The sequence below is a fragment of the Suipraeoptans intestinalis genome (assembly GCF_034091795.1).
Lineage (GTDB): Bacteria > Bacillota > Clostridia > Lachnospirales > Lachnospiraceae > Suipraeoptans > Suipraeoptans intestinalis.
Genome location: NZ_JAXFXH010000019.1, coordinates 1 through 115,343, shown reverse-complemented (window position 1 = coordinate 115,343; position 115,343 = coordinate 1). Strand labels below are relative to the sequence as shown.

The 115,343-nt window shown below is 49.5% G+C and carries 92 protein-coding genes and 1 tRNA gene (1 of these 93 running past the window's edge); 4 read left to right on the top strand and 89 right to left on the bottom strand.

Annotated features, from left to right (window positions below):
- From SOW26_RS06325 to SOW26_RS06045, 57 genes are all read right to left on the bottom strand, one after another.
- Nucleotides 1–740 carry the 5' portion of an ABC transporter permease gene (locus SOW26_RS06325; protein ID WP_276960126.1) on the bottom strand. It extends 244 nt beyond the left edge of the window, so 740 of the gene's 984 nt are visible here — the first part of the coding sequence; the start codon lies at nt 738–740; its stop codon lies beyond the left edge, outside the window.
- Between the two features lie 16 nt (nt 741–756).
- Complete coding sequence (locus SOW26_RS06320) at nt 757–2,364, bottom strand: ABC transporter substrate-binding protein (RefSeq protein WP_320652095.1); 1,608 nt, start codon at nt 2,362–2,364, stop codon at nt 757–759.
- A 192-nt stretch (nt 2,365–2,556) separates the two neighbouring features.
- Nucleotides 2,557–2,967 (bottom strand): DUF3842 family protein, encoded by a 411-nt coding sequence (locus SOW26_RS06315; RefSeq protein ID WP_154475457.1) that lies wholly within the window; start codon nt 2,965–2,967, stop codon nt 2,557–2,559.
- Between the two features lie 166 nt (nt 2,968–3,133).
- Entirely contained in the window at nt 3,134–4,018 is an 885-nt protein-coding gene (locus tag SOW26_RS06310) for a DMT family transporter (protein ID WP_235899174.1), read from the bottom strand.
- Between the two features lie 31 nt (nt 4,019–4,049).
- Nucleotides 4,050–5,156 (bottom strand): putative NPN-dependent ornithine cyclodeaminase, encoded by a 1,107-nt coding sequence (locus SOW26_RS06305; RefSeq protein WP_154475455.1) that lies wholly within the window; start codon nt 5,154–5,156, stop codon nt 4,050–4,052.
- A gap of 199 nt (nt 5,157–5,355) precedes the next feature.
- Nucleotides 5,356–6,582: a helix-turn-helix domain-containing protein gene (locus tag SOW26_RS06300; RefSeq protein WP_154475453.1), complete on the bottom strand. Its 1,227-nt coding sequence runs from the start codon at nt 6,580–6,582 to the stop codon at nt 5,356–5,358.
- 86 nt (nt 6,583–6,668) lie between these two features.
- Nucleotides 6,669–7,688 (bottom strand): aminoglycoside phosphotransferase family protein, encoded by a 1,020-nt coding sequence (locus tag SOW26_RS06295; RefSeq protein WP_331679589.1) that lies wholly within the window; start codon nt 7,686–7,688, stop codon nt 6,669–6,671.
- A gap of 40 nt (nt 7,689–7,728) precedes the next feature.
- Complete coding sequence (locus SOW26_RS06290) at nt 7,729–8,994, bottom strand: glycosyltransferase (protein WP_276958588.1); 1,266 nt, start codon at nt 8,992–8,994, stop codon at nt 7,729–7,731.
- A 192-nt stretch (nt 8,995–9,186) separates the two neighbouring features.
- The gene (locus SOW26_RS06285; protein ID WP_320652094.1) at nt 9,187–10,503 is read right to left on the bottom strand and encodes a hypothetical protein; all 1,317 of its coding nucleotides are present in this window, start codon (nt 10,501–10,503) and stop codon (nt 9,187–9,189) included.
- A gap of 21 nt (nt 10,504–10,524) precedes the next feature.
- A complete protein-coding gene (locus SOW26_RS06280) occupies nt 10,525–14,316 on the bottom strand; it encodes a leucine-rich repeat domain-containing protein (RefSeq protein WP_320652093.1) in 3,792 nt (1,263 codons plus the stop codon).
- A gap of 99 nt (nt 14,317–14,415) precedes the next feature.
- A complete protein-coding gene (locus SOW26_RS06275; protein WP_320652092.1) occupies nt 14,416–16,548 on the bottom strand; it encodes a hypothetical protein in 2,133 nt (710 codons plus the stop codon).
- A gap of 62 nt (nt 16,549–16,610) precedes the next feature.
- Complete coding sequence (locus tag SOW26_RS06270; protein ID WP_320652091.1) at nt 16,611–20,432, bottom strand: leucine-rich repeat domain-containing protein; 3,822 nt, start codon at nt 20,430–20,432, stop codon at nt 16,611–16,613.
- 94 nt (nt 20,433–20,526) lie between these two features.
- Nucleotides 20,527–24,954 carry a leucine-rich repeat protein gene (locus tag SOW26_RS06265; protein ID WP_320652090.1) on the bottom strand — a complete coding sequence of 1,476 codons (4,428 nt, stop codon included), beginning with the start codon at nt 24,952–24,954 and terminating at the stop codon, nt 20,527–20,529.
- A 52-nt stretch (nt 24,955–25,006) separates the two neighbouring features.
- Complete coding sequence (locus tag SOW26_RS06260) at nt 25,007–25,978, bottom strand: sulfurtransferase (protein ID WP_276959657.1); 972 nt, start codon at nt 25,976–25,978, stop codon at nt 25,007–25,009.
- Between the two features lie 263 nt (nt 25,979–26,241).
- The gene (locus tag SOW26_RS06255; protein ID WP_154475439.1) at nt 26,242–26,646 is read right to left on the bottom strand and encodes a CBS domain-containing protein; all 405 of its coding nucleotides are present in this window, start codon (nt 26,644–26,646) and stop codon (nt 26,242–26,244) included.
- Between the two features lie 25 nt (nt 26,647–26,671).
- The gene (locus SOW26_RS06250) at nt 26,672–27,991 is read right to left on the bottom strand and encodes an aspartate kinase (RefSeq protein WP_320652158.1); all 1,320 of its coding nucleotides are present in this window, start codon (nt 27,989–27,991) and stop codon (nt 26,672–26,674) included.
- Between the two features lie 117 nt (nt 27,992–28,108).
- Entirely contained in the window at nt 28,109–28,855 is a 747-nt protein-coding gene (locus SOW26_RS06245; protein ID WP_320652157.1) for a TIGR03936 family radical SAM-associated protein, read from the bottom strand.
- Nucleotides 28,821–30,695, bottom strand: a complete 1,875-nt coding sequence (locus tag SOW26_RS06240; protein WP_276959659.1) for a TIGR03960 family B12-binding radical SAM protein — start codon at nt 30,693–30,695, stop codon at nt 28,821–28,823. The genes SOW26_RS06245 and SOW26_RS06240 overlap by 35 nt, the downstream gene beginning before the upstream one ends.
- Before the next feature lie 26 nt (nt 30,696–30,721).
- Entirely contained in the window at nt 30,722–31,477 is a 756-nt protein-coding gene (locus SOW26_RS06235) for a YlmH/Sll1252 family protein (RefSeq protein WP_320652089.1), read from the bottom strand.
- Between the two features lie 5 nt (nt 31,478–31,482).
- Complete coding sequence (locus SOW26_RS06230; RefSeq protein WP_154475431.1) at nt 31,483–32,013, bottom strand: cell division protein SepF; 531 nt, start codon at nt 32,011–32,013, stop codon at nt 31,483–31,485.
- A gap of 15 nt (nt 32,014–32,028) precedes the next feature.
- On the bottom strand, nt 32,029–32,739 hold the full coding sequence (locus SOW26_RS06225; protein WP_320652088.1) for a YggS family pyridoxal phosphate-dependent enzyme: 711 nt from the start codon (nt 32,737–32,739) through the stop codon (nt 32,029–32,031).
- Between the two features lie 82 nt (nt 32,740–32,821).
- On the bottom strand, nt 32,822–34,189 hold the full coding sequence (locus SOW26_RS06220; protein WP_320652087.1) for a biotin/lipoyl attachment domain-containing protein: 1,368 nt from the start codon (nt 34,187–34,189) through the stop codon (nt 32,822–32,824).
- Between the two features lie 45 nt (nt 34,190–34,234).
- The gene (locus tag SOW26_RS06215; RefSeq protein ID WP_320652086.1) at nt 34,235–35,206 is read right to left on the bottom strand and encodes a D-alanyl-D-alanine carboxypeptidase family protein; all 972 of its coding nucleotides are present in this window, start codon (nt 35,204–35,206) and stop codon (nt 34,235–34,237) included.
- Nucleotides 35,190–35,585, bottom strand: coding sequence for a methylglyoxal synthase (mgsA, locus tag SOW26_RS06210; RefSeq protein WP_154475425.1), 396 nt, complete (start codon nt 35,583–35,585; stop codon nt 35,190–35,192). The genes SOW26_RS06215 and mgsA overlap by 17 nt, the downstream gene beginning before the upstream one ends.
- 15 nt (nt 35,586–35,600) lie before the next feature.
- Nucleotides 35,601–36,734, bottom strand: coding sequence for an FtsW/RodA/SpoVE family cell cycle protein (locus SOW26_RS06205; protein ID WP_330683591.1), 1,134 nt, complete (start codon nt 36,732–36,734; stop codon nt 35,601–35,603).
- The gene (locus tag SOW26_RS06200) at nt 36,679–37,497 is read right to left on the bottom strand and encodes an AAA family ATPase (protein WP_154475423.1); all 819 of its coding nucleotides are present in this window, start codon (nt 37,495–37,497) and stop codon (nt 36,679–36,681) included. The genes SOW26_RS06205 and SOW26_RS06200 overlap by 56 nt, the downstream gene beginning before the upstream one ends.
- A 10-nt stretch (nt 37,498–37,507) precedes the next feature.
- Complete coding sequence (locus SOW26_RS06195; protein ID WP_276959669.1) at nt 37,508–40,444, bottom strand: penicillin-binding transpeptidase domain-containing protein; 2,937 nt, start codon at nt 40,442–40,444, stop codon at nt 37,508–37,510.
- The gene (gene mreD, locus SOW26_RS06190) at nt 40,437–40,955 is read right to left on the bottom strand and encodes a rod shape-determining protein MreD (RefSeq protein WP_276959671.1); all 519 of its coding nucleotides are present in this window, start codon (nt 40,953–40,955) and stop codon (nt 40,437–40,439) included. Before mreD ends, SOW26_RS06195 begins: the two co-directional genes overlap by 8 nt.
- The gene (gene mreC, locus SOW26_RS06185) at nt 40,952–41,833 is read right to left on the bottom strand and encodes a rod shape-determining protein MreC (RefSeq protein ID WP_320652085.1); all 882 of its coding nucleotides are present in this window, start codon (nt 41,831–41,833) and stop codon (nt 40,952–40,954) included. The genes mreD and mreC overlap by 4 nt, the downstream gene beginning before the upstream one ends.
- Before the next feature lies 1 nt (nt 41,834).
- On the bottom strand, nt 41,835–42,857 hold the full coding sequence (locus tag SOW26_RS06180; RefSeq protein WP_154475417.1) for a rod shape-determining protein: 1,023 nt from the start codon (nt 42,855–42,857) through the stop codon (nt 41,835–41,837).
- A gap of 90 nt (nt 42,858–42,947) precedes the next feature.
- Entirely contained in the window at nt 42,948–43,622 is a 675-nt protein-coding gene (gene radC, locus SOW26_RS06175; protein ID WP_276959186.1) for a RadC family protein, read from the bottom strand.
- Nucleotides 43,623–43,661: 39 nt separating this feature from the next.
- Complete coding sequence (locus tag SOW26_RS06170; RefSeq protein WP_320652084.1) at nt 43,662–43,922, bottom strand: DUF4321 domain-containing protein; 261 nt, start codon at nt 43,920–43,922, stop codon at nt 43,662–43,664.
- A gap of 140 nt (nt 43,923–44,062) precedes the next feature.
- Nucleotides 44,063–45,715, bottom strand: coding sequence for an NAD(P)/FAD-dependent oxidoreductase (locus SOW26_RS06165; protein ID WP_320652083.1), 1,653 nt, complete (start codon nt 45,713–45,715; stop codon nt 44,063–44,065).
- Complete coding sequence (locus SOW26_RS06160; protein WP_320652082.1) at nt 45,712–46,992, bottom strand: aminoacetone oxidase family FAD-binding enzyme; 1,281 nt, start codon at nt 46,990–46,992, stop codon at nt 45,712–45,714. The genes SOW26_RS06165 and SOW26_RS06160 overlap by 4 nt, the downstream gene beginning before the upstream one ends.
- Nucleotides 46,993–47,022: 30 nt before the next feature.
- The gene (locus tag SOW26_RS06155; protein WP_320652081.1) at nt 47,023–48,306 is read right to left on the bottom strand and encodes a methionine gamma-lyase family protein; all 1,284 of its coding nucleotides are present in this window, start codon (nt 48,304–48,306) and stop codon (nt 47,023–47,025) included.
- A 10-nt stretch (nt 48,307–48,316) separates the two neighbouring features.
- On the bottom strand, nt 48,317–49,258 hold the full coding sequence (miaA, locus tag SOW26_RS06150) for a tRNA (adenosine(37)-N6)-dimethylallyltransferase MiaA (protein ID WP_276959195.1): 942 nt from the start codon (nt 49,256–49,258) through the stop codon (nt 48,317–48,319).
- A gap of 3 nt (nt 49,259–49,261) precedes the next feature.
- Nucleotides 49,262–51,331, bottom strand: coding sequence for a DNA mismatch repair endonuclease MutL (gene mutL, locus SOW26_RS06145; protein ID WP_320652080.1), 2,070 nt, complete (start codon nt 51,329–51,331; stop codon nt 49,262–49,264).
- A 2-nt stretch (nt 51,332–51,333) separates the two neighbouring features.
- A complete protein-coding gene (gene mutS, locus SOW26_RS06140) occupies nt 51,334–53,982 on the bottom strand; it encodes a DNA mismatch repair protein MutS (protein ID WP_330683574.1) in 2,649 nt (882 codons plus the stop codon).
- Nucleotide 53,983: 1 nt separating this feature from the next.
- Nucleotides 53,984–55,429: a tRNA (N6-isopentenyl adenosine(37)-C2)-methylthiotransferase MiaB gene (miaB, locus tag SOW26_RS06135; protein WP_154475401.1), complete on the bottom strand. Its 1,446-nt coding sequence runs from the start codon at nt 55,427–55,429 to the stop codon at nt 53,984–53,986.
- 48 nt (nt 55,430–55,477) lie between these two features.
- Nucleotides 55,478–55,657, bottom strand: coding sequence for a DUF4250 domain-containing protein (locus tag SOW26_RS06130; protein WP_154475399.1), 180 nt, complete (start codon nt 55,655–55,657; stop codon nt 55,478–55,480).
- Between the two features lie 13 nt (nt 55,658–55,670).
- Nucleotides 55,671–56,231, bottom strand: a complete 561-nt coding sequence (locus SOW26_RS06125; RefSeq protein ID WP_320652079.1) for a 5-formyltetrahydrofolate cyclo-ligase — start codon at nt 56,229–56,231, stop codon at nt 55,671–55,673.
- Nucleotides 56,209–56,430, bottom strand: coding sequence for a DUF896 domain-containing protein (locus SOW26_RS06120; protein ID WP_154475395.1), 222 nt, complete (start codon nt 56,428–56,430; stop codon nt 56,209–56,211). The genes SOW26_RS06125 and SOW26_RS06120 overlap by 23 nt, the downstream gene beginning before the upstream one ends.
- A gap of 33 nt (nt 56,431–56,463) precedes the next feature.
- Nucleotides 56,464–58,122, bottom strand: coding sequence for a putative polysaccharide biosynthesis protein (locus SOW26_RS06115; RefSeq protein ID WP_320652078.1), 1,659 nt, complete (start codon nt 58,120–58,122; stop codon nt 56,464–56,466).
- 15 nt (nt 58,123–58,137) lie between these two features.
- A complete protein-coding gene (gene ybeY / locus SOW26_RS06110; protein ID WP_276959205.1) occupies nt 58,138–58,632 on the bottom strand; it encodes an rRNA maturation RNase YbeY in 495 nt (164 codons plus the stop codon).
- The gene (locus SOW26_RS06105) at nt 58,633–59,676 is read right to left on the bottom strand and encodes a PhoH family protein (RefSeq protein ID WP_276959207.1); all 1,044 of its coding nucleotides are present in this window, start codon (nt 59,674–59,676) and stop codon (nt 58,633–58,635) included.
- 81 nt (nt 59,677–59,757) lie between these two features.
- Nucleotides 59,758–60,237 (bottom strand): 23S rRNA (pseudouridine(1915)-N(3))-methyltransferase RlmH, encoded by a 480-nt coding sequence (gene rlmH / locus SOW26_RS06100; protein WP_154475387.1) that lies wholly within the window; start codon nt 60,235–60,237, stop codon nt 59,758–59,760.
- A 12-nt stretch (nt 60,238–60,249) separates the two neighbouring features.
- Nucleotides 60,250–61,026: a ZIP family metal transporter gene (locus tag SOW26_RS06095; protein WP_276959209.1), complete on the bottom strand. Its 777-nt coding sequence runs from the start codon at nt 61,024–61,026 to the stop codon at nt 60,250–60,252.
- 95 nt (nt 61,027–61,121) lie between these two features.
- The gene (gene gltA / locus SOW26_RS06090; protein ID WP_154475385.1) at nt 61,122–62,522 is read right to left on the bottom strand and encodes an NADPH-dependent glutamate synthase; all 1,401 of its coding nucleotides are present in this window, start codon (nt 62,520–62,522) and stop codon (nt 61,122–61,124) included.
- Nucleotides 62,522–63,412 (bottom strand): sulfide/dihydroorotate dehydrogenase-like FAD/NAD-binding protein, encoded by an 891-nt coding sequence (locus tag SOW26_RS06085; RefSeq protein WP_276959212.1) that lies wholly within the window; start codon nt 63,410–63,412, stop codon nt 62,522–62,524. The genes gltA and SOW26_RS06085 overlap by 1 nt, the downstream gene beginning before the upstream one ends.
- Before the next feature lie 128 nt (nt 63,413–63,540).
- A complete protein-coding gene (locus SOW26_RS06080) occupies nt 63,541–64,734 on the bottom strand; it encodes a chitobiase/beta-hexosaminidase C-terminal domain-containing protein (RefSeq protein ID WP_320652077.1) in 1,194 nt (397 codons plus the stop codon).
- A 28-nt stretch (nt 64,735–64,762) separates the two neighbouring features.
- A complete protein-coding gene (locus SOW26_RS06075; protein ID WP_320652076.1) occupies nt 64,763–67,273 on the bottom strand; it encodes a DNA translocase FtsK in 2,511 nt (836 codons plus the stop codon).
- Nucleotides 67,274–67,285: 12 nt separating this feature from the next.
- Nucleotides 67,286–68,044, bottom strand: a complete 759-nt coding sequence (locus tag SOW26_RS06070) for a CFI-box-CTERM domain-containing protein (RefSeq protein ID WP_320652075.1) — start codon at nt 68,042–68,044, stop codon at nt 67,286–67,288.
- Nucleotides 68,045–68,060: 16 nt separating this feature from the next.
- The gene (locus tag SOW26_RS06065) at nt 68,061–68,798 is read right to left on the bottom strand and encodes a YebC/PmpR family DNA-binding transcriptional regulator (RefSeq protein ID WP_276959220.1); all 738 of its coding nucleotides are present in this window, start codon (nt 68,796–68,798) and stop codon (nt 68,061–68,063) included.
- 44 nt (nt 68,799–68,842) lie between these two features.
- A complete protein-coding gene (locus SOW26_RS06060) occupies nt 68,843–69,637 on the bottom strand; it encodes a hemolysin family protein (protein WP_276959222.1) in 795 nt (264 codons plus the stop codon).
- Between the two features lie 43 nt (nt 69,638–69,680).
- Nucleotides 69,681–70,847: an alanine racemase gene (alr, locus tag SOW26_RS06055; protein WP_320652074.1), complete on the bottom strand. Its 1,167-nt coding sequence runs from the start codon at nt 70,845–70,847 to the stop codon at nt 69,681–69,683.
- Nucleotides 70,844–72,379 carry an NAD(P)H-hydrate dehydratase gene (locus SOW26_RS06050; protein WP_276959226.1) on the bottom strand — a complete coding sequence of 512 codons (1,536 nt, stop codon included), beginning with the start codon at nt 72,377–72,379 and terminating at the stop codon, nt 70,844–70,846. Before SOW26_RS06050 ends, alr begins: the two co-directional genes overlap by 4 nt.
- 45 nt (nt 72,380–72,424) lie before the next feature.
- A complete protein-coding gene (locus SOW26_RS06045; protein WP_276959228.1) occupies nt 72,425–73,069 on the bottom strand; it encodes a redox-sensing transcriptional repressor Rex in 645 nt (214 codons plus the stop codon).
- A gap of 159 nt (nt 73,070–73,228) precedes the next feature.
- Between SOW26_RS06045 and SOW26_RS06040 the strand changes: the two genes are divergently transcribed.
- Entirely contained in the window at nt 73,229–75,151 is a 1,923-nt protein-coding gene (locus SOW26_RS06040; RefSeq protein WP_276959230.1) for an ABC-F family ATP-binding cassette domain-containing protein, read from the top strand.
- Nucleotides 75,152–75,282: 131 nt separating this feature from the next.
- Here the strand turns inward: SOW26_RS06040 and SOW26_RS06035 are convergent, their stop codons facing one another.
- From SOW26_RS06035 to mgtE, 14 genes are all read right to left on the bottom strand, one after another.
- Nucleotides 75,283–76,491, bottom strand: coding sequence for an NADP-dependent isocitrate dehydrogenase (locus tag SOW26_RS06035; protein WP_154478980.1), 1,209 nt, complete (start codon nt 76,489–76,491; stop codon nt 75,283–75,285).
- A gap of 39 nt (nt 76,492–76,530) precedes the next feature.
- Nucleotides 76,531–77,220 (bottom strand): GntR family transcriptional regulator, encoded by a 690-nt coding sequence (locus tag SOW26_RS06030; RefSeq protein ID WP_154478979.1) that lies wholly within the window; start codon nt 77,218–77,220, stop codon nt 76,531–76,533.
- Between the two features lie 39 nt (nt 77,221–77,259).
- On the bottom strand, nt 77,260–78,672 hold the full coding sequence (locus SOW26_RS06025) for a beta/alpha barrel domain-containing protein (protein WP_276959996.1): 1,413 nt from the start codon (nt 78,670–78,672) through the stop codon (nt 77,260–77,262).
- 338 nt (nt 78,673–79,010) lie between these two features.
- On the bottom strand, nt 79,011–80,225 hold the full coding sequence (ilvA, locus tag SOW26_RS06020) for a threonine ammonia-lyase (protein ID WP_276959994.1): 1,215 nt from the start codon (nt 80,223–80,225) through the stop codon (nt 79,011–79,013).
- 15 nt (nt 80,226–80,240) lie between these two features.
- Complete coding sequence (gene ftsY, locus SOW26_RS06015; RefSeq protein ID WP_320652156.1) at nt 80,241–81,203, bottom strand: signal recognition particle-docking protein FtsY; 963 nt, start codon at nt 81,201–81,203, stop codon at nt 80,241–80,243.
- A gap of 13 nt (nt 81,204–81,216) precedes the next feature.
- Complete coding sequence (smc, locus tag SOW26_RS06010) at nt 81,217–84,774, bottom strand: chromosome segregation protein SMC (RefSeq protein ID WP_320652073.1); 3,558 nt, start codon at nt 84,772–84,774, stop codon at nt 81,217–81,219.
- Nucleotides 84,775–84,786: 12 nt separating this feature from the next.
- Nucleotides 84,787–85,470, bottom strand: coding sequence for a ribonuclease III (gene rnc / locus SOW26_RS06005; protein WP_320652072.1), 684 nt, complete (start codon nt 85,468–85,470; stop codon nt 84,787–84,789).
- A 51-nt stretch (nt 85,471–85,521) separates the two neighbouring features.
- Entirely contained in the window at nt 85,522–85,755 is a 234-nt protein-coding gene (acpP, locus tag SOW26_RS06000) for an acyl carrier protein (protein WP_154478975.1), read from the bottom strand.
- A 77-nt stretch (nt 85,756–85,832) separates the two neighbouring features.
- Nucleotides 85,833–86,855 (bottom strand): phosphate acyltransferase PlsX, encoded by a 1,023-nt coding sequence (plsX, locus tag SOW26_RS05995; protein WP_320652071.1) that lies wholly within the window; start codon nt 86,853–86,855, stop codon nt 85,833–85,835.
- Between the two features lie 137 nt (nt 86,856–86,992).
- A complete protein-coding gene (gene rpmF / locus SOW26_RS05990) occupies nt 86,993–87,175 on the bottom strand; it encodes a 50S ribosomal protein L32 (protein ID WP_154478973.1) in 183 nt (60 codons plus the stop codon).
- Between the two features lie 3 nt (nt 87,176–87,178).
- Entirely contained in the window at nt 87,179–87,706 is a 528-nt protein-coding gene (locus SOW26_RS05985) for a YceD family protein (RefSeq protein ID WP_276960257.1), read from the bottom strand.
- 138 nt (nt 87,707–87,844) lie between these two features.
- Nucleotides 87,845–89,035 (bottom strand): acetate/propionate family kinase, encoded by a 1,191-nt coding sequence (locus SOW26_RS05980; protein ID WP_276960256.1) that lies wholly within the window; start codon nt 89,033–89,035, stop codon nt 87,845–87,847.
- A gap of 23 nt (nt 89,036–89,058) precedes the next feature.
- Nucleotides 89,059–90,060 (bottom strand): phosphate acetyltransferase, encoded by a 1,002-nt coding sequence (pta, locus tag SOW26_RS05975; RefSeq protein WP_320652070.1) that lies wholly within the window; start codon nt 90,058–90,060, stop codon nt 89,059–89,061.
- 110 nt (nt 90,061–90,170) lie between these two features.
- Complete coding sequence (mgtE, locus tag SOW26_RS05970) at nt 90,171–91,484, bottom strand: magnesium transporter (protein ID WP_416389725.1); 1,314 nt, start codon at nt 91,482–91,484, stop codon at nt 90,171–90,173.
- A 185-nt stretch (nt 91,485–91,669) separates the two neighbouring features.
- On the opposite strand from mgtE, the gene SOW26_RS05965 reads away from it, so the two are divergent.
- Nucleotides 91,670–92,899, top strand: a complete 1,230-nt coding sequence (locus SOW26_RS05965; RefSeq protein WP_320652069.1) for a nucleotidyltransferase — start codon at nt 91,670–91,672, stop codon at nt 92,897–92,899.
- Here SOW26_RS05965 and SOW26_RS05960 read toward each other — a convergent pair.
- Genes SOW26_RS05960 through polA form a run of 4 tightly spaced genes read right to left on the bottom strand, consistent with a single transcriptional unit; the run spans nt 92,896 to nt 97,812 of the window.
- On the bottom strand, nt 92,896–93,756 hold the full coding sequence (locus SOW26_RS05960; RefSeq protein ID WP_154478967.1) for a DegV family protein: 861 nt from the start codon (nt 93,754–93,756) through the stop codon (nt 92,896–92,898). The two genes, SOW26_RS05965 and SOW26_RS05960, sit on opposite strands and share 4 nt — an antisense overlap.
- Nucleotides 93,757–93,769: 13 nt before the next feature.
- The gene (locus SOW26_RS05955; RefSeq protein ID WP_276960252.1) at nt 93,770–94,567 is read right to left on the bottom strand and encodes an MBL fold metallo-hydrolase; all 798 of its coding nucleotides are present in this window, start codon (nt 94,565–94,567) and stop codon (nt 93,770–93,772) included.
- Nucleotides 94,564–95,175: a dephospho-CoA kinase gene (gene coaE / locus SOW26_RS05950; RefSeq protein ID WP_154478965.1), complete on the bottom strand. Its 612-nt coding sequence runs from the start codon at nt 95,173–95,175 to the stop codon at nt 94,564–94,566. The genes SOW26_RS05955 and coaE overlap by 4 nt, the downstream gene beginning before the upstream one ends.
- 12 nt (nt 95,176–95,187) lie before the next feature.
- On the bottom strand, nt 95,188–97,812 hold the full coding sequence (polA, locus tag SOW26_RS05945; protein ID WP_320652068.1) for a DNA polymerase I: 2,625 nt from the start codon (nt 97,810–97,812) through the stop codon (nt 95,188–95,190).
- 139 nt (nt 97,813–97,951) lie between these two features.
- Between polA and SOW26_RS05940 the strand changes: the two genes are divergently transcribed.
- A tRNA-Leu gene (locus tag SOW26_RS05940) sits at nt 97,952–98,034 on the top strand.
- A 154-nt stretch (nt 98,035–98,188) separates the two neighbouring features.
- Here the strand turns inward: SOW26_RS05940 and SOW26_RS05935 are convergent.
- The 5 genes from SOW26_RS05935 to SOW26_RS05915 all read right to left on the bottom strand — a co-directional run bounded on the left by SOW26_RS05935 (nt 98,189) and on the right by SOW26_RS05915 (nt 103,053).
- The gene (locus SOW26_RS05935) at nt 98,189–98,389 is read right to left on the bottom strand and encodes a type II toxin -antitoxin system TacA 1-like antitoxin (protein ID WP_154478958.1); all 201 of its coding nucleotides are present in this window, start codon (nt 98,387–98,389) and stop codon (nt 98,189–98,191) included.
- Nucleotides 98,390–98,574: 185 nt separating this feature from the next.
- On the bottom strand, nt 98,575–99,849 hold the full coding sequence (locus tag SOW26_RS05930; protein ID WP_320652067.1) for a diaminopimelate decarboxylase: 1,275 nt from the start codon (nt 99,847–99,849) through the stop codon (nt 98,575–98,577).
- A gap of 1 nt (nt 99,850) precedes the next feature.
- Entirely contained in the window at nt 99,851–100,528 is a 678-nt protein-coding gene (locus SOW26_RS05925) for a TrmB family transcriptional regulator (protein WP_154478937.1), read from the bottom strand.
- A gap of 264 nt (nt 100,529–100,792) precedes the next feature.
- The gene (pyk, locus tag SOW26_RS05920) at nt 100,793–102,229 is read right to left on the bottom strand and encodes a pyruvate kinase (RefSeq protein WP_154478956.1); all 1,437 of its coding nucleotides are present in this window, start codon (nt 102,227–102,229) and stop codon (nt 100,793–100,795) included.
- Nucleotides 102,230–102,273: 44 nt separating this feature from the next.
- Nucleotides 102,274–103,053, bottom strand: a complete 780-nt coding sequence (locus SOW26_RS05915) for a hypothetical protein (protein ID WP_320652155.1) — start codon at nt 103,051–103,053, stop codon at nt 102,274–102,276.
- 275 nt (nt 103,054–103,328) lie between these two features.
- Here SOW26_RS05915 and SOW26_RS05910 point away from each other — a divergent pair, with 275 nt between their 5' ends.
- Complete coding sequence (locus SOW26_RS05910; RefSeq protein ID WP_320652066.1) at nt 103,329–107,579, top strand: acyl-CoA dehydratase activase-related protein; 4,251 nt, start codon at nt 103,329–103,331, stop codon at nt 107,577–107,579.
- Between the two features lie 208 nt (nt 107,580–107,787).
- Here the strand turns inward: SOW26_RS05910 and SOW26_RS05905 are convergent, their stop codons facing one another.
- The 9 genes from SOW26_RS05905 to SOW26_RS05865 form a co-directional block, all read right to left on the bottom strand.
- Nucleotides 107,788–108,699, bottom strand: coding sequence for a ComEC/Rec2 family competence protein (locus tag SOW26_RS05905; RefSeq protein ID WP_320652065.1), 912 nt, complete (start codon nt 108,697–108,699; stop codon nt 107,788–107,790).
- A 238-nt stretch (nt 108,700–108,937) separates the two neighbouring features.
- Nucleotides 108,938–109,948: a GGGtGRT protein gene (locus tag SOW26_RS05900; RefSeq protein WP_154478717.1), complete on the bottom strand. Its 1,011-nt coding sequence runs from the start codon at nt 109,946–109,948 to the stop codon at nt 108,938–108,940.
- Nucleotides 109,949–109,991: 43 nt separating this feature from the next.
- Nucleotides 109,992–110,684 (bottom strand): iron-sulfur cluster assembly scaffold protein, encoded by a 693-nt coding sequence (locus tag SOW26_RS05895; protein ID WP_154478715.1) that lies wholly within the window; start codon nt 110,682–110,684, stop codon nt 109,992–109,994.
- 162 nt (nt 110,685–110,846) lie between these two features.
- Nucleotides 110,847–112,118, bottom strand: coding sequence for a competence/damage-inducible protein A (locus SOW26_RS05890; RefSeq protein ID WP_276959961.1), 1,272 nt, complete (start codon nt 112,116–112,118; stop codon nt 110,847–110,849).
- Nucleotide 112,119: 1 nt separating this feature from the next.
- Nucleotides 112,120–112,662 (bottom strand): CDP-diacylglycerol--glycerol-3-phosphate 3-phosphatidyltransferase, encoded by a 543-nt coding sequence (gene pgsA, locus SOW26_RS05885; RefSeq protein ID WP_276959962.1) that lies wholly within the window; start codon nt 112,660–112,662, stop codon nt 112,120–112,122.
- Nucleotides 112,659–113,987, bottom strand: a complete 1,329-nt coding sequence (gene rimO / locus SOW26_RS05880) for a 30S ribosomal protein S12 methylthiotransferase RimO (protein WP_320652064.1) — start codon at nt 113,985–113,987, stop codon at nt 112,659–112,661. The genes pgsA and rimO overlap by 4 nt, the downstream gene beginning before the upstream one ends.
- Before the next feature lie 68 nt (nt 113,988–114,055).
- A complete protein-coding gene (gene rpoZ, locus SOW26_RS05875; protein ID WP_154478707.1) occupies nt 114,056–114,292 on the bottom strand; it encodes a DNA-directed RNA polymerase subunit omega in 237 nt (78 codons plus the stop codon).
- A gap of 4 nt (nt 114,293–114,296) precedes the next feature.
- On the bottom strand, nt 114,297–114,917 hold the full coding sequence (gmk, locus tag SOW26_RS05870; protein WP_276959964.1) for a guanylate kinase: 621 nt from the start codon (nt 114,915–114,917) through the stop codon (nt 114,297–114,299).
- Nucleotides 114,918–114,929: 12 nt separating this feature from the next.
- A partial coding sequence (locus SOW26_RS05865) for an endoribonuclease YicC domain-containing protein (RefSeq protein ID WP_320652063.1) occupies nt 114,930–115,343 on the bottom strand: 414 nt, incomplete at its 5' end.

Here is a 115,343-nt window from a genome sequence, read left to right as displayed (position 1 = left end):
GGAAGAGCCACATTTCGTAAAATATGACGTCGGACAAGCTGTCTGTTGTTTTCTCCTCTGGCCCTTGCATACAGGATAAAATCGCTGTTCCTGATCTCTATCACCTTCTGCCGTGTATATAATACAACCTCACTGATGCTCACAAGCGTAAGCGTAAATACCGGCAGGACCAGATGGCGGATACGGTCTCCCACCGTAACATCTGAGGCCAGTTTCCCCGTAGGAACTGCCATTCCGATAGGAAACCAGCCCAGCCAGACTGCAAAGACTGTCAAAGCCAAAAGTCCGATCCAGAAAACCGGCGCCGATTTGATCAGAAGACAGAAAGTTTTTATTAATTTGTCCAGGATCCCTCCCTGGCGCATCCCGCAGAAGATCCCTATGACAAATCCCAGGACGCCGGAAAAGAGCCATGCCAGCATCATGAGCAGGATGGAATAAGAAAATTTTGTCCGGATCACCGTGCTGACCGACTTTTTATAGGTGATGGATCTTCCCAGATCTCCACGCACCGCATGCTTGACCCAGATAAAAAATCGTTGGGGAAGGGGATCTTTCAATCCCCATTCCTTTACGATCTCTGCTTTTGCCTCCTCCGACAGTGTTGAATTTGTACCGATGTAGGAAACAAGTGGATCGATAGGCGCCTTTGTGATCAGTAAAAACGCCACAATGCTGACCGCTATTAAAAGCAGCAACATCCTTATACTTTCTTCTAATAACTTTTTTCCTTGTTTCATAGCCTTTTCTCCGGTTCTATTTCAGCTTCCAGTCTGCCATATTGCAGATCACAGGCGCCCCGTGGCCATGGGGATGTGGGATCTGTGTATCTACGGAAATATCCAGTTTGTCGCTGACAAAGTAACAATGCTGAATATTTACAAGAAACAGATTGGTGTAATCCTGCTCCACGATCTTTTGCAGTTCCTTCCATGAGGCGATGGCTTTTTCCTGTGTGTCGGCAGTCAGCGCTTCCTGGATCTTGGCGTCCGCCTGCGGGTTTTCATAGCCTGACGCATTATCATACCCTCCCGTCAGGAACAGGTCTGACTGAAACAAAGAAGACAGGACCGTCGGAGAATATTGTCCCCAGCCCCATATGATAGGCTCCGTGTTTTGCAGGGTCAGGATCTCATCCCAGGTAGCTGTTTTTACCTGGATGTCGATTCCCAGCTCTTTTGCATTTTCCGCAAGCGCCACACAGAGGTGATATCTGTCTGTATCGCCTGCCGCTGCGTACAGGTGGAAGGCACACGCCTGTCCGTCCTTCTCACGGATCCCGTCTTTTCCTACCTTCCAGCCTGCCTCATCCAAAAGCGCTTTGGCTTCGTCCGTCTGCTTGTCCGGATAGGTATCGGTGCTCGCCCACACAAGATTGTCCGTAAAGTTTACAGCCGGGATCCCGATTCCGTCAAAGGCATGCTCTATGATCTTCTGACGATCAATCCCTATAGAAAGCGCTTTTCTTACCGCCGGATCGGAAGTTACCGGATTTCCAACAGTCACCGCCTCTCCCTTTGCATTCTCCATCTTCGTTACCGGGCGAACCGGAAGGCTGACATTTCTTACATCCATTGTTTCCAGCTTCTGCAAGGTCATTCCCTTCACGTTTTCTTTGGAATAGCTTGTTTCCACCATAACAAGATCCAGTTCTCCTGCTTTTGCGGCTGCAAAGGCAGCGTCGATGTCCATATTTACCAATGTGACTTTCTCGATAGAAGGCTTTTCTCCAAAGTAATGCTCGTTTGTCTCTAGGATGATCTGCTGGTCTGTGTCATACTGCGCTACTTTGTAAGCCCCTGTTCCGATGGGGTTTGTGTCAAAGGCTTTGCTGTCATATGCATCTGACGGTACGATCTGAAGAAGCGCCGTAGTATCCAAAAACGGAGAATACGCTTCTTTTAACCGGAATTCCACTGTGTTTTCGTCAAGGGCTGATACCGATTCAAGCTGCGTCAGATCTACATTTTCATTGTCCGCCTGATTTTTTTGCACCGTTTCATAGGTAAATACCACATCCTCCGCATGAAAGTCGCTTCCGTCGCTAAATTTGATCCCTTCCTTCAGATGGAAGGTATAAGTCAGAAAATCCTGGCTGATCTCCCAGCTTTTTGCCAGGTCTCCTACATATTCTGACTGGCTGTTCACTTTGATCAAAGCATTGTTAATAAACGGATAGCCATAGGCCATAGCCCCCTTGATAGGATCCAGACTCTTTTTAAACAGATACGTCCCCACGTACGCCTTTACTCCCTCTTCCTTTCCGACGGAAGCCTCCTTGTTCTCCGGCGCTTTTTTGCATCCAAATGCAGCCAGCGCCACCATTGCCGTTATACATACGATACTCACGATTTTTCTTTTCATAGATTCCCTCTCTTCTGAAATGAAAAAAAGCATACGAACCACCCTTCTGGATGTTCTTATGCCTTCTGACATTTCTTATTTTGTGTGCTCCATAGAACTTTGTATCCGGCTGCCTGCTGTTGAAATACTTCTGTACTTCCGTTACGCTTCGTGCTGTTTTCAGCCGGGATCCCCTTCCTATGGTGCTGCTTTCTAGCAGTGAAAATATTGAATTAACTCTTCGATGACGGATGCCATCAAAAACCCCATGGAAGTATTTCCCACTCCCACGATGGTATTGTTACAGTGACTCATGGGGAGCAAAAACTTCTTTGCCTCACTTTGCCCCACGGCTTCTGCCATTCTGGGCGTAATTTCCCCATACATGGAGTCTGCAATCACGATCCCTACCGGCCCTATAATGACTTCTGCCCTTCTGCAGCCTACTACTACTGCATTTTCCCCCGTTGCAGCATGATCCGCTCCTGCTTTTAACATGTTGGACGTAGCCAGGGAGTTGGTTCCCACCGCTGTAATCTCCGCCAGAGGAAACTCTTTTTTGATCGCTGATACCAGCTGTTTCCCCATACCTCCGCCCTGTGCGTCTATTACCAATAGCTTCATCTCTGATCCCCCATTTCTTTCTTTTTCTGACTGATACAGTATAGCAAAACAACGGGCGGTTGGAAAGACCGATAATTTTTTGAAAGGGCGCAGGCGGCCTTCTGACCGCCGCTCCTTTCTTGACGTACAGGATCTCAAAGGATCCCAGGAAACCTTTTTCTTCCCTCTACTTTGCTTTTTTCTTTTTCAGGAAAGACGGCTCTGTTTCCGCTATCAAAATAGCGGCAAAGATCAATACAAATCCCATAATGGAGCGCGGCGTAAACTTCTCGCCAAAGAAAACCGCCCCAAATACAAGCCCGAAAATATTTTCAAAGCTCAGGATAATGGAAACGCTGGTAGGATTCTCTGTTTTCTGTGCAATGGTCTGCAACAGGAAGCAGATTCCGGAACACACGATACCAAGGTACAGCACTCCTCCGACTGCTCCCATATCCCACTGGATCGCTGCCGGATTTTCCGTAAACAGCGTAAAGACCCATGCCAAAACGGCACATACCACAAACTGAAGCATGGTGATCAGGACAGGATCCTTTCCTTTTCCCCATTTTGCAATAGCAATGATCTGGGATGCCCAGAACACAGAACTCAGGATAGAAATACTATCCCCGTAGCTGATGCTGAAATTTCCCGCCACAGATACCAGGATAATCCCGATTGCACACATCGTTGCAGCGATAATGTGAAAAATCTTAGGCTTATCTTTCAGGATCAGCCAGCCAAGAAACGGTACGAACACGCAGTACGCCGAAGAAAGGAAGTGACTCTTCCCCGGCATCTCCAGCATAACGCCGATGGTCTGTGTAAAATATGCCATAAACAGACATACCCCGATAAAAATACCGCTCTTGATATAGTCTTTGTCAATCTGTTTGATTTTTTTAATATTTGCCAGCGCCAAAAGCGCGCCTGCCACTGTGAAACGACAAGCAAGAAGCGCGCCTGCCGACAATGTGTCCGTAGAACCTTTGATCACAACCATGGAACTTCCCCAGGCAACTGCTACGAACAATAGAGCCAATTTCCCCAGCATACTATTCTTCTTCATCATAACTCTTTTCTCCATTCCTTTACCCGGGAAACTATTCCATTACGCCAAGACCTTTGGCAACACGGGTAATGAAATCCTGAACATTAGTTACCATGGTCGTTGCCGAGAGACTTCCTCTGTCCAGAAGCTTGTTTACAACAAATTCGTCTGCATCTATCGTGTAGAGATAAACCGGACGGATGGTTCCGTCTTTCAGTACACGGAAAGACGGCGTCATATTGCCCACAGCGATAGTATGAAGCATGGTCGCCAGACAGATCACCGTTGTCGCTTCCTTTACGATCCCTCTCATTGCGTTGGCCGCCTCGTAAACGTTGCCATACACTTCCGGAAGCGGTCCGTCATCCCGGATAGAGCCTGCCAGTACGATGGGTACGTCGTTGTTTACACAACTGCAGATGATGCCGTCGTTCAGGTTATAGTCCTTCATGAACTGTGGGATCGATCCGCTTCTTCTTACTTTATTCAAAACGTCCAGATGGTTGTAATGTCCGTTCGGCTGGGACTGCTGGCTGTAAATATCCTGGCCAAGCGCCGTATGCAAAAGAGCTCCTTCCAGATCGTGCGTAGCCAGAGCGTTTCCTGCCAGAAGCCCGTGAGCATATCCGTTTTCCACAAGGGCCTGCATGGAAGCCCTTGCAGTTGCATCGAAAGCAAATGCCGGTCCCATTACCCATACGATCTTTCCGCCGTTTTCTTTTTCATGCTTTAACAATTCAAACAATTTGTCATAGTCCCGTGCGTAGGACGTCTCACGGCTTCTTCCCTGACGGAATACAAACTGATCGTCCAGTTTTTCTCCGGCTTCCTCGAATCCGTGACAGTGCATGTACACGCCTTCCTCGCACCTTTCTTTTCTTCCAAGAAGTACCTTGTCCCCTTTTTTGATATTTCTTGATTCTACCACTGCCAGGTGCCCGTCATCACAAAGGATCACACAGGAATCCATACGGCTTTCTTCCGCAAGCTTCCATTCTCCGTTGATCTTAAAGTATTCAGGGTACATAGATGTACTGTGATAATATTCAGGCACTACCCCGTCTTTTTCTGCCTCCTCATACACGGCATCCGGCGCATTTACAAACATTTCCTGTGTAAAGTCCGGATGATGATACTTTGGCATTTCAAAATTTGACATAACACTTTCCTCCTTTGTTGTACATGTAGTTCATAGGCCTATAAACAATCATGATAACACTTTAACAAATTTGTCATTTTCTTATCGGACATTTTGTTGTGTTATTTCTGTATCTTTTGTTTGATTTTGTTCGCATGCACAAGATGATTTCGTGTCTGCCTCTTTTAAACGATCCGGCAGCGCCTTTTCTCCGCTTTTTCTAGGTTTTCAAATGTACTTTTTTTCGGAACTCTCCCGGCGTTTTCCCTTTCAGCTGTAAAAAATTCCGGGTAAAGGTTTTTTCTGTCTGATATCCCACCTCCAGCGCAATGGTCAGCACGTTTTTTTTGCTGGTCAGCAGCAGATGGGCCGCATGATTGATACGGATCACATTTAAAAATTCATTAAAATTCATTTCCACCTGGTAAGCCAGGATGCGGTTGATATCTTTGGGGGACATATGAAACCGCCGGCTGATGGAGGACAACTGCAGATCCTCCGTATGATTCCGGTAAATATAGCTTACCAGCTCATACATTTCTTTTCTGTCGGCAATGCAGCAGGCATCTCCTACCATCTGATAGACGTTTCGGAACTCATTGGTTTTGAGTCCCATCCGCGCCTTGAATATTTTGCACATATGCGCATCATCTGCAAATCCCAAGATCTGGGCCAGTTCTCCCACCGTCAGGTCCGTATAGAGCAGGTAGTTGATCATTTTCCCCACCCGCATTTCATTCAGCAGGTCAAAAAAGGATAAACCTGTTTTACTTTTGAGGTAGGAACGGATGGCCGACTCACTCAGATAAAACATTTTGGACAGCATGGGAACTGTGATCTTTTCATTCAGATGTGTGTACATAAAATGGAAGATCTCGCTGATATCTGCCGGCTCTTTCGAAGGCGCCTTCCTGCTGCTGCGCCCAAAGGACACCAGGATCTCTATCAGCTTATTGATAACGTAGACATTGCCAAGCGCCTCTTCTCCCTGCGTTTCTTCTTCCCGGTGGAGGTATTGTGTTTCCTGCCTGATCTGGTGAAACATATGCTGCACTTCTTTGTACACTTCCTCTCCGAAGGTGATCACCGGCATCCTCCGAAGCGTCTGTATGAAAGAGATCTGCGTATGTCCCGGATTGAAAAATGTTTTGATCAACTCGTTGATCCGCTCAAAATGGTATTGTACAACATAAAACTGAAAGGGTCTTTTCACCTCTGTGATCTCTGTGATCTGCCACGGCAGAACAGACACCAGGCTTCCCCTTGTCAGGAGGTATTCTTTGCCGTTGATCCGAACGGTCCCTATCCCCTCGTTTACCAACCACAGCCGTGCCATGGGATGGATCAAGGGTTCGGTTGCCTGTTCAAATACCTCCACATTAAACTCACATACACAGTTGTTCATACGGTCAAAGGTATAGATATTCTGAATCGGAATGACTGTCATTTCCCCACTTCCTCTCAATAATTTTCCTACAGACTATCTGCTTTTCAATAATATGTATAAAAAAGAAATCCGGCGCCTTCCTTCCCCTAATTGGATGCGCCGATCCGTTGTCGGATCTTTGTTAAAAATTCCTCTGTAAGATAGGAGGAGATTTTTTGATAGGTATCTCTGTTTCGGATCGGACGATCCGGATTCTGGTACTCCACCCAGGCCATCGCACACCAGGTGACCCCTCTTAGACAGGTAATGGGAATGTAAAGATCCAGCTTTTCCCTCAGACAGGATGTGTCGAACCGACCGTCCGCTGCCTGCAGATACCTGTTAAGAAACTGCTCCTCTTCTTCTTTTTCCAGGATCACATCCGTCTTCCAGAAGGTGGTGGTGGGAGCCAGAAAATGCCCCAGATCCTGAGCGATATCTCCGTACAGAGGTTTCTCCCAGTCTATCACATAGGCAGGAATCTTCCCTTCCGGATGGATCAGGAAGTTTCCTGAATTTAATTCTGTATTGATGCAACACTGGTAGGTGTTCTCAGATCCACCTCTATGAAGGTATGCCCAGCCTGCCTGAAGAAGCTGCTCTATCTGGCGTTTTACAGCTACTTCCCCCAGCGAAGAGCGATAGTAGGTCTGTACCATTTCCTCACATTCCTCCAAGATCGCTTTCAGAGGATTCCCGGGCGAAAGAAGATGCGTGTCCTCCGGGACAGATACACTATGTATATCCGCCAGGGCTTCCGCCGCAAGGTGCAGATCTCTCCGGTAATCCAGGGCTCTTCCTTCCAGAAATTTCATTACCAGGATACCCCAGGGCAGCTGCTGCCTGCTCCCATCCACGCAGATGGGAACGGGGGTTCTCCCGGAATGCTCCAAAAGCTTTAACGCCTTATATTCATATCCGATCTGATCCTCCAGATGCATCTGGCTGCCGGTATTTAGCCGCAGCACCAGCTTTTCTTTCGTTTCAGGATGGGAAAACCAATAGTTAATGTTGTATTCTCCCTGGGCCAGAGGATGGAGCATCACCAGCTCGTTTTTCGGTATCTGCAGCTGCTCCTTAAACTCCGGTCGATTTACATAAGTATTCAGTTGTTTGATACGCTCCACAGATAGGACGCCTCCTTTCTCTTTCATTTTTTACCTTTTTTTATTTCCCCCTTTTCAGCCAGTCAAGAAACTGTCTGAGCGGCTTCGTCATCTTCCAGATGGTAGAAGTTTCATAAATACGGATCCTCTCTTCCAGCTGACGGGAATGCTCCTTCCAGATCAGACGCTCTGCTTCTGTTTTTTTATAAGCCTCCGCATAGCCGTCTGAATGCTTTTTATAATCTTCTGCCAGCTTCCGAAAATCCTCGGTTTCTTTTTGACACTGTCGAAGGATCGCTTCCTTTTGTTCTCCCTCCGCCAGCTTCTGGCAGATCCACGGGTCTACATAGAAATGCTCCTTCCCCCACGCATAGATATCGTAGATCGTTTTATGAAAATGGGTATACAAAAGATCTACTGCCCCTTCTTCCTCCAGAACTTCCCGGATCTTCCAGTATCCCAACAGCTTCAGGTCACAGCCGTCCCTCATACATTTGGACAGCACAAACGCCCTTTCAAATGCCAGCTCCAGCGGAGTCGCCGACTCCGGATTTTCAAACAGTTCCTGAAAATATTCCCGAAATTCCCTGTCCGACAGCCTTTCTATCAATTCCTTCCGGATAATACATTCCTCGTTGAACGTCCGGATCAGATGACTGGTCGTAGAGCTGCTGACCTGATCCTGGGACTTCACGTCCCAGCGAAACCAGACCAGAGGCCTGGGGATCACATAGATCGGCGCCATTGTAACGATGCGGACCCACAGATCCAGATCTGCCACCTGTGAAAACAGGATCTGCAGTCCTCCTGATCGTTCAAAAATATCCCTTCTGATCAGGGAAGAGGGATGGCACAGCGTATTTCCATGCAAAAGAAAATGCTTTAAATAGTCTTTCTGTGTGTGAAAGATCGTGGAGAAAACCCCTGCCATCTGCGGACACTGCGCCGTGATATCCCTTCCTTCATCATCCACCAGAGTTACATTGGTAAAGCAGGCGCCGTATTCCCTGTGGGTTTCCATGATCTGCATCTGTTCCTCCAGCTTGGTAGGATACCAGGCATCGTCACTGTTGATGAAGGCAATATACTCTCCTTTGCATTCCTGCAGAGCCGTTTTGACCGTGTGACAGTAAAAGGAATTTCTCCCGGCAGAAAAAATCCGTATCCGCTCATCACGAAAAGAATGCAGGACTTCCAGGGAGCCATCGGTGGAACCATCGTCCACAATCAGAAACTCCCAGTCTGTCCATGTCTGCTTCTGTACGCTTTCGATTGCCCTTCTCAAAAATCTTTCCCGGTTATAGGTACACATTACTACACTGATCATAGTCGGACTCTCTTTCTTGGTCTGTTCTCGTTCCGGCTGCAGGAAGCCACCTTTCTTTGCCAACAATATTTTTCATTCTATCTGATTTCAAAAAAGATAGCAACCCTTCCTGCCGTAGGATTGCTATCGCATTTTCTGTAAGATGCCATCAGGACATCGAATATTTTTGTATGTTATTTTGTCTGCTGCATCTTATCCGATCCATACTCCGTTTGCACCGAACCGGTACCGGATCCCGCCAACGGATAGTACTGTCTGTTCTGCCATGGCTCCGCTTCCCTGCAGATAATACCAGACTCCGCCCTGATTCAGCCACCCGGTATGCATAGCTCCGCTGCCGGAAAGGTAGTACCAGGTGCTTCCGTCCTTGATCCAGCCGGTTTTCATAACTCCTGTTTCTCTATCCATAAAATACCACTGTCCGCCTACGCTGATCCAGCCGGTCATCATCTGCCCGTTTGCCGGATTCAGGTAATACCAGTGCTCCCCATCTTTCAGCCAGCCGATGTGCATGGCCCCGCTGCCGGAAAGATAGTACCAGGTGCTTCCGTCTTTGATCCAGCCGGTTTTCATGGCTCCTGTCTCCTTGTCCATAAAGTACCACTGTCCGCCTACGCCGACCCAGCCGGTCATCATCTGCCCGTTTGCCGGATTCAGGTAATACCAGTGCTCCCCATCTTTCAGCCAGCCGGTAGACAGCACATTGCCGTCCCGGTAAAAATACCAGATCCCGTCCTTTTTTATCCATCCTTTTGGTACGATATCCTCCGGTCTGGAAAGTGTCAGGATCACCTCTTTTCCAACAAATGCAGAATCGTGATTGACGGAAGAGAGGATCCCCTGATTTTCATCGTAGGGATCGGCTGAAACCGAAAACACGGCGGTCGTGGCGGCGATCCAGTTCTGTCCTTCCAGCAGCTCCACTGTCATTGTGGTATCCACGTCCCAGCTGGTAACCGGATAAGTCAGGATTCCCTGCTGATCTGACACCAGAACATCCGGATCTCCGTTTTTGACCCGAAATTTGATCCCGGGAAGCGGATTTCCTTCTTTGTCCTTTACCAGCGCCCTGAAATGTAGCAGATCACTGGCTGTGGTCCCTTTTTTAGAAACAAGGAATCTGACTCCGCTTTCTGAAGCCGGCTGCCCATTGATCAAAGTGATAGAAGGCGTGCCGTCTTCTACCTCCACATGTACCCGCACCATTCCCGGTGAAGAAAAGAAGGCATAAGAGGGATCCATATAGATCTCATAATCTCCCGCCGAAAATTCATCCGGTTTCCATTTTAACACCCCATTGTTGGCATACATTTTGAGTCCTACCTGGTATTTCGTGTCCCAGCGGATAAACCGAAGATTGGCAGGATTGGCGCTCCCGTCCATCATGGCTACCGGGATCCGCAGCTCTGTCATCCTGTCTTCCGCCAGTGCCTCCTGCTTAAAGATCAGAAGCATAAACAAGGCACATAGGCCAAAAAGAATCCGCCTTTTGAAAGTCGTCTGCTGCATATTCCTACTCCTTTTGCTTTTTTAACCGATCCATACCCCTGAGGCGTCAAATCGATAATTCATTCCTTTGATGTTTAACTGTGTATGTTGTGCCATGGCTCCGTCTGCCTTCAGGTAGTACCAGATGGTTCCGCTCTGCAGCCAGCCGGTATACATAGTTCCATTGCCGTTTAAGAAGTACCAGATACTTCCGTCCTGGATCCAGCCGGTTCTCATAGCTCCCGTTTCTCTGTCCATAAAATACCACTGTCCGCCTGCGCTGACCCAGCCGGTCATCATCTGTCCGCCTGCCGGATTCAGATAATACCATGTACCTCCGCTTTGCAGCCAGCCGGTCTGCATGGCCCCGCTGCCGGCAAGGTAGTACCAGGTATTGCCGTCTTTGATCCAGCCGGTTTTCATGGCACAGGTCTCCTGATCAAAGAAATACCAGATCCCGCCAATCGTCTGCCAGCCGGTCACCGCCTTACAGTTTCCGTCAAAATAGTACCAGGTACCGCCAAAGTTCTGCCACTGTCCGCAAAGAGCGTAACCGGATCCATTAAAGTAATACCATTGTCCGTCGATCTTCTCCCATCGATTCATCGGATAGGACCCATCTGCCAAGCGATACCACCAGCCGGTTCCGTCCATCCTCCATTCGTTCAGGGCCGGCGGTACCATCCGTTTCTCCAGCTGCTCTATCGCCTGCTTCAGCGCTTTTTCCGCCGCATTCACTTCTTTTGGAAGCGCTTCAAAGTCTTCATTCACTGCTTTTGCCTGAGACAATGCCTTCAGGAAATTTGCAAAGGACTCTTCTGTGAACATCTCCTTTTTTCCCTCCAGTAAAGCGGCCTCCTCCAATTGTTTTTTCAAAGTCGTCTTATCTGCCTCTTTTAAGGCTTTCAGCGTGTAGGTCAAAGTCAGTCCGTCTTCATAAGGCTTTCCGTCTACCGTATCCAAAAATCCGCCGTAGACTCCGTCCTTTTTCTTTACCCGGTAAGTATGTGTATCCGAAGTCGTGTATCTGTCGTCGGACAATGTTACCGTAAAGTCCTTCTGTGCATCAAAAGGCATCAAAAATACTTCGATCAGCCCCTGCTTGTCCGATGGTGTCAGATCCAGCTTTTCTCCTTCACTTTCCACTGAAAACTTAATTCCTGCAAGCGGCTGCCCTTTCCCGTTTACGACTTTCGCACGAAATACCCCCGGTTCACAGGTTTCCGGCTTTTTAGGAGTCACCGGTACCAGCTTCAGCATAGCATCTTCCAGTTTTGCTTTCTCTGCATCCACCGCTTCCTGTGTGGCATCCGGATCCTGATAGATCTTCTTTGCTGCATTCAGGACCTCCACCAGTTCTTTAAATCCACTTTCGTAATTTTCCGCCTTCAGGTTGGCGCAGGCATCTATCAATACTTTGATAGCCGCCTTATCGGCAGCTCTGGCCAGCGCTTCTCTCCCTGCTTTCAGTTCCCCGCAGGCTCTGTCCACCTGTGCCTGATCTGCTTCCTTGTCCTCATAAACAGCTTTTGCCGACAGATACACCTCTTCATATTTTTTCCAGCTGGAGGCGGTATAATAGGCGGAAGTATAGCTGTCTTTCAAAGAGATTTCCTCTGCCAATGCCGCCTTATTCGGAACCTTCTTCAGTGATCCTTCCGCCTTCCTCAGATCTGCGGCAGCCTGGTTGTATTCCTCCTGGGAAGCATTTGTCTTTTGCAGTGCATCCTCTGCCCGTGCGATCTGTTCTGTCAAGGCCCGGAAGGTAGACGGCAGATAATCGGAAGCTTTTTTCTCTTTTGCCTGTGCCGTCATTGCCTCCAGCACCGTCTTGTCCGGCTTACGTACAGCGGTAGCCTTTGTGGCCGGATTCACAGTCACCGTCATTTCAAATCCGGGAGAAACCTCCTTGCCATTCACCTGTTTGATGTAGAGCTCACCGTTCTTTTCTCCGATCGTAAGCTTCACAGTGGAGATTTCATAAGGCTCTTCTACGCATGCCAGAATATCCCAGCTCTGTCCGGCTTTGAAGGCAGGCGTGGGGCGGAAATAGGCGATTCCCGTAGCCCCGTCAGAATATTCATTGTAGGCGTTGGCTCCTGTACCACTGTGGCGGATCTGAAACTTGAATGCTCTGGCAAACAGATGTCCGTTTTTATCCGTCACTTTCACCTTCAAAGCGCGCACCACGTCTGTCCTTGTCAGTCCCTGAAAGGCAGCCGTCAGATTCTGTGCAGCCACATTGACCCTCTCCTGTCCGGCCTCCATATCTTCCAGGGCAGACTTTGCCTCATCGTAGGCCTGTCGGTATGCATCCCAGGACGCTGCGGTATAAAGAAATTCCTCTTCTGTCTCAGACGACTTCTTTAGGGCATCCTCCAGGACAGATTTATCCACATACTCATTCTTGGGCGTGACTACAATCACAAATTCTTCCAGTCCGGTGACTTCCTTTCCATTGACCGTAAAGGTCTTTCCGCCTTTCAGGCGATATTCCACTCTTGCCGGAGACGCTACATAATCAGTTCCGCTGATCTCCACCCACGGATCATTCCATTCATCCCAGGGTCTGTGGGGAATCGTCAGGATTCCTGACTCGTCTGAAACAAATGAGGTGGTTCCCATGGAATGCCTTGTAAACGAAATCCCCGAAAGAGGTTTTCCTGTCTTATCCACGATTTTGAAAATCAGGCGGTCCAGTACCGGTACCTTGACATTTCCCTCTTCCCACTGGGGATAGGCGTCAGGAGCCTCTCCGCTTTTTACCTTTTGGAGATTACTCCTTACTGCTTCCATTTTTTCAGAGGGGATGTATGTCTTTTGTTCTTCTGTCAGGGAGTCATAGGCTTCCAGCACGGCTTCTGCCGCATCTGTGTCGCCGGAAGTCATGTTACTGAGGCTGAATTTCCCAAACAGCTGATTGACATGAATGGCTGCAAACAGATCTTCTTTGTTCAGTCCCTCCGGAAGAAGTGTCCGTTCCTTTACCAGGTTGGTCAGTCCGGCCAGTGCTCTTACATCTGTAATATTGGGATTTTTTGAAAGATCCAGCTCTTCCAGACTTCTAAGCTTTCCAATAGGAGTAACATCCGTCAGCTGATTTCCGCCCAAAAGGAGTGTTTTAAGAGTTTTCAGGTTGGACAGATCCGGAAGGGCAGTGATCTGATTAGATGACAGATCCGCATACTGAAGAGCCGTCAGCCCGGTCAGCACACTCGCATCTTTGATTTGATTCTGCCGTATCGTCAAAGTGGAAAGTTTTTTCATATTGACCAGCGCAGAAATGTCTTCGATCTGATTACTGTCCAATTTCAGCAAAGTCAGATTGGTCAGCTTTTTCAAGGGATCAATATTCGAAATATTGTCACTGATCAGCTGGATACTTTCCAGTCTGGTCAGATCTGCCAGTGGTGAAAGGTCCCGGATGCTTGCCCCCTCTTTGATATTGGTAGAGGTAATTTCCAAAACCTGCATATTTGTGGCATATTGCAGTCCTTCCAGATTGTCGATCCAGTACTGCTGCTTCCATGTAGCAAAATTTTCCGGATGGTTGCACTGTGCATAAGACAAATGTCTGACCCCTTTTAAGATTTCCGGAGTCATCTGTATCGGTTCCTTGATGGCGTTCAAGGAAGCCCGGACAGCCCAGTGCAGGGCCGGATCCCGGATCACTTCATTTTCTCCCGGCGGATAGACATCCACTTCCTCCAATCCGCCGCAGTTGGCTGCAAAAACCTCGGACATACCACTCCCGATCATAGAAGAAGAGATGATTACAGCCGCTGCTGTGATGGCTGCAAACACCTTCCTTCCGATACCGCACTTACATTTCATACTGTCACCTCTCTCTTTCCCCTGACCCGGATCCTTGTATCAAAGATCCGGATCTGTATTTTTTCATTTTTTATTTTTGGAAACTCCGCGGATGCAGGGCTATCCCACCCATGCCCCGCTGTTATCAAAACGATAATTTATTCCGCCTACGTTTAACAGGATGTCTGCCGCCATGGCTCCGTCTGCTTTCAGATAATACCAGACTCCGCCCTGATTCAGCCACCCAGTATGCATAGCTCCGCTGCCGGAAAGGTAGTACCAGGTACTTCCGTCCTGAATCCAGCCGGTACACATGGCTCCCGTCTCCTTATCCATAAAGTACCACTGTCCGCCTACGCTGATCCAGCCGGTCATCATCTGTCCGCCTGCCGGATTCAGATAATACCAGGAGCCTCCCTGATTCAGCCAGCCGGTGTGCATGGCTCCGCTGCCGGAAAGGTAGTACCAGGTACCTCCGTCTTTGATCCAGCCGGTTTTCATGGCACAGGTTGGCAGATCAAAATAATACCAGGCGCCGCTTATAAGCTGCCAGCCGGTCACCGCCTTACAGCTTCCGTCAAAATAGTACCAGGTGCCGCCAAAGCTCTGCCACTGTCCGCAAAGAGCATAGCCGGCGCCGTTAAAGTAATACCACTGTCCGTCGATCTCTTCCCACTGATTCACCGGATAGGATCCGTTTGAAAAGCGATACCACCAGCCGGTTCCGTCCTGTATCCATTCCCCGTACAATGGATGTACCTCCAAAAGAACGTCCATCAGAACATTCTCAAGACCTGTCTGATAGGTATAGTGAACCTCTGTGGGAGCTTCTCCTGCCATTGTCAGTATGCCGGTTGCCGGATCGTAGGTATACTGATCCGACGAGGCCACCGTAACCCTGGAAAGATCTGCCACCACCGTCTTTAGGTCGAACATCTTTCCTCCTTTGGTAACAGGACCATATACGTCCCGAACCTGTCTGGCTACATGTTCTGCTGAAAATCCCCAGATTCCACTGTATGCCCGCAGATCCAGCTCGGTCAGCCCATTATCCGAGCAGGTCAGGTCGGACAACGGCGCACCCGGAGCCAGACGGATCTCCTTGATCTGGGCTCTGTCACAGAAAAGGTATTCCAGTTCTTTGCAGTGGCGAAGATCCAGCGTCTGCAGATTTTGGATCAGGGTATCTTTGATATTCAGCGTTCTAAGCTGTGACTGGTTGGACAGATCCAGACTTCCGATCTTGGTCTCTGCACATTCCAGTCTCTTCAGATTTTTGTTCTGGGAAAGATCCAAGGATCGGATCTTGGTTCTGGAACAGTCCAGCCCCACCAGATTGGGATTCTTCCCCAGATTCAGCTGTTCGATCGGTGTATCATAGCATTCCAGGGTCTTAAATGCCGGAAAAGACGTCAGATCCAGGCTGCTGATCTGGGTATTGTAGCAGTACAGTTCCTGCATTCCAGGATTGCCGCTAAGATCCAGACTGGTAATGGCGGTATTGTCCACCATCAAAATGGCCAGCTTCGGATTGTTTTTTACATTCAGTTCTGTTACGTTTGTCCCGCTTACCCAGATATGCACCAGTTCCGGGTTCCGGCTGACATCCAAAGATTCCAGCTTAGAGCGTGTCGTGTAGATCTCGTATAGCTGCGGATTTTGAGTCACGTCGATAGAGGAAATATCCGTCCCGGAAAAATTCAGGGCAAACAGCTTTGGGTTTCTGGTCACATCCAGTTCTTTCAACTGGGTTGCATTGCAGTCCAGCCGGATCAGTCCGGGATTTTCGGTCACATTTAAAGATGCAATCTTTGTTTCATAGCAATACAGGATCTCCAGCGCCGGATTTCCCGTCACGTCAATCGCCTTCAGATTTTCATTATAGGAGCAGTCCAATATTTTCAATTTGGAGTTTCTGGTCACGTCCAGCTCTTCCACTTCACTGAAAGAACAGTTTAAGGATTCCAATTCCGTGAAATATTCAATTCCCTTCAGCGTGGTCAGGGACAGTCCCTCCTCGCTGAAATCCAAGGCCGTCACCGCCGCTCTTTCTTCCGGAGACAGACTCTTGTCGCCATTGGTATCGATGTTTGCTTCCACATAGCTGCGAAAGCTTTCATTGGGAAAGGTATCCTGGGAAACAGGAATTCCCTCCTCTGCCCTGGCAGAGTTTCCCATACATCCTGCCGTAAAAAGCACGCCTGCCGCCAGTAGGATCCCTTTGATCTGTACCGGCATCCATTTTGTTTTCATCTGTATTTTCCCCCTGTTGTCTTATCTGAGAATGTTTCAAAGTGTTTCCTTTTGGTGCGTGGCTAAGGAAGCCACACACCCGATCCGTCAAACCGATAATTGGTTCCGCCTACATTTACTACTGTATTTTCCGCCATGGCTCCGTCTGCCTTCAGGTAGTACCAGATGGTTCCGCTCTGCAGCCAGCCGGTTTTCATGGTTCCGTTGCCGTTTAAGAAGTACCAGGTACTTCCGTCCTTAATCCAGCCGGTACGCATGGCTCCCGTCTCTTTGTCCATAAAGTACCACTGTCCGCCTACGCTGATCCAGCCGGTCATCATCTGTCCGCCTGCCGGATTCAGATAGTACCAGGCGCCTCCTTGATTCAGCCAACCGGTCTGCATGGCCCCGCTGCCGGAAAGGAAATACCAGATGCTTCCGTCCTTGATCCAACCCGTTTTCATAGCACAGGTCTCCTGGTCAAAGTAATACCAGGCGCCGCCCACAAACTGCCAGCCGGTCACCGCCTTACAGCTTCCGTCAAAATAGTACCAGGTACCGCCAAAGCTCTGCCACTGTCCGCAAAGAGCATAGCCGGCGCCGTTAAAGTAATACCACTGTCCGTCAATCTTTTCCCACTGATTCACCGGATAAGATCCGTCTGCCAAGCGATACCACCAGCCGTTCTGATCACTGCGCCATTTCCCTGCCTCAGGCTGGGGATCCGGCTGAGGCTGTGGTTCCGGTTCCGGCTCTTCTTTTTCTTTTAATCCCAATATGGTATTTGACAGTCGGATTTTTGCAATTTCCACTTCACTTTGAAGAGCCTCTTCATCCGCATACACCGTTTCCGCTTTCTGCAGAGCATCCTGAAGCGATGCAATAGATTCCGGTGTATATTTCCCTGCTTGTTCCAGTGCCGTCTTTGCTTCCGCTATCTTTTCCTGCAGGCTGCTTTTTTCTGCCGGCTGCAGACTTTTTACTGTATAGATGATACTGATCCCATCCTGATAAGGTTGTCCGTCTATCTGATCCAGCACAGCGTAATAGGCTTCTTCCCCTTCCTTGGCCGTAAACGTATGGGTATCTTCCGTTGTATAGTTGGTATCTGCCAATTGTGCGGTGATCTCTTTTCCAATATCATAGGAACTGATGCGGAACTCCACCACTCCGTTTTTATCGGAAGCTTTTGCGGAAAATACCCCCTCTTCCGCATTACTGAACTGAAGTTTTACGCCGGATATCGGTCTTCCCTTTGCATCCAGAATATTTGCTTTGAACACACCGGATTCACAGGTGGCAGGGGCGGCGGGTTTTACGGGAATCAAATAGCCAAGCACTTCATTTAACTTTTTGACCTGTTCATTGATCTGTGCCTGTGTAACGTCTTCCTGCTCGTAAAGCCGGGCTGCCTTCTCTAACTCCTGTGTAAACAGATCGAATCCGCTTTCGTAATCTTCTGCTTTTAGTCCACTGCAGTCATCCAACAGTTTTTTTAGTTGATTTTTATTGCCTTTGTTTACCAGATGATTCCTTTTCTCCAGAAGTGCTGTTCTTGCCTGTTCCACCGCAGTCTCATCGGCTTCCGGGTCTTCATATACCTGTAAAGCCGCCGCATACTGATCTTCATAGGCTTTCCAGCTGGTGTTTGTATAATAGGAAGCCCTATGGCTCTCTTTCATGTTCAGTTCTTCCCGTAGCGCCGCCTTGTTGGGAAAGATCTTCAATCCGGCAAACGCATGCTCCAAAGCAGCTATAGCGGCGTTTATCTCTTCCTGTGTTTTTCCGGCAGCGGCTGCCTTTTCTCCTGCTTCTGCCGCTGTTTCCAGCGCCTGAAAAGTAGACGGGATGTACTCTGCTTTGTTCAAAGTTTTTGTCTTCGCAAGCTTCTCTTTCAAAACGGTCGGATCCGGTTTTCTTGTAGCCGTAGATTTTTCCGCCGGCTGCAGGGTAATATTCATTTCAAATCCATTGGTCACTTCCTGACCGTTTACCTTGCGAATGTAGATCTCGCCGTTTTGCTCCCCGGCTTCCACGCTGATCACCGGAAACTCATAGGGTTCCTCCGTGCAGGCATGCACCTGCCAGATCTGCCCGCTTTTATATGCCCGTGTGGGTATAAAATAAGCGACAGACGTGTTTGGGGCCGAATATTCGTTATAAGCGCCTTCCATGGTGTCGTTTCGATGCAATTGGAATTTAAAGGCTCTTCCAAACAGATTTCCGTTGCTGTCCTTTACCGTTACCTTCAGGGCTCGCAGGACACTGGATTTTGTCAGGGCTGCTGTCGCCTTGCTCAGAGCTTCTGTCGCCTGATCCGCCTGCAGCTGAGTAGCATCCACATTCTCCAGGACAGCTTTCGCCTCTTCCAGTGCTTTTTTATAAGGTTTCCAGCTATCTGCCGTATACTGCGTCTCGTGCTCCACCTCCTTGGTGGCCTCTACTGCCTTTTGCAGGTTGTCTTTATTGACATATTCTGCCGCCGGCACCACTACTATAGTGTATTCCTCCAGACCGGTCACCATCTTTCCGTTTACCGTAAAGGTTCTTCCGTCTTTGGTCTTATAGTCGATACGGGCAGGAGATGCAACATAATCACTTCCCTTGATCTCCACATAAGTATCCCAATAATCATCATTTAACCTATGATCTATCGTCAAAAGACCGTTTTCATCCGAAACATATTCCTTGGTTCCCATGGCATGCTTGATAAAGGAAATATTGGGCAAAGGATTTCCCTTTTTATCTACCACATGGATTTCCAGACGATCCAGTACCGGAACTTTTACATTATCTGCATCCCATTGGGGATAGGCATCCGGCGTCCCTCCGTTTTTCACCTTTTCCAGATTGCTTTGGATCGCCTGGATTTTTTCGGAAGGAATATAGGTTTTCTGCTCCTGTGTCAGTTTTTCATAGGCGCTCAGCGATTTTTCCACTGCTTCTACGTCAGAAGCTTTCATGTTGCTGATACTGAAATTGGCGAACAGCTTGTTGATATCGATAGCCGCAAAAAGATCTTCTTTACTGGTTCCTTCCGGCAGCATAGTCCTAGCTTTGTCCAGATTGGTCAAGGTCGCCAGAGCTTTGATATTCGTCAGATTCGGATTCCCTGTCAGATCCAATGCCCTGAGATTATGCAGCTTGCTGATCGGCGTGGCATCTGTCAGCTGATTATGGCTAACAATGAAGCTTTCCGCATTGGAAAGTGCCGACAGATCCGGAAGCGAGGAAATCTGATTGTAGGAAAGGTTGATATACTTCAGATTTTTCAGCCCGGACAGCATCTCTACATTTTTTATCTCATTTCTGCTAAGAGACAGCTGTGTCAATTTTTTCATCCCGGAAAGAGCTGACACATCCTGAATCTTATTACTGTCCAGATACAGAATCTCCATGTTGGTCAGCTTCTTCAGTTTGTCGATATTTGTAAGATTGTCATTGGGAAACTGTACATTTTTCAGTTTCGTCAGATTCTCAATAGGAGACAGATCTGAAAGGCTGGCTCCTTCTTTGAAAGCGGTGGATGTGATCTCAAGGATCTCCATATTGGTGGCATACTGCAGCCCCGACAGATCATCGATCCAGTATTGCTGTTTCCACTTGGAAAAATTTTCCGGATGATTCAGTTGGGCATAAGACAAATGTTTGACTTCTTCCATAACCTCCGGCGTAATCTTAACATGCTCTTTAACTGCATTCAAAGACGCTCTAACCGCCCAGTGCAACGCCGGATTTTTTACTACTTCCTCGGCTCCCGGGACATATACGTCCACTTCCTCCAGTCCGCCGCAGTTTGTCGCACGGACTTCTGTTTCTTTTGTAAACCATACGGAAGAAATCATCAATGCCGCAGCCAGTGCTGCTGAAAGGATCCTCTTCCCTGTTTTTCTTTTATTTTTCATATGTTCCCCCTGCTGTTATCTGACATAAGTGCAGGGAGAGACCTTTTCCATCAGACCTTTTTGTCTGTCAAAGATCTCTCCCGGATTGAATCTCTTATCCAATCCACACACCCGATCCGTCAAACCGATAATTGGTTCCGCCTACATTTACTACTGTACTTTCCGCCATAGCTCCGTCCGCCTTCAGATAGTACCAGATGGTTCCGCTCTGCAGCCAGCCGGTTTTCATGGTTCCATTGCCGTTTAAGAAGTACCAGGTACTTCCATCCTGGATCCAGCCGGTACGCATGGCTCCCGTCTCTTTGTCCATAAAGTACCACTGTCCGCCTACGCTGATCCAGCCGGTCATCATCTGTCCGCCTGCCGGATTCAGATAGTACCAGGCGCCTCCCTGATTTAGCCAGCCGGTGTGCATGGCTCCGCTGCCGGAAAGGAAATACCAGGTGCTTCCGTCCTTGATCCAGCCGGTTTTCATGGCACAGGTCTCCTGATCAAAGTAATACCAGGCGCCGCCCACAAACTGCCAGCCGGTCACCGCCTTACAGCTTCCGTCAAAATAGTACCAGGTACCGCCAAAGCTCTGCCACTGTCCGCAAAGAGCGTAACCGGATCCATTAAAGTAATACCATTGTCCATCGATCTTTTCCCACTGATTCACCGGATAGGACCCGTCTGCCAAGCGATACCACCAGCCGGTTCCGTCCTGCATCCACAGCCCTGCAGACTCGCTTCCCTGATATACAATGCGATGAGATTTGTCGGAAGCCTTCAGATTTTTGTGTTCCGGATTCTTTGTATAGCACGCTACCACATAGTCTCCGTTGACCCCTGCATTATTGGGAAATACACTCTCTGCCAGAAATTTCAGACTGCTGGGAAGCTGGACGGTTTCCAGATATCCTTCCTTAAAAGCATTGGTTCCGATCGTTTCGATCCCCTCTTCCAGGATCAGTTCCCGTAGAGAAAGGAATTTAAAGGTTCCCTCAAAAGCAGACTCCCCGATTTCCTTGACTGTTCCGGGGATGCGAAGCTGTGTCAGATGGTGGAGATGAAAGGCTTTTCTTCCAATCCGCACGACGGACGCCGGGATTTCAAGTGTCTCCAGTCTGGCTCCCGCGAATGCAAAATCATCAATTTCCGTAATGGTGTCCGGAAGTGTGACATGGGTCAGATTGATATTCATGGAAAAAGCTGCCTGGGGGATCTTTGTCAGTCCCCGGGATAAGGTAAGATCCACGATCTCATTGACGGAAAAAGCACCTTCCTTGATCGTCTTCACCGTATCCGGAAGTACTACCGCCTTCAGCTTATTGGAATGGAATGCCTGTTTTCCAATCTCTGTCAAAGAAGCCGGGAATTCCACTTTTTCCAGACTGTTGTACTGGAAAGCAGACTCTTCTATCGCTTGTAGTGTATCCGGAAGCTTCACGGTCTTCATACCGTTTGGCGAATAGATCCCGCTCTTTCCCTGTTCCCATTCTCCCTCCGGGATCTGGAACGCACCGGCTCCTATCCGGGTGATCGGTTCTTGGGTTTCCGGATTCACTTCCGGCAGTACCAGGTCCAGACAGCGTTTCCGCGTCTTGTGTCCCTGCTGGGACCAGCCGGTGACAGTGCCACCCTCATAGGTAAAATCTTCATTGCTCCAGCCGGTTCCTGTCAGCTTGTCGTATACTACTTTATGATACTGGGAGCTGGCATAGAAAATCCTGCCATTATCCTTCAGATGCGCCTCATTTGTTGTGCGGACCTTTACCACCGTTCCTTTCTGATTGGAAAACGTATCTTTTGCCAGCTTCTGCAGTCCCGCAGGAATATCGATCTGCGTCAGTAGCGTGTCCTTAAAAGCCTTTTTCCCGATCTCTGTCAATCCTTCCGGCAGAAAAACTTCTTTCAGACTGGAGCAGCAATCTCCCTGGGCAAAGGCGTTGTCTCCGATCTTTTTTACGGTGGAAGGAAGCGTCAGCGTAGTAAATCCGTTTCCGGAAAAAGCGAAATTTCCAATGCTCTCGATCCCCTCCGGGATGGTAACGGAGGTAAAGGTTTTTACCGGTGTGTTATTTACAAATGCACTGGCAGGGATCTCTTTCATTCCCCTGGAAATCACAACCTTCTCCAGCGTATCATTGGATCCGAAGGCCGCCGCTCCCAGCGTGGTAACGGAATCCGGAAGCACCACTTCCCTGATCTTGTTCTGGGCAAAGGCACGCATATCGATAGAGGTCAGCGTGCTGGGAAAGGCTACCGATTCGATTCCTGCGTCTACGAAGGCAAACTTCCCGATCCTGATCAGGTGAACCGGAAGTATCACTTTTTTAAATGCGACTCCCTCTCCGGCAAACAGACTGCCTCCTCCCGCTGCTCCGTCTCCGATGGCGATAATATCTTCTCCTTTCGTGTTCTGATTCGGGAAGATCAAAGTGTCCATGGAGGTTTTCTTCGCATGACCGCTTTCCGAGAATCCGGTTATGGTAGTGCCTGCCTCATCGTAGGTAAAGTCATTGACCGTCCAAACATCCTCCGCTTTTTTGATGGTAAAGGTGGCTCCCGCCACTTCCAGCGGCTTGTGCGCCTCTTCATTCGAGGTATAAGCCGGCACCGGCACCGTATGATTTCCGTCAAACGCCAGCTTGTTCATCTTTTGCAGTCCATATGGCAGATCCACCCGGGTCAGTGCCCCTCTGGCAAAAGCCTTGCTTCCGATCTCTTTTAAGCCGTCCGACAGAAAGAGGGACGTAAGAAAGCCTCCCGCGCCTCCCTGCTCAAAAGCGCTGTTTCCCACCTTGGTCACAGTTCCGGGAAGAGCCAGGGAAGACAGATGGTTTCCTTTAAAAGCAGACGCATCAATCTCCTGCAGTCCTTCCGGAAGACTGAGGGTTTCTATTGCCTGCCCTCCAAAAGCACCCCTTCCGATTTTCCGGATTCCCTTCGGGATGATCACCGTCTTTAAATTTTCATTGGACACATTGTTTCCTGTCAGTCCAAACACAGTAGGCATCAGTTCCGTCAGGCCGGCAGAAATCTGCACTTCCGCCAACATCCGGTTGTCAGAAAATGCCGCTCCGCCCAATGTAGTAACAGAATCCGGAAGCGTCACCTTTTTTAACTGATTATTGCTAAATGCCTGTATCCCGATAGATGTAACGGAATTCGGGATCACGACGCTTTTCAGAGCGCTGGAATGAAACGCCTTGTCTCCTATAGTCTCTACCGTATCGGGGATCTCTACGGAATCAAATCCTTCCTCTGCCGTCACGAAAGCTCCTATCGTCCCGCCTTTTCCGACAGCCTTTACCACTTCTCCGGTATCTGTGCGGGAAGGAAGGATCAGGTTTTTATTCTTCGCCCGTTTCTGGATCCCGCTCTCGGAAAGTCCTGTGACCGTATTCCCCTCATAGGTAAAATCCCGGATTCCCCATACTGTCTGGGTATCTTCTCCCTTTATCAGCTTCTGTACCCAGGATTTCTGGTTGGCGGCCGTCCTTCCCAGATGGTGAATCCGATCCAGCTGGAACAAAGCGTCGTTGTTGGTATACATATAAACGACTCCGGCTCCTTCCGCTTTGACTTTGTCCGGCGCCTCGGCCGGGATCTCCTCCATTCCCGGGTTCTTGAAAAAGCTGTACATAAAGACCTTTTCCGTATAATCCGGCAACGTGACGGAACGGATCTGGTTGTCAGCAAACGCCATATTGTCGATCTGGAACTGAAAATCGCAGGTAACGGGAAGCTGTACCTGACGCAGACTGTTGGAGGCAAACGCCTGGTTTCCGATCATCCAAAGCGTATGCGGAAACCGCACCTCCGTCATACGGTTGTTTTTAAATGCCGCAGCGTCAATAAACAGAATTCCCTCGGGAAAATCCATCGCTGTAAGATTATTATCAGAAAAAGCCCCGCTTTTGATAATGAAATTTCCTCTTCGTGTGATGGTGTGGGTGACTGTATCATCATAAGGGATCATCATATCTTCGGGAAACGTGATGGTCTCGATCCCCATTTTGGCAAATGCATTGGGGCCTACTCCTACTACCGTCTCTCCTGACGGCGCTTTCCCCGGAAGTACCAGATGCTTGTTGACCTGGATCTTTTCCTTTCCCGAATCGGACAATCCCAGGATCCCGGTCCCCTGAACCTGGATCTCACGCGTATAGTTGCATCCGCTTAAGGTATGCTCGATCATCCCGTAGGTAAAGTCTTCCGCCTGCCAGGGAGAAGAAGCGTCTGCTTCCCCGTCGGTGCCTTCCGCATCTGCAGCCTCTGCCGTTTCAGAAACCGGCTGTGTTTCCGGCAGTATCTGTGTTCTACTATCCGGCTCCACTGCTTCTTCCTGCCCGGAATTTCCGGCATTTGCAGCTTCTCCTTCCGTTGCTGCCGCTGCTTCCAAAGTATCCGCCTCTGGCACGACTGCCGATGATGCCCCGGAAGCTTTCGGATCCTCTCCTTCTGCCAGCGCTGTCATGGGGGCAGATATGCACAACATTGCTATTAAAAGCCACGCCATTATCCTGCTCTTTTTCATAAATACTCTCCTTTTCCTTCTGTCGCTCTTTTCTCCTGCCGTCGGATCCTTCCTACTCTACTTCGCCTGCTACAGACCATCTCCAGAAGGATTCTATGTAGTTATAGGAGGTTTCATATCCGCACATTTCCAAAACCACCTGCATATATGCGGACCGGATTCCTCCGGTGCAGTAGGCAGCCACCTTGTCGCCCGGTTCTACGCCTGCATCCTTCAGCATCTTCTGAATCTCTGTGTTGGATTTTAACGTCCCGTCCTCCTGAAACAGAGAGGTATAAGGAAAATGAATGGCTCCCTTTAAGTGCCCTCCTTTTGCCTCTCCATACAGGACCGCTCCGTCATATTCTTCTTTGCTTCGTACATCCAGGATCTTATAATCCGCATAATGCTCCTGAAGCTCCTCTGTTGTCACGATCTTGGAGGTATCTACCTGATCAACCGTCACCTCTGCCGGTTCCGGCTTGCTGGCGAACAACTGGGTAGCCGCCCCTTCTTCCTTCATGGCAGCGTAGCCTCCGTCTACGATCTTTACGTCTGTATACCCGCAGGCCAGAAGCTGGGTCAAAAGTCGGGCATCATCTCCCCAGCCTTCCTTTGCCTCTCCGATAATAATGATCTCTTTGTCCTTTGTCAGGCCCAGATTCCCCAGGATTTCCGACATCTTTTCTGCCGGAAGGTAGGTGGCATAGCCTGCATTTCCCTGACCCACGGACATTTCCGACCAGTCCTGCCAGGTGGTGGCGATAGCACCGCTGATGGTTCCCATCATGGCGGCCTTTTCCCCTCGGCTGTCCACAAAAATAGTATCTTCTGCGCCTACCCGGCCGGCAGCATATTCTGCATCCACGATCCATTTTCCATGGAAATGTCCGTCATCTTTTGTTTCTTCTGTCCCTTCAGCCTCTTCCTTTTCCTCTACCGTCTTTCTTTCCGCCGTAGGCTCCTGCTTCTTATGACATCCAAAAAGCAAAAGGCTGCCAAAAAGCAGCAGGGTCATCAGTAAAATTTTCCTGTTTTTTTTCATGTGTGTTCTCCTTTGTTGATGTATTTTTAGACAATTTGCCCAATTCGCTGTTTAAATTATACCTTGTTTGTTCTTTCCTGTCTAAGTGAAAAACTCTATAAGAACATGTGATATATAGTATTTTTCTATATATGTGACGCTATTTACGAGGACAATAAAGCCCACCCGTATTCTTTTCTGATAAATAAAAAAAAGAACGGCCCGTTCTTTCCATCATTTCCTTCTGGAACGGCTCGTTCTTTCTCTTCTTACGCTGTTTTATCTTATTTTTCCATTTTCTGATAACAGTACCCTATAATGTCTCTTCGGGTCACGATCCCGATAAAATGTTCTCTATCGTCCACCACCGGAACAAAATTCTGTTCCATGGCCCTTCCGATCAGGTCCTCCATGGCGGACTCTGCGGAAACGCTCAGATAATCCAGCCTTCTTTCGATTTTCATAATGCTGATATCTTCCGCTTCTTTCAGGTTCAGAAGATTCAGCTTCTTCAGAGTCCAAAGCAGGTCTCCTTCCGTAATCGTACCGATATACTTTCCGTCCCGGTTCAGAATAGGAATGGATGAATACTTGTGGTACTCCATGATTTCTAATGCCTGACGCAGCGTGTGGTAATCATAGATATATGCCAGCTCGCTTTTAGGCTTTAGAAAAAAGAGAATGTTCATTTCCGGTTTCCTCCAAATACAATCATTAGATCACCGTATTGACAAAGATATTGTAGATTGCATGGATCGCCACCTCAAAATCATGATTTCTGACTCCGATAATGATATTGCGCTCACTGGATCCCTGATCGATCATTTTTACGTTTACGCTGGCGTGAGCCAGAGCGGAAAAAATTCGGCCGGAGGTTCCCCTTGTGGCTCTCATCCCCCGTCCTACTACTGCGATCAGCGCCAGATCAGACTCCAGCTCCAGGCAATCCGGCTCCACTGCCCGGTGGATCCCTGCCAATACTTTTTGTTCTTTTTCCTCAAACTCATCCTGATGGACAAACACCGTCATGGTGTCGATCCCGGTAGGCATGTGTTCGATGGAAATTCCGTTTTCTTCAAAAATTGTCAGTACCTTTCTGCAAAATCCCACAGAACGGTTCATCATTGCTTTTTCAATGGTAATAGAAGCAAAATCCTTCTTCCCTGCGATCCCCGTAATGATAAATCTGGGTTTTCGGCAGGTGTCGGATACGATCAGCGTTCCCTCATCCTCCGGCACGTTCATATTGCGGATATTAATAGGGATCCCCTCTTTTTGTACCGGGAAAATCGCATCCTCATGCAGCACGGATGCTCCCATATATGCCAGTTCCCGAAGCTCCTGGTATGTGATCACGTCAATTCCCTTGGGATGTGGAATGATCCTTGGATCTGCCACCAGAAAGCCTGACACGTCCGTCCAGTTTTCATACAAGCCTGCGTGTACTGCCCTGGCCACGATAGATCCGGTCAGATCCGATCCTCCTCTGGAAAAAGTAAAAATCTTTCCGGACGGACTTGCACCGTAAAATCCGGGGATCACCGCCCGCTCCGTTTCTGCAAGGCGTTCTCTCAGCTTCCGGTCTGTCTCCTTAGGCAAAAATTCCCCGGTCTCATCAAATACGATGACTTCCGCCGCATCTATGAACGGAATCTCCAGATAGGCCGCCATGATCAGGCCGTTCAGATATTCTCCCCGGGAGGCCGCATAGTCTCTTCCTACTTTTTTTGTGAAATCTACACGGATCTTTTGAAATTCCGGGGTCAGATCCAGATGCAGTCCCAGTCCCTGGATGATGGAATCATATCGGTCTTTGATGGCCAGAAGCGCCTCTTCAAACTCCTCTTCCGAGATTGCCAGCCCATAACAGCTGTACAGCATATCCGTCACCTTTGTATCATCAGAAGTCCTCTTTCCCGGTGCAGAGGGAATCACATAACGTCTGTCGCTGTCTTTCCTGATCAGCTTTCCCGCCTTTTTAAACTGCTCGGCACTGGCCAGGGAAGTTCCTCCAAATTTTACCACTTTTACCATATTTGCTTCCTCCAAACTGCCTTCCTTAGACTTTCCTATCTTACACGATTTTTTTATGATTTGCAAGAATTCGCGTAAGAGACGTCAAAGGGATGGCAAAAGACATCAAAGAAGCTTTTACTGTGCTGTTTCCTCCCGATATTCCAGGGAATCCAACGGACAAAATCCGTTTTCTGTCCTGGCATACAGATCCGTTCGGTGATACGAAAAGAAATATTCCCCGCCTTCTCCCAGATACTCCAGAAAGGTTTTCATAACCAGTTCCGGTTTCAGGTTCTCGTTGCTTCCGGCTGCCAAAAACAGACAGAGCTTTTCCTCCTCCATTTCCATCTGGTAGATCATCGGGCGAATATCCACAAGGGTCTCTTTGCTTTTCGTCTTTTTCCACACAGGGAGTTCTTTTTGCCCTAAAAAAGCAGGCAGAGCTTTTTGCCATGTTTCCGGAAAGGGCAGCGCTTCTTCCAGGGATCTTAACGAGGCCAGAAGCCTTACCTGGTAGGAGGCGGCGGCTACGATCGTCATCCCTCCTCGTTTTTTATCCGGATCGATCACCACCAGACCGACTACTTCCACTCCGTCTACCATAACCTGATTGAGCTTTTGGACAGTCTCTTTCAAATATGCTTCTTCCAGAACGATTCCTTCGCAAAATTCCAGATCCATATATTCTCCGTCACTGGTGATGCCAAGCCCCAAAGGCTGGGCAAAAGACAGGATCATATGAGGGCTGTACCCTCCTGAAAAGGCAACGGGGATCTCGGCCCGCCTCAATGCTTTTTGGAAGAAACGCATCATGTCCAGGTGTCCCACATATTTCATACTCCCCCATTTACGAAACTTCATCCTTGCTTTCAAGACAGACACCCCCTTTATATTTTCCCGCTCCACAGCCCATGCATCTTTCTTTACAGTTGGGCGTTACTTCGGCTCCCTGCGCCCGCTGCCACTCTTTTTGCAGAAACCTTTTTGTCACCCCAATATCAATAAAGTCCCAGGGAAAAAGCTCCTCCATCTTTCGTTCCCGATTGTTGTAGAACCGGATATCCAGCCCTTCTTCTTCAAAAGCCTCCACCCATTTTTCATAGGAAAAACATTCATTCCAGGCATCATAAAGACAGCCTTTTTTATAGGCTCTGCAGATCACGGCTCCGATCCTTCTGTCTCCTCTGGCAAACACGCCCTCCAGCACGGTAGTTTCGGCATCGTGCCAGTGATATTTCAGGCTTTTCCGGTTCAGCTGCTCCTGAAACTCCCGCTTCACATCAGCGGCTCGCTGCACATACTCCTCGTAATCGTACATGGGAGCCCACTGGAAAGGCGTGAAAGGCTTGGGGATAAAGAAGGACGTGCTGGAAGTGATCTGGCACTTTCCGTTTCTCTTATCTTTCGGGATCTCATAGTACTTCCTGGCGATCTTGTCTGCCAGCCGCGGGATTTCCTTCCGATCCTCCAGGGTCTCATTAGGAAGTCCCAGCATGAAATACAGCTTTACTTTGTTCCATCCTCCGTCGAAGGCCTGCTGTGCGCCTTCCAGAATGATCTCCTCTGTCAGCCCTTTGTTGATAACGTCCCGCATCCTCTGAGAGCCTGCTTCCGGCGCAAACGTCAGACTGCTTTTCCGAACATCCTGCACCTTTTCCATCACCTCCAGAGAAAACGCATCGATCCTGAGAGAAGGCAGGGAAATGTTGATCTTCTTTTCCTGAAACTCCTCGATCAGAAAGGTCACCAGTCCCCTCATATCCGGGTAATCGCTGGAGCTTAGAGAACTCAGGGAGATCTCTTCATGCCCGGTAGAAGCAAGCATCTTTCTGGCATATTCTTTCAGTGTCTCAAGGCTCCTTCCTCTGGTAGGCCGATACAGCATACCTGCCTGACAGAACCGGCAACCGCGGATACAACCTCTTTGTATCTCCAGTACCACTCTGTCCTGCGTCACCTTAATGAAAGGAACCACCGGTTTTACCGGGTAATACGCCCCGTCAAGGTCCATTACCACCTGTTTTTGAATGACAGGCTTTGCGCAGGAACGATTTGGTGTAAAAGATGCCAGCAGTCCTTCCTTCGTATACGCCGCATCGTAAAAAGCAGGTACATAGATCCCTTCGATCTGCGCCGCCTTTTCCAGATATTCCATCCGGGAACCGCCGGCCTGTCTGTTTGCCTTATACAGATCCAGCAGTTGATCATAGACGGTTTCTCCTTCCCCGATATAAAACAGATCAAAAAAATCCGCCAGGGGTTCGGGATTATAGGTGCAGGGACCTCCGCCGATCACGATAGGATCTGATTCTTCCCGTTCCTTTGCCAGCAAAGCGATCCCGCTAAGATCCAGGATCTGTAAAATATTGGTGTAACACATTTCATACTGGATGGTGATTCCAAGGAAATCAAATTCTTTGATGGGATCCTGGGATTCCAGGGCAAACAGGGGAATCTTTTCCTGACGCATACAGGCGTCCAGATCCAGCCAGGGCGAATACACTCTCTCACACCACACATCCTCCCGCCGATTAAACATCCCATACAGGATCTGGATTCCCAGATGGGACATTCCGATCTCGTATACATCGGGAAAACACATGGCAAAACGGATATTCACCTGCTCTTTGTCTTTCATCACCGAATTTACCTCGCCCCCGATATAGCGTGCCGGTTTTTCTATTTTCATCAAGATATCGTCAGAAAGTGCCAGTCTGCGCATAATTTTCCTCTTTTCTTAAACTTTTTCTATCCAAATTTCTTTACCTGAATCAGATGCCTTCCTTTTTTGGTAACGGACAGTTCCCCTTCGTAAACGATCCGTCCCAGCTGTCGAACAGAGATCACATCGCCTTCTTTTAAGTGGAATCCATTACTGAAAATCATCTTTCCGTTGACAAATGTTCTTCCGCCTTCGATCAGGGGCACGATCTTGCTTCTGGAAAGAGGATAAGCCACTGCCAGCACCGTATCCAGCCGAACCGATGCCACTGTTCCCGTAAGAAGCTGGCAGGAAGGAAGATAGGTTTCCTCCGGCTCCTCCTGTTCTTTTACCCGTACTGACTGCCGTCCGATCCTGGTCAGCTGTTCTGTAATGAATGCTGCCATCTCCCGTTTTACAAAGACCACCGCGCTTTTTTCGTAGACCAGAATATCTCCGATCTTGCTGCGTTCGATCCCCAGGTGGACCAGAGCCCCCAGATAATCCCGATGCGACATTCCTACCGCAAACTTGGAGGCGGTAGGAAGGATCTCCAATGGCGTAATGGGATATCCGGACGCACAACAAAGAGCATCAGGAAGAAAAGCTGCTATCTGACGCTCTGACATCTCATATCCGCCAAAGGTCTCATACTCTGTGTAAAAAAGATCCTTCGGTGTTGTATGCAATATATGAAGTTCATTCAGATTCAAAAAATCCGAAAAAATCACAATCCCCTTGTGAAAAGCCATCTGAGAAAGTTCGATCAATCGTTTTCTCAGCAGCGCCTCCTCCCGGTCCATTCCTGCTAAAACCTGGAACGCATGGAAGACGCATCAAAAGAAGTATTCAAAAGATCCTGCAGATCCCCGGAGATATCCACATTAGTAGGCGTCACCAGGAAGATGTAGCTGGACACCTTCTGAAGATTCCCGCTGATGGCAAAAGTAGCGCCGGAAGTAAAATCAATGATTCTCTGAGCCACTTCCAGATCCAGTCCTTCCAGATTCAGGATCACTGTCCGTCCGGAAAGCAGTGTCTCTGTAATCTCTCTGGCATCGTCCACAGAATTGGGCTTCATTACACAGACCTCCATGGCCGCCGGTCTTCTGGAGGACGGACGCATCGCCGTCACCTTGCTTCCCGTTGTCCTGGAAGTTCTGGCAGGCACGTCTTCTATCTCCTCTTCCGCCTCTTCCCGTCCTCTCAGCTTGCTGAAAAGATTCGTCTTTGGCTTCTCCTCATATCCTTCGTCATCATCTACTTCGTTAAAGGGATCCTCATAGTCATCCCCATCGTCCAGTTTCATAATGTTTAAAAGCTTATCCAATACTCCCATTACAATTCTCCCATCTTATTTCTCGGTCATCCTGTTTTTGGCGTAATCACGACCGCCGAATATCCCGGTGCCCACTCTGACAAGAGTAGCCCCTTCTTCCACTGCCACCGGATAATCATTCGTCATCCCCATGGACAGGACATCCATACTCACATTATCAATGCTTTTTTCGGCAATGTCAACAGATAATTTGCGTAAATCCGCAAAAACCTGCCTGTTTTCTTCGGAATTTTCCACAAAAGGGGCGATCGTCATCAATCCCCGTACACGTATATGGGGAAAAGCTGCAATCTCCTCTACAAATTTCAAGGCTTCCCGGGGAGAAATCCCAAATTTGCTCTCCTCCCGGGCAACATTGACTTCTACCAGGATGTCGATGATCCGATCTTTTTTTGTAGCCTCCTGCTCGATGGTCCTGGCCAGCCGGATGGAGTCCACAGAGTGGATCAAATCCACCTTATCTATCACATCCTTTACTTTGTTCCTCTGTAAATGCCCGATCATATGCCAATGGATATCTTTGGGAAGGGAGTCGTACTTTTGAACCAGTTCCTGCACCTTGTTCTCGCCAAATTCCCGGCATCCCAGGTCATAGGCCTCCCGGAGAGTTTCCACGGGCCAGGTCTTGCTGACAGCGATCAGCGTCACCTCTTCCCTCTTTCTTCCCGCCTTTTTGCAGCTGTCTTCTACTTCCTGTATGGTGCGCCTTAAACGTTCTTCCAGCATCTTTCTCCTCTTCTCTTTCCCGTCCGATCTTTCTTTTCGGAGTTTTCAATCGCTCTTTTCTGCCTGAAAATCATTTTTCCCTCTAGAAGATCACCTTGTTTTCTTTCATATCTTTTCCGTGTAGTGCAATATGGTCATAGTTGGAGAGTCCATGAAGAGTGGTCGGCTCAACGATATAATAGTCCTCACTCTCACACAGAACCTTCACCTGACGAAAAGACGCATACCCTCTGTTTACATTATACACGCCGGTAAGAAGCTCTGTTTCTTTCAGCGTAAACGTGTCAGAGGAGTCTGGTTTTTTCAAAACATCTCCCTTATCGAACAGATCGGAGTCGATATAGATCTTGCCCGCCTCTTCATCTGCGTAATAACTGCCGGCAGGAATAAATTTTACAGAATCTTTTCCAATATCCTTTAACACCCCGCTTAGCTGACTGTTACCTCCCTGCGTCAGATAATCTCTTGGTATGGCATAATAGGTCTTTTTGGTAACGGCAGACTTGGGAACTTTCAGTCCTGTTTCATCTTCCAGGATCAGGTCTATGTTCAGATACCGTTCTTTTGCGTAAGCTACCATGGATGTGTCAAAGTTTAAGATCCCTGTCACGCCGTCTTTCTTTTCCTGTACTTTGACCCTGGCCCACATGGTCTGTCCGTCTGCTGAAAACCGAACCTTCACATAGGAACGTTCTTTTAACTCCTTCGCCATCTTTTTATCCAGAGGAATGCAGACCTTCCAGTCGTCATCCTTTACCAGCTTGTAAACGGCGTTGCCCGCTTTCACGGAAGTATTGTCCTTTAAAATCTCTGCCTGATATTTTTCTTTGGACAACATTTCTTTTGACAGGTTATCTTCTGATATGTCTTCATATCCGTCTGTAGAATAAAGAATGATCCCATCGGAGGTCGCCGTATAAGTCTTAAGTGCCTCCGTCTCCGCCATTGCATCCAGCTGCGCCTGACGGCTCAAACTTGATTGATCTGTCAGCAATGTGGTCAGCTGGTCCTTCAGGGTGTAGACGTCCGAAAATTTCTCCGGTTTGAAACTATTCCCAAATTCCTGCACTTTCATAAAGACAGAATATTGTTCTTCCCTGCTGAGGCTTTGTGACTCACTTTGAGGCTGTTCAAACTGAAGCTTATGTTCTGACAGAGCATACACCTTTGTCTTCACGCCCACCTTGCTCCCCTCCGGGATCAGATAGTTAACGTACCCGTCCTCGCCTGTCTGGACTACCTCTTCCTGTCGTAACACAAGTCCCGTGTAGGACACTTCCTTCAAGATCGATCCCATTCGGACCTCATAGGTGGAAACCGACCGGTTGGTAAGAGAACCCAATATGATGATGATAAGATATACAAAGACGATCCCAAAAATCAGAACGCCGATATTTAAATTCCATTTTCGTTTATAGACCTGGATATTGGTCATATTATTTTTTGCCAAGTAGATGCCTCCCGCCTTTTACTCAGGAAAAGTCTTTCAAAACATTTAAGGGGAAATCTGTTCTATCAGAGCCGACATATCCTGATACAAAAGCTCCTTTGTCTTTGCCCCCATAACAACAGAAACGTAAGGTGTCCCGTCGTTTGCATACTCCAACAGGATCAGGCAGTTGCCCGCCTCGTCCGTAGTGCCGGTCTTTCCTCCTGCAATGACAGCCGTCTGTGGGGATGCGACCAGACCTCTGGCATAGTAATTGGTCGGTTCCCAGGATACCTGACGAACACTCCCATCTCTTCCGGTAATGGATGCAGTATACATAGGCATCCGGATGATGTTCACAAACGCCTCCTGCCGGATGCATGCGTGAAAGATCAGATACAGGTCATACGCTGTTGTGTAGTGCTCATCGTCATGCAGTCCGCTGGGATTTGTAAAATGCGTATCCGTTGCCAGAAGCTCTGCCGCTTTCTGGTTCATCATATCCACGAATTTCTCTTCCGTACCGCCGATATGCTCTGCAACGGCTACTGCACTGTCATTCCCGGAATGAAGCAAAAGCCCGCAAAGGAGGGCTTCCAGTGACAATCTGTCTCCCTCCTGCAGTCCACAGACCTGCGCATAGGAAGGAAAGCTGGACGCCGCCCCGTTTCGGGATACGGTAACCGTATCCTGAAGATTACCATGCTCCAACGCTACAAGAGCCGTCAGTATCTTGGTAACGCTGGCCGGATAGAGTTGTTTGTAAACCTGGAAAGCGTGGAGGGTCTCTTTCGTCCCTTCATTGAAAAGAGCGGAAGAATCCGCCCCACTCAGCCCCCAGTCCTGCTGCTTTTTCTCTTCCTTGGGCACCACGCACAGATCGTCGCTGTACAGACTATTTACATATGTACGCTTTTCGTATTCCTTTGTCTCATAATGCTCTACTACACTCTGAAATCCTGAAAATCTGCATCCGCTTCCCAGCAGGACAACAAATGCCAGCACAAGGAACACTCCCGTTTTATTTGTACATTTCACGCCAGTCCAAATCTCCTCTGTCAATCGCTAAAATAATCAGTTCTGCTGTAGCCAGGTTTGTCGCCATGGGAATATTGTAGGTGTCACAAAGCCGGATCACATCATTCACATCCGGATCATGTGGCTTTGGGTTGGCCGGCTCCCGCAGGAAGATCAGTGCGTCGATGTCATTCTGCGCAATCTGGGCGCCCAGCTGCTGCTTTCCGCCCAAAGGACCTGCCAGATACTTGTGGATGCTGAGATTGGTCACTTCCTCGATCAGTCGTCCTGTAGTTCCTGTTGCATAAAGACTATGTTTATTTAGGATCCCTCTGTACGCAATGCAAAAATTCTGCATCAACGTTTTCTTGGAATCGTGAGCAATTAAACCGATGTTCATCTCTTTTATCTCCTCTTACTGATATTTTTGGGGCTGTAATCCGACATTCAGAACAAACCCGATGCCGATATATAAACTTACAAGAGAAGTAAGCCCGTAGCTTACAAAAGGAAGCGGTACGCCCGTATTGGGCAAAAGCTTCGTGGCAACGCCAATGTTGATGAAGCTTTGTATCCCAATCAGGCCTCCTACCCCGCAGCAGATGATCCTGCCCGCCATGTCTTTTGCACGCATTCCCACTAACATGCATTGTATCACAATTAATAAGAGTAACGCAATAACTATACAGCTGCCTATAAATCCCAGTTCCTCCCCCACGATCGCAAAAATAAAGTCCGTCTGAGGTTCCGATATGAAATTTCCGTTTTTTACCGAAGTCGTCGTATTGTTGTCCAGTCCCTTGCCGGAAAGCTGTCCGGATCCGATGGCCATAACAGAATTTTTTTGCTGATAGGCCTCGTCACTGGCGTATTTCTCCGGTTCAATAAAGGCTAAAATCCGCTTCTGTTGATAAGGCTTCAGGATCTTCTGGTTGGGCTGCACCACAATGCTCAGAAAAATAATGGTCAGCGGGATCAGTATCAGCAGGACAGTTCCGATGAATCTGTAATGAAGTCCTCCCACATAGATCATCAGACACAGCGTAAGAGCTGTACAGATGGTAGTGGACAGATTCGGCTCCACCACGATCAAAGCCAAGGGCACTCCGCATAACAGAGCGTATTTGATCAGAGTAAATCTACCACTGATATCTTCCTCGTGTTCCATGATAAATTTGGCAAAAAACAGGATCAAAAGGATCTTGGAAAGTTCCGACGGCTGAAAGGTGGTAAATCCCAGGTTGATCCACCGGGTTGCTCCATTTACATTTTCACCGATGACCAGAACGGCTCCCAGCATCACGATCACAGTCCCGTAGAGAAGCCAGTAAAAATTCAGTACCCACTCATAGTCCACCAGGGAGACCACCAGCATGACAAGGATCCCCAGGATCATACCTGCCAGCTGCTTGTTCTGGAAGGAAGCTCTTGCACTTCCCACCACCAAAACGCCGATCACAGAAAGGAGGATCACCAGGATCACCAGACTGAATCTATAATTTTTTATTTGATAAGGCTTCGTAAATCTTCTGGATAAATGAATTCTCACGTTTTTTCTCCTTTACATCCGGCCTTGGGATCCTGCCCAGCTTTCTTTCTCCATAGGGCTCCGCCAGATATTCTCCGATAGTTTTACAAAGGGCAAGGGATTTTGTTTCTATCTCCCACAGACCGTCTCCTTTTTGGAACTGCTCCCGGATCTTGTCCTCCTGCGGAAGAAACCCTACAATCTCAGGGGAAACCAGGTCCTTCCATTCTCCCTCTTCATATCCTTTCGGCATTCTCGAAGGAATCTGATTCAGGATCATGCTCTGCTCTCTTCGCCCCCATCCGGCACAGGCTGCACTCATTTTATCCGCCGCCCTCAAGGAGAGCGGTTCCAACAGGCTGACCAGCAGTACTTCTCTGCAGGATCTGGCACAGAGTTCGGCGCCCTTTCCAATTCCGGCAGGGCCGTCCAGAAAAATCCAGTCATATGCTTCTTCCATGTCTTTTAGCAGTACTTCCAGCTTCTTTTCCTCCAGATCCTTCCATGTCTTTGTCTGAGGAGCTGCCAAAAGCTTCAGCTTTGGACAGTTCGGGTGGGGCAGCGCGGCCTCCCGAATGTCTGTTTTTCCTTCGCATACATCCAGCACGTGATGCAGGATGGGCGTCGTAATTCCCAGCGCCATCTCCAGTCCCCGGAGGCCAAAATCCATATCGATACACAGGACTGTTTTTCCCTCTTCCGCCAGAGCCCGGGAAAGCATTGCGGTTACAAACGTCTTCCCTGTTCCGCCTTTTCCGGACAACACTGCCACTGTCTTTCCCATATCCTTCTCCTTAATCTGTTACGATAATGTCGCTGCTTACATTGAAAGCCTTTCCCGTCAGGATCTCCGAAGGATCCGTCAGATGGTAGTAATACTCCAGCACATATTTTCCAATTTCCACCGCATGGGTAGAGCCATATCCGTTGGCGATCCGGATGGAAAAGGCGATCTTGGGATCGTCGCTGGGGGCGTAGCCTGCAAACAGAGAATGGTCTGCATGTGTTCTGCTCTGCTGTGCCGTTCCCGTTTTTCCTGATACAGACACTCCGCTGCCATTGATCTTAGAGAAGGTCGTGGCATAAGTACTGGTCACTACCTGACGCATTCCGCTTTGCACTGCATTCCATGTAGTATCTGCCACGTTGGTCGCCTGTTTCTTCACCTTCGGCTGATATTCTTTGATCAGCTCTCCTTTAGAGGACGTCTCCTTCTGCAGCAGAGTCAGGTCGTACAGGTTCCCTTTATTTGCCATCGTCGCCATATATCTGGCCAGCTGGCTGGTGGTGTAATTATTGGTTCCCTGGCCGATGGCAGAAAGAATGGAGTATTCGTCTGAAATCTGAGGTTCTGATTCCGGTATCTCTATTCCGCTGGTACTTCCCAGGCCAAATTCTTCCGCATATTTTTTCAGGATGTCTGTCCCTTTCCGACTGGAAAAAGAACTGGTTCCGTCTGTCGTCCGGTTTCCTCCCGTCTGACCGGATGCGGTCCCGTCTGCTTTCTGCAGGCTCATCTGATAGCCCAGTTCATAGAAAAAAATGTTGCAGGAATGGGCGATGGCGCCTTCCACATTCAGTGGTCCGTGGGCTCCGGGATAGATCCAGCACTTGGGACTTGGCTCCACCCGGTCAAAGCTGCCGGTACAGTTTACGTAGGTATTCAGATCAATGATCCCTTCCGTCAGTCCCGCCACAGCAGTCAGCGGCTTATATACCGATCCCGGCGCCGTGCGCTCCTGCGTGGCGTTGTTGTAGAACGGACGGGATTTGTCCATTACCAGCTTGTTGTAATAGTTGGAATCCATCGTATTGACCAGCCGGTTGTTGTCGTATCCCGGATAGGATACACTGGCCAGCACCTGTCCGGATCCGGGGTCCGTTACCACCATAGAACCGGTGCAGGGCTCCAGCGCCAGCTGTCCCGGCGTCAGTTCCAGGTTCTCGATCTTGCTCATGATAAAGCTGTACGCATCCACGCTTCCGGCCTTCAGTCCTTCGTAAGATCCCGCATCCTCCTGCAGGATCCCCTGTTCAAACAGAGCCATACAAAGCTGCCTGCCTGTAACAGAACCGCCAACGATCAGATACTTGTACAGGATCTTGTCAAACTCAGAATCGGAAGACAGCTGATCCAGTCCGTATTCGATCATGGCGTTGTACAGCTCTTCCGAGCTGGAATAGGTGTGCCCTCCTTTTACATACTCCCGCAAAAGAGAGGTATCGATCCAGTTCTGTGACAGGGCGTGCTGGAGAAAGGTGTACGCATTGATGCTTCCATCCTTTTTCCAGTTTTTGTATCCCGCATCTCCCTTATCTATCCGGTTTTTCATCAGAGAAGAGCTCAGCACATGGTTCACCAGATAATTCATATATGCCTGCTCTTCCTTCCCCAGATTGGTCAGCGCCGGGGCCTGCGGATCCTGCAGAGACTTTTTCAGGCTTTCTTTTACCGCCTCTTTTCTTTCCAGAAAGACTGCCTCTATTTCTTTTTCGCCTTCCCTGGCGTCCTCCGCCGAAAAATGCTTCATATCCAGGATGTCGTTGTTGACCAGCGTATGGTACACATCTGTGATGGGAATGATCACGTCATTTCCTTCCTGCACCGTTTCCCTGTCATAATCCGCTATATTTTTGATCTTGGAAATCAGGATCCCCGCCAGTTCCTGCTCTATCACATGATAAGCGACTTTTTGCAGGTCTGCATCTATCGTAAGGTAAAGGTTGTTTCCGGCCTTCGGATTCTTGCCTTTTGCCGTTTCGATCACCTTTCCCACACTGTTGACATAAAGCTTCTCTTCTCCCTTTTCACCCTGAAGCACACTGTCCATCGTCTTTTCGATCCCGGCTTTCCCGATGGTATCCGTCTTGTCGTAGGCCTCCTGCTCTTCCTTGCTTAACGCATCATACTCTTCGGTAGAAATCTGTCCGGTGTAGCCGATCACGTTGGCAAAGCAGACACTGTCTGTATAACGCCGCAGAGACTCTTCCTCTATGCTGACCCCCTGCAGACTGTCCAGATTTTCCATAATGTCTGCTACCGTCTCATCACTGACATCATCGGCGATGGTGGTGGCGATATATTTCTGGTAGCTGTTCAGGGAAATGGCATACCGAATGTTGACCAGCTTCAATACCTCTGCAGGAGACAGCTTCTTTTGGTCGATGCCATAGCCGCTGATCTTATCCGTGCAAAGATAGTCGATTACGTCCTTCGCCGAGGCATTTTGCTGCTTTTCGGACAGCTGATCGATCGTCCTTTTTCCATAAACATCCGCAATAAAACGCATCCGTGCCGTTTCATTTTTTTCCATGAACCGATATTCCTGATTGGAATCCAGGATGATCCCGAAATTGTTGATCACAGAGTCGCCGTTGCCCTCCACCATCCGGATCACTTTGGTAACCACCTTGTTGATCTCCTTGTTTTTCTGGGTCAGACTCTCATAATCTCCGTTGTCCTCTATCATGACGGCGTAGGCCAGCTCATTGTAGGCCAGAAGCTTTCCGTTCCTGTCGTAAATATTTCCTCTGGTTCCTTCTACGCTTCTCGTCTTCTGGATCTGAAGTTTGTAATCGTCAAAATACTCCTGTCCTTTTACGATCTGCAGATAAAACACCCGCTGTACCAGAATCCCTGACATGACGCAAAATAAAAGGACTACCACAAAGACCCTTGACTGTACCAATTCAAATATGCCGGACTTGATCCGTTCCCATAAATTATACAAATCTGCTTGCACTCCTTTGCTCTTCTGCTTCCAGCTTTTTGTTGATCTTCAGGACCACCTGGTAGACTACCAGTGTGACCAAAACGGTATAGATCAGCTCCGGCAGGATAATGTGGCTGAAATAGTTATAAAATGCAAAATCACCCTTGAGCAGATGAAAGCCGACATAATTTGCGAACCCATAAAGCAGCTCGCTGGCTCCTATCAAAACAAGGGGTAATTTGATATCGTCGTCGTAAAAAAGGCGGCGGAACATTCCGTTGCCATACCCGATCACAGAAAAGATCAGCATCTGTAACCCCAGCATGCCGCCCCACAGCACATCTACAAACACTCCGCAGACCAGCCCCACCCAAAGGCCTTCTTTCTTTCCCCGCATAAACCCGAAAGAAGACGTCAGGATGATCAGAAGATTTGGCTTGATCCCTGCAAAGGAAAGATGGGAAAACAGCGTGCTTTCCAGAAGGAAGGCAAGAACGATCAGACCCAAGATAATCCCTTTCCGTTTCAATTTCCCGCCTCCTTTTCTTTCTCACTGTCCTTCAGCAGATCCTGTTTGGTGGAAGTGATCACCAGAACCTCCTGCAGACGGCTGAAATCCACGGCGGGCGTAATGTACCCGGATCTGGTCAGATTGTTGGCGTCCACTTTGATCTCACTGATATATCCGATGAACAGTCCCTGCAGAAAGCGATTGCTCACATGAGAAGTCACCACCTGCTCTCCCACCTCGACCGGATGGTCATTGTTGGGAAGCTTTTCAAACCGGATCCTGCCGTCCGCCATCAGCTTCAGATCTCCTCTTACCACACAAAGATCTGACGTAGACAAGATCATGGCGCTGATATTGCTGGCGTCATCGATCACAGAGCGTACTCTGGCATAATCCGGTCCTACCTCCGTCACGATACCCGCCAGTCCGCTTCCTGCCAAAACATTGGAATTTACCTGCACTCCGTCGTTGGTCCCTTTATCAATGGTGAAGTCGTTGAACCAGTTGCTTCCGTTGTTGGCGATCACATGGGCTCCCGTTTTTTTATAATCGGAATAATTTTCATCCAGCTGGTATAACTGCCTGAGCCGTTCCAGCTCGTATTGCTCCTGCCGCAGATAGGTGTTGTCTATTGTCAGCTTGTCCACCTTGGACTGCAGCACCTCATTTTCCTTTTTCATTTCCTTCAGCGTCTGGAAATTGTCCGATACGTCGCTCATAAAGCCGCCCACAAAGCTGATCCCCTTCTGCATGGGGATCACCGTATAGTTGGCCACGAAGCGAAGGGGGCCTTTCCCGCCTGTGAAGGCTTCTATCACAAGCAGGATCACACAGCAAAACGCCACCAGGATCATCCAGTATTTACTTGGAAGGGAAGAATGTCTTCTGGTCTTCATCTTATCTCATCCACCTATAATTTTCATCTAACATAGAATATGCAAGTTCTCTCAGTTCCTTCGATACAATGATCTTTTTCAGTCCATTGACGGCACAGATATCCGGATCCAGCGCCGTGCGGGTCTTGATCCCTACCATCTCTTCTATATAGGTCTCAAACCCCTGCACATGTGACAGTCCGCCTGTCAGGAAAATCCCATTGTCCCTGATGGCCTTTCTTACTTCCGGAGGGGTCCGGTCGATCAAAGAAGTGATCTCTTTGACACACTGGAACAGAGCATCCTTCATGGCTGCACGGACAATCTGGATGGAGATGGATTTCTGCGTGGGAACTCCCGTGATCAGATCTCTTCCGGCTACCGGGATCACTCTGTCCGCCTCATCGGTAAAAATCCCAAAGCTTTTCCGGAGTTTTTCCGCCGTCAGCCGTCCCACCAGAAAGTCATGGCTGTGCCGGATCAGGCTGATGACCGCATGGTCGTAGGTGGCTCCCCCGATCTTCAGGAGGCGGTTCAGAACCATCCCGCCGCCTGCCAAAACAGATATTTCCGTCGTCTCCGCTCCGAAATTTACGATCATAACGCCTTTGGTATTGGCCACATCCAGATTCAGTCCCACTGCATCCGCAATGGCGCGCTCCACGATATTAACTTCCCTTGCCCTTGCCGTTGAATGGATGACCAGGTCAAAAAAAGCCTTTTTTTCCACCTCTGTCACGTCAGTGGGAACGGCGATCACATACTGGGATCCTCTTACCAGCTGCCGGTCTTTTTTCAGAAGATGTTTCAGAAGGTTCTGCATATCGTTGAACCGGGAAATCACGCCTCCTTTCATGGGAAAAGTGATCTCGATATCTCCGGGAACCTTTCCCTGCATATGATAGGCTTCTTCTCCCACCGCAAAGATCTCCTGCCCGTTTCTTCTTGCAAGAACATTTTTTTCTTTCCAGATGGTATCTTTCTGTTTGTCATATACTTTTATTTCATAGGATCCTAAATCCAGTCCATAGGTGTTTCTGGCCATTACGTTCTATCCTCATCTTCCTTTTCCAGAAGTTTTCTTTCTCTTTTTCCAACCGTTTTCACCGCCATTTCCCTCTGTTTCAGACAGCCTTTACAGTAGCTTCTGCTCACAAAAGCTGAGGTAGCGGTTATTCCCGATAATGATGTGATCCAGAAGGTCTATTCCGATCAAAGCCCCCGCTTTTTTGATCCGTTCGGTTACCAGAAGGTCCTCTCTGCTTGGAGTCACCTCTCCGCTGGGATGATTATGTAGCAAAATGATGAACACGGCATTCTTTTCCAGCGCCTCGATAAACAGTTCCCGGGGCGTGACCACCGATGCGTTGACGGTACCTTTGGAAATGTCCGTTTCTCCCACCAGACGGGACTTTGCGTTCAGCATCAGAAGCTTCATGACCTCCTGTCTTTTGTGGCGCATTTCTTCCATGTAATATCCGGCGATGGATGCCGGTTTATCGAAGCTGACCCCTTCGCTGTAAGAAGCCTTGGACAGTCTTTTTGCCAGTTCTGCAATACAGGACAGCTGGATGGACTTGACTCTTCCGATCCCTCTGATCTTTCTCAGCCTGTTCAGCCGGAACTGGTGGAGTCCTAAAATCCCTATTCCTTCGCTGCCGCTCAGGATCCTCTGGGACAGAGTCAGCGCATTTTCTCCTTTGGTGCCGCTTCGCAAAAGGACGGCCAGAAGTTCCGTATCGCTTAAGGCTGCCGCTCCTTCTCTCTCACACTTTTCGTAGGGTCTTTCCCTTTCGGGTATCTGTTTCATAGTATAGATCATCTCTTTGTCAGATCCGCACGTTTTATCCTACAGGAAACGGTAGATAACAGCCGCTGCCACAATGCCCAGAAGACCGGCAATGGTGATCTTTATGGAAATCCCGAAAGTAACCGCCACGATCCCAAGATCCAGGGATACAGGCGCTTTCAGCCCAAAGGTCTGACCATATCCCAGCCAGCTAAGAGCCGGGATCCCTTCCGACAGACCCCCTAAAAATCCACCCAGCACGATCCCTGCCAATATCAGTAAAAACAGCGCCCAGACATTCTTTCCGGCTGCTCCTTTCATACCCTCTCCTCCTCACTTCTTCCTGAAAACTTTCTCTATTTTATCACACTTTAAAAAAAGTGTATAGGTGATTGCCGGAAGTATTTCCATAAGCATTTCTTAATTTTTTGTGTCCTTGTTTGGCAGGCCGGCATGCTTTTTCAGACCGGACTTTCCCCCGCCGGGGCTTTGTTTTTTATGATCGCCTCTGCCACCTTCATTCCGTCCATCGCCGCCGACATAATGCCTCCGGCAAATCCCGCTCCCTCTCCGCAGGGATAGATCCCCCTGGTACTGCTTTGAAGATCCACATCCCGCGGGATCCGTACCGGAGAGGAGGTCCTGCTTTCTACGGCTGAAAGCACGGCGTCTTTCTCCGCAAATCCGGGAAGCTTTTTGTCAAACCGGCGGATTCCTTCCTCCAGCGCCTCCGCCAGCTCTTTCGGAAAGATCTCCCTGACATTTCGCCACCGGTACTGTCCCTTTGTCTGCGGCAAAAAATGCCCGCCTTCCTCTGAGGAACGATTGTTGCAGAAATCCTCAAACCGCTGAACGGGAATCTTTCCCTCTGCCAAAGCAAACGCCCTTTCCTCCAGTTTCCGCTGGAATGCCATTCCTGCCAGAGGATTGGATTCCTCTCCAAAATCTTTCGGGGAAACGGTAACGATCACAGCGCTGTTGGCATTTTGTCCGTCTCTTTTGTGGTAACTCATTCCATTGACCGCCAGTCTGTTTTCCTCCGAGGAAGCATTTACCACATAGCCTCCCGGGCACATACAAAAAGTATACACCCCTCTTCCTTTTTCCGTCTGTGCGGTCAGTTTATAATCGGCGGCAGGAAGATAATCTCCTGCCTCTCTTCCGTACTGCGCATGATCGATCAGATTCTGAGGATGTTCCACCCTGACGCCCACTGCAAAGGATTTTGCTTCCATCACGATCCCTTCTTCCTGCAACATTTCAAAGGTGTCCCGGGCGCTGTGTCCCACTGCCAGTACCAGCGTATCCGTTTCCAGCATTTCCTGTTTCCCGGTTTTGGTGTGTTGGATCTCAACCGCTGTCAGCACAGGAGAGGTTCTTCCTTCCTGCCATGTTTTTTCCGTCCGAATCCCCGTCAGCTTGGCAGAAAACCAGACTTCTCCTCCCCAGGACAGAATCTTCTGCCTCATCTGTTTGACCACATGGCTCAGCACGTCCGTTCCGATATGCGGCTTATTGTCATACAGAATCTCCTTTGGTGCGCCGTGTCCGGTAAAAATTTCCAGAACTTTCCGTCCTCTTCCGGATTTGTCCTTCACAGAAGTATTTAGCTTTCCGTCGGAAAAAGTACCTGCACCGCCCTCTCCAAACTGTACATTGGACTCCCTGTCCAGTTTTCCCGTTTCCCAGAATAGATCCACCGTTTTTATTCTGGCATCCACATCCTCTCCTTTTTCCAAAATAATAGGACGGTAACCCTGCTGTGCCAGCAGATACCCGCAAAAAAGTCCTGCCGGTCCGCTTCCTGCGATCACCGGCCGGGATTTCATCGGGGTATCTCCCGATTTTGGAAGCTGGTATCCGGGAGAAGGGTTCAAAAAGGATACCTGCGCCTTTTGCTCCTTCCGGAAAGTGACTTCTTCCTCTCTTCGAACTTCGGCTTCAACAGTGTATACATATCTAAGCTCCGGCTTTTTCCTGGCGTCCAGGGACCTTCTTTTGATGGTAAGAGAAAGAAGGTCTTTTGGCGGGATCCGCAGGATCTTCACCACCTTTTCCTTCAGATCCTCCTCTGAATGGGGAATTTTCATTTTTAACTGTTGTATCTGGATCATATCTTTTTCCTTTTTCCGCTTTTTTCAAAATGTTCCCTGCTTTCCTTTTTCACCAGCGCTTTTGCCGCTGCATCTCCCGCAAGGAATCCGCTTGTCCATGCCCACTGCAGATTATATCCTCCGCACATTCCGTCGATATCCTGCAGTTCTCCTGTAATATAAAGTCCGGGATATTTCCTGGATTCCATCGTGTCCTCCCTGATCTCGGAAGTATCCGCTCCTCCTGCGCACACCTGCGCCCCTTCAAATCCCTTCGTTTTTTCCACCGTCAGCAGCGACGCCTTGCAGACCCGGATCAGCGCCTCCGTCTTTTCTCCGCTCCATTTTGCTATCCTTTCGGCCAGCGTAATGCCTGCCAGAAAGCACAGACTGGAAAGAAGCCTCTGATGAAACAATCCCAGAAGCAGATCCTCTGCCGTTGCCGTTTCTTCTTTTTTTCTGTTCCGGATCAGATTTCGGAATTCTTCTTCTGACCATTCCGGAAGCAGGTCCAGTTTTACCGTTACCGGTTTCCTTTCTGCCAGCCCTCTGGCGGCATAACGGCTGATCTGGAATACCGGAATTCCTGAAATACCGGTCTTGGTGATCTGTATCTCTCCTCTGTCCTCTCCTTGAAAGACGTTTGCACAGTACAGGGATACCTTTCCCTCCGTCCGTACTCCCGCCGCCCGAAAAAATGGGAATTTCCTGATTTCCAGCGGTACCAACGCCGGAACGGGGGGAACGATTCTGTGTCCCAGCTTCCTCAAAAGCTGAAATCCGCTTCCGTTACTTCCATGCACCGGAGAAGCACAGCCTCCCGTAGACAGGATCACACAATCTCCCCAAAACTCCTCCCCTGTGGTAAGAATCTGATAGCCTTTCCCTGCCTTTTTTACAGAGACGACAGAAAGCCCGGTATATACCCGAGCGCCCAGTCTTTGCAGTTCTTTTTGCAGCAGTAAAAGCACAGCCAGCGCCTGGTCGTTCCGGGGATATACATACTCTCCCCTGTCTTTCAAAGAAAGTCCCAGCAAGGAAAAAAACCGTTCCGTTTCCCGACAGCCAAACCGCTCCAGTCCCGCCTTTACAAAGGCAGGGTTTTCACCCCGGTAGAACGTCCAGTCCAGCTTCCGGTTGGTCAGGTTACACCTGCCGTTTCCCGTTGCAGGTATCTTTTTCCCAAGGGTTTCTTTTTGTTCCAACACTATCACTTCCATGTGGGGCGCTCTTCGCAGAGCAGAAATGGCAGCCGCCATCCCCGATGCGCCTCCTCCGACGATAATGATCCTCTTCATGTCTGCCTCCTGTCAATCCTGCGCCATCCTCTAGAGATCAACCAGCTGCCTGCGCGCCAGATATTCCAGGGACATCAGGATACCGAATTTGGCATGCTCCCAGGTCAGGCCTCCCTGGAAATACACAGCATAGGGTGGTTTTATAGGTCCATCGGCGCTCAGTTCGATAGAAGAGCCCTGTACAAATGCCCCCGCCGCCATGATCACGTCACTGTCATAGCCCGGCATTGCCCAGGGTTCCGGGGTCACATAGGAATCTACCGGTGCCGCTGCCTGGATTCCTTGACAAAAAGCCACTACACCCTCCGGACTTCCCAGCGTTACTGCCTGAATGATGTCGTGCCGTTCTTCTTTTCCGTCCGGAAGAACAAAAAAGCCCTGTTCCTCATAGATCCTTGCCGCAAATATAGCGCCCTTTAAAGCTCCGGCAGCCACAGTAGGGGCAAGAAACAGCCCCTGATAAAATGCCTGCATAACGCCAAGAGAAGGCCCTACCTCTTTTCCCAGTCCGGGAGCAGAAAGACGATAGGCACAGGCGTCTACCAGATCTTCTCTTCCTGCGATGTACCCCCCTACCGGAGCCAGACCGCCTCCCGGATTCTTGATCAGAGAGCCTACCACCAGATCAGCGCCCACTTCTCCCGGCTCTTTCACATCTACAAATTCGCCATAGCAGTTATCCACCATACAGATGATATCCGGCTTCAGTTCTTTTAAAAACCGGATCAGCTCTCCGATCTGCTCCACCGAAAAAGTAGGGCGCGTCTGGTATCCTTTGGAACGCTGGATGGCAGCCATCCGGGTCTTTGGCGTGATCGCCCGTCTGATGGCCTCATAATCAAACCCTCCCGTAGGAAGCAGATCCACCTGACGATAGCCGATCCCATATTCCGCCAGAGATCCCGGAGACGGGCGGATCCCGATCACTTCCTCCAGGGTATCATAGGGTTTGCCTGCCGGCGCCAGAAGGATATCCTGCGGTCTTAAAACAGCTCCCAGGGCGATTGCCAGCGCGTGTGTCCCGCAGGAAAGCTGCGGCCTTACCAGTGCGCTTTCTGTACGGAAAACAGAAGCATAAACCTTTTCCAGCACGTCCCTTCCGTGGTCGTTGTACCCATAGCCGCTGGTATATTGAAAGCAGGAGGCATCTACCCTGTGTTCCTGCATGGCCTTCAGGACTTTTAGCTGGTTATATTCCGCCCTTTCATCAATTTCCTGAAACCGCTCCTGAAGCTCTCCCTGGATCCTCTGTCCCAGCTGCCAGATCTCCCTGCGGATTCCCATCTCTTCATAAAGTTGCTTTGTTGTCTGCATCTTTTCGTTCTCACTTTCTATCCCAGTTCATGTATTGCAGTACCTGTTCCAATACCGCATCTTCCCTGTATCCCAACTCCGTCTTGTCCACCCAAATGACATCCGGTTCTCGCCGAAACCAGGTCAACTGTCTTTTGGCAAAATGTCTGGTATCCCTCTTGATTCGGTAAACAGCCTCCGAAAGGCTGCTGTTTCCTTCCAGGTAATCCAGGATCTCCTTGTATCCCAGGCCCTGCATCGACACCATTTCTTTGGTATAGCCCTGATCTCTCAGCGCCCTGACTTCCTCCACCAGGCCTGCTTCCACCATCCGGTCCACCCGCAGATCGATCCTTCGGTAAAGCTCTTCCCGCCTGGCATGCAGCACAATATACCGGAAATCATAAGGCGACTGCCGCTTCTTTTGCTCTGCATTGTGCCGGGAGATCTGTCTGCCTGTGGTAAGATAAAACTCCAGCGCCCGGATCACCCGTTTCACATTGTTGGGATGGATCGCCAGAGCCGATGCTTCATCCACCTGCCTCAGTCTGTCGTGCAGAACCTGATTTCCCTTCTCCCTCGCCTCTTTAAGAAGACTGCTTCGAATCTCTTCACTCTCTCCCGCCGCTTGGAAATCAATGTCATATAAAAGCGCCTGGATATAAAATCCGGTCCCCCCCACCAGAAGAGGGAGCCTGCCTCTGGCATAGATCTCTTCCATGGCCTTTTTCGCCATTTCCTGAAAACGTACCACATGGAATTCCTCATCCGGATCCAGCACGTCAATAAGATGGTGGGGAATTCCCTGCATCTCCTCCCGGGTGATCTTGGCCGATCCGATATTCATCTGTCTGTACACCTGCATGGAATCGGCGGAAATGATCTCCGCATCCAGCTTTTTTGCCAGGGAAATGGAAAGCTCCGTCTTTCCTACCGCCGTAGGCCCTGCAAGTACTACGAAAGGTTTTTTCATACGCTATACGATCCTTTTGAATTTCTTTTCCAGTTCCCGCTTGGACATTGCGATCAAAGTCGGTCGTCCGTGCGGACAATGATAGGGGTTTTCCAGGGTCAGAAGCTGATCCATCAGAGCGTCTGCCTCCTGGAAGGATAAGCGGTCATGTCCCTTTACAGCCGCCTTGCAGGACATGGATGCGATCTTTTCCTCCAAAAGCTCCGGTGAGATCTTCCGCTCCATTTCATCTGCCAGACCATCCAGTATCTGAAGAAGGAGCTCCTTTTTTGCGATCCCGGAAAGATTTGCCGGAACTCCCCGTACTGCAAAGGAATTCTGTCCAAAGGATTCGATCTCAAATCCCATTTTTTCAAACTGCCCCAGATGGGATTCCAAAACCTGCGCCTCCTGCATATCCAGGGTAAGGATAATGGGCGGCGCGATCATCTGGGAACAGGTCTCGCGGGTTTTTAACTGCTTCATCGTCTGTTCATACAGCACTCTCTCGTGGGCTGCATGCTGGTCGATGATATATAACTGCTCCTGAAATTCTACCATCCAGTAGGTATCAAAGGCCTGCCCGATCAGCCGGTACCCTGCTTTGGTTTCCCGCTTCAGAAGGTTTTCTCCGAAAAAGTCCAGCTGTTCCTCCGTTCCCTTTCCCGGACTTTCCCCGGCAGTCTCCCTCTTTTCTGCTATTTCTGCTGTTTCTGCTTCTTCCGACTTCGATGGTTCTCTTCCGTAGCGCACCTGCTCCCGGATCCTGTCCACCTGGGCGTCCGGGCGAAAAATCTGATCCAGCATCCCCACCTCAGCGGCGGAATTTTGCCTGTGATAGGATTCTACCCTCTCTCTCATTTTTCCCAGAAAATACTCCAGGTCTTTTTGTCCGCCCTTTTCAGGTAGGGAAGCATTTGGCATCCCTCCTGCCAAAGCAGACGGTTTTGGATCATTTTTTTCGGCGTCTCCGTTTGCCTCTGTTTCCGAAGGAAAGCCGGCAAATGCAACAGACCCGGTATCTCTTTTTTCCTGCTTGTCTGGCTGTTGTTTCTGGGAAGGATATCCGACGGGCGGCGTCTCCAACTCCACCTGTGGGATCAGCTCTTTTTCGTGCAGTGTCTTTGAAAGCGCCTCAAACACAGTTCCATAGACCTCCTGATGGCTGCTGAACCGTACTTCCATCTTGGAGGGATGAACGTTGACATCTACCTTTTGGGTATCTACCGCAAGATGCAATACTACAAAGGGGTATTTGTGCTGCATGGTGAAATCCTTGTAGGCATCTTCAATGGCCTTTGACAAAATCCCGTTTTTAATATACCTGTGATTGATAAAATAGGTTTCGTAATTCCTGTTTCCCCTGGAAATCAGCGGTTTCCCAATATATCCTTCTATCCGCATCCCTCCCGCTTCCCGGCACACCTCCATGAGATTGGATGCGATCTCTCTGCCATATATGTGATAAATGATATCCTTTATACTTCCGTTGCCCGACGTCTGAAGTCTGGTCTGCCCGCCGTTGATAAAACGAAAGGCGATCTTTGGATGGGAAAGCGCCATCCGGGTCATCAGATCCCCGATATGCCCTGCTTCCGTCATGGCTGTCTTCAGAAATTTGCGCCTTGCCGGCGTATTGTAAAACAGATGCCGAATAAAAAAAGTGGTGCCGTCTTTTGCTCCGATCTCTTCTGTTTCTCCCGGCACGCCTCCTGCGATCTCATATCGGATCCCCACCGGCGCTTCCGGCGTCTTCGTCCTTACCTCCACCTTTGCAACGGCGGCGATACTGGACAGGGCTTCCCCCCGAAATCCCAGAGAGGTCAGGTGGGACAGATCCTCTGCCCTGTCGATCTTACTGGTAGCGTGGCGCAGAAACGCCCGAGGGATCTGATCCTTCTCCATTCCGCATCCGTTGTCCGTGACGCGGATCAGAGCGATCCCTCCCTCCTCGATTTCTACCGTAATCTCATCGGCCCCGGCATCAATGGCATTTTCCACCAGTTCCTTCACGATGGAGGCCGGTCTTTCTACCACCTCCCCGGCTGCGATCTTATCTATGGTTGCCGGATCCAGTACTCTAATTTCATTCATATCTACCACCTGTTCTTTAATTTGTTTTGCAGTTGATATAAGGTATTCAGCGCTTCAATCGGCGTCAGGTTGCTGACGTCCAGCGTCTTTAATTCTTCCAGTACATCATCATCCTTTACCGTGTCAAACAGCGACATCTGCGCCAGATCCACTTCATCATAATGCACGCCTTTGGATCTGCCTGTCTCTGCAGAAGGAAGCGCAATATTTTTGATCCTGACGGTGATATCCGCCTGCACCAGCTCCTCCACGATCTCCTTCGCCCGCCGGATCACACTGTCGGGCACTCCCGCCAGCCTGGCCACCTGGATCCCGTAGCTTTTATCGGCTCCGCCTCTTACGATCTTTCTCAGGAAAATAATGTCTTCCCCTTTTTCCCGAACGGCAATGCAATAGTTTTTTACATGGTCGATCTTTCCTTCCAGTTCTGTCAGCTCGTGATAGTGGGTGGCAAACAGGGTCTTGGCTCCTAGCAGTTTTGGATTGCTGATATGTTCGATCACTGCCCAGGCAATGCTAAGTCCGTCAAAGGTACTGGTTCCTCTTCCGATCTCATCCAGGATCAGAAGGCTTTTGCTGGTGGCATTCCGCAGGATGTTGGCCACTTCCGTCATTTCCACCATAAACGTACTCTGTCCGCTGGCCAGATCATCCGAGGCTCCCACTCTGGTGAAGATCCGATCCACCAACCCTATATTTGCGGCGGAAGCCGGCACAAAAGAACCGATCTGTGCCATCAGTACGATCAGAGCCGTCTGTCTCATATAAGTGGATTTTCCTGCCATATTGGGGCCTGTGATAATGGAGATCCTGTCTTTTTTGTCTGCCAGATAGGTATCATTGGAAATAAACATATCGTGGGGGATCATCTTCTCCACTACCGGATGGCGTCCGTCTTTGATATGGATCACGCCCTTTTCATTGATCTTGGGGCGGACATAACGGTTTTTCTGCGCCACATGGGCAAGGGAGGCCAGCGCGTCCACACACGCTACCGCCCGAGCAGTCCTTTGGATCCTCTCCACCTCTTTTGCGATCCGTTCCCGTATTCCGGAATAAATCTCGTATTCCAGGGCATACAGCCGGTCCTCTGCTCCCAGGATCGTGTCCTCCATCTCTTTCAACTGCGGGATACTGTAACGTTCCGCATTTACCAGCGTCTGTTTTCTCGTATAATAGTCCGGCACCAGATGCCGGAAAGAATTGGTCACCTCAATGTAATAGCCAAATACCTTGTTGTAACGGATCTTGAGATTCTTGATCCCTGTCTTTTCCCGTTCCTCTTCCTCCAGTTTTGCCAGCCAGTCCTTTCCGTCCGATTTGGCGCTTCGCAGCCGGTCTACCTCCGCATGATAGCCGTCCCGGATAATGCCTCCCTCTTTCATGGCGATAGGCGGATCCTCCCGGATGGCGTCGGTAACCAGGGCACACAGATCTTCCATGGGATCTATCTCCTCAAACATTTCCTGCAGCAGATCGCTCCTCATGTCCTGCAGAAGGCACCGGATGGCAGGAAGCATGGAAAGAGATCCGGAAAAGGCAAGCAGGTCCCTGGGATTTGCCGACTGATAGGTAACCTTTGCCAGAAGTCGTTCCAGATCGTAGACCGGTGAAAGATACTCCCGTATCTCTTCTCTGGTAATCTCTCCTTTTGTCAGTTCTTCAATGGCGTCCAGTCTCTTTTCGATCATATCCTTGCGGATGAGAGGCTGTTCTATGTATTTTCTGAGGGTTCTGGCTCCCATAGCCGTTTTTGTCTTGTCCAGCACCCAAAGCAGGGAGCCTCTTTTTTGCTTCTCCCGGAGTGTTTCACAAAGCTCCAGATTTCGCCTGGTGGAGCTGTCCAGCACCATGTAAGCGCCTGTGGAGTATACCGTCAGATGGGAGATGTGGGAAAGATCCCGTTTCTGGGTTTCCTTCAGATAAGTCAGCAGGGAGCCTGCCGCAATGCTTCCACAGTCATAGTCTTCCAGTCCCAGTCCCTTCAGACTGTCTGTTCCAAACTGCCGCTTCAGTGCACTTTTGCAGGACGCTTCCTCACAGTACCACGCCTCCAGAGAATAAATGGTGATCCCCAGCTTCTCCTTCAGCATCTCCATGTCCATACCGCTGATATAAAAGGATTCATTGCAGATCAGCTCGGAGGGCATAAACCGGTAGATCTCATCGTACAGCTTTTCCCCCTCTTCCATCTCCGTCACAAAAAAGTCCCCGGTGGTTACGTCTGTGATGGCCACCCCGTATTTCTGCGCCACATAGACCACGCACATCAGGTACTGATTTTTCGTCTCGTCCAAAGCTCCCGTATCCAGGTTGGTTCCCGGCGTCACGATCCGGACGACTTCCCGCCGTACCAGTCCTTTTGTCTCCGCAGGGTCTTCCATCTGTTCACAGATCGCCACCTTGTACCCCTTGGACACCAGACGGTTCAGGTATACATCCACCGCATGGTAAGGTACTCCGCACATGGGGGCTCTTTCCTTTCTTCCACAGTTTTTTCCTGTCAGGGTGATCTCCAGTTCTTTGGAAGCTGTCAGGGCATCCTCAAAAAACATTTCATAGAAATCTCCCAGCCGATAAAATAAAATGCAGTCCGGATATTCTTTTTTTGTCTCGATGTACTGCTGCATCATAGGTGTCAGTGCTTCCACCTTAATTCTCCTCTCCCAAATAATAAAATCCCATGCATTTTGTCAATTTTACAGGGATCAGGCTCCCTATTTTTTCCCGGTTCCCCGGGAAATGTACCAGCAGGTTGTTGCCCAGCCTTCCTGTGATCATGGAGGCGTCCTGCTCGCTGACAGATTCTACCAGAACCTCCTGAACACTTCCCTCATGGACGGCACACACCTCTCTGGAAATGGTCTGTACTTCCTGTAGCAGACGATTGAACCGCTCTTTCATCACCGTTTCTTCCACCTGTTCTTCCAAAACTGCCGCCGGCGTTCCGGTGCGCTTGGAATATAAGAAGGTAAAGGCGCTGTCATACCTTGCCTTTCTTACCACATCCAGCGTTTCCTGGAAATCTTCCTCCGTCTCTCCCGGAAAGCCTACGATGATATCCGTCGTCAGAGAAATGTCCGGAATTGCCTTTCTGATCTTTTCCACCAGCTCCAGGTAGGATTCTTTTGTGTATCTGCGGTTCATTTTCTGCAGGATCCGGGTACTTCCCGACTGGACCGGAAGATGCAGATGCCGGCAGATCTTCGGGGATTCCTGCATCACCTGGATCAGCTCATCCGACAGATCCTTCGGGTGCGAGGTCATAAACCGGATCCTCTTCAATCCTTCGATTTCATGGATCCTACGCAGAAGCTGTGCAAAGGAAATGGGATGCTCCAAAGTTTTCCCATAAGAATTTACATTCTGCCCTAAAAGCATCACCTCTGCCACCCCGTCTTTTACCAGTTCCTCAATTTCCTTTTGGATAGCCTCCGGTTCCCGGCTTCTTTCCCGTCCTCTTACATAGGGGACGATACAATAACTGCAGAAATTATTACAGCCAAACATGATATTGACGCCCGATTTGAAGGAATATTTCCTTTCAGCCGGCAGATCCTCCACGATCTGATCTGCCTTTTCCCAGATATCGATCACCATCTCTCCCGATTCAAACCGCTGCGCCATCAATTCTGCAAATCGGAAGATATTGTGGGTTCCAAAAATCAGATCTACGTATCGATAACTTTTTTTCAGCTTTTCTACCACCGTCTCCTCCTGCATCATGCAGCCACACAGGCCGATCATGCGATGAGGATGATCTTTCTTCCAGGATTTTAAAGAACCCAGTCTTCCATATACCTTTAAATTGGCATTTTCCCGAACGGTACAGGTATTAAAGATCACAAAGTCTGCTTCCTCCTCTGTTTTCCCTGTTATGTATCCCATCTGACCCAGGATTCCTTTCAGCTTCTCAGAATCCTTGGCGTTCATCTGGCATCCAAAGGTGGTTACCGCCGCCGTCAGCGGACGCCCCAGACGTTTCTCCATTTCTTTTACATACCCTCTGGCCTTTGCGATAAAAAACCGTTGTCTTTCCGGCTCTGTTACCGGCGGCTTTGCATTTTGATCCATCTTGTCCCAATCAATGTTTCCCATTTCTATTTCCTCAATTCTTCTTTTCTTCATCTATTTCAGCTTTACCGATTAATAAAATCGGCCGGTCGATTCGTCATATTCATACTCATAAACTTTCAGATAATCCGACAGTTCTTTTCTTTCCACTCCCATTTCTTCACAAAATGCATCCAGATCATGGTACTGATCCCTGATCTTTGTATTGATCACACTGACCAGCATATGGGGGTCCTTGGGCAGTTCCTTCATGGCAGTCTCCTTTCTATCGGTGAAATCGAAACATCCCCTCTTCCGTTATCACACAGTCTAAGGGGATGTCATATTTGCAGCGGGGAGCTTTTTTCAGGAGCTGGCAGGAAAATACGATCCCGGCTTTATACAGCGTCCTATGCTCCTTTAGGTACCGATCATAGTATCCGCCGCCATAGCCGACACGGTATCCCTCTTTGTCCACAGCCAGCGCCGGAACGATGATCATTCCCGTTTTTCCGGTTCCCTTCTCTCCCGTTCCATCCGGCTCCAGCATTCCAAATCTGTTTCTTATCAGACACTCCTTTTTCTCATAGGAGAAAAAGTCCATTTCTTTTCCCGCGATCTTGGGAAGCCATACCCGCTTCCCCTGTTTCAGGCAGTCCTCCATGATCCTCCAGGTATCCGGCTCCCTGCCAAAGGAAGCAAACAGGTAGACTTCCGTTGCCTGACAAAACTGATCCAGCCCCGTCAGATGTTTGGCTATCTGCTCAGACTTTTTCCAAAAGTCTGCCTCTGACATTTCTCTTCTTTTTTGTAGCTGCACCTGCCTAATGGCCTGCTTTGTTTCCATACTTTTCTCCCAGATTTGTAATGCTCCCGTCTTTTTCCTGGATGGAGATCTGGTTTAGCTGTCCCCGCAGATTCTGCTTAAACGCCTCTATGTACTCCTTCCGAAGGATCTGCTGTTCCTTTTGTTCTTCTTTGGTTAGTCCCTCTTTTTTTGACTTATGGTACAATTCGTTGATTCTTTTGATCTTTTCTTCCTTCATATCCTGTCCTCTTTTCTTTTCCGCAGCGGTTCTTTAACGAAACAGCCGCAGCTTCCGGCAAATTTTTACAAGCATCGCCCCTTTTGGCATCTCTAGCATTTCCGCTTCCGTGATCCCCCGCAGCAGGATCAGCGCCACTCCGTATGTAAGCACTGCCACAAGAAGAGCCAGCACCGTTGCAAATTTGTCTCCTACAAACAGTTCTGCCAGAAGATGGACTACAGTGGTGCAGACAGCCATGATGGCAGAGGCCAGAATAGGGATCACAAAGGTCTTCTTCTGCTCCTGGACATATCCGATCCGTTCCCGAAGCGCATGGGCATTCAAAATGCAGATGACTCCGGCAAACACGGTTTTACTTAGTACCACCGCATAGATATTCCACTTAAAGGCCACCAGCATCAAAAGCAGGGCGATCACATGGAGAACCAGGGCAATGGCCGCATTTTTTACCGGGGTGATCATGTCGTCCAGTCCCTGGAGCACAGAAGTGGTCACGGTAGACAGACAGAAGAGGACGACGGAAAAAGCTCCCAGTTGAAGCATCAACGCCGGTTTTGTATTGTCCTGCGTGTAGAATAGAAGATCCAGGATGGGCTTTGCCAGAATGACCAGCCCCACAGCGCTGGGGATGGAAAGTATCATGTTGAATCTGGTGGCTGTCGTGATCTTTCTGTGAATCTGCCTGCGGTTCCCCGTCTGTACTGTAGTCACCAGACTGGGGATCAAAGAAGAAGCCAACGCCGTAGACACTGCCAGCGGCACGCTGGTAATGGTTCCGTACTGACCGCTGAACATCCCCAAAAGCTTGGCATATTCCGTATACTTATATCCCTGGGCAGACATGACCGTATTGAAAATAGCGCTGTCCACAAAGTCGCTGATATTGTACACCGTTGCCCCCAGGACTACCGGCGTAATGGTCAAAAGCAGTATCTTGTAGATGGCTCTGTAGTGCTCGTTACGGCTGTGGATATCTCTGGCCATCTGCCGTCTCAGGATCTTTTTATAGGCTAAAAACAACAGGATCAAAAACAGCAGGGCGATCCCCGCTCCCAGGATCGTACCAATGGTTCCTCCGGCTGCCGCATAGGCCGGACCATAGGAATCGTTGCCCTTTGCCTTGGCAATATCAGCCCCTACGCGAAACAGCACATAGGCTCCGGCTATGGAAGCAACCGCATTTACCACCTGCTCCACCACCTGGGAAATGGCCGTAGGGATCATGGATCCGATCCCCTGAAAAAATCCCCGGAACACGCCCAAAAGCGCAACTACCAGAACGCAGGGAGCCAGTATCCGCAGCGCATATACACTCATTTTCATGATCATAATGTCGGTGGCGATATAGTCTGCTCCTAAAAAAATCACCAGACTGATCACTCCGCCTGACAGGATGGCAAACGCCAGGGCTCCCTTAAATACCCGATAGGCATTTTTTACTTCTCCCACCGCCATCCTGGCTGAAACCAGTTTGGACACTGCCAGCGGGAGGCTGTAGGACGTCAGCGTCAGAGCCACGATATAGATGGAAAACGCCACACCGTAATAGCCGATCCCCTCATTCCCCACAATGTTTGTCAGGGGGATCCGGTAAACGGCTCCGATCAGCTTCGTGATGACGCCCGCCACTGCAAGGATGGTTCCCTGTATTAAAAAGTTTTTTTCTTTTTTTCCTTTTTGTGTTGCCATGCCATACCTCTTTATCTAACGTAATAGGTTCAGTTTTTTCATGATCTGTCTCTGCAGCTCTTCCATTTCCTGCCGCTGCAGCTCTTCCATATGGTCGTAACCCATTAAGTGTAACATAGAATGGACGATTAAAAAAGTATATTCTCTTTCTATGCTGTGTCCAAATTCTTCCGCCTGCTCCAGCACCTTTTCCTTGGACAGCACGATATCTCCCAGAAGAAGCCTTCCTGTCTCCGGGTGGAACAAAAACGTTTCTTCCTGAAGGCCTTCAAATGCTCCCGGTGTCTCATAATCCGCCATGGGAAACGACAGGACGTCCGTTTCCCGGTCGATTCCCCGCTGTTCCGAATTGATCTGCCGGATCTGGGGATTTTCTGTCAAAAGCAGGTTCACTTCCGTTTCATAGGGGCATCCCACAAAAATAAGAGCCTCCTCCACTGCACGTTCCGCCAGTTTTTTCACATCCAGAGGCAGACGCTTGTCCCCCTCCTCTTCTATATACAGATACATTTAGGTTCTCCTTTTCGTTTCCTTCTTTTTGTAAGAGGTATCCTGTTTCTTTTCCCGGCCGGCGCGAAAGCCTCTCGTTTTCCGTGCCTGTTTTTCCTCGTATTCCTCGTAAGCCTTTACGATCTTCTGCACCAGCGGATGGCGCACCACGTCTCTGCTGGTCAGCTGACAGATCCGGATCCCTTCCAGATCGGCAACTACCCGGGACGCCACGTCCAGCCCTGAGATCTGTCCCGCCGGAAGATCCTTCTGGGTCGCGTCTCCTGTCACAACCACCTTGGATCCGAATCCGATCCTGGTCAGAAACATCTTCATCTGGGCCGGCGTAGTGTTTTGCGCCTCGTCCAGTATAATGAAGGCATTATCCAGCGTCCGTCCTCTCATGTAAGCCAAAGGAGCCACCTCGATCAGTCCTTTTTCCGAATTCTTTAAAAAGCTTTCCGCTCCCATGATCTGATACAGGGCGTCATACAGCGGTCTTAGGTAGGGATCGATCTTACTCTGAAGATCTCCCGGCAAAAATCCCAGCTTCTCTCCCGCCTCAATGGCAGGCCGGGTCAGGATGATGCGGCTGACTTCATTTCTTTGAAAAGCCGTGATGGCCATCGCCATGGCAAGATAAGTCTTTCCCGTTCCCGCCGGTCCCAGCCCGAACACGATCATGTTTTTGCGGATGGCATCTACATAGTCCTTCTGCCCCTTTGTTTTCGGCTTGATCGGTTTTCCCTGAAGGGTATGGCAGATCAGGTCTTTCTCCAGCTCCAAAAGAGTGTCTTCTCCTTCTTCCATGACTAGGGAGATGGCGTAATCCACCTTTTGTTCCTCAATCGCCGCTCCTGTCTGGGACAGCTTTGTCAGCTGCGTCAAAACTGTTTTCGCCCGCTCCGCTGCCGCCGCCTCCCCCATGATCTTTAGCTGCTCTCCTCTTGCCACCAAAGTCACGTGCAGTGACCGTTCTATTTTTTTTGCGTAGCGATCCAACTGTCCGAACACATTGCTTTCATGTCCGGCAGGGATCTCCATGGTAAGTTCCGTAAGTCCCATTCCCTCTCTCCTTCTCCGTGCATGTTTTAGAAGAATTCTGTCCTGCCTTCTTCTGATCCGGCAGGCTTTACCGTTTTCCTGTTATTTGTGGTACGGCTCTTTGTTTATGATCCGAAAACTCCGATAGATCTGTTCCAGCAGCATGACCCGCATCAGTTGATGGGGATAGGTCAGCCGCCCGAAGCTTAAAGCATAATCCGACCTTTGAAGCACCTCTTCTCCCAATCCGATGGATCCGCCGATGACAAAAGCCAGATGACTGATCCCGGAAATTCCCAGACTTTCTATTTTTTGGGCAAGCTTTACGGAAGAAATCTCTTCTCCCTCGATCTCCAGGGTGATGACAAAGGCATTTTCGGGGATTTTTTTCAGGAGCCGTTCCCCCTCTTTGCTTCGGATTCCCTTTTCTCCCGCCGGGGATAAATGCTCCGGCGCTTTTTCATCTGCCACTTCTTCCATTTCCAGCCTGCAATACTTTCCCAGTCGCTTGGCATACTCTTTTACTGCATCCTTTAAATAGGACTCTTTTAATTTTCCTACCGTTAAGACCGTAATCTTCATGTTTCCCCCATCTTATCCCAACGCCACATCCAGAATCATCATTACAACAAATCCAAAGGCAAATCCCAGCGTCCCCACATTGCTGTGTGCTCCTTCCGCCGATTCGGGGATCAATTCCTCCACTACCACATAAATCATGGCGCCGGCGGCAAAGGCCAGAAGAAACGGAAGCGCCGGAGTAATATAGGCAGCCAGCAGCACTGTAATCCCTCCTGCCACCGGCTCTACCAGCCCCGACAGCATTCCATAGATAAACGCTTTCTTCCTGCCATGATCGTCCCGGACCGGCAAGGATACAATGAACCCTTCCGGAAGATTTTGGATGGCGATCCCGATAGCCAGAGCAAAGGCTCCTGCCAGCGTCACCTTGGTGTTCCCCGCCAGCACGCCGGCAAAGACGGCTCCTCCCGATATTCCCTCCGGAATATTATGGATCGTCACTGCCAGGATCAGCATGGTAGAACGCTTCAGGGAGGACTTTGGTCCTTCGCTTTCCAGAGTAGCCGGATGCAGATGGGGAATCCACCGATCCAAAAGAAGCAGGAAAAAGATCCCTGCGATAAATCCGACAGCGGCCGGCAAAAATGCCAGCCGCTCCAAATGGTCTGACATTTCCATGGCCGGTATCAGAAGCGACCACACCGACGCCGCCACCATGACTCCTGCCGCAAATCCCAAAAGAGATTTCTGCACCAGGTGGTTCAGTTCTTTTTTGATAAAAAACACGCAGGCTGCACCTGCCGTCGTTCCAAGAAAAGGGATCATCAATCCCCAGAAAGTTGCTACCAATCTTAAATTCTCCTTCCCACAGCTCTCATTCTTATCTCCATTGAAAGAAAGACGCAAACACCAATGGTCTACGTCCTTCTTTTCTCATGCAACATCTATGCTTCTTCTCTTTCACCGGACAGGTACTCGTGGATTCCCTTTGCGCCTGCCTTTCCTGCGCCCATTGCCAGTATTACGGTGGCGGCTCCTGTCACTGCATCTCCTCCGGCATAGACAGCCGCCTTTGAGGTCTCTCCCGTCTCCTCGTCTGCCACGATACATTTTCTCCGGTTGGTCTCCAACCCTTTTGTAGTGGCTGCGATCAAGGGATTGGGAGATGTTCCCAGCGACATGATCACCGTATCCAGTTCCATATCAAATTCAGACCCTTCGATTTCCACCGGCCTTCTTCTTCCGGAGGCATCCGGCTCGCCCAGTTCCATACGGATCACCCGCATGCCCTTTACCCAGCCGTTGTCATCCACCAGAATCTCCTTGGGATTGGTAAGAAGATCAAAAATGATTCCCTCTTCCTTGGCATGATGCACCTCCTCCACTCTGGCAGGAAGCTCCGCCTCGCTTCTTCGATATACGATATGAACTTCCGCCCCCAGACGAAGAGCTGTTCTTGCCGCATCCATGGCAACGTTTCCGCCTCCGATCACGGCTACCTTCTTTCCGGCTGCGATGGGCGTGTCATACTCCGGATCAAAAGCCTTCATCAGATTACTTCTGGTCAGATATTCGTTGGCCGAGAACACTCCGTTGGCCGTTTCTCCCGGAATTCCCATAAATACCGGAAGACCTGCCCCCGAACCGATGAACACTGCTTCAAAGTCCTCTTCCTCCATCAGCTGGTCTATGGTCGTAGACTTCCCAATGACCACGTTGGTTTCAAACTTTACACCCAGTTCTTTTACCTTTTCAATCTCTTTTTTTACAACCTTCTCTTTGGGAAGCCTGAATTCCGGAATTCCGTAAACCAAAACGCCTCCCAGCTCGTGAAGGGCTTCAAACACGGTCACCTCATATCCCAGCTTTGCCAGGTCTCCCGCACAGGTCAGACCTGCCGGTCCGGATCCGATCACCGCCACCTTGTGTCCGTTGGAAGCCTCCGCCTTCTTCGGCTTGATATCATGCTCCAGGGCATAATCCGCCACAAACCGCTCCAGCTTCCCAATGGACACCGGTTCTCCCTTGATTCCCCGGATACACCGGCACTCGCACTGTGATTCCTGCGGGCACACCCTTCCGCAGATAGCCGGAAGCGCTGAAGACTGACCGATCACCTCGTAAGCGCCTTCAATGTCTCCTTCTTTTACCTTGGTAATAAATCCCGGAATATTAATAGATACCGGACATCCCTGGATACACCTTGCATTTTTACAGTCCAGGCATCTCGCCGCTTCCTCCGTTGCTTCTTCCAGATTATATCCATAGCAGACTTCTTCAAAATTAGTCGCTCTTTCTTTTGCATCCTGCTCTCTTACCGGTACTCTCTTCAACATATCTCCCATTAGTTGTCACCTCCGCATCTTCCGCATCCGCCGTGATGGGTATCGCCTTCCTGTAATTTCAGTGTTGCGCGTCCTTCCTGCGTCTTGTACATCTGCTGACGTTTCATGGACTCGTCAAAATTAACCAGATGTCCGTCAAACTCCGGGCCGTCTACGCAGGCAAACTTGATCTCATCGCCCACATGAAGCCGGCAGGCTCCGCACATACCCGTTCCGTCCACCATAATAGGATTCATGCTGACGATCGTAGGGATCTCCAGCTTTTTCGTAAGGAGACAGACAAACTTCATCATGATCATAGGACCGATGGCAACACACAGGTCGTACTTCTTTCCCTCTTCTGTCACCAGTTGCTCGATTTTGGTAGTAACCATACCGGCATGACCATAAGAGCCGTCGTCTGTACAGGGATAGTAATTTCCGGATACCGCCCGCATCTCTTCTTCCAGGATCAGCATATCTTTGGTCTTGGATCCGACGATCACATCCACGTCGATCCCTCTTTCTTTCATCCATTTTGCCTGTGGATAAACAGGCGCTGCTCCCACGCCGCCTGCCACAAACAGGATCTTTTTCTGTTTGAGACTGTCCGGGCTTTCGTTTACAAACTCTGAAGGAACACCCAAAGGTCCCGTAAAGTCCTGGAAGAAGTCTCCCTCCTTCAACTCTGCCATACGATAGGTAGAAGCACCCAGCGTCTGGAATACGATGGTCACAGTCCCCGCCTCTCTGTCATAGTCACAGATAGTCAGAGGAACACGCTCTCCCTTATCGTCGATCTTTACAATGACAAACTGTCCCGGCTCACAGTGTCTGGCAACACGCGGAGCCTCCACGTCCATTAAATAAATCAAATCCGCTAATTTTTCAGCCTTTACAATCCTGTACATCCTGTGCCCTCCTAATTTTTTCTACTTTCTCCATCATAAAATATTTAGGGGAAAATAGCAAGGCAGAATCCTTCTTATTTTTCAGTTTTTTCATGGGATTTTGTTAAAATTGTTTCAATATAGTTCCCTTAATTTCCCGGTTCCAACAGATAGTTTCGGGTAGTCACCGCACTTGTTTTCCCCTTTTTATTGACCAGGATAGCCTTAAACAGCGTTTCTCCCTGCGGCATCTCCACTGGTCCTGTGTACTTGGTGGAAGAAGTGGTGGGTTCTGTTTTATCCAGGGTATAGTAAGCCTCATACCCTTCCGGAACCTTGATCTCTATTTGCTTTGCCTCCGAATACTGTCCCGTCGAAGGAGAAACAGCCGGGGCATCCTCCACCGGAAACTCTACCATATAGGTCTTTTTCTGGGGAAGGCTTGGGATATTTCTTTCATCTACCGCTATGGCGATGATCACGGTTTCTCCCTCTTCCAACTGGATCGCCTCCGTATACTCCTGACTTTTCAGCGTAGGCGCTGTCCCGTCTGTTGTATAACGGATCGTCTGCCCCTTCTTCGCACGAAGGGTCAGCTCCTGCACATCGTCATAGACCGGCACGTCATCCAGGCTAAATCCCGGTTTTTTTATCACATAATCCTTCAGCGCTTCCGCTACCGATTCCCGGGCGTCCTCCAAAAGCGACGGGATCTTCTCCGTTTCTTTTTCCCGCATATAATATCGGATCAGCGCTTCGTAGATCTCCACATTTCCCGGCTGCTTTTTTATTGCCTCCTGAAACAGGGTTTCTGCTTTTTCTTTCTCTCCCGCGGCAACATAAGTTTTTGCAAGTCCTTCGTATGCTCCCGGCTTCTTTTCATTTTTTTTCAGCGCCCTTTGAAACAGGCTTTTCGCTTTCTCATATTCCTGATTTTGAAGAGCCTTTTGCCCTCTTCCCACCAGACCGCTGTAGGTTGTCCGGTAAAACCCGATCCCTCCCACGATCAGTACCAGGATCAGAAGAACGGCTGCCCCCAGAAATCTGAGCCTTCTCTTTTTTTGCGCCTGCCGCTTTCTGGCCAACTGTTTTCTGCGCCTTTCCCGTTCGTCATAGGAAGACTTCTTTTGGGAAGAAGTCAAGGTGCTCTGCCGCCTTCTTTGCATCGTGTTTTCTGCCGTTGTATTTCTGCTGACCGGATCGGAAATATTTCTGCCGGAAATCTCTCCTGCCAGATAATCTTCCAGGGGGTTGTAGTCCGGAACCATCTGTATGGCATATCCGCATCGTCTGCACCGCATTTCTTCCTCTCTCATGAAAGAACCGCAATTTGGGCATTTCATACCGCACACTCCCTTCTTTCCTCTCTCCTTATCTATTCTCTGCCGTTTCGCCGAGGAAGTCCTCAAATTCGGCTGACGTCATCAGGACCTTCCTGGGCTTTGTCCCTTCTTCCGGTCCCACGACCCCGGCCTCGCACAACTGATCCATGATCCGGGCCGCCCGGTTGAATCCTATCTTAAAGGCACGCTGCATCATTCCGATCGAAGCTTTTTCCTTGTCGGTGATCAGCCTTCCCGCCTCCGCAAAATAGGCGTCTTTTTCTTCCCCGCCCGGCGCAGATCCCTCTGTTTTTTCTCCAAAGTTCCCGGCATTGACCTGGGTGATCACCTCTTCGTCGTAGGAAGCTTCCTGATGATTGGATTTCAGGAAATGCACCACATCCTGTACCTCCTTGTCCGTCACGAAAGCGCCCTGGACTCTTGCCGGTTTCTGATAGCCGGTGGGATAAAACAGCATGTCTCCTTTTCCCAGCAGCTTTTCCGCTCCGTTCATATCAATGATGGTTCTGGAATCCACTCCGGAAGAAACAGAAAACGCAATACGGGACGGCATGTTTGCCTTGATCAGTCCCGTAATGACATTGACGGAAGGTCTCTGGGTAGCGAGTACCAGATGGATCCCCGCCGCCCTGGCAAGCTGGGCCAGACGGCAGATAGCTTCCTCCACATCTCCCGGGGCCACCATCATCAGATCTGCCAGCTCATCCACAATAATGACGATCTGCGGCATTTTCTTTGGCTTTTCTCCCTCTTCCGTATCGGGAAGATGAGATATTTTCGCGTTGTATCCTTTGATATCCCGGACATTCATGGAAGCAAACTCCTGATACCGTCTTGTCATCTCCGCCACGCCCCAGTTCAGGGCTCCGGCTGCTTTTTTAGGATCTGTTACCACCGGGATCATCAGGTGGGGGATATCGTTGTAAACGCTAAGCTCCACCACCTTCGGGTCGATCATGATCAGTTTTACTTCTTCCGGCGACGCCTTATACAGAATACTCATGATCAGCGTATTGATGCAGACAGATTTTCCCGAACCTGTCGCTCCTGCGATCAGTACATGCGGCATCTTGGCAAGGTCTGCCACCACCGGCTTGCCGCCGATGTCCTTTCCTGCTGCAAACGCAAGGCGGGACTCGCTGCGCTGGAAGGCTTCCGATTCCAATAGATCCCGTAGCATTACCGCTGAATTTTCCTTGTTGGGCACCTCGATTCCCACCGCCGCTTTTCCGGGGATAGGCGCTTCGATCCGGATATCTGCCGCTGCCAGATTTAACTTGATGTCATCTGACAGGCCTACGATCTTACTCACCTTCACTCCCATCTCCGGCTGCAGCTCATATCTGGTCACGGAAGGACCGCAGCTGATATTGGTCACCGTCACATTGACGCCGAAGGTCTTTAACGTCTGCTGCAGCTTCATGGATGTTTCCCTGAGGCTGGCATCAGATTCTCCCGTCCCCCGCTTTCCTTTTTTCAGAAGGGTAAGAGGCGGACGTACATAGGTGTGAGGACGCATGGAGGATTGCCTTACCGCTTCTTTTTCCACTTCCTCAATTCCTTTTTGCGCCTCGTTTTTCTCCAGATGCTTCTTTCTCTTTGCCGTCAGTGCTTCCTCTTCCGGAAGTTCTGCCTCCTCCGGCCTTGTGTCTCCCCTTTGGATCACCGGAACCGGTTCTGTTTCTGTTTTTTCTCCTGCCTCTTCTGTCTTTTGATCATAGGACGACAGCTCTCTTACTTCCGGAGACGCCCCTACGATGGAAGTATCGAAAGAAACGCCCTCCACTTTTCTGTCTCTTCTTTTCCGCGCTCCCGGCAAAGGCACAAAAGCTTCCTCCCACGGAAGCCCTTCCTCCTGTGCTTCTGTCGCTCTTTGTGCTTCTTGAAAAGCTCTTTCTTCCTGTCTTTTCTGTCTGACAGTCTCTCTTTTGGCTGATGCGCTCTCCCGGATCCTCTCAAACAGTCTTTTGCCATGATCCCGGATCCCCTTCAGCGCAGACTTGCCCGACAGATAGACAAAGGAAAGGATCAGAAGGACAAAGGTGATCACGTAGGCTCCTGCCACTCCCAGATTGGGAGCCAGAAGCTGTTCTATTGTCCCTCCCAGGCCGCCTCCTTTTCCGTCCATCAGCTGAAGCAGGGTGCAGACCATGACAAAGCACAAAACAGAGGCCAGAAGTTTTCCGTATACCCTTTTGTTGCGTCTGTTGGCCACACCAAAAACAGTTCCCAAAAACAGGAGGATCGGAAGGGGATAGGACATCCACCCAAATCCACTAAAAAGAAGACCGGAGATAAAGCGGCCGACTGCTCCGCCTATCCCCAGATTACTGATAAACATCAATACATACAGTGTCAGCAGCGTCCAGATAACCGTTTCCAGTTTCAGAAACCCCAGATCTCCTCCGGATGTGCCGGCCTTCTTTCTGCCGGTTCCGGTCTTCCTCGCTGCCGTCTTCCTTTTTCCGGTTGCCCCGGTTTTTTTTGTGCCGGTACTTCTTTTTGTTGTCTGTGTTTTTTTGGTGGACTTTGCCGCCATGTTTTTTCCCCCTTAATGTGTACAGGTTCCCCCGTAAGATCTCTGCAGGTGTTTCACCATGTCCACATATCGTTCTTTGCACATCTCGTTTTGTCCCGCCCTGATCAGAGAAAGACATTCCGTCAGTTCTTTTTTATACAGTCTTTCATAAATCCTTGCCGCGTCTTTCCGCATATCCAGACACTGCACCAGCGCCGGAGCCGTGTCGTAATAGTCCTCCACCAGCATCCTGCCCTCTTCCGTCGCCAAAAGATATGTATCCCGGTAGCTGCGTAGCATCGTCAGTTCTTCACAGTCATCCGGCAATCCTCTGCTTTTGCAGATGGCTGTCGTAATATAGCAGAAGCCTTTCTTAAATCCTCCGGAAATTTCTTCATAGGAAGATTCCTGCAGGATCAGCGGCATCATTTTTTTCTCATTCCATCGGATCACCATTTCCTTTGCCAGTCTGGCAGGACCCTCCTGTCTGGAATACTTCAACAGAGGAACGATGTAGACCGCCATGCTCATATTATAATCCACCATCTGTACCTCCCGTTTTCCTTTGGACAGATGGGAAAGCTTTTCCTGGGCATAATCCGGGATGATCCCCGCCGTCCGATCCAGGAAATCCTCCTCTGACTCATAAGATTCCTGAAGCGCCTCCATGAGAGGTCTGTGCTTCTCAAAAAGCGATTCAAACAGATCCTGATATGTCTTCTTTTTAAAATACTTTATCTGTCCCAGCATTTCCTCAAACAGTTGTGGGAGCAGTTCTGTATAATCCTTCATCCTGTTCTCCTGACTCTTATGCTTCCATTTCCCAGTTGTGGTACACATCCTGCACGTCGTCATCATCCTCCAGCAGATCCATCGTCTTTTGGATCCCAGCGATGTCCTTTGCATCTGTCAGCTTTACATACGTCTGGGGGATCATGGTCACCTCTGCTGCCGCCATAGGGATCCCCTGCTCTTCCAGCGCGATCCGCACCTGACCAAACTCTTCCGGAGCCGTCACGATCTCGTAGCTGTCCTCCTGCTCCTCAAAGTCTTCTGCTCCGGCATCCAGAGCCAGCATCATCAGTTCGTCTCCGTCTCCCTCGTACTCTTCCTTATCAATAATGATCTGTCCCTTTTTATCAAACATAAAGGAGACACATCCCGGCGTTCCTACGCTTCCGCTACCCTTCGTGAAAGCATTTTTTACGTTGGAGGCTGTCCTGTTCTTGTTGTCAGTCAGGGTCTCCACAATAATAGCTGTGCCTCCCGGCCCGTATCCTTCGTAGATAATATGCTCGTAGTTTGCCGCGTTGGCGTCCCCGTCCGCTTTTTTGATGTTGCGTTCGATAGTATCGTTTGGCATATTGTTGGCCTTCGCCTTCGCGATCACATCCCGCAGGCGGCTGTTATTGGCAGGATCTGCACTTCCGCCTTCCTTGACTGCCACTGCCAGCTCCTTCCCCAGTTTGGTAAAGATCTTTCCTTTGGCGGCATCGTTTTTTTCTTTTTTATGTTTGATGTTTGCAAATTTAGAATGTCCGGACATCTTTTTCTCCTTCACTTGATTTTTATCACACGTTGCCTATTCTATCATTCTTCTTTTCTTTTTTCAATCTTAACTCTCTGAATGATATTGTTGTCCACCTGGAGGATCGTAAAAAGCCAGCCTTCGTATTCTACCTGTTCTTTTTCGTCCTCGCCAGGGATCCGATCCAGCTGTGCAATGAGAAATCCGTTCAGCGTCTCGTATTCCTCCTTTTCAAACACCACCGGTATCACTTCTTCCAGCTCTTCCAGCTCCATCAGTCCCTTTGCCAGGTAGCTCCCGTCTGCCTGACGGAGGATCTGGATCTCTTCTTCGTCATATTCATCCAGGATATTTCCTACGATCTCCTCCAGGATGTCCTCCATGGCTACCAGACCCGAGGTCTGTCCGTACTCGTCCAGTACAATGGTCATGTGGCTTTTTTCCGCCTGCATTTCCCGAAACAGCGTATCAATGCTCTTTGTCTCGGGAATAAAGGTTACCGGTCGGATATATTCCACAAGCTCCCGGATGGGAACCTGTCTTAGTTCCTCCCGGAAATAAGCCGTCATAGCGTCTCTTAGGTGGAGGATCCCGATGATCTCATCGATATCTTCCCCGTAGATCGGAAATCTGGAAAAGCTTTCGGACAGCATAAATTTCAGCGCCGCCTCCAAAGATTTATTCCCGTCGATGGCCACGATATGCTTTCTGTGGGTCATGATGTCGCCGGCTTCTTTGTCCAGATACCTTAAGATATTGCGGATCAATCCCGCCGCTTCCTTTTGTGTTTCTTCTCCCATCTCATCCTCTGTCTGAAACAGATATTTCATGCGATGGAATAAACTTCCTTCTTCCATAAGCTGTTTAATTTCTCCTTTTTTGATGCTTGCCTGCGCATTTCTATGCGAAATAATCGATCTGCGCCACCCGTTTTCCGCCTCTCCAGTATTCCCGGGGAACGCGTTTGCTGATATCGCAGGCAAATTCATAATTAAACCTTTCGGAAAGCTCTGCCAGGATCTGGATGCTGATCTCTTCCTTTCCGTCTCTTCCTACCAGTGTCACTCTGTCTCCAAATGCCGTCCCTTCTATTTCGGTCGCATCTACCATCATCTGATCCATGCATACTCTTCCCAGAATAGGCGCTTTCTGGCCCCGGATCAACACATATCCCTTGTTGGAAAGACTTCTGGGATATCCGTCCGCATATCCGATGGGAACGGTGGCGATCCGTGTAGGTCTTTCTGTCACAAAGGTTCCTCCGTAACTGACAGGGGTTCCTGCCTCCACCCACTTTACGTGTGCCACATGACTGATCCACTCCATAGCCGGCGTCAGCTTTACCGCCTCTTTCTTCACTTCCTCGGAGGGGTACAGTCCGTAGATGGCGATCCCTGCCCGCACCATATCCATATTTGCTTCCGGCATATCAATGATAGCGGCGCTGTTGGAGCAGTGGTAGATGGGAAATGTCACGCCTTCTTCCTCCAGCCTTCTGCGGACAAAGCAGTATGCCTCGATCTGCCGGTTGGTAAACGTTTTGTCTGTCTCGTCCGCCTTTGCGAAGTGGGTAAACATCCCCTCTGCCTTCAAACCGGGCAGACCTGCGATCTGCCGGATCTGTTCTACACTTTCTTCTCTGGACGGAAATCCGAGTCTGGCCATTCCTGTATCCAGTTTCACATGCACATAGGCATCCTTCCCCATTTCCTGTGCAAGGTGTGCTATCTCCTCTGCCATTTCCACAGTATATACCGTTTGCCGTATCTCATGGGAGATCGCCTCTGCCCTCTGTTCCGGAAAAATACAACCAAGCACCAGAACCGGCTTTTTTACTCCGTCTTTCCTCAGAACCATCGCCTCGTCCAGCGTCGCCACGGCAAATCCCCAGAGATATTCTTTTTCTTCCAAAAGATGTGCCACCGGCAGGGCTCCGTGGCCACAGCCGTCTGCTTTCAGAACGGTCAGCATCCTGGTGCCTTCCTTCAGGTTCGCTTTCATCTGTTCCACATTGGATTCAATGGCATCCAAATTGATCTTCGCACAAGCTCTTGCATATGTTTTCATCTTTCTTCCTCCTCTTTCCATACCCTTCCCAGACTTTCCAGAAAATCTTTTTCCAAAACACTGTAGCTTCCCTTTTGCTCTCTCGCAAGGTCTGCCGCCCGCCCGTGGAGCCAGACCCCCAGCGCTCCCGCCTCCCAGGGATCCATTCCCTGTGCCAGAAGCGCCGTCAAAATACCGGACAGGATGTCGCCGGATCCTGCTTTGGCCACCGATTGGTTCCCCGTCAGGTTCAAAGCCATCCTCCTTTCGTCTGCCACCAGGGTCCTGGCATCCTTCAGGATACAGGTCACCTGATAGTCTCTCACAAATTCCCGCAGGACTTCTATCCTCTCTTCTTTCCACCGCTCTGCCGGGCACTGCAGCAGCCGGCTCATTTCCCCGATGTGAGGCGTCAGTATTACCGCTCTTCCCAAAAACTGCTTTCTCTTTAGCTTCCTCTGTGCCAGAAGATTCAGGCCGTCTGCATCGATCACGCAAGGAAGGCCGCTTTCTTTGAGTACGGTTTCCAGGATCTGATCCGCATCGGCTCCTGTTCCCATTCCCGGCCCGATGGTCACTGCATCCGCCCAGTTCAGCAGTTCCAGCAATTGATTTCGGTCAAAGCTTTCATATTCACTGACCATCGCCTGGGGCAGAAGGGTCTGCAAAATGACCCTGTTTTCCGCCGGAGTATAGATCCGCACCATCCCCGCCCCGCTCAGATAAGCGGCCTGTCCGCTCAAGTAGGCGGCTCCTGCCATCCCTCTGCTTCCTGCTATCAGAAGGATTTTTCCATAAGTCCCCTTGTGGGAATCTTCTTTCCGAAGCGGCAGAAGCTGTCGGTATTCCTCCTGTTCCAGAAGAAAGCAGGCGTCCTTTTCCTGAACCCCGTCCAAAGAGATCCCGATATCCCTGCAGAGGATTTCCCCCGCATACTGCTTCCCGGGAAAGAGAAAGAGACCTGGCTTTTCCACCTGAAAGGTGACGGTTACCTGCGCTTTTAATGCTTCTCCGTAGATCTTTCCGGTGGAGACGCAAACGCCGGAAGGCACATCCACCGCCCAGACTTCTTTTTTCAGGGCGTTTAGACGCCGGATCAGCTCCTGATCCCGGGGCGACAGTTCCCTGGAAAGACCCACGCCAAACATAGCGTCCACCAGCAGATCGCCGTCCTCCTCCCGGTATTCTTTCTCCATCCGGCATCCCCTCTCCAACAGGCGCTGCATCTCCCAGAAAAAAAGCGGACTGCCCTTTTTTTGATCGCCTGTGACCACCACCGTCACGTCCACATTCCGCTCCTTCAGGATCCTGGCAATAGCAAGGCCGTCTCCTCCATTGTTGCCTGTTCCGCATAAAACACAGACCTTGGACAAATCCGTCTTTCTTTTCAGCAGCGCCTCCACAAAAGCAAAGGCCGCCCGCTCCATCAAAGTCTCCGCCGGGATCCCTTTTTGTGAGATGGTGTATGCGTCCGCCTGTTTCATCTGCTCTTTTGTCAGCAGCATTCTCACCGGCTCTTCCCCTCCTTCATAAAAAAGGACGTGTAACAGCAAGACTGTCCTCCCCACACTCTTTTTGTTACACGTCTGTATGTATCGTTATTTGCGATGTTCTTCCTTGTATCTGCTGATATTATAAGACAACTGCATCAGACTTTCTGACAGATGCACGTTTTCCACAATGATATGATCCGGAAGATTCAGATCTGTGTGGGCAAAATTCCAGATCGCCCTGACTCCGTTTTCCACCAGACGGTCTGCAACTTCAAGCGCCTTATCTTTTGGAATCGTCAAAACGGCGATCTCCACCTCGTTATTCTTCACGAAAGAATTGATCTCATCCATCATGCGGATGGGAACTCCTCGGATCGTCACTCCCTCCAGTCTGGGATTTACATCGAAGATCCCTTTCAGGATAAACCCTCTGCTCTCAAAAGCGGCGTAATTGGCCAGCGCCTGTCCCAGATTTCCTGCTCCGATGATGATGATGTTATGATCCTGCTCCAGACCCAGGATCTTTCCGATTTCCGTGTAAAGATATTTGACATTGTAGCCGTATCCCTGCTGTCCGAATCCGCCGAAATTGTTCAGGTCCTGACGGATCTGGGATGCCGTCACTTTCATGCGCTTGCTCAGGTCATTTGAGGAGATCCTTTCCATTCCATTTTCCAAAAGTTCTCCCAAATAACGGTAATATCTTGGCAGCCTGCGGATCACAGCCTGTGAAATTTCTCTTTCTTCCACTATTTTGTCCTCCCATAGGTTTTGTCGCTATCATTTTGTCATTATTATATAGAATTCCATTGTCAAAGTCAAACTTTTTGGGTTGTATTTTCTCCGGTATCCGTTATAATAAAATAGCTGTTTTACCGTGAAATCTCACAGCAGAAACGAGGGATATCCATGCTTTTGGCATGTCATCAGATTACCAAATCCTTCGGGGAACAACGTATTCTCTCCGAAGGTTCTTTCCACATAGAAGACCATGAAAAGGCCGCCCTTGTAGGACCCAACGGAGCCGGAAAGTCTACTCTTTTAAAAATCCTGACCGGAGAGATCGCTGCCGATTCCGGAAGCGTTATCCTTGCGAAGGGAAAAACTCTGGGCTATCTGTCCCAGCATCAGGCCATGGAAAGCCGGGCTACCATCTATCAGGAAGTGCGCCTGGCCAAAGCTCATATTTTTCAACTGGAAGAAACGATCCGGACGGTGGAGCAGGAATTAAAGCACCTTTCCGGCAGCGCTTTGCAGGATCGTCTGGAGCATTACCACCGTCTGGTAGAGTCCTTTGAACGCCAGAACGGCTACGCCTGTGAAAGCGAGATCACCGGGGTCCTGAAGGGACTGGGCTTTTCAGAAGAAGAATTTGAAAAACCGGTAGCCTCCCTGTCGGGTGGGCAGAAGACCCGCGTAGCCCTTGGTAAGCTGCTTTTGTCCAAACCGGATCTTCTTCTTCTGGATGAGCCCACCAACCATCTGGATCTGGATTCCGTGGTATGGCTGGAATCCTACCTGAGCGGCTGTCCCGGCGCCGTCCTGATCGTCTCCCATGACCGGTATTTTCTGAATCGGACCGTCTCTAAGATCATTGATCTGGATCACGGCTCCCTTTCTGTCTATTCCGGCAACTATGACCTGTACGCCGCAAAAAAAAGAGACCGGATCGAAGCCCGAAAAAAGGAGTATCTGAAGCAGCAGCAGGAAATCAAACACCAGGAAGCCGTGATTGAAAAACTGCGTTCCTTTAACCGGGAAAAATCCATCAAGCGGGCAGAAAGCCGGGAAAAACTGCTGGAAAGGATCACCCCTCTTGAAAAGCCTGCAGACCCTTCTGCTTCCATGCATCTAAAGCTGGAGCCTTCCATCCTCAGTGGAAACGACGTGCTGACAGTTTCCGGACTGACCAAGGCCTATCCCTCTCAGCCTCTGTTTGCTGATGTGGATTTTCAGATAAAGAGAGGGGAACATGTCGCCGTCATAGGCGGAAACGGAACAGGAAAAACCACTCTTCTGAAGATTTTAAACCGGGTCGTAAAAGCAGACCGGGGAGAATTCCTTCTGGGATCCCAGGTAAAGATCGGCTACTATGACCAGGAGCATCATGTACTTCACATGGACAAGACTGTATTTGAAGAGATATCCGACGCCTATCCTTCCCTTACCGGGACAAAGATCCGCAACGTGCTGGCTGCCTTTCTGTTTACCGGCGACGATGTGTTCAAACAGATCTCCGCTCTCAGCGGCGGGGAAAGAGGACGGGTATCCCTGGCCAAGCTGATGCTCTCCGAGGCAAACTTCCTCATTCTGGACGAGCCTACCAACCACCTGGACATCACCTCCAAGGAGATTCTGGAGCAGGCCCTCAACGATTATACCGGCACCCTTCTGTTTGTTTCCCATGACCGGTATTTTATCAATCAGACGGCTTCCCGCATTCTGGAGCTTTCTGACGGCAGTTTCCATAATTATCTAGGAAATTACGATTACTATCTGGAGAAAAAGGCGCAGCAGAGCTCTGCTTTGGAGCAGTCCTCTTCTTCCGCTTCTTCCTCCCCCGCCTCTTCTTCCGGATCCCGTCTGTCCTGGCAGGAACAAAAAGAGCTGCAGGCCAGGGAACGAAAGCGTCAGAACGATCTGCAAAAGACAGAGACGGCTATCATGGAGCTGGAGGCTCGCTGCGAGGAGATCGACCACCTTATGACGCTGGAAGAGAATTTTACCAACTCTGTTTTGTGTCAGGAATTGGCGACGGAACATGCCTCTTTGCAGGAGCAGCTGGAAGCCCTTTACGTCCGATGGGAGGAACTGGAAGAAGCTTCCCTCTGATTTTTAAAACCCCCTTTTTACAGCCTGACTGGAAGCTTCCGTCAGATCCAAGCTATAAAAAGGGGGTTTTATTTTCTGTGTTTCATTTTATTTCGGCCGGCTGATGTCCCTTTGGTCATCCGAAGGAGCGCCTACAAAAGCCCCTCCAGTGTCCGTTTTACTTCCCGGATAAACCCTTCACTGTCCAGCACCGTCACATCCTCCAAAGACGTAATCAGTGCCAGATCCTTTGTCATTTTTCCCTTTTCAATGGTGGATAAGGTGGCTTCCTCCAGCTTTTTTGCAAACTCCATCAGTCTTTTGTTTCCATCCAGTTCTCCTCTTTTTCGCAAAGCGCCTGTCCACGCAAAGATCGTCGCCACCGAATTCGTAGATGTCTGTTCGCCTGCCAGATGTTTGTAGTAGTGGCGCTGTACGGTTCCATGGGCTGCCTCATATTCGTAGCAGCCGTCGGGAGACACCAAAACGGAGGTCATCATTGCCAGGGATCCAAATGCGGAAGAGATCATATCGCTCATCACATCGCCGTCATAATTTTTGCAGGCCCAGATATATCCGCCTTCTGACTTCATCACTCTTGCCACCGCATCATCGATCAGCGTATAAAAATAGGTGATCTTCTCTTTCTCAAACCGTTCCTTGTATTCCGCATCGAATATTTCCTGAAAAATATCTTTAAATGTGTGATCGTACTTTTTAGAAATGGTATCCTTGGTGGAAAACCAGAGGTCCTGTCTAGTGTCCAGGGCGTAGGTAAAGCAGCTTCTTGCAAAGCTTTCAATGGACTTGCGGCAGTTGTGCATTCCCTGCAGGATACCTTCTCCTGCAAATTCATGGATCACTTCCCGCATCTGGCTTCCGTCCTTTGCCGTGTAGACCAGCTCTGCTTTTCCTGCTGCCGGAATCTTCATTTCCACACCTTTATAGACGTCCCCATAAGCATGACGGGCAATGGTAATGGGCTGTTTCCAGTTTTTCACGCAGGGTTCAATCCCTTTTACCACAATGGGCGCCCGGAAGACCGTACCGTCCAACATCGCACGGATCGTTCCATTGGGGCTTCTCCACATCTCCTTCAGTCCGTACTCTTCTACTCTGGCTGCATTCGGTGTGATGGTGGCGCATTTTACTGCCACCCGGTGCTTTTTCGTGGCCAGGGCAGATGCCTCTGTAACCTTGTCGTCTGTCTCATCTCTATGTGCCAGTCCCAGATCGTAATATTCCGTATTCAATTCCAAAAAGGGATGAAGCAGATGTTCCTTGATCATCTCCCACAGAATCCTTGTCATCTCATCTCCGTCCATCTCTACGATCGGCTGGTTCATTTTTATCTTTTCCATTTGCTTTCTCCTTCTGTCTGTATCCGGTTTGCATTGCCGCTAGCGGCCGGACTGATCCGGCGTCTCTTCTTCCTTCTCCCATTTCATATCCAGATGCTCCATGGCATGAAGAACGTGTGCATTGGCCAGTTTTTCCGCCCGGTCTGCCTCTTTTTGCTTAACTGCCTCCAGGATTTCTTTGTGTTCCTGGATGGATTTTTCTGCCCGGTCCGTCTCCTTCACAGATCTGGTCCTTGCCATCTGTACATACCGATGAAAATCCGTCAGAACGTGCCGCATGATCCTGCTGTCGGAAGCTTCGTACAGGATCTGATGGAATCTGCCGTCCAGGTGGGAAACCTGGGAGGCCTGGCTTCCTTCTTTCTTTTTCAGATGAAATTCCGAAAGCATCACGATTTCTTCCAGCTCCTCTATCTGTTTCTCCGTAATATGAAAGGTTGCCCATCTGGTGCACATCCCCTCCAAAAGAGATCTGATCTGGTAAATGTCCGCCACGTCTTTTGGGGAGATCCCTATCACAAAGGCTCCTTTGTTGGGAACGATCTCCACCAGTCCTTCCAGTTCCAATTGCCTTAACGCCTCTCTTACCGGCGTTCTGCTGACTCCCAGTTCTTCTCCGATGGTAATCTCCCGCAGTTCATCCTTTTCCTGGTACTGTCCCGTCAGGATCCTCTCTCGCAGCTGCTGAAATACCTTCCCTCTCAAAGAATGATCTTGATACTCTTCCATGACATACTCCTTTATCTGATCTTTGTTGTTTTTACTGGGTTATACTTCCTGAACCGATTCCCCCGGACTCTTCCACCCGTTCTTTCTGCAAAGTTCTTCGATCACTTCCACCAGTTCCCCGTCTGTCAGAACCGTCACTCTTCCTTCCTCGTACTCTTTATCCACCCACTCTTTTACGGCGCATACCAGGGGACTGCTTTTGTCCACATGCACCTCCCTGGGCAACCGGAAATAGCAGTTGATCCAGTGCGCGATCCCTGCCAGTCCCGAAGTGTTGGAAACAGCTACCAGAGGCGGACGATTCAAAAATTTGTCCGTATCAAATACGTTGTAGATCTCTTCATTTTTCAGCAGGCCGTCCGCATGGATCCCCGCTCTTGTCACATTAAAATTCCGGCCCACGAAAGGTGTTCTGGAAGGTACCCGGTACCCGATCTCCTTCTCATAATAATCTGCCAGCTCCGAGATGACTGTCGTATCCATGCCATCCAGCGTCCCTCTGATCTGTGCGTACTCAAACACCATTGCTTCCAGCGGCGTATTTCCCGTCCTTTCTCCAATCCCGAACAGGGAACAATTGACTCCGCTTGCCCCGTAAAGCCAAGCTGTGGTGGAATTGCTGACCGCCTTGTAAAAATCATTGTGGCCGTGGAACTCGATCAGGGAGCTGGGCACTCCTGCATGAACCCGAAGTCCGTAGATGATGCCGGGAATCGATCTTGGGATCACTGCTCCCGGATAATTCACCCCATATCCCATGGTGTCGCACACACGGATCTTAATGGGGATCTGATATTCCTCCATCAGGTTCATCAGCTCCAGACAGAAGGGGATCACAAAGCCGTAAATATCGGACCGGGTAATGTCCTCCAGGTGGCACCTGGGACTCACCCCTGTTTCCAGACATTCCCGTATCACTGACAGATAGTGCTCCATTGCCTCTCTTCTGGTCTTTTTCAGCTTATAAAAAATATGATAATCCGAACAGCTGACCAGGATTCCTGTCTCCTTCAGTCCAATATCCTTTACCAGTTGAAAATCCTTTTTACTGGCGCGGATCCAGCTGGTCACTTCCGGAAACTGATACCCTCTTTCCATGCACTTATACACGGCGTCCCTGTCCTTTTTGCTGTAAAGGAAAAACTCCGACTGCCGGATCTTTCCGTTTGGTCCTCCCAGTTTATGGAAATAGTCAAACAAGGTTACGATCTGCTCCGTGCTATAGGGCGCCCGGGACTGTTGTCCATCCCGGAATGTGGTATCTGTGATCCAGATCTCATCCGGCATGCTGTGGGGCACGATCCTGTCATTGAACGCGATCTTGGGAATCTCATCATAACGGAACAGATTGCGGAATACGTTTGGCTGACTGACTTCCACCAACGGATACATATGCTCTTCCAGCTGCAGTAAATTGGTATGCTTGTCTAAATACACTTTTCTTTCTTCCATCATGACACAGACTCTCCTTTATTTCTTACAAATTTGTTTTGTATAATTGTATACAATGATACAATTATTGTCAATATGGTTTTTAAGGCGGATAGATTCTTGTAATATATTTCGGCTCATCCTTTCAAACGTTTATCTCCAGCATGTTCTCCTTCTTTTTTGCATAGAAAAAACCACCAGCATTTTGCTGATGGTCTTGTTGCTTCCTGTTTCACACCATGCTACCGTTCCGTGCTCCCTCCCTACGGGTATTCCGTGAAGAGCATGCCCCTGATAATAGCCCTTCACATCGTCGTCGGAATGCACTTTGCAGAAGGTTTCATCTATCCCGGATTCTCTTAGTATAATTTGGCTCCGATCTCCCTCGGGGAAAATCCCTCTTTTTCCAGCGCTTTCATCAGTTGATGCTTGTGCTCCGTTCCAAATGCTTCCATGGTGATCCGAAGCTCTACCGCCGCATTTCTGTTTGTGCTGACAAACTGATTATGCTCCAGCTTGATCACGTTCCCCTGTGCATCTGCGATCGTGGCAGCTACACGTACCAGTTCTCCCGGCTTGTCCGGAAGCAGGACAGAAACGGAGAAGATCCTGTCTCTCTGGATCAGTCCGTGCTGAACAATGGAGGACATGGTAATCACATCCATATTTCCGCCACTTAGGATGGAAACGGCTTTCTTTCCCTTCAGATCCATTTTTTTCAGAGCGGCCACCGTTAAAAGCCCTGAATTTTCCACTACCATCTTATGATTTTCTACCATATCCAAAAAAGCTCCGATCAGCTCGTCATCTTCCACCAGAATGATCTCATCGATATTCTCCTTGGCATAGGGGAAAAGAGTATCCCCCACGTGCTTCACTGCTGTCCCGTCCGCAATGGTATTGGCGCTGGGAAGGGTAACCGGCTTTCCGGCTTTGATAGCCGCCGTCATACTGGCCGCCGCTGCCGGCTCCACTCCGATCACCTTGATCTTAGGATTCAGCATCTTTGCCAGGGTAGATACTCCCGTGATCAGTCCGCCTCCCCCTACCGGAACCAGAATGTAATCTACTGTGGGCAGCTCCTGCACGATCTCCATGGCAATGGTTCCCTGCCCTGTGGCAACCTCCAGGTCATCAAATGCATGGACAAACGTATATCCTTTCTCTTCCGCCAGTTTTTTCGCATAAGCGCAGGAATCATCATAAACGTCTCCGTAAAGCACGACGTCTGCTCCATAGTTTTTGGTACGGTTGACTTTGATCAGTGGAGTAATCGTAGGCATGACAATGGTTGCATGACAGTTGAACTGGGAAGCCGCATAAGCAACTCCCTGTGCGTGGTTTCCCGCAGAAGCGGCGATCAGCCCTTTTGCCCGCTCTTCCTCTGAAAGCGTGCTGATCTTATAATAGGCGCCTCTCACTTTATATGCTCCTGTATACTGCATATTTTCCGGCTTCAGAAATACCTTTCCGCCCGTCTGTCTGCTGAGATATTCGCTGTACACCAGCTTTGTGGGAATCGTGACGTTTTTCACCAATTCACTTGCCTGTTCAAATTTTTCCAATGTCAACATAGTCGTCTCCTCCTTCTACTCCGCTTTTCCCGTGTCAAACAACGCTTTTATAAATAAATCCGCATCAAATTTCTGCAGATCCTCTATCGATTCTCCCACCCCGATATATTTTACCGGAATCCCCAGCTCCGACTGGATGGCGATGGCGATCCCGCCTTTAGCGGTACCGTCCATCTTGGTCAATATGATTCCCGTAACATCTGCCACCTCCGAAAACTCTTTTGCCTGCTGCAGCGCATTCTGGCCTGTAGCGGCATCCAGGACTACCAGTGTTTCCCGGAAGGCATCCGGATATTCCCGGTCTATGATCCGGTTTATTTTTCGCAGCTCCTCCATCAGGTTTTTTTTGTTGTGAAGCCTTCCTGCCGTATCACAGATCAAAACGTCCGCTTTCCGGGATTTGGCCGCCGCTACTGCATCATATATCACCGCTGCCGGATCGGATCCGTCCTGCCCTGCGATCAATTCTGCATCCGCCCGCCTTGCCCATTCGGACAGCTGTTCTCCTGCCGCTGCCCGGAACGTATCTGCTGCCGCCAGAACCACTTTTTTATTCTGCCGGCGCAGCTGTCCTGCCAGTTTTCCGATGGTGGTGGTCTTTCCCACGCCGTTGACGCCGATCACCAGAACCACGGATCTGCGGGATTCAAATGCGTAGTCGGCCTCTCCTCCCATCTGCTCTTTCAGGCTTTCGATCAAAAGCTCCCGGCACTGCGCCGGTTCCTTGATATGCCGTTCTTTCACCTTTTTTTTCAGATCTTCCAGCAAATCATAGGTGGCTGTCACTCCCAGGTCTCCCATGATCAAAAGTTCTTCCAGTTCCTCATAGAACTCTTCATCAATCTGGGAAAATCCGCTGAAGATGCTTTCCATTCCCGCTACGATGTTATTCCTGGTCTTTGTCAGACCGGAAACCAGCCGTTTGAAAAATCCCGGCTTTTCTTCCTGTTTTTCCTCTTCCTTTGTTTCCTCTGTCATCATGCCTTCCTCCTTATCCCGTCAGTTCCTTGTCCAGCAGGCTGACAGATACCGGAACCGAAACTCCTTTTTCCTGCATGGTAATTCCGTACAGCCGGTCCGCCGCCGTCATCGTACCTCTTCTGTGAGTGATGACGATAAACTGCGTATATTTTGTCAGCTTATGCAGATACTTTGCAAAACGTCCTACGTTATTGTCATCCAGGGCCGCCTCGATCTCATCTAAAAGACAGAAGGGAGACGGTTTCAGGTTCTGAATGGCAAACAATAAAGAAATGGCTGTCAGCGCCTTTTCTCCTCCCGACAGCTGCATCATGTTCTGCAGCTTTTTCCCCGGCGGCTGTGCGATGATCCGGATTCCGGTTTCCAGAAGATCTTCCTCTTCCAGAAGCTCCAGCGTTCCCCTTCCTCCGCCGAACAGCTCCTTAAAGACGAGATCAAACTCCGACGCGATTTTGGCAAACTGCTCTTTGAACTGTTTCTTCATTGCCGTATCCAGGCTTTCTATGATCTGCTCCAGTGTTTTTTCCGCCTCAATCAGATCGTCATGCTGCTCTTTCAGGAATTCATACCGCTCTGACACGCTCTTGTATTCATCAATGGCATTGACGTTGACATTTCCCAGCCTGCGGATCTCGTTTCGGATCTCCTGAATCGTTTTTTTCATGTCAGACAGCTCACTGAGGCTTTCATCCCGCAGTTCCAGCGCATTGTGGTAGGTCAGCTCGTACTCCTCCCACATATAATTGATCCGGCTTTCTATCTGGTTCTCACAGGATTCCTTCTGGCTTTCCAGCCGGAAAGCCTCCTTATCCAGCTCTGCCATATGTCTGGACAGGTCTTCTCTTTTCTGGAGAAAGTCCTTGTTCTGCTGTAGCAGATCTTCCTTCTGCTTTTTGCATCTGTCTATCTCTTCTTCTACTTCCTTCTGCAGATCCAGAGAGTCGGCGATCGTCTGCTGCAGGTCCCGGATCTGTGTTTCTTTTTCCTGCACTTCTTCCTGATGCTTTCCTCTTCCCTGCCCCAGTTCTTCCAGTTCTCTGGAAAATTTTTCCAGCTCTTCCCGGATCCGGGAAAGATTTTCCCTGGAAAAATGATGCTTCTGCCGAAGCTTTTCTACCAGCAATCCCATTTCCTCTACCTGCTTCTGCATGGCGGATTCTTTTTCTTTTTCTTTTTCCAGCAACAAGGTATTTTCCCGGATCTCTTCTTCTAAGGATGCCTCCAGACTTGTGGAGGTTTCCAGCTCCAGACGGATAGATTCCTGATCTTCCCCGATCTGCTGCCTGTCCCGACTTAATTTTTCCAGCTCCTTTTGCGCTGTCTCCAATGTCTGTCTGGCGCCCTCCATCTGTGCCTCTATCCCACTGACCTGCATCTTTGCAGTGTTCTGTGATACAAACAGCTTTTTCAGCGCCTCCGAGATCTCCTCCATCCTTCCGTAGCAGCCGCCTCTCTTCCTGCGGATAGCCTCCATCTCATTTTCCAGTGCATCCATCTCTCTTTTCAACTGATCCACCGTCTTTTCGAACGCTTCGATCTCCCGTCTTCTCCCAAGAAGGTTCCCGCTGTTTTTGTAGGCGCCTCCCGTCAGGGAGCCTCCTGGATTCAGAAGTTCTCCTTCCAGCGTTACGATGCGGAGAGATTGCTTGTATTTTCTGTTCAGGGAAATCCCTCTGTCTATGGTATCCACTACCCAGGTCCTGCTCAGCAGGTATCTGATCAGAGACGTGTATTCCTTATCCGCCGTCACCAGGGTATCTGCCGTTCCGATCACGCCGGTTTCCTTTGCAACCTCCGTCCTAGCAGGCGCATGCTCCCGGATCCCGGTCAGAGGAAGAAAGGTAGCTCTTCCCAAACGGTTTTTCTTCAGATACTGGATCATCCGTTTGGCTACCGCCTCGTCCCTGGTTACGATGTTCTGGATACTGCCGCCCAGCGCCGTCTCAATGGCGGTTTCGTACTCTTTTTCCACTTTTATAATATCCGCCACCACTCCCAGAAGTCCTGCTTCTTTTTCTTTCTGTTCCATGACCTTGCGGATACTGTTGCCATAGCCGTCGTATCTTTCCGTAATGTTTTTGAGGGATTCCAGTCGGGACTTTTCTCTGTGGTAAGCTGTCTGCCCGATCCTGAATTTCTCTGTCTGATCTCCCAGCTCTTTTTGCAGCCTGGCAACCTCCTCTTCCAGACCTGCGTTTTCTTCGGACAGCTGCCGGATCTCTTCTGTCAGAGCCTCCGCTTGCTCCTGAAATCCTTTGCGCTGTTCCATCAGCTCCCGCCGGTCACTTTCTGAGCGGATCATCTGCTGTTGCAGCCTGGCTTTCGACACCTGGATCTGTTCCATCATGGTGTCAAATTTCTGAATATCTGCCCTGGTAGACGCCCTGTGGTTCAGGATCTCCATGATCCTGCTTTTATTCTCATCGATCTTATTGGCCACTGCCAAAAGATCCGTCTGGACCAGCAGAAGGGCTTCCTGCGCCCGTTCTCCTTCTTCCCTTTTTTCCTTCAGCTTGCCGGAAAGGTCTTCCTCCTCTTTTAAAAGCTCTTCTTCCTGCTGTCTCTTTTGCTGAAGTTCCTCCATGACTGCAGAAACCCTGGTCTCATAATGCCTGTCATTCTGTCTGGCGCTTCTGATCTGTTCATTTAGCAGCTCGATCTTATTTTCCAGCTGCTGTCTGAGAAGATGGGTTTCGTTCAGCTGATTTTTCGCATATTCCAAAGAAGCTTCCACTTCATCCGTCTGTTCCTCTACCGCCTCATATTCCTCCTTCATGGAGGCATACTGCTGTTCCGCCTTGGAAGACTCCTCTTTGACCAGTTCCAGCGTTTTTTCCAGCTCAGACAGCTTTCTGTTCTGCGCATCTGATTCCAGCAGAAACAGGTTGATCTCATATTTTTTCAGAACTTCTTTTTTCTTGAGATACTCCCTGGCAGTCTCTGACTGCTTTTTCAAGGGCCCTACCTGCTTTTCCAGTTCCTGTAAAATGTCCCGGACACGAACCAGATTCTGACGTTCTTCTTCCAGCTTCTTTAGGGAGATGCTCTTCCTTCGCTTGAATTTGACGATCCCCGCCGCCTCATCGAACAGTTCCCGGCGATCCTCCGGTTTTCCGCTGAGTATTTTATCAATCTGCCCCTGTCCGATAATGGAATAGCCTTCCTTTCCGATTCCGGTATCATAAAAAAGCTCGTTTACATCTTTCAAACGGCATTGCTTTCCATTGATCAGATACTCACTTTCCCCGGACCGGTAGATTTTTCGTGTCACCGTTACTTCCTCAAATTCTGTTTGAAGCTGATGATCTGAATTATCCAGCGTAATGGACACGACCGCATAGCTGAGAGGCTTCCGGTTCTCTGTGCCGGAAAAGATAACATCCTGCATGCTTCCGCCTCTTAGCTGTTTGACCCTTTGTTCTCCCAGAACCCAGCGTACAGCGTCCGCCACATTGCTTTTTCCACTTCCATTCGGTCCTACGATCCCGGTGATCCCGTTATTAAATTCAAACCTGATCTTATTTGCGAAGGATTTAAATCCCTGCACTTCAATGCTTTTTAAATACATACGCTACCCACTCTATTTTTCTCGCAATCGGAGCACTGCATCATATGCCGCCTCCTGTTCTGCCCGCTTCTTGGTCTTTCCCGATCCTTTCCCCCAGGCTGTATCCCCCACAAAAACTGCCACTTCAAACACCTTATCATGATCCGGTCCGTCTTCTGTCAGCAACCGATAGGTAATGTCCTGCTTCAGCCTTGCCTGAACCATCTCCTGCAAAATACTTTTGCTGTCTAAAAACAATTCTCTGTTTTCCGATCCGGACAAAATATATCTGTGAATGAACTCTCTGGCCTTTTCAAGTCCGCCATCCAGGTAGATCGCTCCGATCAGCGCTTCCATGGCGTCGGAGATAATGGACTCTCTTTCGCGTCCTCCGCTGCCTTCCTCTCCTTTTCCCAGGCAGAGGAAGTTTCCCAGATCAATCTGCCTTGCACAGTATGCCAAAGACGGTTCGCACACCAGGCTTGCCCTTGTCTTGGTCAGACTTCCTTCCGGCAGATCCCTGTATTTCAAAAAAAGAAATTCACTGGAGATCAGCTCCAAAACAGCGTCACCCAAAAACTCCAGCCTTTCATTGCATTCTTCTTTTGAAAGCCGGCTTTCATTAACACAGGAGCTGTGTGTCAGTGCCCGTCTTAAATATACAGGATTTTTAAATCCATAGCCGATCTTTTCTTCTAATGTTCTTAGTCGATCCATATTTGACCTCATAAAAGGAAAAAGCCCCTGATGGGCTTTTCAGATCCTCGCCTAGTTATTGGTTGCCAGCTTTATCTGTTCCACTGCATCGCCGACTGTCACGATCTTTTCCGCATCTTCATTGTTGATCTCAATATCAAACGTCTCTTCGATCCCCATAATGATTTGGAAAATATCCAAAGAATCTGCTCCCAGATCGTCTACAAAAGTCGTATCCTCCGTGATGGTATCTTCATCAATATTAAATACATCCGCAATAATCCCTTTTACTTTTTCCAGTTCCATTCGTCCTCTCCTTCTCTCTTTGTACTGTACAGATCTTGAACCTGTCTCTTTCCCGAGTGTAGTCCTGCCCTGTTCATCTATTCGGCAGCCTCTTCCCTATTCTGGATACATTCTCTGATTTTTTCATCAATCTTCTGCTTTTTAAACAGAACACACTGTTTCAGGGTGTTCCGCACCTCTTTTGCCTTCGCATTGCCGTGGGTTTTTACCACCAGTCCCTGCAGCCCCAGCATGGGCGCTCCTCCGTGCTCGCTTGCATCAAAGCTTTTCAGTGTAGACTTCAGCGCCGGTTTTGCCAGTGCAGCTCCCACTTTACTGATAAAGGTAGATAATAGCCCCTCCTTTATCTTCTGGATCAGCACAGATCCTACTCCCTCATAAAGCTTCAGGATCACATTCCCTACAAAAGCTTCACAGACGATCACGTCTGCCTGCCCCCTTGGTATCTCCCGGGATTCTACGCTCCCGATAAACCGGATCCCTTTCGCTTCTTTCAGAAGAGGAAAGGTCTCTTTCACCAATGCATTGCCCTTTTCTTCTTCTGCCCCGATATTGACGATCCCCACCTTGGGATCTTTGATCCCGACTACATGCTCCATATAGATGGATCCCATCTGCGCAAACTGAACCAGGTGAGAAGATCTGGCATCCACATTGGCTCCGCAGTCGATCAGCAGGCTGACTCCGTCTTTGGTAGGGATCAACGAAGCAAGCGGGGTTCTTTCTACACCTTTGATCTTTCCGATCAAAACCTGTCCGCCCACAAGAACCGCTCCGGAATTTCCGGCGGACACAAATGCGTCTGCCTCCTTGTTCCGAACCATCTTCATCCCTACAACGATGGAAGAGTCTTTCTTCCGGCGGATAGCATTTACCGGGGGTTCCGACGTCTCGATCACCTCATCTGCGTTGACGATCTCGATCCTTTCCGGATCGTAGATCTGCTTCTGAAGCTCCCTTCTTAAGATCTCTTCTTTGCCTACCAGAAACACCTTCATATCGGCATTTTCATTGACCGCCCATACGGCGCCCTTTATCATCTCAGTCGGTGCGTTGTCTCCTCCCATTGCATCCAGTGCAATCCGTGTAATGTCTGACATATTTCTTCCTCCTGACGTTGCTCGAAATTATTTTACTAAACATTATCTGAAAAAGCAATACTTCTTTACAAACGAAACAGGACCTCCACAAAATTGTGAAAGTCCTGAGATTGTGTAGATTTATCAGCTGCCTGATCCTACTGCTCTACCGTAACGATAGCCTTTTTGTTGTAAGAACCGCAAGCCTTGCAAACTCTGTGAGGCATCATCAGTTCACCGCACTTGCTGCATTTTACCAGATTCGGCACACTCATCTTCCAGTTTGCTCTTCTCTTATCTCTTCTTGCTTTAGAAGATTTATTCTTTGGACAGATCGACATAGGTTACACCTCCTTAAAATTCTTAAAAACATCTTGGATAACTGACATTCTGGGATCAAGCCCTGTGGATTCGCAGTCACAAACTCCCTCGTTCAAGTTCTGACCGCACACATTACAAATTCCCCTGCAGTTGTCGCTACATAGAATTTTCATCGGCCACCCTACTAATAACTCGTTGCAGATCAGCTGCTCTACGTCAAAGTTATACCCTTCAATATAATTGATCTCATCCGAGTCCTCTGTTCCTTTTCCGCCATCCTTGCTGACAGTCACTTTCTTTTGAAAATCCAGGAACATCTCTTTCTCCACCGGCTCCAGACAGCGGTCACAGGGAATCTCTGCCTTGAAACTTCCCTTCCCTGAAATGGACACGTCATGCCCGCCGTCGTATGCCACCTGAATCTCGGTCACAAACGGCCCTCTCAGCGGAAAATGCCCGCCAAAAGCGACAATCTCATCGTCCTTCCAGTCAACTGTTACCCGAAGCGGCTGATGTGGCTCAGATAAAACGCTGGATAGGTTTACTATCATAATGCAATACTCCTATTCATACCTAAACAATTATATCATGTAAATTTGTTTTGTCAACACATAATTCCACGAAACGGAAGCGATCCATGCAGTGATCCATGCAGCGCCCAGATGACGTCTTCAACCGCTTTGTTCAGACTAGACCAGCGCTACTGTTTCTCTTGCGATCGCAAGTTCTTCATTGGTGGGGATCACCATTACCAGTACGTTAGAATCCTCCGTGGAAATCCGGATTTCTTTCCCTCTGCCCTTATTTGCTTCGCTATCCAAAGTAATGCCCAGGTATCCCAGATATCCCAGCACCATCTCTCGAACAATGCTTGCGTTCTCTCCGATTCCTGCGGTAAATGCGATCACATCCACTCCATTCATGGCTGCCGCATAACCTCCCACATACTTGGCCACTCTGTAAGCAAATACTTCCAGCGCTGCCTTCGCCAAAGGATTTCCTTCATCGGCAGCTGTCTCCAGATCTCTGAAATCGCTGGAAAGATTGCCGGAAAGTCCAAATACACCCGATTTTTTGTTCAGCATATTCATCAGTCCGGTGATATCCAGGCCTTCTTTTTTCGCCAGAAATTCCAGGATCGCCGGATCGATATCTCCGGATCTTGTACCCATAACCAGCCCTTCCAGAGGCGTCAGTCCCATGGAGGTATCTACCGACTTGCCGCCGTCCACTGCGCACACGCTGGCACCGTTCCCCAGATGACACACGATCGTCTTTACTTCTTCACAGGGTTTTCCGAAGATCTCTGCCGCTCTTTTTGACACAAAGCTGTGGCTTGTTCCGTGAAATCCGTATCTTCTTACTTTGTAGTTCTTGTAGTAGTCATACGGAAGTCCGTACATATATGCCTTCTCCGGCATCGTCTGGTGGAACGCTGTGTCAAATACCGCCACCATAGGCGTTCCCGGCATCAGTTCCATACATGCCCGGATCCCGATCAGGTTGGCCGGGTTGTGCAGCGGAGCCAGATCATTGCAGTCCTCGATCGCTGCCAGAACCTCTTCCGTGATCACAACGGAGCTTGCAAACGCCTCTCCTCCGTGTACCACACGGTGTCCCACCGCCCCGATCTCTTTCAGATCCTTTACGACTCCCGTTGCCGGATCTGTCAGAGCCTCTATCACAAACTGGATCGCCTCTGTATGCGTAGGCATCGCCTTCGCTTCCTTGATCTTATCCTGCCCTTCCGGCTGATAGGTAAGGCTTCCATCAATCCCGATCCTCTCGCACAGCCCCTTGGCCAACACCTGCTCGGACTGTGAATTGATCAACTGGAACTTTAAAGATGAACTTCCGCAGTTAATTACCAATACATTCATGACTAAATCCCTCTCTTTTCTTTTTAAGCCTCAGCCATTGCCTGAACGGCTGTAATCGCTACTACACCTTCAATATCCTTTGCACTGCATCCTCTGGACAGATCGTTGACCGGAGCTGCGATCCCCTGTGTCAGAGGTCCGTAAGCCTCTGCCTTTGCCAGTCTCTGTACCAGCTTATACCCGATGTTCCCGGCATCCAGGTCCGGAAATACCAGTACATTGGCCTTCCCTGCCACGGGACTTCCCGGAGCCTTGGAGTCTCCCACTTCCGGAACGATGGCCGCATCCAACTGAAGTTCTCCGTCCAAAAGCAGTCCTTCCGGCGCATTCTCTTTGGCGATCCGTAAAGCTTCCAGAACCTTGTCCACGTCTGCGTGCTTTGCGCTTCCTTTGGTGGAGTGGGACAGCATTGCCACGATGGGCTCCTTGTCTGTCAGCAGGGCGAAAGACTCTGCTGAAGAAAGCGCGATGGCTGCTAGCTTCTCCGGATCCGGATTCTGTTCCAGTCCTGAATCTGCAAAAATAAAGGTCCCGTTTGCTCCCATATCACAATCCGGAACAACCATGACGAAAAAGGCGGATACCAGTTTCACGCCCGGCTTTGTCTTCAGGATCTGAAGGCAGGGCCGCAGGGTATCTGCGGTGGAATGGCACGCTCCCGAAACCATCCCGTCGGCATCCTTCATTTTCACCATCATCACTCCGTAATAAAGATAATCCGTCAGAAGCAGTTCTCTTGCCTTCTCCGGCGTCATCCCTTTCTTTTCCCTGAGTTCCACCAGCTTTTCTACGTAGGCGTCTGTCTTGGCGTAGGTCTTTGGATCTACGATAACAGCGCCGGTGATGTCAAAATCTCCTTTGTTCTTTGCGATCTCTTCCTCGCTCCCTACCAGGATCAGATTGGCTGTTCCTTCTTTCAGCACAGCCTCCGCTGCTTCATATGTCCTGATATCCTCTGTCTCCGGAAGCACGATCGTCTTCTTCCCCAATTTGGCTTTTGCCTTGATCTCATCTATGAATCCCATGTTCAATAGACTCCTTTCATAATTTATCACTATCGTCATTATAGTACAAAAAGACCTTGCAAACAAGGTCTTTCCTGTCTATTTTCACGTACAATTTTTCGTGATGTCTTTCACATTTTGAACACTGCGCTGACGATCATAAAGTAGACGGTCACCGTGCTGGTATCCACCAGAGTAGAAATCAGCGGCGTTGCCATGATGGCCGGATCCAGGCCGATCTTCTTTGCCAGAAGCGGCAACGTTCCTCCCACGATCTTGGCAATCACGATGGTGCATGCCATGGTCGCTCCGATGGTTACCGCGATCATGGGGTCCCCCTGTCCCATCAGAAGGATCCGCAGTCCGTTTACCACCGACAAGGCAGCGCTCACCAGAAGCGCAACCCTGACCTCCTTAAAAATGACCTTTCCGATGTCCTTGAATTCGATCTCTCCCACGGCGATCCCGCGGATCACCAGGGTCGAGCTCTGAGAGCCGCAGTTTCCCCCCGTTCCCATCAGCATGGGAATGAATCCTGCCAGCTGTGGCATAACGGCCAGCGCTTTTTCATAGTGGTTCATGATCATCTGTGTCGTAGTCGCCGACAGCATCAGAAACAGAAGCCATGGAATACGTCCCCGTACATGTTTAAATACCCCTGTACCGAAATAGGTTTCTTCGTTAGGGCTGACACCCGCCATGATGCTGATGTCCTCCGTTTCCTCCTCCTGCAAAACCAGCATGGCGTCGTCAACGGTAACGATTCCCACCATGCACATTTCATGATCCACAATGGGCAGGGCGATCAATCCATATTTGGTGATGGTCCTTGCCACATCCTCCTGGTCATCCGTGGTATATGCATAGAGGGTATTGGTCTCCATGATCTCTTCTATGGTCTTTGATTCACTGGTGGTCAGAAGCTCTTTGACGTCCACCAGTCCGATCAGCTTCCTCTTTTCTGTCACATAACAGGTATAGATGGTCTCCCGGTTCAGACCCACCTGACGGATCTTAAGGATGGAATCCGCCACTGTCATATCCTTCCGCAGGGCGATATAGTCCACGTTCATGATGCTTCCCGCACTGTCTTCCGGGTACTGCAGCAGCTGATTGATCTGGACCCTGGTCTCCTCGTTGGTCGCCATCAGAAGCCTGTCCACCACATTGGCCGGCATTTCCTCCAACACGTCCACCGTGTCGTCCAGATACATCTCTTCCATGACCTCTTCCAGCTCAGAATCTGTCAGGGCATTGATCAGAACCTCCCGCATATCGCTGTTCATATAAGCAAAGGTCTCTGCCGCCTCTTCCTTGGCCAGCAGCCGGAATACCATCACCATCTGCTTCTGGTCAAATTCTGCCAGGATCTCCGCCAGATCCACAGGGTACATGTTATGCTCCAGTTCTTCTTTCAGCTCTTTGTACTGTTTTTGTTCCAGCATGTCACGGATCCTCTGGCCTGTCAGCTCTTCCCGTTCTTCCAGATAATCAATGCTCTCTTCTTTTTCTTCTGCCGGCACATCCGTATACGTTTCTTCCATCCCATGTATCCCCCTTTCCCCGTACATTGCATACCAAATTCTTTTATAGTATAATCAATTTCAGTAAGATATACAAGGAGATTATCATGAAAGTAGCAGGAGTGATCGTTGAATACAACCCTTTCCATAACGGACATCTTTACCATCTGGAAAAGACCCGAAAGGTTTCCGGTGCAGATGCCGTCATTGCTTTGATGAGCGGGGACTTCGTACAGCGCGGAACTCCCGCTTTTCTTTCCAAATACCTGCGGACTTCCATGGCTCTTGAGGCAGGAGCGGACCTGGTGATCCAGCTTCCTCTTCCCTGTGCCACCGGAAGCGCCGAGTTTTTTGCAGAAGGGGGGGTCTCTCTTTTCAATGCCCTCGGCTGTGTGGACGTTCTGTCCTTTGGAAGTGAATCCGGGGATCTGGCCGCTTTGTCTTCCCTCGCCCGTACCCTGGCAGAGGAGCCTGACGCATATCGCCACCTCCTCTCTTCCTATGTAAAGGAGGGCAATTCCTTCCCCAAAGCCCGCCAGCTGGCTCTGCGCGATTATCTGAAGGAGGGGGATCAGACTCCCTGTCTCCTAAGCTCACCCAACAACATCCTTGGGATCGAGTATTTGAAGGCACTTTTTCGAAGCAACAGTTCCATTCTCCCTCTTACCATAGCCCGGGAGGGTGCCGGTTACCATCAGCTGGAGGAGATGGATGGCTTTGGATCCGCCACCTCCATCCGGATGCAGCTATCCGGAGACGATGCCCCAAACTTTTCCCGGATCTGCCGCCAGATGCCCTCATTTGCTTTCCGGATGCTTCAATCCCAGTTCCACCTGCAATATCCTGTTGCTTTTGAGGATTTCTCTCCTGCACTCCGGTACCGCCTGCTGCAGGAAACAGAGGAATCTCTGTGTCGATACCGGGACATCACACCGGATCTGGCCAGAAGGATCCTAAACCATCTGGACGCTTACGACACACTGGAGGCTTTCTGTGCTCTCCTGCATTCCAAGGAGATGACACTGGGGCGGATCCGCCGCTGTCTTCTGGCCGTCCTTCTTGGCATTACCCGGGAAGAGACTGATATGGTAAAAAAAGAGCCCCCTTACGCCCGTGTGCTGGGCGTGAAGAAAGGCTCTGCTCCTGTTCTTTCTCTTTTAAATAAGACTTCTTCTATCCCTGTTCTGTCTCGCCTTTCCCAGGCAGATTCTCTGACAGAGACAGGAAAAAAACTGTTGGAAAAAGAAATTTTCGCTTCTAACCTCTACGGAAGCGTAATACAGCAAAAGTACGGCACCCCTTATCTTTCCGAATACAAAAGGCCCCTGCTCCACTAATTCAGCTCTTTTACCTTCCTGCTGCAGGCAATAGCCAACGCTCCCGGTCCGATGTGGCAAGCAACACTCAAGGACAGGGGATCCATCTGCACCTCATATCCGGGGAATCTGTCCTCCACTTCCTTCTTCCAGGAAAGCGCTTCCTCCTCCGATCCGGTATATGCCGCCATCAAATGCACCTCTCCCTGGAACCTTTCCCGAATGTCTTTTTCCATAGCATCCAGCATGGTCTTTTTGGCAGATTTCCAGCCTCTTACCTTTGCGAAGGAATCCAGCTTTTCTCCCCGTATCGACAGAACCGGTTTGACATTTAACACTGTTCCCAGTGCAGCTGCCGCCGGTGTGACTCTGCCTCCCTTCTTCAGATATTTTAACGTATCTACCGTAATATAGATGCTGGCTTCCAGCTTTTCCCGCAACAGGATCTCTTTGATCTCCTGTGCGTTTTTTCCTTTCTCAATCAGGTGGACGGCGTCATAAACCGCCTGTCTCTGTGTGACAGAGATCCTCTGGTTATCCAGTACGTGTACTTTTCCCCTGTAGGATTCTGCCAGCATCATGGCCATTTCGCAGGAACCGCTCAGCCCACTGGACATAGGGATGTGAAGGATCTCGTCATATTCCTCCAGCGCCTTTTCCCAGACCTCTTTTACAGAAGCAGGTGACGGTTGGGAGGTAGAAATCGATGCGTTTTCCGTCAGCCTCTTGTAAAAGTCTTCCTGTGACAGGGTAAGTTCTTCAAAAAACACCTCTTCTTCGATATAGAACGGCATAGAGATCATGAAGATCCCCAGATCCTTTGCTTCTTTTAAAGTGATTCCGCTGTTACTGTCTGTTATTACTGCAATCTTATTCATTGTACAATCCTCTTTATACTTCTATTGTGGGAGAAATCTCATCCCGCTTTGCCACCATCAGGGGGATTTCGTCTCCTTTATAAGGATTTTCTCCCATTGTAACCTCCAGCTTTACCGTTTCGTAAGCCAGCTCCTCATAATTGTTCTCCTTGCTGAGATGCCCCAGCACCACCTGCTTCAGATCACGGTGCAGGATATCGCACAGAAGCCTTCCCGACACTTCGTTGGAAAGGTGTCCCCGATCTCCCAGTACCCGCTGCTTCAGATGGTACGGATAAGGACCTACCTCCAACATATGGGTATCGTGATTTGCCTCCAGCACAACAGCGTCCAGCCCGCTTAAGTACTGAACCGTTTTCTCATCATAGGTTCCCAGGTCTGTAGCTACCGCCACAGATTTTCCGGCGTTGCCGGCCCGGTATCCCACCGGTTCCCTTGCATCATGTGAGATGGGAAAGGGATAGATCTCCAGGCTCCCTATGGTAAAGCTTTCCTCTTCCCGGATCTCGCAGAACAGATCCTCCGGGATCGTTCCCAGGCTTTTGCACCTTCTGATCCCTTCGATCGTACCTCTCGTGGCATAGATAGGAACCTCATATCTGCGGCTGAACACCCCCAGTCCCTGAATGTGATCCGAGTGCTCGTGCGTTACCAGGATCCCCGCTATTTCTTCTCCTTTGACCCCTACCCGGCAAAGCCCTTCCTCTATTCTTTTTTTACTGATCCCCGTATCTACCAGAAGATGCGTTCTGGAATCTCCTATATAAATACAATTCCCGCTGCTTCCGCTGGCAATACTGCATAATCTCATGACTTTGTCTGCCTTTCTGTCAAGTCTTTCATAATCTGTTCCAGCTGCTGGATCGTTTCGGCAAAGCTTCCGCTGTTGTCTACCACGCGATTGCAGTGGTCCAGAAAGCTCTGTTTGGGAAGCTGAGCCGCCATGATTTTTTCGATCTTCTCTTCTGTATATCCTCTGGTATACACCAGCCTCTTTCGTCTGATGGAAGATTCCACATAAATATACCACAGTTCGTCACAAATCTGTTCATAGCTGTCTTCTATCAAAAGAGCAGATTCCAAAAGAAAAATCTCCGTTCCCTTCTTTCTTTCTTTTTCTATCTTTTTCAGAACCTCTTCCTTTACCGCCGGATGAACGATACTGTTTAGTCGTTCTCGCTTTTCTTCCTGGGAAAAAACAATTTCTGCCAGCTTTTCTCTGTCCAGGCTGCCTTTTGTATTCAGAACTTCTTCTCCAAAAGTCTCCACGATCTTCTGAAAGCAAGACGTTCCTTTTCGCTGCAACTTTCTTCCCACCTCATCGGTCCTGCAGATCACTGCTCCCTGCGTCTCCTGCAAATACTCCATAACTTTTGTTTTGCCGGAGCCTATTCCCCCGGTAATTCCAATTATTTTCATTTGCCTGCTCCTCTACTTTGCCTCGTACCAGTTGTCTCCTACATTGATATCAATTTCCAGCGGTACCCGAAGGGAAACTGCCTGTCCCATCTCTTCTTCCAGAATCCTTTTGACTGTTTCCACCTCTTCTTCTTTGGTCTCAATCAAAAGCTCATCATGGACCTGCAGTACCAGCCTTGATCTTAACCCTTCCTCCTTCAGACGAGTATTTACTCCGATCATGGCGATCTTCATAATATCGGCCGCCGCCCCCTGAATGGGAGCATTCATGGCCACCCGTTCTCCAAAGTTTCTCTGTGCAAAATTCTTGGATGTCAGTTCCGGCACCGGCCGTCTTCTTCCCAAAAGCGTAACGGCATATCCCTTTTCCTTTGCCTGACTGACGCAATCATCTAAAAATCGTTTGATCCCCGGATAGGTCTTAAAATATCCTTTGATATATGCGTCCGCCTCCTTGCGCGTAATGCTCAGGTCCTGGCTTAACCCGAAGGAACTGATCCCGTATACGATCCCAAAGTTTACTGCTTTTGCATTTCTTCGCAGTTCCTCGGTCACCTCTTCAAAGGGAACTCCAAACACCTGGGAAGCTGTGGCTCTATGGATATCTTTCGCTTCTTTGTAGGCTGCGATAAGATGTTCGTCTTCTGAACAATGTGCCAAAATACGCAGTTCTATCTGGGAATAGTCCGCATCCACAAAAACAAACCCTTGCTCCGGAATAAACGCCTTTCGGATCATCCGCCCCAGCTCCATCCTGACCGGAATATTCTGAAGGTTCGGCTCTGTACTGCTAAGTCTTCCGGTGGCAGCAATGGTCTGATTAAACTTGCCATGGATCCTTCCGTCCTCCCGGATAAAGGCTGCCAGTCCATCGGCATACGTAGATTTCAGCTTTGCATACTGGCGGTATTCCAGGATCTTATTTACAAACGGGTAATCCAGCGCCAGCTTTTCCAGCACATCCGCCGCTGTAGAATAGCCGGTCTTTGTCTTTCTCCCTCCCGGAATACGCATATGCTCAAACAAAATGACGCCCAGCTGTTTGGGAGAATTGATGTTGAACTTTTCTCCCGCTTCTTCGTAAATCTCTTCTTCCAGCTGCCGGATCTTCCCTGCAAGCTTCTCTCCATACTCTTTCAACTCTTTTGCCGCGATCTTTACCCCATTTTGTTCCATGTCGTAAAGCGTAAATACCAGAGGCATTTCTATCTTCCGAAAGAGTTCTTCCATCTGCTCTTTTTTCAGTCTGTCCTGCAAAACAGGAACCGCCTGATACGCCACAAAGGCATCATGGCAGCAGGTGATCCATTTGCGTCCTTCCTCTTTTTCTTCTTCATATAAAAGTTCCAGATATTCTCTGCCGATCTCTTCCAGAGAATATCGGTTTTTCAGCGGGTCCAGCAGGTATGCGGCCACCATCAGGTCAAAGCAAACCTCCTGTTTTTCCGGAAAAAAGTCCGGAAGATTCTCCTTGATATCAAACATGGCAAGGGATTTCGTTTCATCCGACAGCTTACGCAGCCTGTCCATGGCCCAGCTTTTTTCCATTTCTTTTCCAATTTCTATATAGTAGGTCTGATCGTCCGAAAAACACAGACCGATTCCGGCAATTTCCTTCCTGCCTGCAAACAGGGGAAGGTCGTTTATGGCATCCTTTTGGATCACCACTCCTACTCTGTCGCTTTGGAAGGCCTTCTGAAACAGTTCTTCTGCCTCCTGTTTCCCCGTCAGCCTCACGAAGCCTGCCTCCAGATCCGTCTCCTCATGAGGCAGATCAAACCGGGACAGCAGATTTTTAAATTGAAGCCTCTGAAACAGAGCGTAGGCTTCCTTGGTGTACAGATCGCCCATCCGGGCGTCCTCCGGGGCAAACGCCAGCTCTGCCTCTGTGCAGATGGCTGCCAGACGTTTGCTAAGAAGCGCCTGCTCCCAGTTCTCTGTCAGCAGATTTGCGATCCGCTCCGGTCTGATCTCCTGCCGGTGTTCCCAGGCCGTCTCGATATTGTGGTACTTTCCGATCAGCTTTGCCGCCGTCTTTTCCCCGATCCCCGGTACTCCCGGAATATTATCGGAGGTATCTCCCATCAGAGCCTTCATATCCACAAACTCTTCCGGCGTTACCTGATAACGTTCCTGAACATCTTTCGCATAGTAGTCTTCTACCTCTGTTTTTCCGCCTTTTGTTTTGGGGATACGGATCTTGATGCTTTCTGTCGCCAGCTGAAGAAGGTCTCTGTCACCGGACAGCACCGTTACCTCCAGCCCCCGGTCTTCACAGGTTCTGGAGAGCGTGCCGATCACATCGTCTGCCTCCAGTCCTTCTTTTTCCACAATATGGATGCCCATAGCCTGCAATACCTGCTTCATGACCGGCACCTGTTGGCGCAGTTCCTCTGCCATAGGCTTACGCGTCCCCTTGTAGGCCTCATACATTTTATGCCGGAATGTGGGCGCATGTACGTCAAACGCCACCGTCAGGTGAGTGGGGTTCTCTTCTTCCAAAATCTTAAACAGGATCATAAGGAATCCATAGATTCCGTTGGTATGCAGTCCTTCGGAATTGGTAAGATCCGGTATTCCAAAAAACGCCCGATTTAAGATACTGTGTCCATCTATTAACAGGATTTTTTCTTTCATTTGTTCGTCTCCATGTAAGTCTTTCTACTACCCTACCACTATACACCAGTTTCCCCTTTTTTTAAAGAAAATTTTTACCCAGCCATTGACATTTCATTTTTTTGATTATATAATTGTCCGTGTTGTTGTGAACATATTGGCGGATGTGGCGGAATGGCAGACGCACAAGACTCAAAATCTTGCGGGGGTGACCTCGTATGGGTTCAAGTCCCATCATCCGCAGTCTTTATGGATCGTATGACTTCAAGAAGAGCCAAAGCCCTTAAATATCAAGAGTTTTGGCTCTTCTTCTGTTTTCTTTCATCCGTTTTCAGCCGTCAGCTTCCACTTTTTCGCCCCATTTTTGCCCCATAACATATATCATATCATTTCCCGTTTACTTACGTTCTTTTCCCATTTTTTCGTAAACCGCCTCTACGATAAATTCATTCATGCTTTTTCCTTCCAGTTGTGCTGCTTTTTTTACTGTTTCTTTTTCTCCTTTTGGCAGCATTAAGCTTACTTTGTCATACTTTTTCTTGTTATATTCATTTTGATATTTGATTTGGTCAAATTCACTCGTTTTTTCTCTTTCCATTCCTTTCCCTCCTGCTATATTTTTTAATTTCCTCTTTTTTTAGAAATAGTACACGCTTCTCTTAACAGATGGGCGGCTTCGGCAAGTCCACCGCCCTTTCTGCTTGCCCTTTCCTTCCTTATCCAGTAAGGATTTTATTTCTTCTTTGCTTCTTCAGGGTGTATTGCAAAACCATTTCTGAGATCCTATTTTTTACAAAGCTTTTCTCCAATGGGAAACAGATCCAATGTAGCAAAATAATCGGCCGGTGTCTCTGCTCTTCTGATCAGCTCTGTCGTTCCATCTGTTTTCAGCAGAACTTCCGCAGATTTCAGCTTTCCGTTGTAGTTGTATCCCATAGAATATCCGTGTGCTCCCGTGTCATGGATCACCAGAAGATCTCCTGTTTCGATCTTTGGCAGCATCCGGTCAATGGCAAACTTGTCATTATTCTCGCACAAAGATCCCGTGACATCGTACTTGCAGGTGCAGGGCTCCTCTTCCTTCCCCATCACGGTAATATGATGATACGCCCCGTACATGGCCGGACGCATCAGGTTTACGGCGCACGCGTCCACTCCGATATAGTCTTTGTGCGTATGCTTTTCATGGATTGCCTTTGTAACCAGATGACCGTAAGGCCCCATCATAAAACGCCCCAGCTCCGTGTAGATCGCCACATCTCCCATCCCTTCCGGTACCAGAACTTCCTCGTATACTTTCCTGACTTCTTCTCCGATCACCCGGATATCATTGGCCTCCTGTTCCGGACGATAAGGAATACCGATCCCTCCCGACAGATTGATAAACCCGATATGGACGCCTGTCTCCTTCTTCAGGCGAACAGCCAGTTCAAACAGAACTTTTGCCAGCATGGGGTAATATGCATTTGTAACGGTATTGCTTGCCAGGAAAGCATGGATTCCGAATTCCTTCGCTCCCTTTTCTTTCAGGATCTGAAACGCTTCAAACATCTGGTCTGTCGTCATCCCGTACTTGGCGTCTCCCGGATTGTCCATGATGTCGTTGCTGATCTGGAACAGCCCGCCCGGATTATAACGGCAGCTGATCACTTCCGGAATTTTGCCGATGGCTTTTTCCAGGCAGTCAATGTGGGAAATGTCGTCCAGATTGATGATGGCGCCCAGCCGGTCTGCGTACACAAACTCCTGCGCCGGCGTATCATTGGAAGAAAACATGATATCCCTTCCGTCGATCCCCATGGCTTCGGAAAGCAGCAGCTCCGAATAGGATGCACAGTCACAGCCGCAGCCGTATTCCCTCAGAATCCCGATCAAAAACGGATTGGGCGTAGCCTTCACGGCAAAATATTCCTTGTATCCCCGGTTCCAGGCAAACGCCTCCTTCAGCGCTTTTATATTTTCACGGATCCCTTTTTCATCATACAGATGAAAAGGAGTGGGATACTGCTCTACGATCTTTTCCAGTTGTTCTTTTGTTACAAACGGTGTTTTTTTCATGTTAGTTCTCCTCTTTCAATGTCAGCAGCTCTATCTCATTAGACAAAGCTGTCTTATACAGCTCTACAAAGTTCTTCTGTCCGGAATACAAGGCGGTGTTCATACTTCCCTCTCCATACTCTCCCGTGATCACATAGCGGGAATCCGAAATAACCCCTATCTGCATTCCTCTGTCCCTGCCTACATATACTCTGGCATTTTTGAAGGTAACCGGCCGGTCCGTGATGATCACAACCTTTTTCCCGGCAGCCTGCAGCGCCTCCAATTCCCTGACCATCAGTAAAAGATAATTTCTGGTACAACTGATATAGACTCTCTCCTCCACTTCCTCCAAAAGGTTGCGGATCTTGTTCAGGATATTTTTTCCGCCTTCTATCGTGATATAACCCTCTGCTTCTTCCCGCTCCTTAGGCGCACGCAGAGAGAGCCATTTTTTTGCCTCTTCCAGTCTCCGGATACGGTTTTTACAAAACTCTTCCAATGGAACCGGAACGTACTTTCTGGCTGTTCCTTCCTCCAGAAGATACACCGCTCCCTTTTCCTGCATGTTGGCCAGTGCATTATATGCGTTGGACCTGGAAATCCCGGTCTGCTTTGCCACCTCGTACCCCGTTACTTTTCCTTCCTCCAAAATACATTGGTAAATACAGGCCTCCTGCCTTGTCAGACCAAATTCCATCAGTTTTTCAGCAAATGATGTCGTCTCCACTCTGCCACCTCCCGCGTCTGTGCTGTTTAGTGTTTCTCTCAGGTACTACTATATACCTCTTCCCTCTCTCTGTCAAGAATCCTTCTCGAAACAGACCGTTTCTTTCCTGCCTGCAGGACACATCGCTTCACCATCCCCCTTCCACGACAATCCTCTTTTCTGTGCTTTTTCTACAAAAAAAGATGCCGCCACACCACTGATACTCTCCAGCGGTGCAGTGCACCTTTTTTCTGTCTAATCTACTACAGCAATCTGCATGATATTGCTGACGCCTTCTCTTTGTGCCTTTACGTTGGGTGACGGGATCCCTGCCGTCAGCACGATAATATCTCCCGACTCCGCCATCTGCTTCGCACATGCCAGATCAATGGCGCCGCTGCAGATATCTTCCGTCGTCTGGAACTCAATGGATTTCAGCGGACGAACCCCCCAGTAGATCTGCATCCTCCGTAAGGTTTCTTCGTTGGGCGTGACCCCTATAATATCCATCGGAGGCTTAAACTTAGACACGACTCTTGCCGTTGCTCCCGATACCGTGGGCGTAATGATACATTTAGCGTTCAAACTTCCCGCCGTCGTCACCGTCGCAAATCCCAGAGCACAGGAGGTGCTTTTCAGATAGTTTTTCTCTGCCCTTTTCAAAAGCGTCTCATGATCCAGGTGTTCTTCTGTATTTTCCACGATATGCACCATCATCTGCAGACTCTCCAGCGGATATTTTCCCTGCGCGGTCTCTCCTGACAGCATGACTGCATCGGTTCCGTCATAAACCGCATTGGCCACGTCCGTAACTTCCGCTCTTGTAGGACGCGGATTCCGCATCATAGAATCCAGCATCTGCGTGGCTGTGATCACCGGCTTGTAATTGCTGTTACATTTCTGGATGATCATCTTCTGCAGATAGGGCACTTCCTCCGCCGGGATCTCCACTCCCAGATCTCCCCTGGCGATCATGATTCCATCCGCACACCGGATGATCTCGTCGATATTTTTGATTCCTTCTGCATTTTCAATCTTGGCAATGATCGGAATAAAAGGAGACTTGCATTCTTTCAAGAACGCCTTGATCTCCAGAATACATTCTGCATTTCTGACAAAAGACGCCGCAATAAAATCAATCTTCTGCTCCACGCCAAAGCGGATGTCCGCCCTGTCTTTCTCTGTGATGGCAGGAAGACGCACCGGCACGTTCGGTACATTGACGCCCTTTCTTTCTCCCAGCTCGCCTCCGTTTATAACGGTACAGACGATCTCTTCTTCTTTTTTTTCCACAACCTCCAGACCGATCAGTCCGTCATCGATCAGGATCGTGCTGCCGTGCTGCACATCTTCCACAAGGCCTGTATAGCTGATGGAGACTCTTTTTTCATCTCCTTCTACTTCCTTCGTCGTCAAAGTGAAAAGATTTCCCGGCTCCAGCCACACCTTTTTTCCGTCTTTCAAAAGACCTGTGCGGATCTCCGGACCCTTTGTATCCAGCAGGATCGCCACAGGCTTTCCTTCTTCCTCCCGGATTTTTTTCAGCAGATCCATCCGCGCCTTCTGCTCTGCATGATCTCCATGAGAGAAATTGAATCTGGCAATGTCCATGCCGTGACGCACCAGCTCCCGCATCATAGATGCCTCGTTGGTATTTGGTCCCATCGTACAAACGATCTTTGTTTTTTTCATGTGATACCCCTCTTCCTGTTTCCTGGTAATTCTCTTCCTATTTTTTATTCTTTTACGTGTACATGCGTAAACAGATGATCCTGGCAGTACTCTCTGTCTCCGGCACACTTGGAGCAGTAACGGAACTCCAGCTCCGGATTGGTGATATCTGTCCTGCCGCAGACGCAGCACTTATGTCTGGCTCCGTCTTCATACTGCACTTCTTTTCGTACCTTCTTTTTATATACATTTTTCCGGTAGATCTCCCTGGGCGAATACGGCCGCATTTTCCTGAACCCGAAGAAGAAAAGAAAGAAGTTGAACAGTGAAACGCCTGCCGCCACTCCCGCCGGCAATCCTTCTGTTCCTCTGAATGCCTGCACGATGGCGATCAAAAAATAAACTCCGTCCAGCAGGGCCAGGTACTTCGCCTCCACAGGCACGACAAAAAACAGCAAAAATCTCACATTGGGATAAATCGCTGCAAACAGCAAGAACAACGACATGTTCAGGTACCAGGTACTCATTAGCAGCACATTTCCCGTCATCAGGTAGACTATAACGGCGGACGCTGCATGCAGCAGGATCCCCGTAAAGAAATACAGGTTAAACCGAAAAGCCCCCATCGCCTGCTCCAGCTGACTTCCGATCATATAGTAGACATACAGAGCCAGCGCCATCCAGATAGGACTGGACGACGGCGGCTGTATGATGAAGGTAAAGATCCTCCACACCTGTCCGTGCAGGATCGCCCTGGCATCCAGGCTCAAATATTGCATATAAAATGTGGGATTGATCAAATTCAAAACAAATCCCACTCCATAAAGAATGATCACATAGTACATTAAATTTTTAATGGCATATCTGCCAAACTTACGCTCCAGCTTATCCACTTCGCAGTTCTTGCTCCTTCCAATGTTTCTCTTTTTATACAATCATTCTATCGTTTCCCCCTATGTTTGTCAAATATCCCATAGAAGTTTCACAATTCTTTAAAACTTCTATGGGTTTTGTAAGTTGTTATTTTTCATGGGCTGTCGTATAATGTTTTAGGTTCAAAGAAATTGTATTTCACGAAGGTTTGGATGCTTTTCCGGATCTTCTGTCAAGGAGATAAACTATGGATTCCGTTACTTACACATTAGGAATTGATATTGGTTCTACCACTGTAAAAATAGCCATTTTAAACGACAGCAGGGAGCTTGTATTTTCCGACTACGAGCGCCATTTTGCAAATATACAGCCCGCCCTGTCGGATCTTTTGGGGCGCGCCGTTCATCAACTGGGTCCCGTCCTTGCCTCTCCGGTCATTACCGGGTCCGGCGGTCTGACGCTGGCCAACCATCTGGGGGTTCCTTTCGTTCAGGAGGTGGTCGCCGTGTCTACCGCCCTTCAGCACGAGGCTCCTCAGACGGACGTTGCCATTGAGCTTGGAGGAGAAGACGCCAAGATCATCTATTTCGAGGGCGGTAATGTAGAACAGAGAATGAACGGCGTCTGTGCGGGCGGCACCGGTTCTTTTATCGATCAGATGGCTTCCCTGCTTCAAACGGACGCCTCCGGTCTGAACGAGTACGCCAGACATTATCAGGCCCTTTACTCGATCGCCGCAAGATGCGGGGTCTTTGCCAAATCAGATATCCAGCCCCTGATCAATGAAGGAGCCTCCAAGGAAGACCTGGCCGCTTCTATTTTTCAGGCAGTGGTCAATCAAACCATCAGCGGTCTTGCCTGCGGGAAACCCATCCGTGGGCATGTGGCTTTTTTGGGAGGCCCTCTCCATTTTCTGTCAGAATTGAAGGAAGCGTTTGTCCGTACCCTGAAACTGGATGATGCGCACATCGTCGCTCCCGCTCATTCTCATCTGTTCGCCGCGATCGGCTCTGCCTTAAATGCCAAAGAGGGATCTCCTGTTTCGCTTTTGAAGATGCAGCAGCAGCTGAAAGGCCGTATTCAGATGGATTTTGAAGTAGCCCGCCTGGAACCTCTCTTTTCCAGTCAGGCGGAGTTTGAGGAATTTTCTGCCCGCCATGCAAAGCATCAGGTACCCTTCGGAGATCTTCCCTCTTACCGTGGGAAGGCCTTTTTGGGAATCGACGCCGGTTCCACCACCACGAAGGTGGCTCTGGTGGGGGAAGACGGCACTCTGCTCTATTCCTTTTACCGGAACAATGAGGGGGACCCTCTGGGGACCACCATCACCGCCATCAAAGATATCTATCAGCAGCTTCCCGATGGCGTGTCCATTGTCCACTCCTGCTCCACCGGATATGGAGAGGCTCTGGTAAAGGCCGCTCTTTTGCTGGATGAAGGGGAAGTGGAAACAGTCTCTCACTATTACGCGGCCTCTTTCTTTGAACCCAGCGTGGACTGCATCCTGGATATCGGCGGACAGGACATGAAATGTATTAAGATCAAAAACCAAACGGTGGACAGCGTACAGCTCAACGAAGCCTGCTCCGCCGGATGCGGATCTTTCATCGAAACTTTTGCCAAATCCCTCAACTACTCTGTGGAGGATTTTGCACAGGAGGCTTTGTTTGCCCACCATCCTATTGATCTGGGAACCCGCTGTACCGTTTTTATGAACTCCAAAGTAAAGCAGGCGCAAAAAGAAGGGGCGGAGGTGTCGGATATTTCTGCCGGACTGGCCTATTCTGTCATCAAAAATGCCCTGTTTAAGGTGATCAAAGTGGCGGATGCTTCCGAACTGGGACGCCACATTGTTGTCCAGGGCGGTACGTTCTACAACAACGCCGTTCTGCGAAGCTTTGAAAAAATCGCTGACTGCCACGCCATCCGTCCGGATATCGCCGGCATCATGGGCGCTTTTGGCGCCGCCCTGATCGCAAGAGAGCGCTACGTGGAATGTGAGGGAACCACCATGCTGTCCATCGATGAGATCCAGCGGCTGGAGTATTCCACCTCCATGGCAAAATGCGGGCTGTGCACCAACAACTGCCGTCTTACCATTAACAAGTTCAGTGGAAACCGCCGCTTTATTACAGGCAACCGCTGTGAGCGGGGAGTCGGAAAAGAAAAAAGACAGAACTCCCTCCCCAATCTTTTCGATTATAAATTAAAACGCTACTTTGACTATGAACCGCTTTCCCCACAGGAAGCACGGCGAGGCACCATAGGGATTCCCCGGGTTCTGAATCTGTACGAAAATTATCCCTTCTGGTTTACCTTTTTCCACCGGCTGGGATTTCGCGTGGTACTGTCGCCCCTGTCCAACCGTAAGATCTATGAACTGGGAATCGAGTCCATTCCCAGCGAATCCGAATGTTACCCTGCCAAGCTGGCGCACGGACATGTACAGTGGCTGATCCAGCAGGGGATCCGGCGGATCTTCTACCCCAGTATTGCGTATGAACGGAATGAGTTTCAAGAGTCCAACAATCATTACAATTGTCCTATTGTAACCTCCTATCCGGAAAATATCAAAAACAATATGGACGCCATCATTCATGGAGAAGTGGATTTTCGTCATCCGTTCCTCTCTTTCCAGAGTGAGGAGACCGTCTCCTATCGTCTGATAGAAGAATTTTCAGATGATATTCCTGTAGAAGAGATCAAACAGGCTGTCCATGCTGCCTGGGAAGAACTTGCCTGCTGCAGAAGGGATCTGCAGAAAGAGGGAGAACGCACGCTTGCCTTTCTGAAAGAAACAGGTAATCAGGGGATCGTCCTTGCCGGCCGTCCTTATCACATGGATCCGGAGGTCAACCATGGTATCCCCGAGCTGATTCATTCCTATAACATTGCCGTGCTCACAGAAGATTCCATCTCCCATCTGGGCGTCGTGGACAGACCCTTGAACGTGATGGATCAGTGGATGTACCACTCCCGTCTTTATGCTGCTGCAAGCTATGTAAAGACGACAGATAACCTGGAGCTGATTCAGCTGAACTCCTTCGGCTGCGGACTGGATGCCGTTACTACCGACGAAGTGGCGGACATCCTGACCCACTCCAACAAGATTTATACCACCCTGAAAATAGATGAGGTCAACAACCTGGGAGCCGCCCGTATCCGGATCCGCTCTCTTCTGGCTGCGATCCGTGTCAGAAAGCAGCGGCAGAGCCTGTCCGATCCCGCTTCTTCCGCAATTAAAAAAGTACCCTTCACCAAGGAAATGCGAAAGGAGTACACCATCCTGTGTCCGCAGATGTCGCCCATTCATTTTGAACTGCTGGAGACGGCGTTTCGTGCTTCCGGCTACCGGGTGGCTGTCCTGCCCAATGACAACAGGCAGGCGGTGGACGTGGGACTGAAATATGTCAACAATGACGCCTGCTATCCTTCTTTGATCGTGGTGGGACAGATCATGGAGGCAATCTTGTCCGGAGAATATGATACGGATAAACTGGCCGTCATCATCAGCCAGACGGGAGGAGGCTGTCGTGCTTCCAATTATATCGGCTTTATCCGAAGAGCTTTGAAAAAAGCGGGATATTCCCATATCCCGGTGATCTCCATCAACCTCAGCGGACTGGAAGGCAATCCCGGATTCAAGATCACTCCCTCCCTGGTACTGCGCGGAATCTACGGCGCTGTTTTAGGGGATATTTTCATGAAGTGTGTCTACCGGATCCGTCCCTATGAACAGATTGCCGGATCCACGGACGCCATGCATCGAAAATGGGTGAAGGTATGTCAGGAATTTCTGTCTGCCCCCTACCCTTCCCGGAGGAAATTCAAGCAGTTATGCCGGCAGATCATCGAAGATTTTGATCAGAACATTCCTCTGACAGATGTAAAGAAGCCCCGGGTGGGCGTTGTGGGAGAAATCCTGGTAAAATTCCTTCCCGCCGCCAACAACCATCTGGTGGAGCTGCTGGAAAAAGAAGGAGCCGAGGCTGTTGTGCCGGATCTTCTGGACTTCCTGCTTTACTGCTTCTACAATCAGAATTTTAAGGTTTCCCATCTGGGCATGAAAAAGTCCAAGGCTGTTCTGGGGAATCTTGGAATCCGGGTCCTGGAATGGTTTCGTTCGCCCGCCTCTTTGGCGTTTGCAAACAGTAAGCATTTTGATCCCCCGGCGGATATCCGTCATCTGGGAAAAATGGCTTCGGACTTTGTTTCCCTGGGAAATCAGACAGGTGAGGGCTGGTTCCTGACCGGCGAAATGCTGGAACTGATCCAAAATGATGCGCCAAATATCGTATGTACGCAGCCATTTGCCTGCCTGCCCAACCATGTGGTGGGAAAAGGCGTCATCAAGGAACTTCGCCGGATCCACCCATCCTCCAATGTAGTAGCCATTGATTTTGATCCCGGCGCCAGCGAGGTAAACCAGCTGAACCGCATCAAGCTGATGCTGTCTACCGCCCACAAGAATCTGGAAGCCTCCCTTTGTCAGGAATAAGACGGATTCCTTGTGCCATTTTCGCCGGACCGGAGCCATTTCCGGGCAACTAAAAAGCACTGTCCATCGAAGGCAGATCATCAGGTTTTCCCTGAAAGCTGCCGCACCGTGGACAGTGCTTTTTAGTTTTTATGGGATCTATCTGCAAAATCAGACAGCTGGTATGGTATAAACAGCTCCGGTGTGCATCGCTCAAAAATCTGTCTGTCTATCTTGCTGTTTCCCAGTGGATATTCCTGCCGTCACTGACTGCGGTAAGCGTTCCCAGCTGATCCGTCCGATAGATCTGTATATCCTCTCTCTCCAGCTTTTCCAAAACCTCCCAGTGGGGGTGTCCATAGGGATTGTCTGCACCGCAGCTGATCACAGCCCAGGCAGGATCTGTCTTTTTCAGGAATGCATCCGAGGTGGAAGTAGAACTTCCATGATGTCCGCATTTCAGCACATCACACTGTAGCGCCTCTCCAAAGGTTTTCACCATGCGCTCCTCCGACTCTGTATCTGCATCCCCACACATCACAAAGGAGACGTCTCCGTGTACCAGCTTGACTCCCACAGACGACGCATTCAGATCCTCTTCTTCCGTCTGCGCCGGACACAGAATCGTAAACGCAGCATCCTGTAGCAGATATGTTTTCCCCACTTCTGGATGTGTGACGGGAATTTCTTTTTCCCGGATCAGCTCCTCGACTTCATAGTAGGTCATAGTATCGTTTACAACATCCGGCATTACCACCTGTTCTGTGGGAATCTGCCGCAGCACATGATCCGCTCCTCCGATATGGTCTGCATCCGGATGGGTCAGAATGAGGTAATCCAGCTTTTCCACGCCAAGGCGGTACAAAGTATCCACCACCTTTTCTCCCTGGTCATTGTTGCCTGCATCGATCATCATCGCCCGATCCTTCGTCTGGATAATAGTACAGTCTCCCTGCCCTACATCCAGAAATGTGACCTTCATTTCTCCCTCTGCCACCGTCTTTTCAATCGATCTGGTTTCTCCTCCAAACGTCGGAAGCATCTGGGTCCACCCTTTTCCTCTGGTCAGAATCACGACCAGAAGAATGGACAGCACCGCCCAGGTTTCCTTTCTGCTTCCTTTTCCTCTCCCTTGCCTCATTCTCTGTCCGTTCTCCTTCCTTTACCATCTGCGCCTCTTACACTTTTCCCCTGTCGGACAGGGATTGTCAAACAGCCGGAAATCCCTGCCGTTATCTGCGAACTCAATTGTACTTTATCTCCACGATCGATCACAAGTCCCGGATGTCTAAATGCTCCCAGACCGTCCATTATGACCGGAAAAAGACATTCCACCAGTCGGCAGAATGTCTTTTGATCGTTTGATCCTGATGCAGAATTTAGAATTTTCCCTCTTTTGCCGCTTCCTCGATGGAAACTGCAACGGCTACCGTCATACCTACCATCGGGTTGTTCCCCGCTCCGATCAGGCCCATCATCTCCACGTGGGCCGGTACGGAGGAAGATCCTGCAAACTGTGCGTCAGAGTGCATACGTCCCAGGGTATCCGTCATACCGTAGGAGGCAGGACCGGCTGCCATGTTGTCCGGGTGCAGGGTACGTCCTGTACCGCCTCCGGAAGCCACGGAAAAGTACTTCTTTCCCTGCTCCATACATTCTTTTTTGTAGGTTCCTGCTACCGGATGCTGGAAGCGTGTCGGATTGGTAGAGTTTCCGGTAATGGAAACATCCACCCCTTCTTTGTGCATGATAGCAACGCCTTCTCTGACATCATTGGCTCCATAGCAGTTTACTTTTGCACGGAGTCCTTCGGAGTAGGAGATCCTCTCCACCTCTTTCAGTTCTCCTGTATAGTAATCATAATCTGTCTGTACATAGGTGAATCCGTTGATCCTGGAAATGATCTTCGCCGCATCCTTTCCCAGTCCGTTCAGGATGACCCGAAGCGGTTTCTTCCGGACCTTGTTTGCTTTTTCTGCAATTCCGATGGCTCCTTCTGCCGCTGCAAAAGATTCATGCCCTGCCAGAAATGCAAAGCACTCCGTATCTTCTTCCAAAAGCATCTTGCCCAGATTTCCGTGTCCCAGACCTACTTTTCTCTGGTCTGCCACAGAACCCGGAATACAAAACGCCTGCAGTCCTTCTCCGATCGCTGCGGCCGCCTCCGCCGCCGTGCGACATCCTTTTTTGATGGCAATGGCAGCGCCTACCACATATGCCCAGCAGGCATTCTCAAAACAGATAGGCTGGATCCCTTTTACCTGATCATACACGTTCAGTCCCGCCTCTTTTGTGATCTTTTCTGCTTCTTCGATCGATCCGATCCCGTAGCTCTGTAATACTTCGTTGATTTTATCTATTCTTCTTTCATACGATTCAAATAAAGCCATTTACTCTTCCTCCTGCTTTTTCTTTAAATGACATCCGTCAACCTTACTCTTTTCTTGGGTCAATGATCTTTGCAGCGTCTGCAACACGTCCATACTGACCTTTTGCTTTTTCCCACGCTTCATTCGGAGCGTCTCCCGCCTTGATGAAATCTGTAAACTTCCCAATGCTTACAAACTGGTAGCCGATGATCTCATCGTGGTCGTCCAAAGCGATTCCCGTAACGTATCCTTCTGCCATTTCAAGATAACGCGGTCCTTTTGCCAGAGTACCGTACATGGTTCCTACCTGAGAGCGAAGTCCCTTTCCGAGATCTTCCAGTCCTGCTCCGATGGGAAGCCCGTCCTCTGAGAACGCACTCTGGGTCCTTCCATAAACAATCTGGAGGAACAGCTCTCTCATCGCTGTATTGATGGCATCACAGACAAGGTCTGTATTCAATGCTTCTAAAATAGTCTTTCCCGGAAGGATCTCCGACGCCATTGCTGCAGAATGAGTCATTCCCGAGCAGCCGATGGTTTCCACCAGCGCTTCCTGAATGATCCCGTCCTTCACATTCAAAGTCAGCTTACATGCACCCTGCTGGGGAGCGCACCAGCCCACTCCATGAGTCAGACCGGAAATGTCCTTTACCTCTTTTGCCTGTACCCACTTCGCCTCTTCCGGAATCGGAGCCGGTCCGTGATTTGCACCTTGTGCTACCGGACACATCATTTGTACTTCATGTGAATAGATCATTATAAAACTCCTTTCAACTATGCATTTTTCAGATGATATGATCATACTGTCTTACTCTTCGTTTTATTCTCTCATACATCAATTTTTTCGTCAATTGGCACTTTGTCGGAAAATCCCGGCCAATTTCCTGATTTTCTAACCAATCCGTATTGTTCCTCTTTTTCAGGCGCTTTCCCCGGATATCTGTCCTTCCAGATACTTCAGCAATTCTTCCCGTACCAGATTTAATCCCTGCACGACAGAAGATTTGCGAATCTTTTCCCGGTCCCCTGAAAAATAAAAGGTTTCCCTGCGGATCTCCCCTCTGATACTGCAGGCCATGCAGACCATTCCTACCGGTTTTTCCTCTGTTCCGCCTCCGGGACCTGCCACTCCCGTGATGCTGATCCCTACATCTGCTCCTGCCGCTTTCCTTCCGCCCTCTGCCATCTCTTCTGCCGTCTCCTGACTGACCGCTCCCATTTCCTCCAGGGTCGCCTGAGATACTCCCACCATCTGGATCTTGGCTTCATTGGAGTAAGTAACAAATCCTCTTTCCAGCACCTTTGATGCTCCCGGTACATTTACCAGCTGTCCCGAAAGCAGGCCTCCGGTGCAGGATTCTACCGTTGTAATGGTCAGGCATCCCTGCTCTAACAGCCGTACCACCACCTCTTCCAGAGTTTCTTCTTCCCGCACGGTATAGATCCGGCTTCCAAAGCGCCGCTTCATCTCTTTTAGCACAGGCTCCATCAAAAGTTCTGCCGCTTCCTGCGTTTTTTCTCTGGCGGTAATGCGAAAGTGTACCTCTCCCGTCTTAGCGTAGGGCGCTATGGTAGGGTTGGTCTGTCCCTCCAGAAGATCTGCCACCATAGTCTCTGCCCGGCTTTCTCCCACGGAGCAGATCTTTACCATGCAGGAATACATCTTCTCCTCCTGAAGCTGTTCCAGATAGGGGCGTACTTTTTTCTGAAAAAGCGGGAGCAGCTCTCCCGGAGGACCCGGAAGAAGGATCATCGCTTTTCCTTCTTTTTCCAGAATCAGGCCGGGAGCCGTTCCATTGTCGTTATCCAGTACGATGGCTCCCTCCGGCACCACGGCCTGTTTCCAGTTGTTTTCCGTAATATCCGGCCGTTTTATCTGGTCAAAATACGCCTGGATCCTGTCTCTGGTACGCATATCCATGACCAGCTTTTTCTCCATGACTTTTGCCGCCACCTCTTTTGTCAGATCGTCCCTGGTGGGTCCCAGACCGCCGCTTATGAGCACCAGATCCGACCTGGAAAGCGCCGTCTGCATCGCCTCCTCCATACGGCCTTCATTGTCTCCCACCACGCTCTGATGGTAACAGGAAAGGCCCAGTGCTACACACTGAGCCGACAGAAAAGCCGCATTGGTATTGACAATATTCCCCATTAAAATCTCTGTTCCCACAGAAATCAGTTCTACCGTCATCCTACATGCCTCCCTTTGTAAGTACCTGGATATTTTTTGCCACATAATCCACCAGCGACACAATGGTCAGGATCAGGGATACCCAAATGAGTACGTTGCCTATGATATGGAACAGTCCTCCCAGATCTGCGATCAGCACAATCACCATAACCATCTGGGCTACCGTCTTAAACTTTCCCCAGTAGCTGGCGGCGATCACTACCCCCTGATCGGAGGCCACCAGACGAAATCCGCTGATGATAAATTCCCTTGCAATGATAATGATCACAAACCAGGCCGACAACTTTCCGGAGGGGATCAGACAGATCATCGCGGAGCATACCAGCAGCTTATCTGCCAGCGGATCCATAAATTTTCCGAAATTCGTGATCAGGTTTCTGCTTCTTGCGATCTTCCCATCCAGGAAATCGGTAAAGCTTGCCCCGCAAAACAGAAGCAGCGCGATCCATTTGCTTCCCTCTCCCGCTACATCAGACAACATAAAAAACACAAAAAATGGAACCATCAACACTCTTAATACCGTCAGTTTATTTGGTAAATTCATGATTCTGTCACCTCTCCTATCAAATCATATTCTGCCGCCTTTGTTACTTTTGCTGTTACAAAATCTCCGGATACAAACGCTTCGTCGGAATGGACAAAAATCATCCCGTCCACATTGGGCGTATCCCGGTATGTCCGTCCCACATAAACGTCTTCCTCCGTGATCTTTCCTTCTATCATCACCGAAAGCTCCCGGCCTATCAGCTCTTCCGATCCGGAAAATACGATCTCCTGCTGCAGCTCCATCAGTTCTTGCCGCCGCCTTTCTTTTACTTCGTCCGAAACCTGTCCTTCCATGGACGCCGCCGGCGTATCTTCCTCCGGAGAATAGGGAAATACGCCCAGGCGGTCAAACTCCATCCGGTCCACAAAATCCATCAGCTCTTCATGCTGCTGCTCTGTTTCTCCCGGAAATCCGGTGATCAGTGTCGTCCTAAGGGCAATATCCGGAATCTCCCTTCTCAGCTTTTCTATGATTTCCTCCAGCTGTCTTCTGGTGGTTCTTCGTCCCATCCGCTTCAGGATCTCGTCATTGCAGTGCTGGATAGGAAGATCCAGATAAGGACAGACCTTTTCCTCCTCCCGGATCGTGCGGATCAGCTCTTCATCCAACTCTTCCGGGTAGCAGTACAGGATGCGGATCCACCTGAGTTCTTCTATTTTGCACAGTTCCCTAAGAAGCTTTGAAAGAGATCGTTCTCCATACAGGTCTTTCCCATATACGGTGGTTTCCTGGGCCACCAGGATCAATTCCTTTACACCGCCCTCCACCAGTTCTTCTGCCTCTTTTAGCAGCTTCTCCATGGGGACGCTTCTGTACCTTCCCCGAAGCTTCGGGATGATACAATAGGTGCAGTGCTTGTCGCAGCCTTCTGCGATCTTCAGGTAGGCATAATGTCCCCCTGTCGTGACCAGCCTTTTTGCGCTCACCTCCGGCAGGACGTCCAGTTCCTCCATGGCAACGGAGACCTTGCCTTCCACCGCCTTCTGGATCGCTTCTATGATCTTATCGTAGGCAGAAGTCCCAAGAACTGCGTCTACTTCCGGAATCTCTTCCAGGATCTCCTTCTGATATCTCTGTGCCATACATCCTGTCACGATCAGCCCTTTCAGGCGTCCTGTCATCTTGTATTCTGCCATCTCCAGGATGGTCTGGATGCTTTCTTCCTTTGCATCATGGATGAAGCAGCAGGTGTTCACCACGATCACATCTGCCTCTTCCTCCGTATCTACGATTCGATATCCTTTTTGGTCTATGAGTCCCAGCATGACTTCCGAATCCACCAGATTCTTGTCACAGCCCAGGGACACAAACAATATATTCATCCGTTTTCTCCTTTACGCCGCAACAGGCAGATACCTGTGCATCTGCCTGTGATTCTGTCTGTTGTTCTCTATTCCTCTGTTCCCACCACTTTGATCTGCGCCTGGTTCAGTTCATCGATAGCAGTAGAAAGAGGCTTGTCTCCCTTCTTTGCTTCCACAAACGGCCTTGCTCCGTCGATCAGTTCCCTGGCTCTCTTTGCCGTTGCCATGACGATGGAGTAACGGCTGTTGACTACCTTGGTTTCTCCTTCCTCCACGTCCTTGTTTACAACCTTCATTAAATCTGTATAAGATGGGTGCAGCATAATTTTATTCTCCTTTCAGTTCTCCCTGAATCTGTTTAATAAACTCTTTGTTTCTTTCTGTCCGCCTGTGTTCCCCGCGAATGATATGGTGAACGTCCTCCACGCATACATCCAGATCATCATTGATGATCAGATAGTCATAATCCTCCATTCCCACGGATTCTTTTTGGGCTCTCTCCAAACGGGCCTGTATGATTTCTTCCGTCTCCGTCCCTCTCCCCAGAAGTCTTCTTTTCAGCTCCTGCATGCTGGGCGGCGCAATAAACAAAAGGACCGCATCCGGAATCTTTTCTTTGATCTTTCTGGCTCCCTGTATTTCTATTTCCAGGATCACATCCTTCCCGTCTGCCAGCTGCTGTTCCACATAGGCTTTGGGCGTGCCGTAAAAATTATCCACATATCTGGCATACTCCACCAGCTCCTCATTTTCTATCATCTCTAAAAAAGCCTCTGTCGTTTTAAAAAAATACTCCCGGCCTTCCTGCTCTCCTTCTCTTGGAAGTCTTGTGGTTGCGGAAACAGACAAGGCATAGCTGTCATACTTTTCCAGAAGACGCTTCATCATCGTCCCTTTTCCCGCCCCGGAAAATCCGGAAACCACTGTCAAAATCCCTCTTCTCATCAAACCTGTGCTCCTTTATTCTACGTTCTGGATCTGCTCCCGCACCTTTTCGATCTCCGTCTTTAACTGGATCCCCAGATTGGAGGTCTCTAGGTCATTGGACTTGGAAAGGATGGTGTTGGCCTCCCGATTCATTTCCTGCGCAATGAAATCCAGCTTTCGTCCCACTCCCTCTTCCATCTGCCCTAGCGTATCCTGCATACTCTGAATATGGCTTTTTAACCTGACGATCTCCTCGTCTGTACAGATCTTGTCTGCAAACAGCACCATTTCCGCCGCCAGCCTGCTTTCTTCTATCTGGGCATTTTCTAACAGCTCCGCCGCCTTTTCCTCGATCTTGCGGCGATACTCCGTTAAAATCTGAGGGGCGCGCTCTTCTATCTGAAGCACCAGCTTCCTCATGCCTTCCAGCTTCTCGCAGATATCTTT

Bases quoted from the DNA above. Each gene is read 5' to 3' on its own strand.
- rnc (WP_320652072.1), bottom strand. From the start codon at position 85,470: ATGGATCGACTAAGAACATTAGAAGAAAAGATCGGCTATGGATTTAAA.
- SOW26_RS05925 (WP_154478937.1), bottom strand. From the start codon at position 100,528: ATGGAATTTGGTCTGACAAGGCAGGAGGCCTGTATTTACCAATGTATT.
- SOW26_RS06180 (WP_154475417.1), bottom strand. From the start codon at position 42,857: ATGGCCAGAAACACCTATGGACTGGATTTAGGATCCTATGAAATAAAA.
- SOW26_RS06240 (WP_276959659.1), bottom strand. From the start codon at position 30,695: ATGCGCAGACTGGCACTTTCTGACGATATCTTGATGAAAATAGAAAAA.
- alr (WP_320652074.1), bottom strand. From the start codon at position 70,847: ATGAAAACATATGCAAGAGCTTGTGCGAAGATCAATTTGGATGCCATT.
- mgtE (WP_416389725.1), bottom strand. From the start codon at position 91,484: ATGCTGGAACAAAAACAGTACAAAGAGCTGAAAGAAGAACTGGAGCAT.
- SOW26_RS05895 (WP_154478715.1), bottom strand. From the start codon at position 110,684: ATGATCTATTCACATGAAGTACAAATGATGTGTCCGGTAGCACAAGGT.
- SOW26_RS05915 (WP_320652155.1), bottom strand. From the start codon at position 103,053: ATGTACTATGTGATCATTCTTTATGGAGTGGGATTTGTTTTGAATTTG.
- SOW26_RS05935 (WP_154478958.1), bottom strand. From the start codon at position 98,389: ATGGAAAGAGAAAAAACGAGTGAATTTGACCAAATCAAATATCAAAAT.
- ybeY (WP_276959205.1), bottom strand. From the start codon at position 58,632: ATGTATCTGTATATAGAAGAGGAGGGGGACAAGCGTCTGCCTCTGGAT.
- mutL (WP_320652080.1), bottom strand. From the start codon at position 51,331: ATGAATGAAATTAGAGTACTGGATCCGGCAACCATAGATAAGATCGCA.
- SOW26_RS06160 (WP_320652082.1), bottom strand. From the start codon at position 46,992: ATGAAGAGGATCATTATCGTCGGAGGAGGCGCATCGGGGATGGCGGCT.
- SOW26_RS06230 (WP_154475431.1), bottom strand. From the start codon at position 32,013: ATGGGAGTATTGGATAAGCTTTTAAACATTATGAAACTGGACGATGGG.
- SOW26_RS06200 (WP_154475423.1), bottom strand. From the start codon at position 37,497: ATGGGAAAGACAGTGGCAGTGTTGTCCGGAAAAGGCGGAACAGGGAAG.
- SOW26_RS06035 (WP_154478980.1), bottom strand. From the start codon at position 76,491: ATGGAAAAGATAAAAATGAACCAGCCGATCGTAGAGATGGACGGAGAT.
- SOW26_RS06025 (WP_276959996.1), bottom strand. From the start codon at position 78,672: ATGGAAGAAAGAAAAGTGTATTTAGACAAGCATACCAATTTACTGCAG.
- SOW26_RS06030 (WP_154478979.1), bottom strand. From the start codon at position 77,220: ATGGAAGAGTATCAAGATCATTCTTTGAGAGGGAAGGTATTTCAGCAG.
- SOW26_RS06290 (WP_276958588.1), bottom strand. From the start codon at position 8,994: ATGATCAGTGTAGTAATGTGTACCTATAACCGGGAAAGATTTTTGAGA.
- rpoZ (WP_154478707.1), bottom strand. From the start codon at position 114,292: ATGCTGCACCCATCTTATACAGATTTAATGAAGGTTGTAAACAAGGAC.
- SOW26_RS06270 (WP_320652091.1), bottom strand. From the start codon at position 20,432: ATGAAAAATAAAAGAAAAACAGGGAAGAGGATCCTTTCAGCAGCACTG.
- SOW26_RS05910 (WP_320652066.1), top strand. From the start codon at position 103,329: ATGGATTCCGTTACTTACACATTAGGAATTGATATTGGTTCTACCACT.
- SOW26_RS06040 (WP_276959230.1), top strand. From the start codon at position 73,229: ATGCTTTTGGCATGTCATCAGATTACCAAATCCTTCGGGGAACAACGT.
- mgsA (WP_154475425.1), bottom strand. From the start codon at position 35,585: ATGAACATCGGTTTAATTGCTCACGATTCCAAGAAAACGTTGATGCAG.
- SOW26_RS06155 (WP_320652081.1), bottom strand. From the start codon at position 48,306: ATGCAGACAACAAAGCAACTTTATGAAGAGATGGGAATCCGCAGGGAG.
- rlmH (WP_154475387.1), bottom strand. From the start codon at position 60,237: ATGAAGATTACGGTCTTAACGGTAGGAAAATTAAAAGAGTCCTATTTA.
- SOW26_RS06280 (WP_320652093.1), bottom strand. From the start codon at position 14,316: ATGAAATGTAAGTGCGGTATCGGAAGGAAGGTGTTTGCAGCCATCACA.
- miaA (WP_276959195.1), bottom strand. From the start codon at position 49,258: ATGAAAAAACCTTTCGTAGTACTTGCAGGGCCTACGGCGGTAGGAAAG.
- SOW26_RS06225 (WP_320652088.1), bottom strand. From the start codon at position 32,739: ATGCTGGAAGAACGTTTAAGGCGCACCATACAGGAAGTAGAAGACAGC.
- SOW26_RS06120 (WP_154475395.1), bottom strand. From the start codon at position 56,430: ATGAAGGAAGAAAAGATCAAAAGAATCAACGAATTGTACCATAAGTCA.
- SOW26_RS05900 (WP_154478717.1), bottom strand. From the start codon at position 109,948: ATGGCTTTATTTGAATCGTATGAAAGAAGAATAGATAAAATCAACGAA.
- plsX (WP_320652071.1), bottom strand. From the start codon at position 86,855: ATGTCAGACATTACACGGATTGCACTGGATGCAATGGGAGGAGACAAC.
- SOW26_RS06060 (WP_276959222.1), bottom strand. From the start codon at position 69,637: ATGGAAGAAGGAAGTTTATTCCATCGCATGAAATATCTGTTTCAGACA.
- SOW26_RS06255 (WP_154475439.1), bottom strand. From the start codon at position 26,646: ATGAACATTCTCTTTTTTCTAAAGCCTAAAAGCGAGCTGGCATATATC.
- SOW26_RS06315 (WP_154475457.1), bottom strand. From the start codon at position 2,967: ATGAAGCTATTGGTAATAGACGCACAGGGCGGAGGTATGGGGAAACAG.
- rimO (WP_320652064.1), bottom strand. From the start codon at position 113,987: ATGAATATATTGTTTGTGTCCCTGGGCTGTGACAAGAATCTGGTGGAT.
- miaB (WP_154475401.1), bottom strand. From the start codon at position 55,429: ATGGGAAACATTGATTGGGACAAGATGGATCAAAATGCAAAGCCGCCG.
- SOW26_RS06285 (WP_320652094.1), bottom strand. From the start codon at position 10,503: ATGCAGCAGACGACTTTCAAAAGGCGGATTCTTTTTGGCCTATGTGCC.
- SOW26_RS05965 (WP_320652069.1), top strand. From the start codon at position 91,670: ATGAAAGTAGCAGGAGTGATCGTTGAATACAACCCTTTCCATAACGGA.
- SOW26_RS06170 (WP_320652084.1), bottom strand. From the start codon at position 43,922: ATGAAAGGAGCAGCCGGAAAGAATGTCTGGGCGCTGTTTTTACTGATA.
- SOW26_RS05960 (WP_154478967.1), bottom strand. From the start codon at position 93,756: ATGAATAAGATTGCAGTAATAACAGACAGTAACAGCGGAATCACTTTA.
- SOW26_RS05955 (WP_276960252.1), bottom strand. From the start codon at position 94,567: ATGAGATTATGCAGTATTGCCAGCGGAAGCAGCGGGAATTGTATTTAT.
- SOW26_RS06275 (WP_320652092.1), bottom strand. From the start codon at position 16,548: ATGAAAACAAAATGGATGCCGGTACAGATCAAAGGGATCCTACTGGCG.
- radC (WP_276959186.1), bottom strand. From the start codon at position 43,622: ATGAAACAGATACCCGAAAGGGAAAGACCCTACGAAAAGTGTGAGAGA.
- SOW26_RS06165 (WP_320652083.1), bottom strand. From the start codon at position 45,715: ATGATCCAGATACAACAGTTAAAAATGAAAATTCCCCATTCAGAGGAG.
- mreC (WP_320652085.1), bottom strand. From the start codon at position 41,833: ATGAAGACCAGAAGACATTCTTCCCTTCCAAGTAAATACTGGATGATC.
- acpP (WP_154478975.1), bottom strand. From the start codon at position 85,755: ATGGAACTGGAAAAAGTAAAAGGGATTATTGCGGATGTATTTAATATT.
- SOW26_RS06260 (WP_276959657.1), bottom strand. From the start codon at position 25,978: ATGAAAAAAAACAGGAAAATTTTACTGATGACCCTGCTGCTTTTTGGC.
- rpmF (WP_154478973.1), bottom strand. From the start codon at position 87,175: ATGTCGATCTGTCCAAAGAATAAATCTTCTAAAGCAAGAAGAGATAAG.
- SOW26_RS05980 (WP_276960256.1), bottom strand. From the start codon at position 89,035: ATGAATGTATTGGTAATTAACTGCGGAAGTTCATCTTTAAAGTTCCAG.
- smc (WP_320652073.1), bottom strand. From the start codon at position 84,774: ATGTATTTAAAAAGCATTGAAGTGCAGGGATTTAAATCCTTCGCAAAT.
- SOW26_RS06235 (WP_320652089.1), bottom strand. From the start codon at position 31,477: ATGGACCGGGAGGAGGCGCTGCTGAGAAAACGATTGATCGAACTTTCT.
- coaE (WP_154478965.1), bottom strand. From the start codon at position 95,175: ATGAAAATAATTGGAATTACCGGGGGAATAGGCTCCGGCAAAACAAAA.
- SOW26_RS06075 (WP_320652076.1), bottom strand. From the start codon at position 67,273: ATGGCGGCAAAGTCCACCAAAAAAACACAGACAACAAAAAGAAGTACC.
- ilvA (WP_276959994.1), bottom strand. From the start codon at position 80,225: ATGTTGACATTGGAAAAATTTGAACAGGCAAGTGAATTGGTGAAAAAC.
- SOW26_RS06305 (WP_154475455.1), bottom strand. From the start codon at position 5,156: ATGTCAAATTTTGAAATGCCAAAGTATCATCATCCGGACTTTACACAG.
- SOW26_RS06085 (WP_276959212.1), bottom strand. From the start codon at position 63,412: ATGTACAGGATTGTAAAGGCTGAAAAATTAGCGGATTTGATTTATTTA.
- polA (WP_320652068.1), bottom strand. From the start codon at position 97,812: ATGAAAGAAAAAATCCTGTTAATAGATGGACACAGTATCTTAAATCGG.
- SOW26_RS06065 (WP_276959220.1), bottom strand. From the start codon at position 68,798: ATGTCCGGACATTCTAAATTTGCAAACATCAAACATAAAAAAGAAAAA.
- SOW26_RS05890 (WP_276959961.1), bottom strand. From the start codon at position 112,118: ATGACGGTAGAACTGATTTCTGTGGGAACAGAGATTTTAATGGGGAAT.
- ftsY (WP_320652156.1), bottom strand. From the start codon at position 81,203: ATGACAGAGGAAACAAAGGAAGAGGAAAAACAGGAAGAAAAGCCGGGA.
- SOW26_RS06300 (WP_154475453.1), bottom strand. From the start codon at position 6,582: ATGACAGTCATTCCGATTCAGAATATCTATACCTTTGACCGTATGAAC.
- pta (WP_320652070.1), bottom strand. From the start codon at position 90,060: ATGGGATTCATAGATGAGATCAAGGCAAAAGCCAAATTGGGGAAGAAG.
- SOW26_RS05985 (WP_276960257.1), bottom strand. From the start codon at position 87,706: ATGATAGTAAACCTATCCAGCGTTTTATCTGAGCCACATCAGCCGCTT.
- SOW26_RS06115 (WP_320652078.1), bottom strand. From the start codon at position 58,122: ATGGCAACACAAAAAGGAAAAAAAGAAAAAAACTTTTTAATACAGGGA.
- SOW26_RS06105 (WP_276959207.1), bottom strand. From the start codon at position 59,676: ATGGGACTTACGGAACTTACCATGGAGATCCCTGCCGGACATGAAAGC.
- SOW26_RS05905 (WP_320652065.1), bottom strand. From the start codon at position 108,699: ATGAGGCAAGGGAGAGGAAAAGGAAGCAGAAAGGAAACCTGGGCGGTG.
- SOW26_RS06320 (WP_320652095.1), bottom strand. From the start codon at position 2,364: ATGAAAAGAAAAATCGTGAGTATCGTATGTATAACGGCAATGGTGGCG.
- SOW26_RS05930 (WP_320652067.1), bottom strand. From the start codon at position 99,849: ATGAAAAAAACACCGTTTGTAACAAAAGAACAACTGGAAAAGATCGTA.
- gltA (WP_154475385.1), bottom strand. From the start codon at position 62,522: ATGGGAGATATGTTGAAGAGAGTACCGGTAAGAGAGCAGGATGCAAAA.
- SOW26_RS06125 (WP_320652079.1), bottom strand. From the start codon at position 56,231: ATGGAAACAAAGCAGGCCATTAGGCAGGTGCAGCTACAAAAAAGAAGA.
- SOW26_RS06265 (WP_320652090.1), bottom strand. From the start codon at position 24,954: ATGAAAAAGAGCAGGATAATGGCGTGGCTTTTAATAGCAATGTTGTGC.
- SOW26_RS06080 (WP_320652077.1), bottom strand. From the start codon at position 64,734: ATGAAATGCCCAAATTGCGGTTCTTTCATGAGAGAGGAAGAAATGCGG.
- SOW26_RS06070 (WP_320652075.1), bottom strand. From the start codon at position 68,044: ATGAAGGATTATACAGAACTGCTCCCACAACTGTTTGAGGAAATGCTG.
- pgsA (WP_276959962.1), bottom strand. From the start codon at position 112,662: ATGAATTTACCAAATAAACTGACGGTATTAAGAGTGTTGATGGTTCCA.
- SOW26_RS06310 (WP_235899174.1), bottom strand. From the start codon at position 4,018: ATGATGAAGAAGAATAGTATGCTGGGGAAATTGGCTCTATTGTTCGTA.
- SOW26_RS06250 (WP_320652158.1), bottom strand. From the start codon at position 27,991: ATGGTAAAAGTGGTAAAATTTGGAGGAACTTCCCTGGCCAGTGCCGAG.
- pyk (WP_154478956.1), bottom strand. From the start codon at position 102,229: ATGAAAAAAACAAAGATCGTTTGTACGATGGGACCAAATACCAACGAG.
- SOW26_RS06130 (WP_154475399.1), bottom strand. From the start codon at position 55,657: ATGAAGGAACTGCCCAAGGACCCCCATATGCTGGTCAGTGTGATCAAT.